Here is a 115,343-nt window from a genome sequence, read left to right on the forward strand (position 1 = left end):
TCTATTATGGTAAGATTAATCAAAACAGAGGCAGTCATAAGTGTACTGATGGGGCATTTTATAAAGAAATTATTGTTTATCTTGCTGTTTGTCGGGGTACTGATTGCTCCGGCAAACGCACAAAACGAAAAGAATATGTATTCGTACAAGAAAATTGGCAACAAGTATATTGTCAGCATTAACAATCATACTGAAATTGTGAAAGCCCTGAATGCTTTCTGCAAGGAGAAAGGAATTCTGTCGGGTTCTATCAACGGGATTGGTGCTATCGGAGAGCTGACCCTCCGTTTCTTCAATCCCAAGACAAAAGCATATGATGATAAGACATTCCGGGAGCAAATGGAAATATCCAACCTTACAGGGAATATATCATCTATGAATGAGCAGGTATATCTTCATTTGCATATAACCGTCGGCAGGAGCGACTATTCCGCTTTAGCCGGACATCTACTTTCCGCAATACAGAATGGTGCAGGGGAGTTCGTGGTGGAAGATTATAGCGAGCGGATAAGTCGCACATATAATCCGGATTTAGGACTGAATATATACGATTTTGAAAGATAGTTGCCTATAAATATCGCTTGGAATACAGGATAATACATCATTCAGCTTAGATAATATATATCAAAAAAAGTTTATCAATTCTGTCACGTTAACTTTGCAACAGAAATAATTTAAAGACTATCAAATATGGATAAAGACAAGGATATGAGCCGCCGGAGATTCCTTAAAATGGCGGCATTGACAGGAGCTGCCATGTGTGTCGGGCCTACCTTGAACAAGGTAACGGCAGCAGAACGGGTATGGATGGGGAAACAACAAGTTGCAAACAACATCCCTGCAGGCATGGCGGCGGTGCGCACTCGGCGAACATTGGGACACGGAAATACGGCATTCACTGTTTCTGCAATGGGATATGGCTGTATGGGCTTGAACCATAACCACAGCCAGTACCCGAGCAGGGAAAAAGAAATCGCCCTGGTGCATGAAGCTGTTGAACGTGGGGTGACCCTTTTCGATACAGCCGAAAGCTACGGCTACCACATCAATGAAAAATTGGTCGGCGAAGCCTTGAAAGGATATACCGACCGGGTATTTGTGTCATCGAAGTTCGGACATAAGTTTGTAAACGGTGTGCAGATTAAAACCGAAGAGGACAGCACTCCGGCCAACATCCGCCGGGTTTGTGAAAACTCGTTGCGCAATCTCGGAGTTGAAACATTGGGCATGTTCTACCAGCACCGCATAGACCCGAACACACCGATTGAAGCGGTGGCTGAAACATGCAGCAAACTCATCAAGGAAGGTAAAATCCTGCATTGGGGCATGTGTGAAGTAAACGTTGATACCATCCGCCGTGCGCACAAGATATGTCCGGTTACGGCAATCCAAAGCGAATATCACTTGATGCACCGCATGGTAGAGACGAACGGAGTGTTGGAGCTGTGCGAGGATTTGGGCATCGGTTTCGTTCCATACAGTCCGCTGAACCGTGGTTTTTTGGGCGGTATGATCAATGAATATACCAAGTTTGATGTTACCAACGACAACCGGCAGACCTTGCCACGCTTCCAGCCCGAAGCCATACGCGCCAACTATCGTATTGTGGAAGTTCTTAACGCTTTCGGCCGTACAAGAGGCATTACCCCGGCACAGATAGCTTTGGCCTGGCTGATGAACAAGAAGCCTTTTATCGTGCCTATTCCGGGCACCACCAAACTCTCTCATCTGGAAGAGAACCTTCGTGCCTGCGACATCCGTTTCACGGCAGAAGAGATAGAAGAACTGGAAACAGCCGTAGCTGCCATTCCTGTGGTGGGTAGCCGCTACGATGCCTTGCAGGAGTCTAAAATCCCAAAATAATCCGTGTATGAAGAAACAGATATTTTACATGACGTTCATCGCTTTACTGTCGGGCTGTAATTGTTACAAAGGGAATATTCTGCAAATAGAGGAACAAGGCAGTTTTGCCGTAGGTGGCACCGTACTGACCGATTCATTGGGACACAAATACCACGGCGACCATGCTTATGTATTTTATCAGAAACCGGTTGATGCACGGAAATATCCGCTTGTTTTTGCACATGGTGTCGGCCAGTTTTCCAAAACATGGGAGACCACTCCTGACGGACGCGAAGGGTTTCAGAATATATTTCTTCGCAAAGGTTTCTCCACCTATCTTGTCGACCAGCCTCGCCGGGGAAATGCCGGACGGAGTACGGAAGCTGTCACACTGGAACCGGTATTCGATGAAGAAGAATGGTTTGGAAAATCCAGTGTAAGCTGCCCCCTAAAACCAAGCGATTCTGCCCCCTTAAAACATTCAACAATGCCCCCTTAAAAAGTCTTGACCGATGGGGTTATTATTATTTTAGTTTATTTCCCTCTGTATGCAGCCATTTTACGGACACTTTCTCCTGTCAGCTCAATCCGGTGCGCCGTATGTATAATACGATCCATAATGGCATCTGCTACTGTAGGGTCTCCGATTGCATCATACCAATTGTCCGTTGGCAGTTGCGAGGTGATGATGATGGACTTGCGCCCATGTCGGTCCTCTATTATATCGAGCAGGATGGGTCGTTCCTTGGCATCAAGGTTCACAAGGAAGAGGTCATCCAATATGAGCAGCGTGCTCCGTTCGATTCTCTTGAGTTCCGATTCCAGTGTGCCTTTTACTTTTGCCACCTTAAGCGTACCCATAAGTTTCGGAGCATTCGCATAATATGTCCGTATGCCCTTCTTGCAGGCTTCATACCCCATTGCTGTGGCAAGGAAGCTCTTCCCGGTACCGGATGACCCTGTGATGAAGAGGTTCTGTCCCTTGCGGATGAACTCCAGCGATGCAAGCCGCTCCATCTGATTGCGGTCAAGGCCACGCGGGATTGCATAGTCTATCTGCTCGAGGCAGGCCTTGTAGCGGAACGCCGCCCCGCGTATAAGGCGTTGGATGGCTGCATTGGCACGGTAGTCCCATTCCCTGGCAAGTAACATGTGCAGGAAAGAGTCGATTGTCATTGTTTCTGCCATAGTGGAGGTTAGGCTTTCAGTGAAGGCGGCGGCCATGCCGTGCAGCTTCATACGGTTCATCAGTTCGATTGTCAACGTGTTGCGGTCTTTTTCGACAGCTATCGGTGCGGTAAGATTATTTGTTTCCATTGTTGTCTCTATTTAAATGTTTTAATTGTGCGAAGTAGGCTGCTCCGCGGATGTTTTTGTGGATAGATGTTACGGGGACCTCATCGTCAATGTCGTCTTTTGACAGGAAGTCTGCATCATCCCCGCGTTCAAGGATCCGCCTTATCTCCTGATATCCGTATAGGCGCAGTTGCGTGGCGCATGCGCTTGCCGCCACCAACCGTTCCAGCCCGAAGGTCTTCTCCAACGCCATGATGCCTCTGCATGAACGGAACGCCGCGGGAGGATACTTCTTGAGTTCCGCCACCTTGCGCAGATACAGCAGCAGGACGTTATCTGTCTGGCCGGCCCGTTCGTAAATCTGTTCCAGATCCTTTTCATAACTTCCATGACGTCCGGGCAGTCCGTGGGCATCCTTGGTCGTATAGGAGTATGGCGTGTCATCGCGCTGGTGTGTGGTCACCAGACGCAGGCCATGATATATTTCCAGCGTGTCCGCATCATAGACAATCTCGACACGTTTGCCTATATACTCTTTCGGTACGCTGTAATGGTGAAGCCTGAAGGTGACATAGCCGTTACGCATTACTGTTGCGGAGCGTCGCTCTTTCATCTGATGGCGTATGGCGGGAAGCGGGCGGAGGCAGTCGGACTCAATCTGCTCGAACTGTTCCCGTCTGGACTGGGGACGCCCGCTCATCCTGCGTCCGTTGAAGGCCGAGAGCGATTCGGATATGGCCGCATTCAGAGACTCCAGCGAGTGGAATACAAGACCCTCGATGTCAGCGTAGACGGATCGGTAAAGTAGCTTCACGGCATTCTCCACCAAGGCCTTGTCCTTTGGATGACGTACCCGTGTGGGGTATACGGTACATCCGTAGTGTTCGGCAAATGCCGCAAACTCCTCGTTGATTACCGGCTCGTTACGGTCGCTGCGGGTTACCGCCGATTTGAGGTTGTCTGGTACGATCGCCATCGGAACCCCGCCGTAAAAATGAAGCGCGTTCTCACACGCCTTAATCAAGTCCTGTCTTGACTGGGACCAGACCGCCTCACAATAGGTATAGTGGCTGCACGGAAGTATGGCCACGAACACTTCAACGCTGCGACATTCACCGCTTTCACTGTCAACGACTTCCAGTTTGTCACCGGCGAAGTCGATATACATCTGGTCTCCGGCATAATGCTCGACATGGCCTACGACATGTGTCACCATACGGTAACGCATGAGATAGTTGCCGAAACTGGCATGTCTGTATCCGTCAGGATGGGTCTCGCGGTACTCTTCGTACAGGGTTTTCACTGTTACGCCTCGGCGGCTAAGCCGGGCAGCATACTCAGGAAGGAGTGCCTCAAGCTCAAGCTGGCGTTGTGACGGTTCCCTGTTACGGCCAACACCTTCAGAGAACATTTCCTGGATGCGAGCGGAAGGCATGGCGGCCAACTCCTTTATCGGTATACCACACTCTTGAAACAGGCGCACATATCTGCGCACCGTGTTGCGGGAAAGCTCAAAGCTCCTGCTTATCTGCTTTATCCCCATCCCCAATGCGTAACATTGGAGGATGTTTGCTATCTTTGTTGTCATAGTAGAAATGATTTTATCCCACCGGTCAAGACGGGAATCAAATCTACGAAAAATCCCCTGCCGGGCATTGCCAAGCAGGGGTATTTTTATATTGGAATCAAGGGGGTAGGATTATTTTAGCACAAGGGGGCAGAATCGCTTGGTTTTAGGGGGCAGCTTACACTGGATTTTCCATGGTTCAACCGTTTCCGTGTGGGAATCTATCCTGATTATTTCGAGGGTGTACAGTTCAGTCGCGACCGGGAAGCCTTAAACCAGTACTTCCGGCAGATGACGCCGACCATCGGACCTTTGGACTTCGATGTCTATTCCGATGCCTATGCTGCTCTTTTTGACAAAATCGGTCCGGCCATATTTGTCACTCATTCACAAGGCGGTCCGGTGGGTTGGTTTACTTTGCTCAAAACGAAGAACATCAAAGCCATTGTAGCATACGAACCCGGTGGAAGTGTACCCTTCCCAACCGGTCAAGTTCCCGAAGAAGGCAAAGTCTTGACACGGTCTAAAAAAACAGAAGGAATAGAAGTCCCTATGGCAGTTTTCAAGAGATACATGGAAATTCCCATCATCATTTACTATGGGGATAACCTGCCCGAAACAGACGAACATCCGGAACTTTACGAATGGACACGCCGTCTGCATCTCATGCGCAAGTGGGCCGAAATGCTCAATAAGCTGGGCGGTGACGTGACGGTCATTCATCTGCCCGATGTCGGTCTGCATGGGAATACGCACTTCCCGATGTCGGATTTGAACAATGTGGAAGTAGCTGACCTGCTGTCGAAGTGGCTGTATGAGAAACAGCTGGACAGATAGAAATTAACAGAGGATAACCCCAAAACCTAAATAAAAATAGTTATGAAACTGAAGTGCTTATTGGCAATGCTGCTCTTAACCTTCCTTTCGTGCAGCAACACTCCGGCTGTTGAAGATAAGATAGATTCGTTGCCTCACTCAGAGCCGGGGAAAACATTGATAGTCTATTTCTCATGGAGCGGACATACGCAAACTGTAGCCAACATTATCCATGAACTTATTGGATGCGACATGGTGGAGATTGAACCGGAAGAACCCTATTCTGATGAATATAATGAAGTGGTTGACCGTTTCAAAAATGAAAGAGACAATCATATTCTTCCAGCTCTGCGTACAAAAGTAGAGAATATGGATGATTATGATACATTGATTATCGGTAGTCCTATTTGGGGTGGTCTTCTGTCTTCTCCTGTAAAAAGTTTCCTGTCCGGTTATGATTTGTCCGGGAAAAAGATACTCCCATTCTGTACACATGGAGGAAGCGGAACAGCACAAAGTGTGGATAATATCCGCAAACTATGTCCCCATGCTGAAATATTGCTGTTTATGGCAGTCAAACTGCAAACTCTCGGAATGAAGTGAAAAAATGGCTGTCAGAAGCCGGATTTTCTGTCGAATTAAATTACGCCCGTTTAATAGTTTTAATACTGAAATGAAATATCCTTTGTTATCCGCACTCTTTCATCCCCTTTTTCAGAGATTTGCAGATAGACCAGTAGTTGAGATTAGGGAATATGAGATTGTCTTCCTGACAGGGTCGGTAACGCTCGATAATCTGCAAAGGAGTATCCAACAGTTTCACTTGGAACGGCACTTTTGTCTTGTACCGTTTGGACAATATCCACTTCTCACCATTCACTTCTACGATGTTGCTATTGGTTAGTTCCTTGATGTCCACGAAAGAGAGGGCAGTGAAGCTGGCGAAAACAAAAATGTCACGAATATAGAACAGTTGGACATCCCCAACTCGTGCGTCATCAACGTTTTCAGTTCATCTTCCGTCAGGAACTCACGTTCCGTCACATTAGGGCTGATGTGGAATTGGGCAAACGTTTTTTTCGGTATTAGTCCGTTAAAGTGCACACACATGACAACGCCTTTCAGCCACATGCATTTTTCCCATATCGTCCCGTTGTGAAGTCCCGCTTTCGTTGATAGGTAGGCTGCAAACCCCTTGATGAAGTCGGGCTTAATCTCCAGCATGAACATATCCGTCCGTCTGTAAAAAGACTTGATGAACGCTGCCACATGGTTTCTTGCCACCACCCGTGAACGGTGGTTGCCATTACCCTGTCTTTTCCGACACGCTTCTTGAATACTTCGTTCTCACGTCCGGACGCTTTGAGCAGTGTCTCATACTCACTGCCGATACCCTGATAAGCATTGCTCACCATTTCAGCCGTCACGAACGCTTCACGGTCGAATATACGCAGGTAGTGCTTGATGATTTGAGCCTTGATGTTGTCAAGGGCAAGGTTGATATCACGTACTTCCGCACTCTTGCCTTTCGCCCTGTTCCCTTTCACGTCCCAAAGCGTTTTCGGGATACTCTACTTATAGCTGAACTGCGTCACAATCCCGTTAATCGTTACCCGTCCTATGATGCGGACAATATCGTTTTTCTCCTTGTTGCCGTTCACGTAGAACAGCACTTTGAATGTACTTCTTGCCATACTCGTTTTTTAAGTTTAAAATTAAGTATCAATGAGTTATGCCTTGTAAACCAACCGAAGCCATACGGAGAAAAATTCAGCACGGAGTATCAAAAACCACCTTTCACGGGGTAATGATTTAGCAACCTTTCTACTTCATAAATTTACTTTTTTTTGCGTTACCTCGTTTTATGCCTTTGTCCTCATTTGTCCTCACAAACGCTTTATTCATAGCCGTTTTAAAAACATTTCCGCCTTTCTATTCCTCTTTTCCACAGATTTTTAGTAAATTTATATCCGTCTAATTTTTAAGGTCCTATGTTCAGACTCAATCTAACCAAACATTGCATAAAGTGGTACTGTTTCATCCAAATGCAACTGATGGACACGTTCGTACATTATTTTGTGCTTGTATCGTTATATCTATTGCAGCTATTATCTGTAGTTCATTTGTATCCATGGCCCATTACAGACAGGCGTTATTCAGTATGACTTATTTTTCCTCCCTGGTGTTTTTTTGTGGAGTATGCATTGCGCATTTGCGGCACCGGTCAAATATCCGGATAGAGACATAAACCGTACACGATGGAAATATATTTTTTCATTCTATGGTTTGTGGACTCCGTGACCATTCTCCCTTATATGTTAACCTATATGTATTGGGATACGAATATTGTCCATGTCATTATCCTCCTTTACATTTTTATTATTGTCAAATAGATAAGATACTTACGGAAGAGTGGGTTATGACCTATATACCTGCGGTATCATGGTCTGTTTTTCTGCTATTCTGCTATACTATATAGAGCTTAATGTACAGCTTGAGGATTTCAAAACATTCGTGACGGGCTTTGGTGGGCAGTAATTCTAAGACTTTAAATAAAGAAAAATTATGTACTGCACCCCAAAAGTTAGACACAAAACTTTTGGGGTTTTATTATGTCTACACAAAAAAGAAAACAAAAATCATTACAAGACTTGCTGTCTTATATGTATATGTTGGAAGATGGCATATCCTTTAATCACATCCACAAGAACTATGGGATAAATGAAGCACGACTAAAGGTTTTATGGTCACGCTATCAGAAAGAAGGAGTATCTGGATTGCAAAAATGTCCCAATATCAAGGCCGATTATGCATTAAAACACGATATTGTTCTTGATATTGAAGAAAATCATCTTACTTTGCACGAAGCCTCGCTAAAATATGGTGCAAGTCCTCAAAGGATAGGCGTATGGTTAAAGATTATGCGTACGGAGGGCATTGATGCTCTAAGTAAATGTAAAAAGCGTGGCAGACCGTCACATATGGGAAGACCGAAGAAGAATATCAAGCCACAGAGTGAACTGGAAAAACTCAGAAAAGAGAACGAGGAACTGCGACTGGAGGTAGCATTGCTAAAAAAAGTGAGAGCCTTAGTAGAGGAAAGGAACGCCCGACTACAAGGGATTGGGCGCGAGCCATCGAAGAACTAAGGCAGGATGGTTTTGCACTTGAGTGTATTCTCAAAATGGTAAATATGGCTCGCTCTGTATTCTATTACCATCTGTCACGCTTGAAGGACAACGATGGCTATGATGATACAAGGAAACGAATTAAAGCGATATATGACGACAGCAAAGGCCGCTATGGATACAGAAGGATTTGTCTGTCCTTGCGTAACGAAGGCTGCAATATCAATCATAAGACTGTACTGAAACTGATGTCTCATATGGAGTTGAAAGCCAAGCGAAAAAAACGTCACTATCACTCCTATAAAGGTCAGATAGGAAAGGTTGCACCTAATGTCATCAACAGAAATTTCTCTGCCGAAAGGCCTAACCAGAAATGGACAACGGACGTGTCACAGGTTTGCATAAAGGATGAGAAGCTGTATATATCTCCAATATTAGACATGTACAATGGGGAGATAATAACATATACACTCTCAAGAAGTCCTAACCTGAAAATGGTTACAGATATGCTTAAAAAGGCTTTTAAAAAGTATAAGAACCTTGATGGGCTATTGCTGCATTCAGATCAGGGATGGCATTATCAGCATGCACAATATCAACAGATATTGAAGAATAATGGTGTTATACAAAGCATGTCCCGTAAAGGCAACTGTCTGGATAACTCTATGATGGAAAACTTCTTCGCGCTGATGAAGAATGAATTATTGTATGTAAATCATTTTGATAGTCTTGACATGTTTGAGTCTGAACTAAAGAAATACATTGTTTGGTATAATACAAGAAGAATTAAGCTTAGATTAAAAGGTATGAGCCCGGCACAATACCGAGCTCACTACTATAGAGAGTTGAATCATCAATTTTAATTTAAAGTCCAACTTTTGGGGGGCACTTCATTAAGCCACCCCTTAAAAAAAAGAGATATTTCCTTTCAAAGAATTCATTTCTTTTATTACATTTGTATTAGTCTTTTGAAAATAGAAGATTTATAGTAAAGCGTTAAGGCATTATCCAAGTTCAGGAAATCCCCAATTTCGAAACAACAATTGGATAATACATTGGACGCTCCACGTTCTATCTATATAGATTTTTGTTATATATAGGCGTGGGGCTTTGTGTATTATATGTTGTTGAGTATGGGGATACTTCTGAACGGTAATACCAAAGTTCCCACGCTTAACTTTATATAAACACAACTCCAGGGAACAGGGTTGGCTTATAATAAACATTATGAAAGCAACTTGTTTTAAAAGCGAGACAACTGTCTCCAACGACTTTCCCCCTTTGTTTGTTACTGTCTTTTGTGGAATATTCTATCCTTTCATTTCCATTCCTGTCTCTTTCGGAACATACCGTTCATTATCATACAAATTACATGCCAAAGCACTTTTCTGCCTTCTCCTGCTATGGTACTAGATAATAGTAACTCCCCCTATCACATAGAGGAAGAACTTTGGTTACAGATACTTTCTCTGTCAAGAGAGTTGCAGGAGTGTAAAGCTAGTCTGCACCATAATACTTTGGACTGTATTTCCGATAAGATTGAAGGAATAGAAAGAGAACTGGATGTCTTATTGGATATTCTGCAAGGGAGGCAAGACAAAAAGACATCATAGTGCTATTTTTTATGACAATTTGTCTACGCCGATAAGTTATCCTATTATTTAAGCCTCGTTTAAGAATTCCGTTTTATGGGTTACCCACAATCGAATGGAATTTTTATATACTGAGAATAACACATGATATTAGTAATGGATTTTCAATATTCAGAGTGATAATGGATAAACGAATAGAAAACGCCATGAATGAGTTGATCAATACAGAAATATGGTCAACCGGTTTATACCTGTCATTGCAGGTTTATTTTGAAGATGAACGGCTTCCAATACTTAGCTCCTGGCTGAACTCCCAAGCACAGGACAATATGAACAAGGTTTATCAGATGATGAATCGGATATGCCATGATGGAGGATGTGTTGTAATCAATGAAATGAAACGGGATACACATGAATGGACAACGCCATTGAATGCCTTGAATGAATTGCTTGAACATGAGCAGTACATATCACGTCAGGTAAACACATTTCTCATATTATGCTGGAATGTAAGCATGTCCTTCCATTCTTTCATCAGCGGGCTGTATGCAGACCGTATATATGTAAGTACGGCATTTATGGAATTGTTACGTATCCTCGCCAAGGAAAACGAACGGAAACTACCTTATTTTTGACGGTATGGATTTAAGATTGATGTTATGCAAAATTTAATATTGCAGAATGCTATCTGGTATGTTTTTTGCGATATAATAATCGATAATAAACTATATGTCATCATGGATATATTTGTATATTTAACATTGTGTTTCACTTCGCTATTCACCTTGATGGACCCTCTTGGAGTGATGCCGGTATTCCTGCAAATGACTGATGGAATGGATACGAAAGAACGCAGATATATCGCCTTGAAAGCATGTACCATTGCATTTATCATATTAGTCCTTTTTACATTATCGGGCAGGTTTCTGTTTCATTTTTTCGGCATCTCAACAAACGGATTCCGGATTGTGGGAGGTATCATCATCTTTAAAATCGGATATGATATGTTGCAGGCACATTTTACCCATGTGAAACTGAATGAAACTGAACGAAAAGAATATTCCAAAGATATAACCATCACACCTCTTGCCATTCCGATGTTATGCGGTCCGGGAGCGATTTCCAGTGGAATAACATTGATGGAAGATGCTTCGGAATATACTTTCAAAATAGTATTGCTTGGCGTAATCGCTTTGGTCTGCATTCTTTCCTTCTTTATTCTGTGCGCGTCCACCCAGCTTTTAAAAATCTTGGGAGAGACGGGAAACAATGTGATGATGAGACTGATGGGACTTATTCTAATGGTGATCGCCGTGGAATGTTTTATCAGCGGGATACGTCCGGTATTAATTGAAATCTTGAAACAAGCCCATGCTTGTTCTTAAAGAAGAGAGATAATTTGGATTTATTATTAACATTAAAAGTTTGATTCATCATGACTGAAAAATTGCAAAATGCTCTGAATGAGCAAATCACAGCAGAATTATGGTCTGCCAACCTGTATTTATCAATGTCTTTTTATCTGGAAAGAGAGGGCTTTTCCGGAATGGCTCGCTGGATGCAGAAACAGTCTGCAGAAGAGACCGGGCATGCATATGCCATTGCCGGGTACATGATTAAGCGTGAGGCAACCCCGAAAGTAGACAAGGTCGATGTGGTTCCACAAGGTTGGGGTAACCCTGTTGAAGTATTCGAGCATGCTTTGGAGCATGAAAAACATGTTTCCAAACTGATTGATGAGTTGGTACAGGTAGCATCCGAAGAGAAAGACAATGCCACTCAGGACTTCTTGTGGCAATTTGTTCGTGAGCAAGTAGAAGATGAAGCGAATGTACTCAATATTGTTAGTCATCTGAGGAAAGCCGGAGACTGTGCTATCCTTTTTATGGATGCAAAACTGGGTGAACGGGAGTCATAAACCAGAATAATCAATAAAAATAAATAAAATGAAAATAGTAGATTTATTGGGAGGAAAGGCTGAGTACTACCTGAACCATACATGTAAGACGATAGACAAACAACTTATCCATATTCCGGGACCGGATATGATAGATAAGGTATGGATGAATTCCGACAGGAATATCCGTACATTGGAAAGTTTGCAGGCTTTATACGGACATGGACGTCTGGCCAATACGGGCTATGTATCCATTCTGCCTGTAGACCAGGGCATAGAACATTCTGCAGGAGCGTCTTTCGCCCCCAATCCGCTTTATTTCGATCCCGAAAACATCATAAAGCTGGCCATTGAAGGAGGGTGTAATGCCGTGGCATCCACATTCGGTGTGTTGGGCGCCGTGGCACGCAAATATGCACACAAGATACCTTTTATCGTCAAGCTGAACCATAATGAGTTGCTGACTTATCCGAACAGCTACGACCAGGTAATGTTCGGTACGGTGAAAGAGGCATGGAACATGGGAGCCGTAGCTGTCGGTGCTACCATTTATTTCGGTTCGGAACAAAGCCGCCGCCAGATAGTGGAAGTGTCACAGGCTTTTGAATATGCCCACGAACTGGGAATGGCTACTATTCTGTGGTGCTATTTGAGAAACAGCAGCTTCAAAAAGGATGGTACCGACTATCATGCCGCTGCCGACTTGACAGGACAAGCCAACCATATCGGGGTTACCATTAAAGCCGATATCGTGAAGCAGAAGCTCCCATCCAATAACGGCGGTTTCAAGGCTATCGGATTCGGAAAGACAAACGAGTGTATGTATTCGGAACTGACCACTGACCATCCGATAGACCTTTGCCGTTATCAGGTGGCGAATGGCTATATGGGACGTGTCGGATTGATTAACTCGGGCGGTGAATCCCATGGGGAATCCGACCTGCATGATGCTGTCGTAACGGCAGTAGTAAATAAGCGTGCAGGTGGTATGGGGCTGATCAGCGGTCGTAAGGCTTTCCAGAAACCGATGAAAGACGGAATTCAACTTCTGAACACCATTCAGGACGTATATCTGGATTCTTCAATAACCATTGCATAAAGAAGAAGTATCCATGAAAAGAATAGTGTTATTACGTCATGGCGAAAGTCTATGGAACAAAGAAAACCGTTTTACTGGATGGACGGACGTGGATTTAAGCGAGAAAGGAGTTGAAGAAGCCTGCAAGGCAGGCGATGCATTACGGGAGGCTGGATTTTCTTTTGAGGCAGCTTACACTTCTTACTTGAAACGTGCCGTAAAAACGTTGAACTGTGTCTTGGACCGGCTGGATAAAGACTGGATTCCGGTTGAAAAGACCTGGCGGCTGAACGAGAAGCATTACGGCATGCTTCAGGGACTGAATAAGAGTGAAACAGCGGTCCAATATGGTGAAGAACAAGTACACATCTGGCGAAGAAGCTATGACGTGGCTCCCGCTCCGGTAGGCAAAGATGATCCCCGTAATCCGGGCATGGATATCCGCTATGCCGGTGTACCAGATAGCGAACTTCCCCGTACGGAATCCCTGAAAGATACTATTGGGCGTGTCATGCCTTACTGGAAATGCATCATCTTTCCCGCATTGATGTATAAGGACAGCCTGCTGGTAGTCGCCCATGGTAACAGCCTGCGCGGAATCATCAAGCATCTCAAAGGAATTTCCGATACGGATATTTCCAACCTGAACCTGCCTACGGCAGTTCCTTATGTCTTTGAATTTGACGACAGGCTGGTTCTTGTCAAGGACTACTACCTTGGAAACCCGGAAGAGATACGGAAACGGGCAGAAGCTGTGGCCAAACAAGGGATGGCTAAAAAATAAAAATCTGTCTATCAAGCAGATGCTTTTTTTTAAGTTTTAATTATTAACTTTTAAAGAGGAGGTAAAAATGGTACCTGTAAAAACAAACCAGAATTGGTTACCGAGTATTTTTAACGATTTCTTTGACAATGAATGGATGGCAAGAGCAAACGCTACGGCTCCAGCCATCAATGTGATTGAGAATGAAAAGGACTACAAGGTAGAACTGGCAGCTCCGGGAATGACCAAGAATGATTTTAAGGTAAGTGTGGATGAAAGCAACAATCTGGTAATCTGCATGGAAAAAAAGGACGAGAAAAAGGAGGAGAAGAAAGACGGAAAATACTTGCGCCGTGAATTCTCCTATTCCCGATTCCAGCAGAGTATCCTGCTGCCGGATAATGTGGAAAAAGATAAAATTTCGGCCAAAGTGGAACACGGGGTCCTGTTTATCGATATTCCCAAAGTCGTAGATAAGAAGGTTCAGGAAACCACCAAAACTATTGATGTCAAATAAGATATCTTGATGAGACTCTACAGAAGGCATTTCTTATTATCAGGGAATGCCTTCACCCGGATATTTGAATTCCAAAATAAATATAATGAGAGGATTTGATTTCGATAAAGCGCTGGTAGCCCTTCAGAATGAACTGCATTGTTTTGCATATAAACTGACTGCTGACAAGGATGAAGCAGAAAACTTGTTGCAGGAAACAATGTTGAGGACGTTGGATAATAAGGATAAGTTTGATTCCGGTACGAATTTTAAAGGCTGGATGTATACCATCATGCGCAATGCATTTATCAATAATTGCCGGACAAAGAAAATACGAGGGAATTTATATGTATTATCAGAACCTGAATATCATTTCCTGTTAAGGGACGACTCTTTCATTTTCGTGGATAACGGGCATGATGCAAAAGAGATAAGGGAAGCCCTTAAAACATTGCCTAAAGCACATTATGTCGTTTTTATGTTGTACCGGAGTCAAATATCGGGAAATAGCCGCAAAGATAGGAGTGTCACTGAGTACGATAAAAAGCCGTATCTTTTATAGCAGAAAAAGGCTAAAACAGTTGCTTTCTAATTTTGCCTGATTAATTAAAATATAAAAAACAAATTATGGATAACAAGTATATTGGAATTCTGACTTCCGGAGGGGATGCTTCAGGAATGAACGCGGCTATCCGTGCCGTGACCCGCGCCGCCATTTTTAACGGATTTAAAGTGAAAGGAATTTATAGAGGTTACGAGGGGCTGATTGCCGGTGAAGTGAAAGAACTCACGACGGAAGATGTAAGTAGCATTATCCAGAGGGGAGGCACCATACTGAAAACAGCTCGCTCCGAGACTTTCACCACTCCCGAAGGACGCAAGAAAGCTTATAAGGTCATACAGAAAGAGAACATCAATGCTTTGATAATTATCGGTGGAGACGGTTCCCTGACGGGAGCCCGTATCTTTGCGGAGGAGTATGATGTGACGTGCATAGGATTGCCCGGCACCATTGACAATGACCTATATGGTACCGATTTTACCATAGGATATGATACGGCATTGAACACCATTGTGGAATGCGTGGATAAAATCAGGGACACGGCAACCTCCCATGACCGTATCTTCTTTGTCGAAGTGATGGGGCGTGATGCGGGCTTCCTGGCACAAAACAGCGCAATAGCTTCCGGTGCTGAAGCGGCCATCATCCCGGAGGACAGGACGGACGTGGACCAGTTGGAAACATTCATCGGGCGCGGATTCAGAAAGACGAAAAACAGCAGCATCGTAATTGTGACCGAAAGTCCTGAAAACAAGAATGGAGGTGCCATATATTACGCCGACCGGGTAAAGAAGGAATATCCCGGGTATGATGTCAGGGTTTCTATCCTGGGCCATCTGCAACGGGGTGGTGCTCCGAGTGCCAATGACCGTATACTGGCAAGCCGGCTGGGTGAAGCCGCAATCCAGGCCTTAATGGAAGGCCAGCGAAATGTTATGATAGGCATACGGAACAACGAGATTGTTTATGTTCCTTTTGTCCAGGCAATCAAAAAGGACAAGCCTATTGACAAAAGCCTGATCCGGGTCCTTAACGAATTATCGATCTAAAATAACCGTTAATATGTCAGAAGTTGCTCCTTTAATATCGGATCTTGCCATAATTCTGATTATTGCCGGTATTGTAACCGTCATTTTCAAGTGGCTGAAGCAACCGGTCATATTGGGCTACATTGTAGCCGGTATTATGGCGGGTCCTTCCGTTTCTCTGGTCCCGACTGTTTCCGATCCTGCCAATATCAAAATATGGGCGGACATCGGTGTCATTTTTCTGCTGTTCGCGATGGGACTGGACTTTTCGTTCAAGAAATTGATAAATGTGGGCATTACGGCTATCGTTGCCACTGTCACTATTGTATGTGGCATGATGTTCATAGGTTATACAGCGGGGAATGCAATGGGGTTCTCCCACATGAGCAGTATTTTTCTGGGTGGAATGTTGTCCATGTCGTCCACGGCCATCGTATTCAAGGCCTTCAATGACATGGGACTTCTCCAACAGAAATTCACTGGCATTGTCTTGGGGATTCTTGTTATCGAAGATCTGGTGGCTGTAGTGATGATGGTTGTTCTTTCCACGTTGGCGGTAGGCAAACATTTTGAAGGGAAGGAGATGCTGGAAAGTATATTGAAGCTGGCCGCTTTCCTGATTTTCTGGTCGGCATTGGGTATCTATCTGATACCTACCCTGCTGAAGAAGATACGCCGTTTCACCAGCAACGAGATTTTATTGATAACCTCTCTGGGACTTTGCCTGGGAATGGTGATGATTGCGACAAAAGCGGGATTTTCTGCCGCATTGGGAGCCTTTGTCATGGGGTCCCTGCTGGCAGAGACCGTTGAAGCGGAAAAAATCGTACATATCGTACAGCCGGTAAAAGACCTGTTCGCTTCCATATTTTTCGTGTCGGTAGGAATGATGATCGATCCTGCCATGATGTGGGAATATGCCGTCCCTATTTTCATCCTGACATTGCTGGTACTGTCCGGTCAGGTACTGTTCGGGAGCTTTGGTGTCTTGCTTTCCGGCCAGCCGTTGAAAATTGCCATACAGTCCGGCTTTTCACTGACACAGGTCGGTGAATTCGCATTCATCATCGCATCTTTAGGCGTCAGTCTGAATGTTACGGACAAGTATCTCTATCCGGTCATAGTGGCAGTATCTGTCATAACGACTTTTCTTACCCCCTATATGATACGGCTTTCGGAACCAGCATACCGGTTTATAGACATCCACATGCCTGAATCCCTGAAAGATTATCTCGTACACTATACGTCCGGGGCAATGACTGTAAAACACCAGGGTACTTGGCATAAACTGATCCGGTCTATGCTGGTGTCTGTCACACTCTATCTGGTCGTATGCGTTTTTTTCATCACTTTATATTTTTCCTATGTGCATCCTTTGATTAGGAAAAGTCTGCCGGGAATGGAAGGGAACTTGTTGGGCTTCATCATCATCTTTCTTGTCATATCCCCGTTTCTATGGGCCATCATCATGAAAAGGAACAATTCAACCGAGTTCCGTAAACTCTGGACGGACAACAAGTTCAACAGAGGGCCTTTGGTATCAATAGTACTTGTCAAAATACTGATCTGCACGATTATCATGATGAGTATCATTACCCATCTTTTCAATGTTGCCTTGGGAGCCGGGTTGGTAGTCTCTTCCATTATCATTGCCGTCATTTATTTTTCCAAGCGGATCAAGAAACGGTCGCTGACTATAGAGAGACAATTTATGGCAAACTTTCAGGGGACGGACGGGAATGGACTTTCTACAGAAAGTGATACAGGCTCCACCCTTGGCAGCAATATCCCGTTCAAGGAATTACATTTGGCGGATTTCACAGTATCCCCTGATTCCATATATGTGGGCAGAACATTAAAAGAAAGCAGCTTGCGCACCTTGTTTCAGATAAATGTGATTTCAATCACCCGTGGAGAAAAACGCCTAGATATACCACAAGGGGAAGAACATCTCTATCCATATGACAAGGTTACGGTCGTAGGTACGGACCGACAGTTGGAAAGCTTCCGGACATCCATGGAGCAAAAGAAGGTAGAAAGGAACGGGAACGGAACATCCTCGCAGGATGAGATGGAAATAGGGCAATTTCCTGTCGAAGGAGGTTCACCATTGATCGGAAAGACGATCCGGGAGGCAGACATATCGGATAGCATCATTATCGGAATAGAGAGGAGTACCGTGAATATTATGAATCCAGACCCTGATACAATTTTCAAGGAGAATGATACGGTATGGATTGTCGGTAAACGAAAAATAATAAAAGGACTGAATAAAGATTAGGACTTATTTAATTAAAATGTCATGGAATATTCAAGTTATAATGTAAATACCCCTCAGTGGAGGGAGATTACAGTAGGTTCACATCTTCCTGCAGAACTGCGAAAACTTGCAGAAATCGCACATAATCTCTGGTGGACATGGAATGATGACGCAAAGAAACTGTATTGTGATTTGGATTCGGAACTTTGGAAAGAGGTGGAACAGAATCCGGTATTGTTTCTGGAGCGGATAAATTATGAGAAGCTTGTAGCGCTGGCACATGATGAGAACTTTGTCTATAAAATGGATGCCGTCTATTCCGCCTTCAAAAAATACGTAGATGTGGAACCGGATCACCAGCGCCCGTCAATAGCTTATTTCAGCATGGAATACGGCTTGGATGAAGTCCTTAAGATATATTCCGGCGGTTTGGGAATGTTGGCGGGGGATTACCTGAAAGAGGCGTCGGACAGCAATGTGGACCTTTGTGCCATAGGACTTTTGTACCGTTACGGTTATTTTGACCAGTCGCTTTCCATGGACGGCCAGCAGACAGTCAATTATAAAGCGCAGAATTTCGGGCAGCTCCCGATTGAAAAGGTAATGCAACCGGATGGGAAACAACTGGTAATCCACGTCCCCTATGCCGACAGTTTTGTGGTACATGCCAATGTCTGGAAAGCCAGTGTGGGGCGTATTCCCCTTTATCTGCTGGATACGGACAATGAACTCAACAGCGAGTTTGACCGCCCTATCACTCACCATCTGTATGGAGGCGACTGGGAGAATCGGCTAAAACAGGAAATACTGCTTGGCATAGGCGGGATGATAACGCTGAGAGCTTTAGGTATAACGAAAGATGTATATCACTGTAATGAGGGGCATGCCGCACTGATCAATATCCAGCGGCTTTGTGATTACATAAATGGCGGCTTGAATTTCGGGCAGGCCATGGAGCTGGTACGTGCTTCCTCACTTTATACCGTACATACTCCCGTACCCGCTGGTCATGATTATTTTGACGAAGGGCTTTTCAATAAATATATGAAGGGATATCCTGGCAAGTTGGGTATAACCTGGGATAACCTGATGGATCTCGGGCGTCACAATCCGGGAGACAAGGAGGAACGTTTCTGCATGTCTGTCTTCGCCTGCAAGACCTGCCAGGAGGTAAACGGTGTCAGCAAGTTGCATAAATCGGTATCCCAGCAAATGTTTGCGCCGATCTGGAAGGGATACTTCCCGGAAGAGAACCATGTGGGTTATGTAACCAACGGGGTACATCTGCCTACCTGGTGTGCGGCAGAATGGAAAAAGCTTTTCAAGGACAATTTTGATGAGAATTTTTTCTGCGACCAGTCCAATCAGAAAATCTGGGAGGCCGTCTATGGCATCCCGGATGAAGAGATATGGAATACCCGGTTAAAACAGAAAGCAAAATTGCTGGACTATATCAAAAGCAAATGCAGCAAGGACTGGCTCAGGAGTCAGATTGATCCGGCATTGAGCGTTTCCATTTTTGAGAGATTCAATCCCGATGCTCTTCTAATAGGCTTCGGACGCCGTTTTGCTACATATAAGAGGGCTCATCTTCTGTTCACGGATATAGACCGACTTGCCAGGATTGTGAATAATCCGAAATATCCGGTACAGTTCATCTTTGCAGGCAAAGCCCATCCCAATGACGGTGCCGGGCAGGGGCTGATCAAGCAAATCGTGGAAATATCCCGGCGTCCGGAATTTTTAGGTAAAATCATATTCTTGGAGAATTACGACATGGACCTGGCACGCCATCTTATCTCGGGGGTGGATATTTGGATGAACACCCCTACGCGGTTGGCAGAAGCTTCGGGTACGTCGGGCGAGAAGGCATTGATGAACGGTGTGCTTAATTTCTCCGTGCTGGACGGTTGGTGGTATGAAGGATACCGTAAGGATGCTGGATGGGCACTGACTGATAAAAGGACTTATCAGAATGAACAGTACCAAAACCAGCTGGATGCCGAAGCCATCTATTATTTGTTGGAGCATGACATCCTGCCACTGTATTACGAGCATGGGGGGAAGAACTATTCGGAAGACTGGGTCAAGTATATCAAGAACTCAATCGCACAAATCGCTCCCCATTTTACCATGAAAAGACAGTTGGACGACTACTATGACAGGTTCTATAACAAACTGTCAGAGCATTTCCACATTCTGGCAGCCGACAACTTTGCGAAGGCGAAAATGATGGCTGACTGGAAAGCAAACGTCCGAAGCAGATGGGATGCCATAGAAATCAAATCCATAGAGGCAGGGAATGGGCTGAATGCCACGGTTGAAGCCGGAAAGGAATATGAGGTGACGGTTGTCGTTGATGAGAAAGGCCTGGATGACGCAATCGGAATAGAATCGGTCATTATCAGGCGTGAAGACGGTCAGGATCACATATATGAGGTTATTCCCCTTTTGCCGGTTTCCAAGAATGGGAATTTATATACCTTTAAGGCGACATCCGGCATTTTCAACGCTGGAAGCTTCAAGCAGGCCTTCCGTATGTATCCCAAGAATGCTTTGTTACCTCACCGACAAGATTTCTGTTATGTACGATGGTTTTAATGAACAGTAAAAGGATATGCAAAAACAACGTATGAGCGGGCAAAATCAAAAAACAGATAAACGGATAGCATGGCCGATCATCATCATGAACTTCACGGGAGTGTATGACTACGAGGCGTTTGCCTGGAACAATAAATTTATATGGCTGGATTGTCGTCATCTTTATGGTACAGATGGCTACTGTGACAGGGAGGGGGCTTTGGCTTTGAAGGGGATGATTGCTGATTATCCGGCGGAGGGAGTCCATTTCATCGATTCAGGCAATTATCATTATTTGACTAAATTCTGGACAGACAAACTTGAAACTCCGTTTTCGCTGATTGTGTTCGACCACCATCCCGATATGCAGCCACCGTTGTTTGACAACATACTTTCTTGCGGAAGTTGGGTAAAGGATATATTGGACCATAACAACAACTGCAAGAAAGTAATTATCGTAGGTTCTTCAGACAAACTGATACAGGCTGTGCCGAAAGGATATGAAAGACAAGTTCGGTTTTACAGTGAAACTACGCTCATGCACGAAGAGGGTTGGCAGAACTTTTCTTCCGGACATATCAACGGACCGGTTTACATTTCCATAGACAAGGATGTCTTGAATCCGGCTTCGGCAGCAACAAACTGGGATCAAGGTTCTCTCAGCTTATGGGAATTGGAGAAACTGCTGGCTGTTATTCTTCAGAAAGAACAGGTAGTAGGCATTGACATCTGTGGGGAATGCTCCACAACACTCAATCTTTTTGAAGAAAAACGGGAAACCGTCATGGATAGCCAGGCAAACAAAGAATTGCTCAGATTTATCCGGTCATCCTCCGGCCTTCAATAGAATTAGTTTTTTTGTTATTATAATTATCATATAAAAATAAAATAATTTAGCTTTATGGAAACAATTGTTCGTAGAATTGGACTTGTTGCACACGATGCAATGAAAAAAGACATGATAGAGTGGGTTCTCTGGAACTCGGAACGTCTGATAGGACATAAATTCTATTGTACGGGTACAACCGGTACACTAATTAAAAAAGCCCTTGAAGAAAAACATCCTGAAATCAAATGGGATATCACAATCCTGAAATCTGGTCCTTTAGGAGGTGACCAGCAAATTGGTTCGCGGATCGTAGAAGGAGAAATAGACTATCTGTTCTTTTTTACAGATCCGATGACACTACAGCCGCATGATACGGATGTGAAAGCATTGACCAGACTGGCTGGAGTTGAAAATATTGTTTTCTGCTGTAACCGTTCGACTGCGGACCACATTATTACGAGTCCCTTATTCACTGACCCAACTTACGAACGTATTCACCCGGATTACACCAATTACACGCAGCGTTTTGAAAACAAGGGAATCATATCTGAAGCAGTGGAGCAAGTGAAAAAGCGGAGGAATAAAAGTGAGAATAACATTTCTAAATGAACTGTAATAAGTAGTAGAATATTTATAAGGCTATCTAAGAAACAAGTTGTTTACATCTTTCAGAATAGGTATCAGCTGAATAGTAATCTGCTAAGTTTGTGTCAAAACGTTGGCACAAACTCTTTTATATTTTACAGTTCTGCTATATTTTCTTTTGGCTATGCTGCTTTTTCCAGGGGCAGCGGATTTTTCCGGTTGGCAAGCTTTCCTTTAAGCGTATAGCCTAGCCAGTCTGAACATGAAGAATTTCAGATCAGCCACCCCTCTAAACTGGCTTCGAAGAGCTTTGATTTTAGCATTGAACGACTCCGCTGAAGCATTTGTCAATCGTTCTTCAAAATTTTAGGGGAAATACCTAAAGATACAAAAAGCCAACTAATTCGCAATACTTTTAGTATGAATTAGTTGGCTAATTTTATAGGATTTACTGAATATCCCCTAGTTAAAACAGCTATGCACAATTCCTTTTATTCCGTTTTCAGGTATATGGCATACAAATTGTCAATAATACCATCTGCTAAGCCAATGACCGGAACATGGATATACTCAGCTTTGACAATACCTGCAATTATCAGAAATATCTCAGCGGCGGGAACAATAACATCTGCACGGTCAGTTTTCAGATTAAATTCTTCCATGCGCTGTTATACCGGCACCACGAGTGACCGTTTCTCCGGATGGTATGAATTTGAAGTATCAACATAAAATCGGATTGTTATGGAAACCGTATGTTTTGAAAGGAAGGCGTTCGAGGAATTTGCCATGAAAATCGAACGGTTCATACATAGGGTGGAGGGAATCCCCATCTGGATTTGAAAGGCGTGAAGAGGACGGCTGGCTGGCTCGACCACCAGGATGTCTGCCTGAAGCTGAAAATCAGCAAGCGCACCTTGCAGACCTTGCGGGATAACGGCACGCTCGCCTATACCAAGATAGGCAACCGTACCTATTACCTGCCGGAAGACGTGGAGCGTATCGTCACGAAAGTGGAGGACAGACGCAAGGATGCACGCTACAGGGGGCACACCATTTGAAGGAATTGAACTGAAGTATCAACAAAAGACAAATGAGCAGTATGTATAATAGAGTTTATATCGAATAATTGATTAAAGCGTTCTTTGATTTATCTTTGTGATCTAAAAAGTTCAATTGATGTATTACGACAAGATTCGCCACCGTCATAGCCAAGTGCTTGCTGCGACAGGATTAACTCCTGCAGAGTTTGACGCTTTGCTAATAACTTTCAAGTACCATTGGGATGAATATTACAGCCATTTTACCTTGGAAGGTAAAGTGCGCCAACGTATATCTTACAACAGTGTTGTCTCTGATTCAGGACAAAATGTTCTTCATATTGGTATATCTGAAGATCAATCCCCTTCAGGAACTCCATGCTATTCAGTTTGAGATGACCCAGCCCCAGGCCAATAGATGGATTCACCTTCTTTCTGAGATTCTCCGGCGTACATTGAAAACGCTTGGTGAATTGCCTGACCGTAACTCCAAACGTCTGATACACATTCTTCAAGGGTGCGAAGAAGTCTTGTTGGACGGAACCGAGCGACCTATTCAGCGTCCTTTGGATGAAGACTGGCAGTCTGCATGCTATAGTGGTAAAAAAAACTCATAGCATAAAGAATAACCTGTTATGTACTAACAATCTTCGGATTGTATGGTTGAGCTCCACATACAAAGGTCATGTCCATGACAAAAAGATTTGTGATGAAGAACCTCTTCTACTTCCCAAAGGTATTAGGCTCTGGCAGGATACAGGTTTCATCGGACACAAACCGGATGGAGTTGAAATATGCATGCCCAAAAAGAAACCTAAAGGGAAAGAGCTTACTTGTGTTGAAAAACAAGAGAACAAGCGGATTTCCGGAGTTAGGATTAAAGTGGAGCATGCCATAGGTGGTATGAAAAAATGCCGTATTGTCAAAGAACGATTCAGATGCCATAAATTCGGTTTCGAAGATATGGTGATTCTTATTGCTTGTGGATTACACAACTTCAGAATCAGTCACAAAATGAGTCATATAACAAATTAATCTATATAATGTTTAATGAATTGAAAACGAAAGACGATGCGTGGATGCAGTCCATCCACGAGCGTATCGACCGGCTGTCGGCGATGATTGACGGCATTTTCGGAGATGGCGCGGTTCCGCCAAAAGAAGACGTGTACCTGTGCGACAGTGAGGTGGCGTGTATGCTGAAAGTCAGCCGCAGGACATTGGGCGAGTATCGGAGCAACGGCACGCTGCCTTACTATGTACTTGGTGGCAAGGTCTTGTACAAGAGGAGCGAGATCGAGCAGGTGTTGGAACGGGAATATAGGAGTGTCGGCAAGGCGCGGGGAAGCGGATGAAGATTCCATTTACCTGTTTTTTACGCACTTGTACAGGCTGCGGGCATTAAGACTGTCCGCATAAAGGCTGGACGTTTGCGTGCGCCAGCCACAGACTGTTTTTTAGAGGTGAGGGAGTTTGCCGTCTGGAAAAAGAACCTCTTTTTGGACTTTGGCACAAAGTCGTCCCCTGCCCGGTATCAGACTGTAATTCCTGTATGCAATCCTTTTCTGACTGTTCTCGTAACAGTCTGTTTCAATCCTGCCTGACCTTTGTTTACTTTTCATAAAGAGACTGTACCGCCTTTGTGACCGGGATATGAAACCGAAAGATTGTTTTTGACGGTTGCTAAAAAAGAAAAATCAAAGGTGTTTTGCATGTTCCGTAAAAAATCGTACCTTTACATAAAGTGAGTTGCACATCAACGCAATTGATGCAAGTATGTAGAAACCAGAACGGTTGCCAACTCGTTACCTCGTTTTTTGATGATCCGCATAAACTTTTATTCTTAGCGGATTATGTGATTCTTTCAAAAATAATCTCTATTTTGGGAATACGGCTTTCTGAATATCGGAAATTCTATGTGCCTGCCGTTTTACATCCCCTCCCTACAATCTACAACGACATGCTATCAGAACACTTCCCCATAAAATTTCTATTTTTCCTGTGAAATTATTCTCTTATTCAAAAAAAATAGTATCTTTGTCCTATAAAAGTTGTTCATAAGTATGAGACTGTAAAGTACTGAAATTAGCACAATCTCCAAATCGTTACCTTAGACTTTTCAGAACTTCCATAAGCGTTTGTCTTTCAAATTAATCCATCAAATTGATAAGAATTTAAAGTAAAAAACAATGCCGAATAACAGTTTGTCATAACATTCCCTACGGAAAAATCGTTATCTTTGCACGGCTTTTTATAAGATAAATAGTTTTATTACATCATCTAAGGTATATTTATGAGTAAGAAGATTCTACTTAGCTGGCTTTTCATGGCCATTTTATGCTTGCCGGTACTGGCTCAGATACAGGAACCGGTAAAGTTTAAGACTGAATGGAAATCGGTTTCTGCTGATGAGGTGGAAATTGTATTTACCGGAAAAATGGAAAAGGGATGGCATGTATATTCTACCGACCTGCCTGAAGGAGGTCCTATTTCGGCTACTTTCAATACGGATAAGATTGAAGGGGCAGAGGTGGTTGGAAAACTGAAACCTGCCGGTAAGGAAATTGACAAGATGGACCCGATATTCGGTATGCAGGTTCGTTTCTTTGAAGGTACGGCTACCTTTGTGCAGAAAATCAAGTTGAAAGGTGGAAAATATGAAGTGAGCGGTTATCTGCAATATGGTGCTTGTAATGACGAAAATTGTTTGCCTCCTACTAATGTAGAGTTTTCTTTCAAAGGGGAAGCTGCTGGAAAGCAAATAGCGGAAGAAGCGGTCGCAACGACAGAGGACCTGGCGTTAGCAGATACGGCATCGGTGGATTTGGTTCCGCTTCGCATTGGTGAAGATACGGCTGCGGGCGAAGCTGCTGACTACTGGAAACCGGTTATTAAGGAATTAAGTTCATTCGGTGAAAACGTGAACAATGAGTCTCATTCATGGATTTATATCTTTTTTGCCGGATTTGTAGGCGGACTGCTGGCATTGTTTACTCCTTGTGTATGGCCGATTATTCCAATGACTGTAAGTTTCTTCCTGAAACGTACCAAGGATAAACGAAAGGGTATTCGGGATGCCTGGACGTATGGTGCTTCTATCGTAGTGATTTATGTTACTTTAGGTTTGGCCATTACGTTGATTTTCGGTGCCAGTGCCTTGAATGACTTGTCTACGAGTGCGGTATTTAATATCTTGTTCTTCCTGATGCTGGTGGTTTTTGCCGCTTCTTTCTTTGGGGCATTTGAAATTACCCTTCCGTCGAAGTGGAGCAATGCGGTAGACAGCAAGGCAGAACAGACTACCGGATTGTTGAGTATTTTCCTGATGGCTTTCACGCTATCATTGGTTTCTTTCTCTTGCACCGGTCCGATTATCGGTTTCTTGCTGGTGGAAGTATCTACTTCTGAAAGTATCGTGGCACCGGCCATCGGAATGTTGGGATTTGCCATCGCACTGGCTCTGCCGTTCACTTTGTTTGCACTCTTCCCGTCATGGCTGAAGTCCATGCCGAAATCGGGAGGCTGGATGAATGTCATCAAAGTGACACTGGGATTCCTGGAACTAGCATTCGCTTTGAAGTTCCTTTCTGTAGCCGATTTGGCTTACGGTTGGCGTCTGTTGGATCGTGAAACCTTCTTGGCATTGTGGATTGTGATTTTTGCGTTGCTGGGTATGTATCTGCTGGGAAAAATCAAATTCCCGCACGATGATGACGATACAAAAGTAAGTGTGCCCCGTTTCTTTATGGCACTTGCTTCTCTGGCATTTGCCGTATATATGGTACCGGGCTTGTGGGGTGCCCCGTTGAAGGCAGTGAGCGCTTTTGCTCCTCCTATGCAGACACAGGATTTCAATTTATATAAGAATGAAGTGCATGCGAAGTTCAATGACTTTGATGCCGGAATGGAATATGCCCGTCAGCAGGGAAAACCGGTGATGATTGACTTCACAGGCTATGGTTGTGTGAACTGCCGTAAGATGGAACTGGCTGTATGGACAGATCCTACAGTAAGCAAGCTGTTGAACGAAGACTACGTGCTGATTACGTTGTATGTGGATGAAAAAACCAAATTGCCAGAACCGGTGAAGGTGATGGAAAACGGTACGGAACGTACACTGCGTACGGTGGGCGATAAGTGGAGTTACTTGCAGCGCTCCAAGTTTGGAGCTAACGCACAGCCTTTCTATGTGTTGCTCGACAATGAGGGAATGCCGTTGAACAAGTCTTATTCGTACGATGAGGATATTCAGAAATATGTGGAATTCCTGCAAACAGGATTGAAGAACTATAAAAAATAATCAGTATGATTGCACAAGCAGAAAGAGAGCGTATCATCGCACTCATTCAGCGAGAAGTAGTCCCTGCCATCGGTTGTACGGAACCGGTGGCTGTGGCTCTTTGCGTGGCTAAGGCTACGGAAGTATTGGGGAAGTGTCCGGAAACGATTACCGCACGTCTGAGTGCTAACATCTTGAAAAATGCCATGGGAGTAGGTATTCCTGGTACGGGCATGATTGGTTTGCCCATTGCCATCGCACTGGGGGCCTTGAAAGGTAAGTCGGAATATGGACTGGAAGTCCTGAAAGACATCACTCCCGAGAGTGTGGAAGAAGGAAAACAGATGATAGCCGGTCAAGGCATTAAGATAGAACTGAAGGAAGGTATCGAAGAGAAACTGTATATCGAGGTGGTTTGTTCGGCCGGTGGAGATGAGGCTATGGCTATTATCAGCGGAGGACATACGAACTTTGTGTATGCAGAGCGGAACGGTCAGGTTTTGTTCGATCATAGAACCAAGACGGGAGCTGAAGCAGATACAGAAGAAGTGGACTTGAATCTGAGCAAGGTGTACGACTTTGCTACTACAACTCCGCTGGATGAGATTCGCTTTATTCTGGAGGCCAAACGCCTGAACTTACAGGCGGCGGAACGTTCGTTTAAAGGAAATTACGGGCATGAACTGGGAAAAACCTTGCAGAGCAGCCGCAGTGAGCAGAGTATCATGGGAAGCAATACATTTACGCACATTCTTTCGTACACATCTGCTGCATGTGATGCCCGTATGGCAGGAGCCATGATTCCGGTGATGAGTAATTCCGGTAGTGGAAACCAGGGAATTGCTGCCACACTTCCGGTCGTAGTTTTTGCGGAAGAGAATCATAAGACAGAAGAAGAACTGATTCGTGCCTTGGTACTTAGTCATCTGACGGCTATTTATATCAAGCAGAATCTGGGACGTCTGTCGGCTTTGTGCGGTTGTGTCGTGGCGGCTACAGGAAGCAGTTGCGGAATTACTTACCTGATGGGAGGGGAGTATAAGCAGGTAGCTTATGCTGTGCAGAACATGATTGCTAATCTGACAGGTATGATTTGCGACGGTGCCAAGCCAAGCTGTGCTTTGAAGCTGACCAGTGGAGTATCTACCGCTGTGTTCTCTGCCATCCTGGCCATGGAAGGAAAGTGTGTGACTTCAGTAGAAGGTATTATTGAAGACAATGTGGATTTCAGTATCCGTAATCTGACGAAAATCGGTTCTGAAGGCATGAACGAGACCGACAAGCTGGTGCTCGACATCATGACGCACAAGCATTGTGATTGAGTTGTTCCGGTAATGAAACAGACTACAGACGCGAATTATATACAACAACTCATTACTGAAGGTGAACATGTGCATCAGGATTTCAAATTTGCCATTTCCGATGCCCGGAAAATAGCGAAGAGTTTGTCGGCTTTTGCCAATACCGGAGGGGGAAGGTTGCTTATAGGGGTAAAAGATAACGGGAAAATAGCAGGAATACGTTCGGAAGAGGAGCTTTACATGATAGAAGCTGCAGCTACAATGTATTGTAAGCCTGCCCTACAACTTGAAAACCAATTATATAGGGTGGAAGGCAAAGATGTACTGGAGGTTTATGTTCCCGAAAGCAAGGAGAAGCCTGTCTATGCCCTCGATGAAGACAATCGGCCCAAGGCTTACTTGCGCATTAAAGATGAAACAATCTTGGCCACTCCGGTCCACTTGAACGTGTGGTTTCACAATAAAAAAGAAGTGGTTGTGACTTATACAGAGAAAGAACAGTCTATATTAAACCTGGTGGGGCAGCACGGCGAATTGACGTTGAATAAGTGTGTCAGGCTTTCAGGGCTTCCGCGGAAGCTGGTGATTGGCTTGCTGGCAGATTTTATTCGTTTTGACTTGGTGGAACCGGTATTCCGAGAGCATACATTTTATTTTAAACTCAAATCTGATTAATAAATTTCATGGAGCTATTCACGAATATCATAAATGAAGCCAACTATGTCTTGTGGACTTATGTCCTGGTAGTCATGTTGCTGGGATGCGCCATCTGGTTCAGTGTTAAGACTCGTTTCGTACAGTTCCGTATGTTGGGTGAGATGATCCGGTTACTGGGTGATTCGACTGCTAAGATAAACGGACACGAGAAACATATCTCTTCTTTTCAGGCTTTTGCCATTTCGCTGGCAAGCCGTGTTGGAACCGGCAATCTGGCTGGTGTGGCTACAGCCCTTACGGTAGGTGGACCGGGAGCGATTTTTTGGATGTGGATTATTGCGTTGCTGGGTTCCAGCAGTGCCTTTGTGGAATCTACGTTAGCCCAGCTTTTTAAAGTCAAAGGAAAACATTCCTATGTCGGAGGTCCTGCCTATTACATGGAACGTGGATTGAAGAAACGTTGGATGGGAGTACTTTTTGCGGTACTGATTACGATCACGTTTGGTCTTGCATTCAATTCGGTGCAAAGTAATACCATGAGTGCTGCCTTGCAAAGTGCTTTTTCTGTAGAGCCTTTGAACTCAGGAATTGTCATTTCGGTATTAACCCTTGTCATCATTTTTGGAGGTGTACATCGTATTGCTGCTATCAGTAGTGTCATTGTTCCTGTCATGGCTGTCGGTTATATTGCATTGGCTTTGTTTGTTGTATTGGCTAACATTGACCGTATTCCAGCAGTTGTTGAACAAATTGTCGGTAATGCTTTTGGCTGGCATCAGGCCGTTGGTGGCGGAATAGGAACGGCTCTGATGCAAGGGATTAAACGGGGACTTTTCAGCAATGAGGCTGGTATGGGATCTGCTCCCAATGCTGCGGCAACGGCTCATGTAACCCATCCCGCTAAACAAGGATTTATTCAGGCACTGGGAGTGTTTACAGATACTCTGCTTATTTGTTCCTGTACAGCTTTTATCATTTTGTTCGGTGAGGATTATATTGGTAGTGGCCTGGATGGTATCCAGCTGACCCAAGCAGCGCTGACCAGTGAGGTTGGTAATATCGGAGGCATCTATGTTGCCATTGCTACTCTTTTTTTCGCTTACAGCAGCATTTTAGGAAACTATTATTACGGAGAAGCTAATATCCGCTTTTTCACTTCTCGTCAGTGGCCGGTAGTTTTATACCGTATGTTGGTTGGCGGGATGGTTTTGTTTGGCTCATTGGCAAGTCTGAATCTGGTATGGAACTTGGCTGATGTTACTATGGCTTTAATGTCCATTTGCAATCTGATTGCAATATTCTTGCTTGGCAAATATGCTTTTCGCTTGCTCGATGATTACTTGGTACAGAAGCGGAAAGGCATCAAAAGTCCAGTCTTTCACAAAGAGCAGATGAAAGATATTGAGCAGGATTTAGAATGTTGGTAACTATTTTCGTATCTTTGCAAATCAAAAAACAATAAAAAGTACAAGTATGAGTATATTTTCAAAACTATTAGGCAAGAAAACAGCAGAAGGTGCTGATGAAACGGTACGTGTGGGCGGAATGGAAGATTTCATGACGTTGATTCGTGTGTATTATCAGGCAGTAATGGCGGCTCAGCTGGGTATCAGTAACATTAACTTTCTGCCGGATTTGGCTGTATTTAAACGTACATTGAAGGTTCCTACGCAGAATAACAAACTTGGTATCGCAGAGCGTACACGCTGCCGCAAGATGCTGATGGATATTTATGGTCTGCCTGAAACCTTTTTCAAGGAAATCGACGGCTCTATCAAGCGCAATTGCCGCAATGTGAACGATATAAAGAATTATCTTTTCATGTTCCAGGGATTCAGCCAGGATTTGATGATGGTTATCGGCAACCTGATGCAATGGAAGTTCCGTATGCCGGGTGTGTTTAAGAAGATGCTTCGTAACATGACGGAAAAAGCCGTACACGACATCCTGACAAAAGTAGACTGGAAGGATGATGGCGTACGTAAGACTTGCGGAAACATTCGTCAGTATCAGCATGCGCTGGGCTATTCTGAAAGCTGGATGACAGAATATGTCTATAACATCGTATTGCTGGCTAAGAAGGAACCTAAACCAAAAGCATGACGTTGGACGAGCATTTGCTTTCAGGAGTGGAGCATCATCCACTGGAACCCTTCCTTCCGGAGAATGCAGTCCTGCTGATGTTGGGAAGTTTTCCTCCGCAGAAGAAGCGCTGGAGTATGGATTTCTTTTATCCCAACCTGCAGAATGATATGTGGCGTATTTTCGGCTTCATTTTCTTTGGAGACAAGGATTATTTTCTCAGTCCTGAGAAGATATTTGATAAAGAACGTATCATTGCCTTTCTGCGTGAAAAAGGGATTGCCTTGTATGATACGGCTTCATGCGTGCGCAGGTTGCAGGACAATGCATCCGACAAGTTTTTAGAGATCGTTTCGCCCACGGATATTGGGCTGCTTCTTCAGCAGCTTCCTTCTTGTCGGGCGGTGGTGACTACCGGTCAGAAAGCGACGGATGTGTTTTGTGAACAGATGGAAGCAAAAGAGCCGCCAGTAGGAGGAGGAAGTACGTTTCATTTCAGAGATCGAGAGCTGACCCTCTATCGGATGCCGTCTTCCAGTCGGGCTTACCCTTTAAAACTTGAAAAAAAGGCGGCATATTATCGTCAGATGTTCAATGACTTATCTTTACTGTAGAGGGATTTAAGAAAAATATTTTTCGAAATCCCTTGCAGTTTCCGAAATTTGTACTACTTTTGCAACCGCAAACACGGGAATAGCTCAGTTGGTAGAGCATCGGTCTCCAAAACCGAGTGTCGGGAGTTCGAGCCTCTCTTCCCGTGCCGAGATAAAAAGCTGTAACTATTCGGTTACAGCTTTTTTCTGTTTATGGCCTATAGACAATGGGGAAAGAGTTTCCGGTGTCAGTCTCTTTTCCTCGTTTTTAAGGCATATTTTGAAGAGTGGGAGGAAAGTATATGAATCATCAATCTCAAGCAGTATTTAGCCGGAATTCGAAACCGGTGGTTGTGATGAATTTTACAGGCGTGTACAATTATGAGTCTTTTGCCCGGAATCGTCAGTTTGTGTGGCTGGATTGCCAGCATTTGAATGGAACTGAATGCTATTGTGATGAAGAAGGCGCTTCTGCCTTACAGCGCATGATAGCGGATTATTCTCCACAGGGAATTCATTTTATAGATTCAGGAAACTATCATTATGTGACGAAATTCTGGACCGATAAGCTGACTACTCCATTTGCTTTGCTGGTGTTTGACCACCATCCTGACATGCAGCCTCCTTTATTTGAGCATATCCTGTCGTGTGGAAGTTGGGTAAAAGATGTGTTTGATACGAATGCGAATTGTAAGAAGGTAATTATAGCCGGTGCTTCAGACCGTTTGCTGCAGGAAGTCCCAAAGGAATATGGCGACCGTATTCATTTTTATAGTGAATCTTCTTTGGATCAGGAAGCAGGTTGGAAAGCGTTTGCCTCTGAGCATGTGAGTGAACCTGTCTATATTTCTATCGACAAGGATGTGCTGGACCCTTCTTCTGCGATAACCAACTGGGATCAAGGTTCACTGACTTTATCAGAACTGGAGCAGTTGTTGGCCGTTGTATTTCGGCAAGAGCGGGTCATAGGTATTGATATTTGTGGGGAGTGTTCTTCTACCCTGAATTTATTTGAAGAGATACGAGAGACGGAAATCGATAATCGGGCGAATGGAGAGTTATTGCGCTTTTGCCGTTCGTTCGAGAAGAGATAGTTGATGTAAGGAGAGCATTAATCTATTATTCGACCTATTATTCGGCATCATGGAAATGGGTTGCAAAAAATAAAACTCGACCATTGAATTTCAATGGTCGAGCAATGCTTTTCATCTTCTTTTCGAAGACAGGATATTTGATGAGATATTTCAACAAATATCAGTACTTAAATGATAGCTCTGCTGATTAATAGACATTCAATTCAGCTTTGAATGTATTTATGTCTATAAGCAGAGTTTAAAATCAAAAAAGTATCTTACTGCTATTCCGATAGAGACCGCAGCTATTCCAATAGCTATATCGGTCATATTCCATTTTCCTTTATAATAGTGGCATCTGTCTGCATTTTCTTTCATCGCTAGCAGGATGATACCTACCGATGGAGAAAATAGGATTGTGGCCAAAAGGTAGGTTATAAATCCGAGTATATTATTCTTCATGTTGTTTTAAATCTAAAAAATTATTCTACGATGTGACCAATATCCTTGTGAAGTGAGACAGCCCTGTTTTATAAAAAAGGGAGTATTAATCTAACACAGTTACCCATCCGTATGGATCAGCTTCGTCACCGTACTGGATGCCACGCAGCTTGTGATATAGTTTTTCGCTGATAGGGCCTGGTTTGCCATCTTTTGCAATGACGTATGACTTCTGGTTCTCCAGGTCGTCAATGCGGCCGATAGGACTGATTACGGCAGCTGTACCGCAAGCTCCTGCTTCTTCGAAGGTAGTCAGTTCTTCTTCCGGAATCGGACGACGTTCTACTTTCATTCCCATGTCTTCAGCCAGCTGCATCAAGCTGCGGTTGGTGATAGAGGGCAGGATAGAGGTAGACAGCGGAGTGACGTAGGTATTGTTCTTGATACCAAAGAAGTTGGCAGCACCACATTCGTCAATGTATTTCTTTTCTTTTGCATCCAGATAGAATTCGCTGGCATACCCTGCATCGTGTGCCATTTTGTTGGCGCGGAGGCTGGCAGCGTAGTTACCACCTACTTTAAATGTACCGGTTCCGAGTGGTGCTGCACGGTCGTACTGGCGGATAATTACGTAGGGGTTAGTGGCAAATCCACCTTTGAAGTACGGACCTACCGGAGTGACGAATATCACAAACATGTATTCGCTGGCAGGATGTACACCTACTTGTGCACCTGTACCAATCAACAGCGGACGGATGTAAAGAGAAGCACCGCTTTCGTATGGAGGAATGAAGCGTTCGTTGGCCTTTACCACTTTCTTCACAGCTTCGCAGAATTTTTCGGTCGGAAGTTCCGGCATCAGGATACCTCGGCAAGTGCTTTGCAGACGTTCTGCATTAGCTTCGGGACGGAAGATACGGATTTTACCGTCTTTTCCGCGATAGGCTTTCAGTCCTTCGAAAGCCTCCTGTCCGTAGTGCAGACAAGTGGCAGCCATGTGAATGTTCAATGTTTCTTCTGAACAGAGTTCGAGTTCTCCCCATTTTCCGTCGCGATAATAGCAACGTACATTGTAATCTGTCCGCATGTATCCGAAAGACAGATTCGACCAGTCTATTTCTTTCATGGTTATCTTATTTTATAAGTTTTTTGAATGTTCTTTTAGCTACGCAAGCAAAAGTACGGTTTATATTTACAAAATCCAACATAAAACCATTCTTTTTTGACAAAAACAAAGGAGTCGCTTTAAAAGGCGACTCCTTGTGTTAAAGTATCATTTTTCTTGGATTATTTCTTACGGTTGGCTTCCACCCACTTGCGGGCATTTACGAAGGCTTCCATCCACGGAGTGATCTGGTCTTCTTCTTTGCGGTCAAGCGGATAGTATGCGTTTTCCCATGGGAAGCAAGCACGTTCCAGGTGAGGCATCATGGCCAGATGACGGCCGTCCTGGCTGGCGATACCGGCTACGCTGTAGTCTGAACCGTTCGGGTTGCCTGGATATTCATCGTATGAATACTTCAGCACTACGTTGTAGTGGTCTTCCGGATAAGGCAATGAGAACTTACCTTCTCCGTGAGCTACCCAGATACCCAGTTTAGAGCCGCTCAGTGAGCCGAACATCACGCTGCGGTTCATCGGTACGGTTACACCCAGGAAGTTAGATTCAAACTTATGTGAGTCGTTATGCAGCATCTTGCCTTTCTTCTTGTCTTCCGGAGTAATCAGTCCCAGTTCCATCATCAGCTGGCAACCGTTGCAGACACCCAGTGACAATGTATCTTCGCGAGCGTAGAAGTTGTCGAGGGCAGCTTTTGCTTTCGGGTTGAACAGGAAGCTTCCGGCCCATCCTTTGGCAGAACCCAGTACGTCGGAGTTGGAGAATCCACCGCAGTAAACTACCATGTTGATGTCTTCCAGTGTTTCACGTCCGCTAATCAGGTCGGTCATTGTTACGTCTTTTACGTCGAAGCCTGCCAGATACAGCATGTAAGCCATTTCACGTTCGCCGTTAGTTCCTTTTTCACGGATGATGGCTGCTTTGATGCCGCTCGGTGTACGACGGTTCGGATCGAGGCCGAACTGCGACAGTTTACCGGTGAATGACTTGTCGAATACAAATTCCAGCGGTTGCTGCTTGTAGTTTTCGAAACGTTTCTTGGCACAGCCGTTCATGCTCTGCTTGCGGTCGAGCAGGTAAGAAGTAGAATACCATACATCACGCAAGTAGTCGATACCGAACTGGTAAGTTGCATCGTGCAGAGTTGCCAGAATGTGACGTTCTTCAGTCGGCACACCAATCTTCACGTAACCTACACCTGCATCTTCCAGAATCTTCTTGACTTCTGCCTTGTGTTTGTCGGCTACCTGGATAACTACACCCGGATTTTCGGCGAACAGAATCTTCACGATGTCGTCGCACTTAATCTTGTCGAGGTTGATTTCCATACCACCTTCTGTATTGGCAAAGCACATTTCCAAAAGGGTAGTAATCAAACCACCGGCAGAAATATCGTGTCCGGCCAGAATCAAGCCTTTGTTCACGAGTTCCTGAACAGCCAGGAATGCGTCGCGGAAGTATTCCGGATTCTGTACGGTCGGTACGTCATCGCCCACCTTGTTGAGTGACTGTGCGAAAGCAGAACCACCCAGACGAAGCTGGTCGAAGCTGAAGTCAATATGATAGAAGGTAGATTTCGGTTTGTTGACCATTACCGGAGAAACCACTTTCTTGATGTCGGATACTTCACCACCGGCAGAAACGATAACGGTTCCCGGGCTGATAATCTTTTCACCGTTCGGATATTTCTGTGTCATTGACAGAGAGTCCTTACCGGTCGGCACGTTGATTTGCAGTTCGCAGCAGAAGTCTGACAATGCTTTCACTGCTTTGTACAGACGGGCGTCTTCACCTTCCTGTGCACGGCAAGGCCACATCCAGTTGGCTGACAATGAAATGCTGTCCATTCCTTCTGCCAGCGGAGCCCATACCAGGTTAGTCAGTGCTTCTGATACAGCCAGTACAGAACCAGCTTCCGGATTAGCCAAGGCAGCCTGCGGAGCATGTCCCAGTGCAGTAGCGATACCTTTCTCACCACGGTAGTCGAGGGCAACCACACCACAGTCGCTCAACGGCAACTGCAATTCACCCTGACATTGCTGGCGGGCAATCTTACCTGTTACGGAGCGGTCTACCTTGTTGGTCAACCAGTCCTTGCAGGCTACGGCTTCCAGCTGCAGCACGCGGCGCAAATATTCATTCAGTTTGGTGACATCGTAAGAAACGTTTTCATAATGACGTTCTACAGTTTTGTCCACCATATAAGTTTTCGGAGAAGAGCCGAACATCTGGTCTACGGCCAGGTCGAACGGACGTACGCCGTCAGCTTGTTCGAAGGCAAAACGATGGTCGCCGGTAGTTTCACCTACCACGTACATCGGTGCACGTTCGCGTTCTGCAATCTTGTGTACATGCTCGATGGCTTTTTCGTCAATCAGCAGACCCATACGTTCCTGTGATTCGTTGGCGATGATTTCCTTGGCGGAAAGTGTTTCGTCGCCGATAGGCAACTTGTCCATGTGAATCAGACCACCGCAGTCTTCTACCAACTCAGACAGACAGTTTACGTGTCCGGCAGAACCATGGTCGTGGATAGATACAATCGGGTTTTCGTCTTCTTCACACAATGCACGTACCACGTTGTAAGCACGTTTCTGCATTTCTGCATTGGCACGCTGGATAGCGTTCAGCTCGATACCTGAAGAGTAACGTCCTGTTTCTACAGAAGAAACGGAACCACCACCCAGACCGATGCGGTAGTTGTCACCACCCATGACTACGACCTTGTTTCCTGCTTCGGGGCTACCCTTCAAGCAGTCGCGCTGTGTGCCGTAGCCCACACCACCTGCCAGCATGATAACCTTGTCGTAGGCATATTTTTCGTTGTTTTCTTCGTGTTCGAAAGTCAGAACAGAACCACAAATCAGCGGTTGTCCGAACTTGTTACCAAAGTCAGAAGCACCGTTTGATGCCTTGATCAGAATCTGTTCCGGAGTCTGGTACAACCATTTGCGCACCGGCAGAATGTTTTCCCAGTCGCGTCCTTCGTCTGTACGCGGATAAGAAGTCATGTATACGGCAGTTCCGGCAATCGGCCATGAACCTTTACCACCACCCATACGGTCGCGGATTTCACCACCTGTACCGGTAGACGCACCGTTGAACGGTTCTACGGTAGTCGGGAAGTTGTGTGTTTCCGCTTTCAGTGAGATGACGGTCTTGATATCTTTAATAATGAAGTAATCAGAAGTAGAGTGATCGGCCGGAGCGAATTGTTCTACCACCGGACCTTCGGCAAAGGCTACGTTGTCTTTGTAAGCCGAGATAATCTTGTTAGGATTTTCCTGTGTAGTTTTCTTGATCATCTGGAACAGAGAAGACTCCATTTCCTGTCCGTCGATGATGAACGTACCACCGAAAATTTTGTGGCGGCAGTGTTCAGAGTTAATCTGTGCGAAACCGAATACTTCCGAGTCAGTCAGTTTGCGGCCCAGGTCTTTTTCCACCTTCATCAGGTAGTCCATTTCTTCGCGTGACAGCGCCAGACCTTCCTTTTCGTTGTATTCTTCCAGGTTTTCGATGTATATGATAGGCTGCGGTTTGATGTCTACCGTGAAAATTTCCTGATCCAGTCCGTGATACATACGTTGCAACATCGGGTCGTGGTCGGCGTTTTCATCTTTCACCGGGAAGTATTCCTCGATACGACGGATACCGTTGAGACCCATGTTCTGGGTGATTTCAACCGCATTTGTACTCCATGGAGTAATCATTTCACGGCGTGGGCCGATGAACCATCCTTTCAGGTTGTCTTCGTTTTCCACAGTGGCATCGCTGTACAGCCAGCATAGTTTCTTGACGTCTTCAGCATTCAGTTCCTGATTGCATTCCGTGGCAATCACACTGTTTGTGGGTGTTCTGAAAAATAGAATCATAGCACTTGTATGTTATAATGAATATTCAATGCGCTTTAAAAGTGGTACAAAGGTAGAGAAAATCCTCGGAATTACGAAGAAAAATAAAAGTAATTGCGTGCGGTGCATTGGGAGGAATTTGCTTTTAGTTGGTGGATTGGATGAGGGGTAAGTAGTTTCTTAAAATAAAATAGAAAGGTAAGAATGATTGACTATTAGAAACAAAGTGTTATATTTGTCTCATGAGAAAAAAGTTAGGCAAATGGTTTTTGGATATAGCTAAGTATATGACTATAGCTGTGTTGCTGATCTCTCTTTTTAACGGGGTGAATGAATGGGCATGGTATATGTATGGACTTGTGGTTCTTGCCGTGTTGGTAACTCTTTTGACGGGACTTATGTTGCTTAAAGATAAGAAGGAGGATAAATAATGGGAGCAATTATTGTATCGGTGATGGTGATTGTTATTGCGCTCATCAGTTTGGCGTATTTTAATTACCAGGATAAGAAAGAAGCGAAAAAGAATATGCGATAATTTGAAAAAATAAGGGTGAAGAAGCTGTTTCAAAATTAATTGGGATTTTGAAACAGCTTCTTTTGTTATATCAGTTTATTATTGTAATTTAGTAACTGTAAATGGAAAATTCTCCTTATTATGAAAAAGATTTACTGGAAAGGTGTGAAAAGAAAAATCGGATGGTTCGTTGAGAGAGTCTTTGATTGTATCCTGATTTTTACGAACTGGTTAGGCTAAGTTCCATTGCATTTTTACGTTCCATTGAATATTAGTATCTTTGCACCTTAAATCTAAAAACTCTTTCTATTTATGTGGTTACAATTACTGTTTGTGTTACTGGCAATTATTGTCGGAGCGCGTGTAGGCGGCATCGGTCTGGGAGTCTTTGGAGGCTTGGGGCTGGCCGTACTTACTTTTGTCTTTGATCTTGAACCCACCACTCCCCCTATTGATGTGATGCTGATGATTGTGGCAGTGATTGCAGCTGCCGGTTGCATGCAGGCTGCCGGAGGGTTGGATTTGATGGTGAAATGGGCAGAGAAAATCTTGCGTCGCCATCCTCAGCGCATCACGCTGTTGAGTCCGCTGGTGACTTACCTCTTTACCTTCTTTGCCGGAACGGGGCATGTGGCCTATTCCGTACTTCCGGTTATTGCCGAAGTGGCTCGTGAAACGGGTATCCGTCCGGAACGTCCGATGGGGATTGCTGTCATTGCTTCCCAGCAGGCTATTACTGCCAGTCCTATTTCTGCGGCTACGGTGGCCCTGTTGAGTATGCTGGCTGGATATCACATTACTTTGTTTGATATTTTGAAGATTTCCATTCCCTGCACCTTGGTGGGTGTACTGGCCGGTGCGATTTATTCCATGCGGGTAGGTAAGGAACTGAAGGATGACCCTGTATATCAGGCACGCTTGAAGTCGGGCGAACTGTCGGGTGCCAATTATTGTACGGCTGAGGTGGCTAATCCTGGTAAAGCATTGACTTCTGTATTGCTGTTTTTAGGTGCCACGGTGGGCATTGTGCTGTTTGGTTCCATAGATAGCCTTCGTCCGTCGTTTCAAACCTCAGAGGGCGTAGTGGTGATGCAGATGGCGCACATCATTGAAGTGCTCATGCTGTCGGTAGCCGCACTGATTCTGCTGCTGACTGGCACCAGTGGGATGAAGGCCGCTAAAAGTTCAGTCTTCAATGCGGGTATGCAGGCGGTAGTGGCCATTTTCGGTATTGCGTGGATGGGCGATACCTTTATCTCCGGTAACATTGCCGTCATCAAAGAAAATATATTCGGTTTGGTAACTGATATGCCGTGGCTTTTCGGTATTGCGCTTTTTGTCATGTCTATCCTGCTGTTCAGTCAGGCGGCAACCATCCGTGCCTTGCTTCCTTTGGGCATGGCACTGGGCATTTCGCCCTATATGCTGATTGCCCTCTTTCCGGCGGTCAACGGGTATTTTTTCATCCCGAATTATCCGACGGTGGTGGCAGCCATCAATTTTGATACCACGGGTACCACCCGCATCGGAAAGTATGTGCTGAACCATTCTTTCATGATGCCGGGACTGATTTCTACCATTGTAGCAGTCGGACTGGGTATTCTGGCCGTACTCTTTGTGTGATAGAAACCCGAAAGTCTCCCTTCATTGAGGGAAAAACGGACTTGTTGGTTGTATGTCTCCCTTACGTGAACTTTACGTTTCTCCAGCCGGAGCTGTAAGTTTCCCGTAGGGGAGACATATGGTTTTGTGCCGGGAGACGTAAAAAATGCGGGAATGTCTTCCTGTTATTCCTTTAGGGTTTCTGAATTTGTTGTTTTTTCAGATATACTCTTAAGGATAATCGTATAAAAATGTAGGTACTTTCGTAAAAAAGTAGCATCTTTGCAGTATGAATTGGATTGAACAGGTTACTATACTTGATTTGTTGCTGAAGGGATTGATTATCGGCATTGTCGTGTCTGCTCCTTTGGGACCGGTCGGTGTGCTCTGTATTCAGCGTACGTTGAACAAAGGGCGCTGGTTTGGTTTCGTGACGGGAGTCGGGGCGGCATTAAGTGATATTTGCTATGCGTTGATTACGGGATACGGAATGAGTTTCATGGACGAACTCATCCTGAAGCATCATATTTTTCTTCAGGTGGTGGGCAGCATCATGCTGCTGGCTTTTGGTATCTATACCTTCCGCAGTAATCCGGTGAAGTCGCTTCGCCCGTCTTCGGGTACGCGGGGAACTTACCTGCACAACTTCGTTACGGCCTTTTTTGTCACCCTGTCCAATCCCTTGATTATTTTCCTGTTCATCGGTCTGTTTGCCCGTTTCTCATTTGTCATGCCGGGCAGTCCCATCGGTTTTCAGTTAGTGGGTTATCTGGCCATTATCCTGGGAGCATTGGGCTGGTGGTTCAGCATTACTTATTTTGTCAATAAAGTACGTTCACGATTTAATTTGCGCGGCATCTGGGTGCTCAACCGCATCATTGGTGTCGTGGTCATGATAGCGGCGGTGGTGGGAATCGTCCTGGCCATTGCCGGCAAATCTTTTTCTTGATAGGATATGTATATTTCTCAACAACTTAAAAAAAAGAATATCGCCGAATACCTGCTGTATATGTGGCAGGTGGAGGACTTGATTCGTGCCAACGGCTGCGATATGGAGCGCATCCGTAAGAATATCATCGAGCCTTATCCGGCTACCGACGAGCAGAAGAAGGAACTGGCCCGCTGGTATGAGGACTTGATTAACATGATGCAGCAGGAAGGGGTGCTGGAAAAGGGTCATGTGCAGATTAACAAGAACATCATCGTCTGGCTGACTGACTTACACCTGCGTTTGTTGCGTTCGCCTAAATTCCCTTATTACAGTGCGGCGTATTACAAGGTGCTTCCTTTTATTGTGGAACTGCGTGCCAAGGGTGGCGACAAGGACGTGCCTGAACTGGAGACTTGCTTTGATGCCATGTATGGGGTACTGATGCTGAAATTGCAGAAGAAGGAAATCAGCGAAGAAACCATGAAGGCGGTGAAAGCCATCAGTGACTTGCTGGCGATGCTGGCCGGATATTATATTAAGGATAAGGAAGGCGATTTGGAACTGGATTAAAACATCACAGAACATGAAAAAGATATTAGTGACGGGAGCCAACGGACAGTTGGGCAATGAAATGCGTCTGCTGGCAGAAAAGCACCGGAATTTTGAGTATTTCTTTACCGATGTGGCGGAGTTGGATATCTGCGATGAACAGGCGGTAATGGAATTTGTATCGGCTCATCAGATTGATGTGATTGTGAACTGTGCAGCTTATACGGCAGTCGACAAGGCGGAGGACAACGTGGAACTCTGCGACAAACTGAATCATGTGGCTCCGGGCTATCTGGCCAAGGCGGCACAAAGCCGTAACGGCTGGCTGGTGCAGGTGTCTACGGACTATGTGTTCGACGGTACAGCCCATGTCCCTTATAAGGAAGAAGATACACCGTGTCCGAATTCCGTATATGGCTCTACCAAACTGGCTGGTGAGCAGGAAGCGCTGAAGCAGTGTCCCAATACGATGGTGATTCGTACGGCATGGCTGTATTCTACGTTTGGCAACAATTTCGTGAAGACCATGATTCGCTTGGGGCAGGAGAAAGAAACGCTGGGAGTTATCTTCGACCAGATTGGTACGCCGACTTATGCACGCGATTTGGCTCAGGCCATTTTTGTGGCACTGGAGAAAGGTATCGTGCCGGGTATTTATCATTTCAGCAACGAAGGCGTGTGCTCCTGGTATGATTTTACCAAAGCTATCCATCGTCTGGCAGGTATCACTACTTGTCATGTGTCTCCGCTTCATACAGAGGATTATCCTACGAAAGCTTGTCGTCCGCACTATTCTGTGCTCGACAAGACCAAGCTGAAGAAAACCTACGGCGTGGAAGTGCCTTACTGGATGGACAGTCTGGCAGAATGTATTGAAAAATTAAAACAATAAATATGGCAAATCAGGAAATAGCAAGAAGACGAACATTTGCGATTATCGCGCATCCGGATGCCGGTAAAACCTCGTTGACGGAAAAGCTGTTGCTTTTCGGTGGACAGATTCAGGTGGCCGGAGCCGTGAAATCAAACAAGATAAAGAAAACTGCCACGTCCGACTGGATGGACATCGAAAAGCAGCGTGGTATCTCGGTTACTACCTCCGTGATGGAGTTTGACTACCATGACTATAAGATTAATATCCTCGATACACCGGGTCACCAGGATTTTGCCGAAGATACGTATCGTACTTTGACGGCAGTGGACAGTGTAATCATCGTGGTGGACGGAGCGAAGGGTGTGGAAACACAGACCCGTAAGCTGATGGAAGTCTGCCGTATGCGTAACACGCCGGTGATTATCTTCGTCAATAAGATGGACCGTGAGGCTAAGGACCCGTTCGATTTGCTGGATGAACTGGAGGAAGAACTGGTTATCAACGTGCGCCCGCTGACGTGGCCGATTGAGAGCGGTCCGCGTTTCAAGGGTGTGTACAACATCTACGAACAGAAACTGAATCTTTTCCAGCCTTCCAAGCAGGTGGTGACGGAGAAGGTGGAAGTGGACATCCATACAGAGGATTTGGATAACCATATCGGTACACCGCTGGCTGAAAAGTTGCGCAGTGAGCTGGAACTGATTGACGGGGTATATCCGGAATTCAACGTAGACGATTACCTGAAAGGAGAACTGGCTCCGGTGTTCTTTGGTTCGGCTTTGAACAACTTCGGTGTGCAGGAATTGCTCGACTGTTTTGTGGAAATTGCGCCAAGTCCGCGTCCGGTACAGGCAGAAGAACGCGAGGTGCAGCCTGAGGAACCTAAGTTTACCGGTTTCGTGTTCAAGATTACGGCCAACATCGACCCGAACCACCGTTCGTGTGTAGCCTTCTGTAAGGTATGTTCTGGTAAGTTTACCCGTAACACGCCGTACCTGCACGTACGTCATAACAAGACCATGCGCTTCTCTTCACCCACGCAGTTCATGGCACAGCGCAAGACTACAGTGGATGAGGCTTGGGCTGGCGATATTATCGGTTTGCCGGATAACGGTACGTTTAAGATTGGCGATACGCTGACTGAAGGTGAACTGTTGCACTTCAAGGGATTGCCGAGCTTCTCTCCGGAAATGTTCAAGTACATTGAGAATGCCGATCCGATGAAGACCAAGCAGTTGAACAAGGGTATCGACCAGCTGATGGACGAAGGTGTGGCACAGCTGTTTGTCAACCAGTTCAACGGACGCAAGATTATCGGTACGGTAGGTCAGTTGCAGTTTGAGGTTATTCAGTACCGTCTGGAAAATGAATACAATGCGAAGTGCCGTTGGGAACCGTTGAGTCTGTATAAAGCCTGCTGGATTGAAAGCGATGATCCGGCTGAACTGGAAGCTTTCAAGAAACGTAAGTATCAGTATATGGCGAAAGACCGTGACGGACGCGATGTGTTCCTGGCCGATAGCGGTTATGTGCTTCAGATGGCACAGATGGACTTTAAGCACATCAAGTTCCATTTCACCAGTGAGTTCTAAGGAAGACATAAGATGTAAACATAGAAAAAGGCAGGAAAGTGAATCGCTCTCCTGCCTTTTTTATGTTCTTAAATTGGGATATTTACTGAATGTTCCATTTTAGTTTTGGCATGTCTGTCAAAATCTGCTTGTGTTTTCAATAAATCGTTTGGATATTTTATCTTTATTATTAATTACTATTAATATTAGTAGTTCTACTAAAACTTTTAGTTGTTTGTCTGATAATTTTCATATCTTCGTGTAGTATTAATCTTAAATGAGCTGTTTATGAAGAAACTGACACCCAAAGAAGAAGAAATAATGAATATTTTATGGACCCATGGTCCTTTGTTTATTCGTGAAATGTTGGCATTCTATTCAGAACCGAAACCCCATTACAATACAGTAGCTACTCTGGTGAAGCTGTTGGTAGAAAAAGGCTTTGTCAGTTATCGGGCGTTTGGAAACACCTACCGTTATGAAGCAAAAATAACAGAAAATGAATACAAGGGTTCGGCTATCGGAGAGATTGTTTCTCAGTATTTTGACAATTCTTATACCAAGGTGGTTTCTCAGTTTATTGAAGATGAGAAAATGAATCTGGATGAACTGAAGCAGCTGATAGCTCAGATAGAGCGGGGGAAGAATAATCGTAAATCTTGAACCTATGGTAGCCTTTTTAATCTATCTACTGAAAAGCTCTTTCTGCCTGACATTGCTTTATGGATTCTATAAGTTGCTTTGTGCTTCGACCACTCGCTTTTCTTTGAACCGATGGGTGCTGGTGGGCGGAATGCTGACTTGTCTGTTATTGCCTTTTGTTTCTCTGGAATTAGAGCATGAACCCTTAGTGCAGTCTCCTTTTATACTTATGGAGGAATGGAAACAGCCTGTTGATGTAGTATCTGCTTCCGCTACCGGCATGGTGAAGACTACTCAGAAGGAAACCGATTATTGGGGTTGGCTTGTGTTATCGATGGCAGTTTATCTGTCGGGGTGTGTCTTCATTCTTTTGCAATGGGTTGTAGGCTATATCCGTCTGTTCCGTTGGATAAGTCGGCAGGAATATAAAGAATGTAATGGATTTCGATGGGTGTTGTACGATATTCCTGTCCGTCCTTTTAGCTGGGGAACGTATATCGTCATGAACAGTCAGGAGTATGAAAAATATTCTCCGGTCCGTTTGCATGAGGAGATGCATTGTCGGTATGGGCATTGTTATGACAATCTGTTGATACAGTTTATCCTAATCTTTCATTGGTGGAATCCGTTGGTGTGGAAACTGAGGTATGAACTTAATGGTGTTCATGAGTATCAAGCTGATGAAGGTGTGTTGAATCAAGGCGTCGATATAAAAACATATCAATTATTATTGGTGAGAAAAGCAGTGGGCTCAAGGCTCTACTCTATGGCTTGCGGTTTTACTCACAGTTCACTTAAAAAACGTATATCTATGATGTCGAAAAGAAGAAACAGTAAGTGGGTCCGGCTACGTGTTTTGTTAGCCGTACCTTTGGCTGCAGGGGTCGTGTATGCCTTTGCGAGGCCGGAAGTAAAAGAAACGGTGGCGGATTATGGCGCAGCTCTTCAAACAAAGAATCAGGGAAAAGAAAAATCCGGGTATTCAGTACAGCAGCAGAATACAGACAACCTGATGCTGGATCATATTTCGTCGGAAAAGGCGTATGTGTTGGAATTGTATTGTAACCAGCGGAATCAGTTTCTTTTCGGACCTGAAAAGCCTATTTCAAAGAAGAAGCTTGTTGATTATGAAACTATGATGGACGAGACCAAGAAGCAGTTGAAAGACTCTTTCGTCAAATTGTATTCTGAACAGAAAGAGGAAATGTTTCCTATTGTTGTCCGTATTGTAGCAGACCGCAATGCGAAGATGGGAGCTATTACTGCCGCCAAGCAGAAATTGGTAGAAGCGTATGATGAGGTCAGACGGGAGCTTTCGAAAACTTATCCTCAGGAATTAGTGAATGAATGTCTGATTCCCCGTTTCTATTATGCTTCCCCGAAAGCATATGCGGATGTACCGGCAGGTGTGGCCGATAAGAGTGTTCCGTTGCCGGGATATGAAGTCCGTTTTTTGAAAGATAATGTGATAGTAGGTGAGTTGGAGGATTTTTCACTGGATGAACTTTCTTCGAAAATCAAGCAGTGGTGTAAGGGAAATAAGGCTGAAAACTTTTCTGTGTCATTGAAGGTACCTTCAGATGCTTCTGAAGGAGTAGTATATGATATCAAGCAGGCATTACGTGAAGGATATATGCTTAAACTGAATCTCATGAATGGTTTTTAGAATTGATCCGTGTAATTAGTCTGTATTTGAAAACTTAGTTTTAGAATTTATGAAACGTTTTGTCTTTTATTTAAGTCTTATATTCGTTGTATCGGTGTTTGCTTCTTGTCAGAAGGATGGTAAAAGTATTGTTACTCCGGTGTCCAGTGGTCGCCCTTATGAGGTGTTGGTGGTCGCTGATGACAAATGTTGGAACAGTCCGGATAGTGCGCTTTTCCATGTACTTGATACCGATGTACCGGGATTGCCCCAACCGGAACGTTCTTTCCGGATTTCGAGAGTTCGCCCGGAGTATTTTGACCGTAGTACCCGTCTGTTCCGCAACATCATTATTGTGGATATTCAGGCTATCTATACTCAGACTAAATTCAAGTATACCCGTGACGCGTATTCTTCTCCACAAATGATTATGACTATCCAGTCGCCGAATCAGGAAGAGTTTGCCGAATATGTATCCAAGAATGGACAGGTGATAATTGATTTCTTTACCCGTGCAGAAATGAACCGGGAAGTAAAATTGTTGGAGAAGAAGCATAATGATGTCTTGTCTGCCAAGGTGCAAAGTTTGTTTGACTGTGATATATGGATGCCGGTAGAACTGGCTTCGTACAAGGTGGGTCAACAGTTCTTGTGGGCTTCCAGCAACCTGAATGATTTGAACTTTGTTATCTACACTTATCCGTATACCAGCAAGGAAACTTTTACAAAGGCATATTTCATAGAGAAACGAGATTCTGTGATGAAAGCCCACATTCCGGGAGCAAAAGAAGGTATGTATATGGTGACTGCTGATTCCATTTTTGTAGAAGCTCGAAACATTGCAGTGCAGGGTGATTATGCATATGAAGTACGCGGTTTGTGGGAGATGGAGAACGATGCTATGGGAGGTCCTTTCGTTTCACATGTTCGTGTGGACCGTACGAACGGTCGGATTATCGTAGTAGAAGGTTTCGTCTATAATCCGGGAAAACTGAAACGTGACCAGATCCGTAAACTGAATGCTGCCCTTTATACGTTGAAACTTCCTCAGGAGAAAGGGATGGGAGAACTTCCTGTAGACAATCAGATTTCGGAAAAAAAGGTGATGAAAGACAACTTATGAAATATAGCACATTATCATGTCGTTGATTGGTATCCTGTTATAAAAGCATTATATCGGAATTTCCCCTGTTGGGGCTGCCAAACCTTATTTACGGGGGAATATCTAGAGATATAAAAAAGCCAACTAATACGCAATGATTTGCATGTGAATTAGTTGGCTTTTTTATATCCTTAAATTTGCTTCCTTTGCCAGCTTCCCTTTTTCAGGTAGAGATAGCTCAGCAGACCGATAGCTCCGGCATACACGTGTTCAGCGAACCAACATACGGCTACATCCATTTTCAGAAGAAGAATAACCGTGACAATAAAAATCAGGTAGCAGGTCAGGGCTACTATTTCCAGCAGGAAGGCAGAGCGGGTATCACCCGTACCGGATACGGACTGGAAGAAAATGAATCCGGCGCATTGGAAGAGGTAGCTGGAGCAGAGTACCCAAAGGGTAGGGACGGCGGCTTCTACCAGGTCGGGCATGTCGGTGTAGATGCGGAGTATATACGTAGGCAGACAGGCTATTAACAGAATAACGGGCCAAACAATGCAGGTGCAGAGTCGCACATGCTGCCGGATGGTGGGCATGACGTAGCGCGCTTCTCCGCTGCCAATCAGGTTGCTGACCAGGGAACTGCAGGTGGAAGCAAAGGCCGTAATGGTCATAAACGGGATACTTGATACGTTACGTACAATGTTGGTGATGGCCAGTGAGCGTTCGCCCAAATGCTCAATAAAGATAAAGAACAGAAACCAGGTACTGATAGAGACCGCATTCTGTATCATGGTCCACAGTGATACGCTCATGATGCGTTTCAGTTCTGTCCATCGGAAACTTACCAGTTGGTTCAGTCCGTATTTGGTGCAGTCTACTTTCCGTGTGGTGTAGACAATGAAAAAGAGCATGGACACCAGTTCTGCCAGTGAAGAGCCGATGGCTGCTCCGGCAATACCTAATGCCGGAAATCCTAATTTCCCGAATACCAGTATATAATTGAACACCACGTTCGATGTTACCATGACGATAGAGTTGAGCGTGAGTGTCTTGGTTTGTGTGGTACCTACAAAGAAAGCACGGAACATGATGGCTACAAACGAAAAGAAGAATCCGAATACACGCCAGTTGATGTAGCTCACTGCCGCCTCACAGATGCGTGGGGAGGCCACCACGTGCGACAATATCCAGGGAGAAAACAGCCGGGAAAGGGTGAACATGATCAGTGCCATGGCCAGCAGGAAATAAATTCCCTGATAGAAGATGGAACCGATCATCCGGAAGTTGCCTTCCCCGTTGCGGCGGGCAATCAGTATCTGCGAACCGATGCTGAAGCCGAATCCCATCATGAAAATAGCCAGATAATACACTCCGGCAATGGCCGAAGCTCCCAGTTCTACTTCGCCTACACGTCCCATGAAAGCCGTATCCGTCATACCGATAAGCTGTTCCATAATCAGACTGATCAGGATAGGGTAGGCCACTTTCCATATTTCTCCATTGGTGTATTTGGTATGCATAAAAAGAGTATTTTCGTTTGGAGTGTAAAATTACAACAAAACCTTTACACTTTAAATATAAATCTCTTTGTGTCTTTACAAGCAGGTGTGGAGGTCAGGCTAGTTTATTTTAATCGGATCTCCTAAGAAATGAGGTTGTTTGTCTGTAAGGATGTCCCAAACAAGTTTTGTACGTGCAAGTAGTTCGCGCAACTGTACTTTTATTCCTTTTCGGAAAGAAATATCTTTTGCATTAAATCCTATGGCATCTACACCTTGCCAGTTTGCCAGGCAGATGGCGCGTGCATTATGGAACTTTTGAGATATGACCGTAAACTCTGACAGTCCGAATACCTTGACAGCCCTGACTACAGAATCAAGTGTACGGAAGCCGGCATAGTCCAAGTGGATGTCTTGTTCTGGAATCCCTTGTTTGATGAGATCTCCTTTCATCAGGTCTGGTTCACTGTATGATTTATGACGATTATCCCCGCTGATGAGTATCTTCTTTATTTTACCAGCTTTGTAGAGATCTACGGTAGCATTGATGCGATTATAATAGAATGGATTTCGTCTTTTAGTATATCTGCTTATCGGGTTGGTCCCTAACAATAGTCCGATTTTTCTTTCCGGGATTTTGGAAACAAATGCATATGTGTGGTTACGACTGACGAGTTCTACGTAAATATGGCATGCCAGAATCAAAATCATTGTAAGTGGGAAAATGCATATTGCTACGCTTACTAAAATAATTTTCTTGGTATGTTTGCTTAATGGTTTCATTGTGTTCTTTGATAGAATGGAGAGGTGATAAAGAACTGTGCAGAAAGCAGATAGGATGTGTTTTTCTTTTGTAGAACTTTTCTGTTTTGGGTTTCGGGTAGTCTCGGGGCAAAATATTATATATGGCTCCGACTAAAATTAAGAATAGAAAACTGAAAAACAAATATTTCTATTGCTAGTGTCCGGATAAAAGAAATCTCTGGAAAGAAACAGATATCGAGTCTTTCCAGAGATTTTTTTGTAGAAGAAAATTAAGCTTCAGCAGGAGCTTCTTCAGCAGCAGGAGCTTCTTCTGCGTTTGCAGCAGCTTCAGCTTCAGCCTTAGCAGCAGCTTCAGCAGCTTTCTTTTCAGCTACCTTCTTAGCGATTTCTTCGTTTACTTTCTTTTCAGCTTCCAGACGTGCTTTAGCTTCAGCTTTCTTAGCTTCTTCTTCCTTAGCCTTCAAAGCAGCCAGACCTGACTGTTTGTTTTCTTTCCAAGCGTTGAATTTAGCTTCAGCCTGTGCTTCATCGAATGCGCCTTTAGCTACACCGCCCAGCAAGTGTTTCTTCATGTAAACACCTTCGCGAGACAAGATGTTGCGTACTGTGTCAGTAGGCTGTGCACCTACCATTACCCAGTGTAATGCACGTTCAAAATTCAAATCTACTGTGGCAGGATTGGTGTTCGGATTGTAAGTACCAATTTTTTCAGTAAATCTACCATCACGTGGTGCTCTTGCATCTGCAATAACAATTGAATAGAACGCATATCCTTTGCGTCCGTTTCTTTGCAATCTGATTTTAGTTGCCATTTTTTAATTTAGTTTTTAATGTAAATGATTTGAATTATGCTAATAACCCGTATTAGCGGGTGCAAAGGTACAACTTTTCTTTTGTTCTACAAAGAGTTGCGCTAATTATTTGTTGATTTCGCGCAGCCATTTCTCCAGTTCGCCCGTCCATTGGCGTTTGTAGGGGAAGCTGTCGTGGTATCCCCAGCCGTGTCCTCCTATCGGATAAGTGTGCAGGCTGGCAGGAACTTTGTTCTTGACGAGGGCTGTGTAGTAGTTCACGCTGTTGGCCACCGGTACTACCGTGTCATCGCTGCTGTGCAGAATGAAGGCAGGGGGTGTTTGCGGAGTAACCTGCAATTCATTGGAATATTTCTGTTCCAGTTCCTTTGAGGGATTTTTTCCCAGCAGGTTGTCGTGAGAACCCATGTGAGTGTAAGCAGGGTCCATGGTGATGACCGGGTAGAAAAGAATCTGGAAATCCGGGCGAGTTTCCGCATCGGTGAAATGAGTGGCGGTGGTGCTGGCCAGATGTCCTCCGGCTGAAGAACCCATGATGCCCAGTTTTTTTACATTCCATTCCTGAGCGTGCTGGCGCATGATGCGCAGAGCCTGTTGTGAATCGCTCAGAGGCACTTCATTGTGTCCGTTGGGCATGCGGTAGCGGAGCACGGCATACGTAATGCCCTGGCTGTTGAACCAGTCGGCCATGCTTTTCCCTTCGTGGGCCATGGCCAGATGTGAGTATCCTCCTCCCGGACAGGCTACGATGGCCATTCCGTTCCCTTTTTTAGCCGGATAGACGTAGAGAATGGCTTCTTTTGTATAACTTGGAGAATCGGTATCTCCATTCTTTTCTTCTGTGATGCCGTTGTCATTAGGGGCACCGTTGGGCCATACCTTCATTTCAATCGGCTGTTGTGCGAAGAGCGTGCCCGACATAAGTAGCAGGCCCATTAGTAGCAGTGTTTTCATGTGTGTGATATATTAGAGATTATTTTTTCAGTTTCATGCTGGCTTTTACCAGGTAAGTAATCAGCAGCAGATAAGCTACCAGTGACACCAGTTCGCTCATCGGGTTAGCCAGCCATTCTTCGTGGATAAGATTGATGTCGCAGTAGCGCATGATGGCACTCACTACACCCATCAGGGCACCTCCAGCAATGAATCCGGATGCCAGCAGCGTACCTTTCTCACCGCGTGCGTTGTTGACAGCTTCGTCCTTGCTGCGTGAAGTCACGTACCAGTTGATGGCTCCACCCACCAGCAACGGGAGGTTCAGTTCCAATGGAATGAACATACCCAGTGCGAAGGCCAGGGCAGGTACCTTGCAGAAAGTCAGTACCAATGCCAGTGCTGCACCGATGCCGTAGAGCAGCCATGGAGCACCTACACCGTTCATCAGCGGGTCGATGACAGCTGCCATGGCGTTGGCCTGCGGAGCAGCCAGTTGTCCGCTGGTGAATCCGTAAGAATCATTCAGCACCATAATCACGCCGCCTACAGTAGCTGCGGAAACCAGTGTGCCGAGGAATTTCCAGCTTTCCTGTTTCTTGGGTGTGCTCCCCAGCCAGTAACCGATTTTCAGGTCGGTAATGAAACCGCCGGCCATGGACAATGCGGTGCAGACCACGCCACCCATTACCAGTGAAGCTACCATGCCCGTGGCACCTTTCAGTCCTACTGCCACCATGATGACAGAAGCCAGAATCAAGGTCATCAGCGTCATGCCCGATACCGGGTTCGTTCCTACAATGGCGATGGCATTGGCTGCTACGGTGGTAAACAGGAAGGAGATTCCTGCTACCAGCAGAATGGCTACCACGGTATGCAGGATGTTGCCTTGCATTACATCGAAATAGAAGAAGAGTACTACGAGCAGCAGGGTGAACAACGAACCGAAGGCAATGATTTTCATGGACAAATCCTTTTGGGTACGTTCCACGTTTTCTTCGGCCTTTTTGCCCTTCATTTCACTGGCAGCCAGGCTGACTGCACTCTTGATGATGCCCCATGAACGCACGATACCGATGATGCCGGCCATGGCAATACCTCCGATACCGATGCTCTTGGCATATTCCTTAAAGATAAGTTCGGGTGACATGTCTCCTACGGCTGTCGTGATATCCGGATTCCAGGCATTCAGCACCTGGTCGCCCCAGAACAAGGAAATGCCCGGTACGATAATCCACCATACGGCCAGTGAACCGGCACAGATGATGGCCGCATATTTCAGTCCGACGATGTAGCCGAGTCCCAGTACGGCAGCTCCCGTGTTAATCTTGAATACCAGTTTGAACTTGTCGGCAATAGTCTCGCCCCATCCGCAGATGCGGCTTGTGAAGTTCTCGTTCCACCAGCCGAACGTTCCCACGATGAAGTCATAAAGACCACCCACCAATCCGGCCATAAGCAGCGGTTTGGCCTGGTCGCCTCCCTTTTCACCCGACACGAGCACCTGGGTGCTGGCCGTAGCTTCCGGGAAAGGATATTCGCCATGCTTGTCTTTTACGAAATATTTACGGAAGGGAATCAGGAACAGGATGCCCAGCACACCACCCAGCAGGGAGCTGATGAACATCTGCATGAAGTTGACCGTCATTTCCGGATATTTTTCCTGCAGGATGTAGAGGGCCGGCAGGGTAAAGATGGCACCCGCCACGATGACGCCTGAGCAGGCACCGATGGACTGAATCATGACGTTTTCACCCAGTGCGCCTTTGCGTTTGGTGGCGCTGGAAATACCCACAGCGATAATAGCAATAGGGATGGCAGCTTCGAACACCTGGCCCACTTTCAACCCTAAATAGGCAGCGGCAGCCGAGAAAATAACGGCCATGACGAGTCCCCATGTCACTGACCAGAAGTTAACTTCAGGATACGTTTTTCCGGGAGACATGAGGGGTTCGTATTTCTCTCCCGGTTTGAGCGGACGGAATGCGTTTTCGGGCAGTCCCGTCGGTTTTTCTTGTGTCTCTTTCATGAATAATATTACATTTTGATTTGATTAATATTCTTAAGGGTGTCCAAAAGTAGTAAAAATCCTTTATATTCATTCAAAAGTGGGCTCATTTTTGTGCCATCGGAAAACGCACTTGCGTTTGAAAGAAAACGTCCTTACGTTTGGAATCAAATGCACTTGTGTTTTAAGTAAAATGTACTTGCGTTTGAAATGAAACACAAAGGCGTTTTTCCATGTGCTTTTTCGGGCATAAAAAAACAGGAGAAGCATCGCAAAAATGTTTCTCCTGTCAAGTATGAAAAATGATGAATCGTTACTGATTGATGTCGGCCGATGCCGGGGTCATGTCACCTTCTACTACCAGACGAGTGATTTCGTTCTTGGAGTTGGTGCGAAGGGTGATGGTCTTGCGGAAATGTCCCGGAAATTTGCCGGCACCGTTGTAAGTGACTGTCACCTCACCGCTTTCTCCCGGTTTGATGGGTTCTTTCGGATATTGAGGTACGGTGCATCCGCAAGAAGCAATGGCCTGATGAATTACCAGCGGGCCGTCGCCTGTATTCTTGAATTTGAATTTGCAAGTTACTTTCGGACTGCTTTCAGAGAAAGAGCCAAAGTTGTATGAGGTCTTTTCGAATGTAATTTCTGCCGTTCCCTGAGCAATGACAAACAATACATTCATGACACATAATAAGGTTGTAAATAAAATTTTCTTCATTTTCTTTGATTTTAATCCTTACTTTTGACAACTTCGCAAAGATACTACTTTTGTGTGAAACTGTTACTTTTGTGCAGTTTAATTAACAAACTTGAAGTGTTGTTATCGGTTTACCTGCTTCACGCCCTTCACCGTTTTAATCTTCTTTATCAGCGATTCAAGCTTGGCATTGTCGTCTACGGTCACTGTCAGCATGCCCGAGAACAATCCGTCGTGCGAGTCGATGCTGATGGAGCGCAACAGGATGTTGTTCTCCTTATTAATAATAGACGTGATGTTTGTCACGATGCCGATGTCGTCATGTCCGATAATACGGAGGGTAATCGGATACTGTTTGCCCTGGCTCTTTCCGGCCCAGCGGGCTTTCACGATGCGGTAGGGGAAGCGGGAACGCATTTCCTTGGCATTCGGGCAGTCGCAACGGTGAATCTTGATACCGCCGTTGATGCTGACGAATCCGAACACTTCGTCGCCGTAAATCGGGTTACAGCATCTGGCCAGCGTAAAGTCGAGTCCTTTCAGGTTCCGGTCGATGACCAGCACGTCATCCTTGTAGTCCTTCGCGTCGGTGGGCTGCTGCATGTTGAAGCCTTCCGCACTGCGGTAGCTGATTTCTTCGCGCTGTTCGGTTTCCCGTTTCTGCATGTCAAGGTACTTGTCGATGATGTCGTTCACGTCCATCGATTCGTTGGCAATACTCTGATAGAAGTCAGTCACGGTCTTGAAGCCCAGTTTCCGAATCAGACGCATCAGGATGGCCTCATCATATTCCAGCTTCCGGTTCTTGAATTTACGCTCCAGCGTTTCCTTGGCAAACTGTGTCTGACGGGCTGCAATCTCCTTCAGGGCCTGACGTATCTTGTTGCGTGCTTTCGATGTGGTGACAAAAGTCAGCCAGTCACGCTTCGGTGTCTGCGTGTTCGAAGTCATGATTTCCACCTGGTCGCCACTGTTCAGTTTCTGGCGGAGCTGTACGTTTTTTCCGTTGACGCGGGCTCCCGTACACCGGCATCCCAGGTTGGAGTGGATAGAGAAGGCAAAGTCGAGCACGGTAGCCCCTTGCGGCAGTTTGTACAAGTCGCCTTTGGGAGTAAATACGAATACTTCGTCCTTATATAAATCCAGCTTGAATTGGTCCATGGCCTCCATGTCGCTGTCGGAGTTTTCCAGCGTCTCACGGATGGAATTCAGCCATTCATCCAAGCCGCTTTCTCCCTTTATACCTTTATACCTCCAGTGGGCTGCCAGACCTTTTTCGGCAATTTCGTCCATGCGTTCCGTACGAATCTGCACTTCCACCCATTTCCCTTCCGGTCCCATCACGGTGATGTGCAGTGACTCATATCCGTTACTTTTCGGCACGGACAGCCAGTCGCGCAAACGTTTGGGGTTGGGCAGATACATGTCCGTCACGATGGAATAAGCCTGCCAGCACTCCTGTTTCTCCTTTTCAAGCGGAGAATCAAGAATGATGCGGATGGCAAACAGGTCGTACACGCCTTCGAAAGGACATCCCTGTTTCTTCATCTTCTGGTAGATGGAGTGGATGGACTTGGTACGTCCCTTCATGTGGAACTTCAGTCCGGCATCTTCCAGCTTTTTGCGTATCGGTTCGATAAAAGTCTCGATGTAGCGGTCGCGGGCCTGCTTGGTGGCATTCAGTTTCTCTTTGATATGATAGTACACGTCGTGCTGCGTGTATTTCAGTGACAAGTCCTCCAGTTCCGATTTCAGTTTATACAATCCCAACTTGTGGGCCAGCGGTGCATACAGATAGGCTGCTTCGTTGGCCACTTCCAGACGAGCTTCTTCGTTGGGGCTGTCCTTGATTTGCCGCATCAGGTTCACACGGTCGGCAATGATAATCAGGATGACCCGCATGTCTTCGGCAAACGACAGAAGCAGATTGCGGAAGTTTTCCGATTCAATGATGGGGCTTTTGGAATACAGTTCGTTGATTTTGACGAGTCCCCGTATGATGCCGGCCACGTCTTCTCCATATTCCTCTTTGACCGATTCCAGACTGCAAAGATTGTATTTCACGGATTCATGGAGCATGATTCCCAGAATCGATGCGCGGCGCATGCCGATTTCTTCGGCCACGATGACAGCCGTCTGCATATCCTTGATAATGGGATTCATCTGGAATACATTTCGCGGAATGGTACCTTCTGCCATCACCTTGACCAGATGGGTTTTCAGTTTGTGGCAGTCATCCTTTTGTAATGTATCTTTCGACAACCGCAGCAGTCGTTTGTAGAGTAGAATCAGTTGTTTGTGTTCCTCTTGTGTAAAAAAGTCGTTGTTCTCCATAATTCCTCGTTTTGCTGTTTGTGGGTAAAGTTACTTTTTTTCTGTTGATATGATGCACTCTTCCCGTATTTTTTATATTTTTGAACGTCATTCTAAAAACAGGAAGAAAATTCATTACCTAAATAAAGAGTTATTATGTTAACACACGAGGACAAAGAATTGTTGGCCAAGAAGGGCATTTCGGAAGAAAAGATTGCCGAACAGTTGGCTTGTTTTGAAAAGGGGTTTCCATTCTTGAAGCTTTCAGCAGCTGCTTCCGTAGAAAACGGAGGTATTATGAAAGCCGATGAGAAAGAATGCGAACAGTATCTTGCCGCATGGGATGCATACAAGGCAGGCGATAAGAAAATCGTCAAGTTTGTTCCGGCTTCAGGAGCTGCCAGCCGTATGTTCAAGAATATGTTCGAATTCTTGGGTGCCGAGTATGACAAACCTACTACCGATTTTGAGAAGAAATTCTTCGATCACATTCATGATTTTGCATTCTATAATGACTTGAATGCAGCTTGTTTGGATAATACAGGAAAGAACATCAATGCCCTGTTGTCTGAACATAATTACAAGGCAGTGGTTTCTAACTTGCTGGAGTCTGCCGGACTGAACTATGGAGCGCTGCCTAAAGGCTTGCTCAAGTTCCATCGTTATGCAGATGGCGTGCGTACACCGCTGGAAGAACATCTGGTAGAAGGGGCATTGTATGCTGCCGGAAAGAGTGGGGAAGTGAATGTACATTTCACTGTTTCTACTGAGCATCGTGCATTGTTCGAGAAACTGGTGGCTGCCAAGGCTGCCGAATATGAGGCTAAGTATGGTACGACTTATCACATCAGTTTCTCTGAACAGAAACCGAGTACGGATACAGTGGCTGCCGACATGGAAAACAAACCGTTCCGCGACAAGGACGGTAAATTGTTGTTCCGTCCGGGTGGTCACGGTGCCTTGATTGAGAACCTGAACGACCTGGATGCCGATATCGTATTTATCAAGAACATTGATAATGTGGTGCCCGACCGCTTGAAAGCTGATACAGTGACTTACAAGAAACTGTTGGCTGGTGTATTGGTTACGCTGCAGAAGCAGGCATTTGAATATCTGGAACTGCTGGATGGCGGACATTACAGCCACGAACAGCTGGAAACTATTATCCGCTTCGTACAGCAGAAGTTGCGTTGCCGCAGAACGGATTTGAAAGAGCTGGAAGATGCTGATTTGGTTATCTATCTGCGTAAGAAACTGAATCGTCCGATGCGCGTTTGCGGTATGGTGAAGAATGTGGGCGAACCGGGTGGTGGTCCGTTCTTGGCTTATAATCCGGACGGAACCATTTCTTTGCAGATTCTGGAAAGCTCGCAGATTGACATGAACGACCCGGAAAAGAAAGCCATGTTCGAAAAGGGTACACACTTCAATCCGGTGGATTTGGTATGTGCCGTTCGCGACTACAAGGGTAATAAGTTCGACTTGCTGAAACATGTGGACAAGGCTACCGGCTTTATTTCTTACAAGTCTAAGAATGGAAAAGACCTGAAGGCACTCGAGTTGCCGGGCTTGTGGAACGGTTCAATGAGCGACTGGAATACCGTGTTCGTGGAAGTTCCTTTGAGCACTTTCAATCCGGTAAAGACTGTGAACGATTTGCTGCGTGAACAGCATCAGTAATTTCCGGATAGTGGAAAAATAGAGATGTCCGCCTGTCATCTTTGTGAGATGGGCGGACATCTTTTTTATATATATGAAGAAAGTTATTGCACATTTCCTTCTTGTTGAGATAATTTCTCTCTGTATTCTTTCGGGGAAAGTCCTAAATTCCTTTTTACGTATTTGCCAAAAAATGACAAAGTGGCAAAATTGAGTTCATTGGCAATTTCCTTGATGCTCTTATCGGGAGATTTCAGCAGGCACACTATATCCTTCATGACATAACAAGTGATGAGGTCGGAAGCTGTTTCACCGGAATTTTCTTTACATACAGCCGACAAGTATTTGGAAGTGACAAACAACCGGTTGGCATAGTAGCTTACCGACCGTTCCTTGGGGTAGGAAGATATCAGCAGCTCCATGAAGGCATTGAACAGATTGTTGGATGAATTGAATGCAATGGGCTTCAGCTGGATGTATTTTTCCATGGCATCCTGAAACTCGTAGATGAAGGCTTGCAGGAGGGCATTGATCAGCTCCTTCTGGTGGCGGTGAGGGGTACCGGTCAGTTTGGAATTCAGCAGGTTATAGTACTGGCAGAAAAGCTGGCTTTCTTCATCGTTCAGGGAAATGATAGGATGCTGTTCCAGGTACAGGCGTGAGTACCAGTTGTTTGCGGATGTGGACATCACAAAAATACGTTTGGCGTATTCTGGTGAGAGACAGAATCCGCAGCATTCAAAATCATCACCTATCGTACCGTGTTTTAGTAGCGTTTGTGGGTGACAAATCATCAAATCATTCCGACCGATTTCATAAGAATTGTTGTTGAGAGATAAGGACGCTTTTCCTCTCAGACATAAGATCGCCAGGAAAAAGTCAGCCCGTATGGAGGAATACTGTTCGGTTTCATTTACTTTATTTACCTGGTTCAAGATGATAATCTGTTCGTCTTTATAGGCAGCTACCTTTTCCATGATTTCGGTGCTGGACATTCTGATGAGTTCTATTTCTTTCTCCATAACTTTGATTAATCTATTCGATTGCAAATGAACAGAATGTTTTTCAATTCTTAGTGTCCTATTTTTCCTGATGAGTATGCTATAGGGAAGATAGTAAGGCCGGATAGAAAAATAGAACACTTCCAAGGTAGTATGTATGCCAGATATTTCATGTAATGCCTTTTTCTTTGCGCTCACAAATTGCAGACATACTAAACATTTTAGAATTTATGAAAAAGAATTATCTGATGGCCGTTTGTTTGTTTCTGACTGTGATGTCAGGGTGTGGAAATAAAGAGCAGGCACCGCAGCAGGCAGAACCGGTAAAGGTCAAAGTGATGACCGTAGCATCATCCGTACGTAACGAAGCCGTTCGTTTTTCAGGTACGGTGCAGGAGGAAAACGGCAGTTCATTAAGTTTCCCGCTGATGGGACGAGTAAAGTCGGTACAGGTCGATTTAGGAAGCCGGGTGCGGCAGGGACAATTGCTGGCTACACTGGATGAGGTTTCGATGCAGAATACGTATCAGGCAGCAAAGGCTGCTTTGAAGCAGGCGGAAGATGCCTACCAACGTATGAAGGAATTGCATGAAAAAGGAAGTCTGGCCGAGATGAAGTGGGTGGAAGTACAGAGCAAGTTGCAGCAGGCTCAGTCTATGGAGGCAGTGGCCCGGAAGAATCTGACTGACTGTCAGCTGTATGCTCCGTTTTCTGGGGTCATTGCCGAGAAAAGTCTGGAGGTCGGACAGAACGTGGTGCCTGGTGTACAGGTGCTGAAACTGGTATCCGACGACCGGCTGAAGGTACGGATATCCGTGCCGGAGCCGGAAATCGCGCGCGTGGCAAGAGGACAGAAAGCTGTGATAGAGGCACCGGTTCTGAATGGAATAAAGGCGGAAGGCGTAGTGACGGAAAAAGGTGTACAGGCCAATCCGCTGTCACGGTCGTATGAAGTAAATATCGGTATTCAGACGAAGAATACGGGACTGCTTCCCGGCATGGTGACAGAAGTCTGGTTGCAGGATGCCGATAAAAGTCAGGCGTGCGTACTTCCGGCCAATGTGCTTCAGCTGGATGAACACAACAATTACTTCGTGTGGCTGAAAGGTGCGGATGGAAAGGCATCGAAGCGCGTGGTGGCGTGCGGCAAGTTCACGGCGACGGATGTCACGGTGGTGAACGGTTTGAATGAAGGGGATGAAGTGATAGTAGAAGGACAGCAGAAAGTGTGCGAAGGAACTCCTCTGGCACTGTAAAAACGAAGTAAGACAATGGAAAAGAAAAGGAACATAGTGGAATGGGCCATGCACTATCGTCAGATTGTGATTCTGGTGACGTGCTGCCTGGTGGCATTCGGAATATACAGTCTGCCGCAGATGCAGAAAAATGAATTTCCTGATTTTACCATACGTCAGGGAATGGTGATTGCCGTGGCTCCGGGAAATACGGTCAATGAAATGGTGGAACAGGTGACGAAGCCTCTGGAAGACTACATCTTTTCATACAAGGAAGTAAAGAAGGAGAAGACCTTCTCTACCACGCGCGACGGGATTGTTTTTGTGCAAGTAGAGTTGAATGACGAACTGAACAACAAAGATGAGTTCTGGAGCAAGTTCAAGCATGGAGTAGCCACTTTCAAGTCGCAGCTTCCGCCGAATGTGCTTGCCATACAGGTGATGGATGATTTTGGCGATACATCGGCACTGCTGATTACCATGGAAAGCAAGGACAAGACGTATCGGGAACTGTCCGACTATATGGATGAACTGAAGAACCGTTTGCGTCGCATCAGCAGTGTGGGACGACTCACTGTGAGTGGAGAAAGGGCTGAACAGATTTCCATCTACCTGGATCCGGAACGGCTCTCACATTATGGGCTGAACGAGCAGTTGATTGCCGGCCAGCTGTTTGCCAAGGGATTCGTGACCACGGGCGGACGCATACAGACCCCTCAGTATGTATTGCCGGTGCATGTGGAGAAGACATTCAATACGCTGTACGACGTGCAGCAGCAGATTGTGTACAGCGACCCGTCGGGCAATGTGGTACGCTTGCAGGATGTGGCTCGTGTGGTCAAGGAATATCCTCATGCCGACAGTTATATCAAGAACAACGGGACGAAATGTATCCTGTTGAGTGTGGAAATGAAGAAAGGAAAGAACATCGTACAGATGGGAAATGACATCGACCGCGTGCTGGAAGAGTTTAAGACAGAGCTTCCGTCGGAGGTCAATATGTTCCGCATCACCGACCAGGCACAGGTGGTGGGCGACAGTGTCAATGCTTTCTTGCGTGAGCTGGTGATTGCCATCGTGGCCGTAGTGATTGTGGTGATGCTGCTGTTGCCGTTGCGGGTGGCACTGGTGGCTGCTTCTACCATTCCGATTACTATCTTTATCTCACTGGGACTTTTCTATGCCTTTGGCATTGAGTTGAACACCGTGACGCTGGCTGCCTTGATTGTGACGCTGGGAATGATTGTGGACAACTCCATTGTCATCATCGACAGTTATCTGGAGAAAATCGGCGAAGGAATGTCGCGCTGGCATGCGTCTATCTTCAGTGCCACGCATTTCTTCAAGTCCATATTCTCGGCTACACTGGCCATCAGTATCACATTCTTCCCCTTCCTGATTGTGATTCCCGGCATGATACACGACTTCCTGCTGAGTTTCCCCTGGTCCATTACGCTGATTCTGGGCATCTCCTTGCTGGTAGCCATGCTGCTGGTACCGTTCATGCAGTTCTGGTTCATCCGTAAGCCGATACCTTCGCATAAAAAAGGATTCTCGTTCATGGAACTCCTGCAGACCTATTATAATAAGTTGCTTGACAAGTGCTTTGCCCATCCGTATGTTACTCTGCTGGGAGGAATCGCTTCCGTGCTGGTGGGTATCTTCCTGATGGGGAAACTGCCGCAAAAGCTGATGCCGGTAGCCGACCGTAACCAGTTTGCTGTAGAAATCTATCTGCCTACGGGCTCGGCTGTAGAAAAGACGGCCTGGGCTGCCGATACCATGGAGCATGTGTTCCGTAAAGACCCGCGGGTGACTTCCGTCACTTCATTTATCGGTTGTTCTTCCCCTCGTTTCCATACGGCATACGCTCCGCAATTGGGAGGGACGAACTACGCCCAGCTGATTGTAAACACGAAAGGGAATAAGGAAACTGTGGAACTGCTGGATGAGTATGCTCCGCGTTATACTGATGCTTTTCCGGATGTGCGGGTAAGGTTCAAGCAAATCAGTTTCAGTCAGGCGGTCTATCCGATAGAACTCCGTCTGAGCGGAGAGAATCTGGATTCACTGAAAACCGTGGCCGGGAAATACCTGAGCATGTTGCGTCAGATGCCGGAAATACGGCTGGCACAGACCAACTTCAGTGAACCGCAGACTTCGGCCAAGGTGGTGCTGAAAGAAGATGAGGCTTCTCGTCTGGGCATACAGAATGTGCAATTGGAAAGCACGCTGGCCATGCGCTATGGCGATGGTATAAAGGTGGCTAGTGTATGGGAAGGCGATTATGATATCCCCGTGACATTGAAAAGTGAGAGAGCCGATTGTGCCGGTTTCTCCGATCTGGAAAACGAACTGATTCCGGTATTGGGCGGTACGCAGGTTCCCTTGCGGCAGGTGGCAGAAGTGGTACCTTCCATAAAAGACGGACAGCTGGTACGCCGGAACGGTATCTATACCATTACGGTCATGGCCGATGTGCGCCGTGACGTGAACGTGACCGCCCTGACGAGTGTGATAAAGGAAAAAGTGGCAGCTATCCCTCTGCCGGATAAAGTGACGCTGGCTTACGGAGGTGACGACGAGCAGGACAATGAAAACCTTCCGCCTATCATGGCAGCTCTGGCCATTGCGGCTTTCATCATCTTCTTCATCCTGTTGGCTCATTTCAAGCGTATTAGCATTGCTCTGCTGATTTTTGCCAGCATGACGCTGTGTGTGTTCGGTACGGCAGTGGGCGTATTGATACAAGGAGTGGATTTCGGTATGACTTGTACACTGGGTATCATCAGCCTGATGGGAATTATCGTGCGTAACGGCATTATCATGATTGACTATGCCGAGGAACTTCGGGCTACGGAGAAACTCTGTGTGCGTGATGCCATTTATCATTCTGCCCGCCGACGTATGCGACCCATCTTCCTGACTTCGGCCGCTGCCTCTATGGGAGTCATCCCGATGATATTGGGCAAGAGCGGACTCTGGATGCCGATGGGTACGGTGATTTGTTACGGTACGCTGATTACCATGCTCTTCCTTTTGACGGTGCTTCCGGTGGCTTACCTGGTGATTTTCAGGGGAAGCAGTCAGAAACGTGCCCAGCTGGAAGCATTGGAGAAAGCCTGATGAGGTGATTAGGAATCAATCAAAAGAAGAATCATTATGAAAACGAATCGAAACAGAATAATAGCTTTTCTATTGATAGGTGGGGCGTGCATGAATGGGGCTTTCGGACAGAAAGCCTACACGCTGGATGAATGCATTCAGGCTGCCTTGACAAACAATGTGCGAATGAAGAATGCAACCAATGAACTGGAAATGGCCAAGCAGGACAAGAAAAAGGCATTTACCAATTATTTTCCGAGCGTGAGCGCGGCTGGAACCGGTTTTATGGCAGATAAAGGATTGATGCAGATGAGTTTGGGACCGGACGTGAACATGTCCATGCTGAAGAACGGAATAGCAGGGGGAGTCGGTGCCTCCCTACCGTTGTTCACCGGCGGACAGATTGTGAACGGAAACCAGCTGGCCAAGGTGGGAGTGGAAGTGAAACGCCTGCAACGGAATTTGTCCGATAATGAAGTATGCCTCACCACGGAACAATATTTCTGGCGGGTAGTGATACTGAAAGAAAAGCTGAAAACCTTGTCCAAGGTCGAAGCCCAACTGGCACGCATCCTGAGTGATGTGGAAGCTTCGGTACAGGCTGGAATCGTGACGCGGAACGATTTGCTTCAGGTACAATTGCGGCAGAATGAAACAAAGAGTACTCGTTTGCAGGTGGAAAATGCCTTGTCGGTATCCCAAAACATGCTGGCACAGTATACCGGACTTTCGTCTGATACCCTTGACGTGGCCTTTGCGGTAGATACTCAGCTGCCTGCACGCCCCGACAGCCTTTACTGCGATCCGGAATCGGCATTGGGACTTACCAGCGAATATGCCTTGCTGCAACAAAACGTGAAGGCCAGCCGCTTGCAATACAAGATGGCGGTAGGGAAGAACCTGCCTACGGTGGCTATTGGCGGAGGCTATGTATACCATAACTTCTTGCCGGAAGACCAGCGTTTCTGGGTGGGATTTGCTACGGTGACCGTTCCCCTGACCGGATGGTGGGGAGGAAGCCATGCCATAAAGAAAGAAAAGCTTCAAGTGAAGAACACGGAAAATCAGCTGGCCGACCAGGGAGAATTGCTGGTTATCCGCATGAAGAATGCCTGGAACGGGGTGAACGAGGCATACGAGCAGATGAAGATTGCCCGTCTGTCCATTGAGCAGTCCACCGAGAATCTCCGCCTGAATACCGATTATTACAAGGCAGGCACCTGCACGATGAGTGATTTGCTTGATGCACAGACTTTGTATCAGCAGAGTTGCGACAAGTACGTGGAGAGTTATACGGATTATGAACTGAAAAAAAGAGAATATCTGCAAGTCACGGGGCGTCGTTAAAACAACTTTTTCTTGATGTGAAGGGCTGTCGGGAAGTATTTCCGATGGCCCTTTGTAATAAATTCTGCATATTAATTGCATATTAATTTAATTTGAGCTATCTTTGCAGCGCATTTGGGAATCCGATAAAGTAAAAACGTCTTGAAGAAGATGTGGCTTTTTCAGGAACTTTTGTAGGTTTCTCACGTGAGAAACGTAGGGCTCCCGACCGGAAAACGTACGGCTCTGCAAAGTGAAACATAAGTTTCAGGGCAGGGAAACGTAAAAACTTATTCTACGTTTTCACAAAAACAGACTAGGGTTAGAACTTACACAGATTAGAATATAGTATACAGCGTATGAACATGTGCAGGCAACATAAGGTAGTTCGGATAAAGGTCAGTACGGCGCTTTACCGGAGATGTCATGCCCGTGCGCATTGGTTCAGCGGATTTCTTCATGAAAGTTTGTAAGACACGGGAAGTTGCGTCTTCCTGACGTGGTGTGAAATCTTTCTTATAAACTTTTATTCTCAATTTTGTTATGTGGATTATTTTATTGATTGTCCTGGCGGGTATTCTGGCAGGATATAGCCTTCGTATGTGTGCTTTTTTGAAAAAAGTGAATCTGACTATCTCGTGTACCATTTGTCTGATGTTGTTCGTGTTAGGACTTTCCGTGGGTTACAATCCGTTGATTGTAGGAAACTTAGGGTCTTTCGGCGGACAGGCGCTGCTGCTCAGTGTGGCCGGCATTACGGGAAGTGTGTTGCTGGCACGCGTGGTATATCTGTTGTTCTTTAAGGAAGGAGGTGAAAAATGAAAGGAAGTTTGCTGGTATTGTCCATGTTCTTTGTAGGCTGTGTGTTAGGCTACGTGTGGAACTTTTCCGGATGGGAGTTGGGAGATACGCACCACTTGTCCATGTATATTCTGTATGCTCTGATGTTTCAGGTAGGCGTCAGCATTGGCGGGGGAGAGGATTTCAAGGAACTGCTTCGTGGTTTCCGTCCCAAGATGCTGCTGATACCGCTGGCAACCATCGGAGGAACCCTGCTGTTTTCGGCATTGGTCAGTGTGCTGCTGACCCGTTGGAGTGTGTTCGACTGTTTGGCCGTGGGCAGTGGACTGGGGTATTATTCGCTTTCGTCCATCCTGATTATGGAACTTAAAACCCCTGACCTTGGTGCACAGTTGGCTACGGAACTGGCCACGATTGCACTTCTGACGAATGTCATCCGCGAGCTGGTGGCACTGGTGGGAGCTCCTTTCATTTGCAAATACTTCGGGAAACTGGCTCCTATTTCGGTGGCCGGAGTAACTTCGGTCGATGTAGCTCTTCCCTCCATTATCCGTGTGTCTGGAAAGGAAATGGTGCCCCTTGCCATCTTCCACGGGTTGCTGGTCGACATGTCCGTGCCGTTTTTCATTTCTTTGTTTTGCAAGCTGTAAAAGAAATCCCCGTCTGCAAAGCAAAGAGATGAAAACGGCGACGGGGAGCCTTAGATGTCTATGCTCATGATGTAATCGTTCATGTAATATCCGTTGCCGATGGGGAAGTCCCCTTCGCGCACCTTCTTCATGCCCATGTGTTCATAGAATCCAAGTGCCGGATTCTGCCGGTTCACATTCAGTTCCATGCGGCAAGGTTCCGGATGAAGTTCCTTGATGCCCTTTATAGCCTGCTGGAACAGTTGCCGTCCGAGTTTGTATTTCTGGAAGTAGGGGAGTACGTAAATCTTCTGCAAGTGGAACAAATCCGTATCCTCCTGCTGGATGGACACATAGCCCGCAGGCTCACATTCCTCGTAAGCAATGTAGTAAATGTGATGCTCTTTCTCCATCTGGTTTCTCAGGCTCTCACTGGAATACATCCAGTCCATCATGTAATCAATCTGTTCCGAAGTCAGAATGTGCTGGTAGGTAGCCGGAAAGGTCTGTGCCGCCAGCGTCCGGATGACTTCAATGTCTGCAAGAGTAGCTTTTCTAATCGTAAACATAGGCATTTCCTTATTATAATGTGTTTTCTGCAAAAGTAGTTTATCTTTTGTATGTATGGGTTTTATCGAAACATAAACTTGTTAAAAGTTTTGAAATTATAATACCTTGCAATACATAGTATCAATATAAAACCTATATTTGTGTCATACAAGATAAATGAGATGAAATGAATGTAGACAATGTAAAATCGCAGATGCGCAAGGGGATGCTGGAGTATTGCATTCTGTTGCTGTTGCACCGGGAGTCTGCCTATTCTTCCGACATTATCCAGAAGCTGAAAGAGGCCCGGCTGATTGTGGTGGAAGGCACGCTTTACCCGTTGCTGACCCGCCTGAAGAACGACGGACTCCTGTCGTACGAGTGGGTGGAGTCCACGCAAGGACCGCCCCGCAAGTATTATGGACTGACTCCGGAAGGGGAGGAATTTCTGAAGGAACTGGAAAGTGCCTGGGACGGACTTTCCGACACGGTGAATCATTTAAGACAAAACATTTAAAAATCACATGACATGAAAAAGACACTGACTGTAAATTTAGGTGGCACCGTATATCATATAGATGAAGATGCCTATATCCTGCTGGATAATTATTTGAACAACCTCCGCTATCATTTCCGTAAGGATGAAGGAGCGGAAGAGATTGTGCGCGACATAGAATCCCGTATTGCCGAACTGTTTGATGAGGCATTGCGTGGCGGATTACAGGTGATTACTATTAAAGAGGTGGAAGAGGTAATTGCCCGTATGGGAAAGCCGGAGGAACTGAATGGTGAAGAAGAAGGTAACCCGTCTGCATCGAACAGCAAGACTTTCGATAGTGAATCGACGGAAACCAGCCGTCGTCTGTTCCGTAATCCAGACGACCGTATTCTGGGTGGAGTGGTATCGGGCATTGCAGCTTATTTCGGCTGGGATGTGACCTGGACCCGCATCGTCTTTATTTTGGCCGGATTTTTTATTCATGGTTTGATTCTGGCTTATCTGTTGGCATGGATAATCATTCCGCTGGCACATACGGCTACAGAAAAGTTGCAGATGCGCGGAGAACCCATCAATGTGGAAAACATCGGCCGGACGGTGACCGACGGTTTTGAAAAGGTAAACGAGTATGTGCATTCAGAACAGCCCCGCTCTGCCTTGCATAAGTTTGGCAATGGGGTGGTGGCCGTGGTCGGTTTCCTGCTGAAGCTTTGTCTGGTGCTGTTGCTGATATGCTGCGCTCCTTTCCTGCTGGTAGGACTCATCGTCTTGTTTGCCTTGCTGATGGCCGCCACGGGAGTTATCGTCAGTCTGCCTGCCTTCTTCTATAATATATTGCCTTGGGTAGACTGGGGTGGTGTGTGCACCATGCCGGGAATGATTGTCGGGCTTACCGTATGCGGTCTGTTGATTGTCGGTATCCCGGTAGCCGGACTGATTCAGGCCGTCATGCAGTCGTTCGGTAGCTGGAAGCCCATGGGCACTTCTACGAAAGTAGTGCTGGTATTGTTGTGGATGATTGCTCTGGCTATAGGAATTGTGTTGTTCTTTCAGATTCCTTTCCTGACAGAACCACTTTTGTCAGCTCCTTTCTGGGGTGAGTTCCTCTGATTTTGTCAGTCTCGCCCGAATGTGTGAGACAAGAATGTCACATAAAACAGCCAAAATGGCAGTCCGTGTCAGAAAAAAATGCTGGCACGGGCTTTTTTTTGTTCTGGCATGGCATTTGTCTTTTAAAGGGCGTAACGTTTCGGCGTTACAGAATAAACCAAATTAGAAAATAATAAAAATAGATACAATTATGGGAAAGATTATTGGTATTGACTTAGGAACAACAAACTCATGTGTTGCAGTATTTGAAGGTAACGAACCGGTGGTAATTGCCAACAGCGAAGGTAAACGTACCACTCCTTCAGTAGTAGGTTTCGTAGACGGCGGCGAACGTAAGGTAGGTGACCCTGCTAAACGTCAGGCTATCACAAACCCGAAACGCACAGTATATTCTATCAAACGTTTCATGGGTGAAACTTACGATCAGGTTCAGAAAGAAATTTCTCGTGTACCTTATTCAGTAGTAAAGGGTGACAACAACACTCCGCGTGTAGACATCGACGGACGTCTGTACACTCCGCAGGAAATCTCTGCAATGATTCTGCAGAAGATGAAGAAAACTGCTGAAGATTATTTGGGACAGGAAGTAACAGAAGCTGTCATCACCGTTCCGGCATACTTCTCTGACTCTCAGCGTCAGGCTACGAAGGAAGCTGGTCAGATTGCGGGTCTGGATGTAAAACGTATCGTGAACGAACCGACTGCAGCTGCATTGGCTTACGGTGTAGACAAGGCTAACAAAGATATGAAGGTAGCCGTATTCGACCTTGGTGGTGGTACATTCGATATCTCTATTCTGGAATTCGGTGGCGGTGTATTCGAAGTATTGTCAACTAACGGTGATACTCACCTGGGTGGTGATGACTTCGACCAGGTTATCATCGACTGGTTGGTTCAGGAATTCAAGAACGACGAAGGTGCTGACCTGACTACTGACCCGATGGCTATGCAACGTTTGAAGGAAGCTGCTGAAAAGGCAAAAATTGAATTGTCTTCTTCAACTTCTACTGAAATTAACTTGCCGTACATCATGCCGGTAGCTGGTGTGCCTAAACACTTGGTTAAGACTTTGACCCGTGCTAAATTCGAACAGCTTGCTCACAACTTGATTCAGGCTTGTCTTGAACCTTGTAAGAAAGCAATGAGCGATGCAGGTTTGAACAACTCTGATATCGACGAAGTAATCCTGGTAGGTGGTTCTTCACGTATCCCGGCTGTACAGAAACTGGTAGAAGACTTCTTCGGTAAAGTTCCTTCTAAGGGTGTAAATCCGGACGAAGTAGTAGCCGTAGGTGCTTGTATCCAGGGTGCCGTATTGAACAAGGAAGCTGGTGTAGGTAACATCGTATTGCTGGATGTCACTCCGTTGACACTGGGTATCGAAACAATGGGTGGTGTAATGACCAAGTTGATTGATGCCAATACAACCATTCCGTGCAAGAAGAGCGAAGTGTTCTCTACTGCAGCTGATAACCAGACAGAAGTTACCATCCACGTATTGCAGGGTGAACGTCCGATGGCTGCTCAGAACAAGTCAATCGGTCAGTTTAACCTGACAGGTATCGCTCCGGCTCGTCGTGGTGTACCTCAGATTGAAGTAACTTTCGATATCGATGCCAACGGTATCTTGAAGGTTTCTGCTAAGGATAAGGCTACAGGTAAGGAACAAGCTATCCGTATCGAAGCTTCATCTGGTTTGAGCAAGGAAGAAATCGACCGTATGAAAGCTGAAGCTGAAGCTAATGCAGAAGCTGATAAGAAAGAAAAGGAACGCATCGACAAGTTGAACCAGGCAGACAGCTTGATCTTCTCTACAGAAAATCAGTTGAAAGACCTTGGCGATAAGATTCCGGCTGACAAGAAAGCTCCTATCGAAGCTGCTCTTCAGAAATTGAAAGACGCTCACAAGGCTCAGGATTTGGCTGGTATCGATGCTGCAAGCGCTGAACTTCAGGCTGCATTCCAGGCTGCAAGTGCTGAAATGTACGCTCAGACAGGTGGCGCTCAGGCTGGTCCTAACGCAGGTCAGGCAAATAACAATGCAGGTCAGGGTTCAAGCAAGAACAATGACAATGTACAGGATGCTGACTTTGAGGAAGTGAAGTAAGTATCGATAAATAACGATAACAATAAATAGGAATATAGGGTGTAACTCAACAAGTTATGCCCTATATCTTTTTGTAGACTTTTCTTTGGCTTTGCTTATTTCTCGGATTTTTATCGTATATTTGTACCATAATTGTACCGACACTTAAAAGTAGATAATGTGACACTTACAAGAATGCCGGTATTGAGAATGAGGAATATAAGTAAAAAGATTATGCCAGCAGCAAAATTTGAAATAAAACGGAAGTGCCAGATTTGTGGAGAAGAGTTTTTAGCCAAAACAATAGAATCTTGGTATTGCTCTCCCAAATGTTCCAAAATTGCATGGAAGCGACGCAAGGATGAAGAACAAAGATTGCAAAGGTTGGACGAAGTGGTTAAGAAGATACCCAAGTTCAAAGAGTACATCACGGTTCCTGAAGCATACGCATTGTTTGGCATAAGCAAGGAAACTCTTTATCGTTTGATTCGTAAGGGTACAATCCCCAGTGTAAATGCAGGAGAAAGACAGACATTACTATCAAAAGCAGAACTGATGAAACTCTATCCTCCACGCAAGAAAGCTCTCACAAAGCCGAAACCTGTTGCCAAACTATATAGTCTGGAGCCGAAAGATTGTTATACCATTGGAGAAATCACAGAGAAGTTTCTTGTGAATGAAAGTACAGTTTATCTCCATATACGCAAATACTCTATCCCTACTCGGCAGATTGGGAACTTTGTGTATGTACCCAAGAAAGAAATTGATAACTTATATAAAGGTGTGAAGCGATGAAGAAAGCATTAGTCAATACACGAGTGTCGGTAAAGCTCCGCAAATCTGAATATCGTGATGAATGGTATCTTTATGTGGAATCTTATCCTGTATTTCAATCCGGAAAAGATATGCCACAAAGAGTGCGTGAATATCTCAATCGTACCATTACAACACCTATTTGGGATAAGTCACGCAATGCAAGGACTAATGCCGAAGGCAAAACCACTTATAAGCCGAAGCGAGATTTGAACGGTGTCATTCAATGTAAGTCGCAATTAGACCAGGAATCATGTATTTATGCCGACAAGGTCAGAAGCCTACGACAAAAGGAGTACGACAATGCAGCTTTATATGCCGATACCGATGCAGAACAGGCGGAGCAGTTGGAACGCTCCCGAAGTAATTTCATTGAGTACTTCGACCATGTGCAGCGAACAAGGCATGCCCATAGCTCTGATTCTATCATTGTCAACTGGAGGAGAGTGCATGAATTATTGAAGATTTTCGCAAAAGGTGACACCATTCTCTTTTCGCAAATAGACTTAAAGATGGTTGAATCGTTCCGGCAATTCATAATGAATGCCCCACAAGGAGGCACTAAACGAGGTACGATTTCTCAAAATACAGCAGCAACCTATTTCTCTATCTTCAAAGCCGGATTGAAACAGGCTTTTATAGACGGATATCTGACTATTGATATTTCTGCAAAAGTCAAAGGCATTCAAGAAAGGGAAAGCCGGAGAGAATATCTCACGGTAGAGGAATTGAACCGACTGGCTCAAACACCTTGTGACCCATTACTGAAACGTGCTGCCTTGTTCTCTGCTTTAACAGGAATCCGTCATTGCGACATTCAGAAGTTGAAGTGGTCGGAAGTGGAAATGTTCAATGGAGGCTATCGGTTGAATTTTACTCAGCAAAAGACAAAAGGAGTTGAATATATGCCTATATCAGAGCAAGCATATAATCTCTGTGGAGAGCCAAAAGAGGGTGAACTTTTGGTTTTTGCCGGACTTCCTGACCCTTCTTGGATAAACCGTCCTGTCAAAAAGTGGATTGAAGCTGCCGGAATCACCAAACACATTACCTTCCATTGTTTTAGGCACAGCTATGCAACCCTGCAACTGGCTGGAGGAACTGATATTTATACGGTCAGCAAAATGTTGGGACATACAAATGTGCGAACAACACAGGTGTATGCAAAGGTTGTTGATGAAAAGAAAGAGAAAGCTACAGAAACCATTAAATTGGATTTATCTCAAACAAAATAACCATTATTATACTTTGTAAGTATAGCCATCTGCGTAAAATCTGCGTGGGTGGCTTTTTGTTTTTATCTATGGTCTTTTCTTCTGACCATCTTCTGATCCCTTTATGATTGAAGACATTATCATAAAAATCTACTACTGATATTCTCCACTATTCATGTTGATAATCAATGGGTAATCCTTATGATGATTATGTTTCGTTACTGCTTATTTATGTGATGTATTACACTATGAAATCAGTATGCGTAATCGCTGTTATTTTGCCGAAAAATCAAAAAACAAGTAGCAATATGAGTGAGAAGAACATTACATTTGAAGATTTACCCAAAGCAATGTCGTGGTTGATGGATAAATTGAATGAGCTGGATTCTAAAATAGATGGATTAAACAATCAGAATCAAAGCGTTCCAACCGAACAATGGATGAACCTTAAGGAATTGTGTGATTATATTCCCAGTCACCCAGCAGAGCAAACTGTATATGGTTGGACGAGTTGTCATCTAATCCCATTCCACAAAAGAGGGAAGCGTATCATGTTTCTAAAATCGGAAATTGACGAATGGCTCCATGCCGGCAAAATCAAATCTGATAAAAACTTGGAAGATGAAGCCGCCCAATTCATAAAGTCAAAAAGAAATACCAAATTCTAATGGATTCAACCAATTTATGCAATGCGCTCAGAATGGAATTTGAAGGGATCTTTGAAAACAAGATTCCTTTGGATGCTTTTCCTGCCAAAATTCAAGATATGATATTGGCTCTATCCCGACAAGAGAATTATTCCATAGAATATATGATGGCTTCTCTTTTGGTGGCAGTGTCAACCGCTATCGGCAACGCTGTCAATATTCGTATTCGTGGTGGATGGATTAGTAATCCTGCCCTTTATATGATATTGGTAGGTCGTCCCGGAATGGGCAAAACCCCACCTTTGGATTTTGCATTCCGTCCTATCCGAAAGCATGATGCCAAAATCATCAAACAATTTAAATTGGATATGGAGCATTATAATAGCTTGGTTGAAAACAATAAGGCTAAAAAAGACAAGTCCTCTTCATTGCCGGACAAACCAATTTTACGAAGAACCATCATATCCGATTTTACACCGGAAGCTTTAATGCGTGCGTTGGATGACAATCAGCGAGGTGTCGTGGTATATGTGGATGAAATTATGGGAATGTTTAATGCCGTGAATCAATATAGCAAAGGACAACTCATTGAGCAGCTATTGACAGCCTTTAGCGGAAAACCATTGGATATTTCAAGATGTAGCATCCCTGTACCTATTCATATAGAGCATCCTTTTATAAATATTGTCGGCACGATGCAAACGACACGTATGCACGAACTGATAGAGAAAGGATATAAAGACAATGGGCTGATAGACAGAATAATTTTTGTTTATCCATCGTCTCAGGAAATTTCAGATTGGGGGCTGGATGAAGAATCTTCCGTATCAACTTTTGGTAAATACTCATCAATGTGGGATTCTATTATAAATAAGGTAATTAGTTTGCCATTTATAGAGAATGAAGATGACAGAGCCATACATAATGTATTGGAATTTTCTTCGGAAGCCAAAGCCTATTTTACAAACTGGCGCAATAATGCAGTTCGGGCTGTTAATCAAATCCAAGATGATGGATTGGTGGATAGCAGAGTGATTAAAGCTCCCATGATTACGGCTCGTTTAGCTTTAGTCTTGCAAATCCTTCGTTGGGCTTGCGGTGAAGAACACAAGGATTTTGTGGATATTGACTCAACCAAATCTGCTATTGCATTGAGTGAATACTTTGAGAACTGTTATACCAACATTCAGAAATATATGTTGCGAGAGAGCGTTGAACCGCAAAAAAGAGAATTGCTTGATTGCCTTTCCGCAACTTTCACTACTGCCGATGCCATTCAAGCCGGAAAAGAAGTAGGGTTGTCGGAAAGGTCGGTAATGTATTCTTTGGTTAGCCTTGCTACGAATAAGGTTATCAAGAAAGTAAAGCGAGGTGAATATGAGAAGCTGCAATAAACGACACCTTTTGCAGTTTGCAGTTGTTGCAGTTTGCACTTTGCGCTGACATAGGATTTCTGCAAAACTGCAATAAGTGCAAACTGCACGGACTGCAATAACAAAATGAAGAAGTATGGCTGAATATAGATTTTCTCTTCAAAAATATAAGCGTGGGTCAAAACTTTCATGCCCGAAGTGTGGAAAGAAACAATGTTTTGTCAAGTACATAGATAGCCAAGGAGAAATAACTTTTCCTGATTATGTAGGCAGATGTGACCATGAGCAATCTTGCCAATACCATTACACTCCATCGGATTATTTTCATGATAACCCAATGGTAGTGGATTACAACAAGGATAACTTCATTGAAGCCGATAAGCCTAAGCCAAATTTACTGCCTCCAACCTCTTTTGTTGACAATGAACTAATGAAACTTACTCTTACTAACTATGGTATGAATCCATTGTACATCTACCTGTCTGGGATGTTGGGTAAAGATGAGACTTCTCGGATATTCCAACTATATCATGTTGGCACATCAAAGAAGTGGGGCGGTTCTACTGTCTATTGGCAAATTGATTGGCAAGGTAATGTACGAACAGGGAAGATAATGTTGTATGATGCAGAAACAGGACATCGGACAAAAGAGCCAAGAAGTTATGTTAGTTGGGTACATACAGAACTGAATCTCCCAAACTACAATTTGAAGCAATGTTTGTTTGGCGAACATCTGTTATCTGAGAATCCGACCAAGCCTGTTGCTATTGTGGAAAGCGAAAAATCCGCTTTGATAGCTACCCATTATATGCCGGAATTTATATGGTTGGCAACAGGTGGAATGCATGGATGCTTCAAGTCTGACGTGGTAAGTGTATTGAAAGGTCGGTCGGTTATGCTATGCCCGGATTTGGGTGCAAGAGAGGTTTGGCAAACCAAGATGGCTTTACTCACTTCCGTATGTTCTAAAGTTGTATTGAGTGATAGTTTGGAACAATGCGCCACAGACGAACAGCGCAAGAACGGACTTGATATTGCGGATTTCTTATTGATGACTGAAACACCTGCGATGATACTTCAAAAGATGATAAAGCGAAATCCAAACCTACAAACTTTGATTGACTGCTTGCATTTGGAACTGGTGGATTCCGGTTAGTGATGTGTTTATGGAGAAGCCAAACTAAGGGGAAAGTAAAACTATTGATTATCCAAATGGATATAGGTGACAATAGCCACTCTTAAAGTTGACAGACAAATGGCATAGTTCGGACAAAGACAATGCTTGCATTAAGGTATGTAATGCCCCATTTTTAATGGGTATTCTATGCAAGAAGTACCACCGTCCGACAAAATGGTTTCACTCATTTGTCGTCTTGGAGGCTTCTTGCATTACTCGCAGGCTCGCAATGGATAGAACATTTTATTAATAAATTCCAGTTATAAACGCTTATGGATATACAACAAAACAATGGAAAACAGGGTGTTCGTACTCGTCATATAGACATTCGTCTGACTGAAAATGAGTATGAAATGATAGTAGAAAAAGCTGCCGAATGTGGACTGACACTTAGTAACTACGGACGAAAATTATTGCAAAATCACCATCCAAACAAACGACTTTCAGACGAGGAAGTACAAGGATTGAACTCTTTATCGGATGCACGAGCCGACCTTATCCGCATTCAGAATGTACTCAAAGGTAAACCTGATGAGATTAAAAAACGATATTTCCGAGATGAGAATTATATGCGTGCTTGGATAGAGGCAGTAAATAGGCTTATTGTCCGATGGGGACAAATACGAGACAGTATAAATCAAATTTGAAATTATGATAGCACAAGGAAAGGCAATTTCTCATGGAGCAAGAGCCATTGAGTATTCTATGGAAAAAGATAAAGCCCAGCTCGTTAAGGTGCATGACTTGCCAGAAAATATAGAACCTTTGGCTATGTGGTCACGGATGATGCAACACCAGCATCAATGTATGAAAGACAGATATAATCCGAAGCCCATAAAGCTGAACGCACTGCGCTTTGAAATATCTCCAGCCAAAGAAGAGTCGGCAGGATGGACAATGACGGATTGGCAGAATTTGGCGGATGAGTTTATTGCAGTACTTGACGGCATTGACCGAAGATGTGGCAAACCAGATAGTCATCTTAAACCGACCAATATCAAAAATAGCCAGTATGTTGTTTCGTTACACACCGACAGCAAAAGTGGCATCCCTCACTTGCATATTGTAGCTAACCGCATAGACAATATGGGCAAGACAAACGATGCGCATTATATTGGTGAACGTGCCGTTCATGCTGCCAACATCATCAATGAGAGACGTGGCTGGGTGCAATCCGTGCAACGTCGTGATGAGAATATTCAGCAAATCAGTGAAGACTGCATCGCAATATTGAAAGCTATGCCAGAATTTGATTGGGAAACTTATAGCCAAATGTTAAACGCTAAGGGGTACGATATTAAGTTGATAAAGGACGATAAGGAAGTGGTCAAAGGGTACGCTATACGAAAAGGGAACTCTATTTATAAATCCTCGATATTGGGTAAAAGTCGAAAATTGATGCCATCAAAAATTGAAGCGACTTGGGTGGGATTACATGCTTCTGATAAACAAACTGCAATTCAGTCAAAGGAAGTATGTACTCAAACGATGGCGCATAATAATAAAGAGGTGATGCCACAATCAAAGCCTTCTATTTACCACTATTCCATAACAGTGGATGGAGAACAACTCGAGGTTGATATACCAGATATGGTTAAGTCTGTCTTTGACGAAGAGTTTGGAAGCCTTGATGAAGAAGTCAAACAGACCAATTTATTCAAAGTTGCCGCCTTACTATTTGCCGGATATTTGGATGCAGCCACTTCTATGGCGGCTTCAAGCGGAGGTGGTGGCAGTCCCGGTAGCGGATGGGGTAAAGATAAGGACGATGATGAGCGTAACTGGGCTGTTCGTTGTGCAAAAATGGCAAAATGGCTCTGCAAACCGATTAAACGTAGCAGGGGTAGATAGTATTTCATTTATAATCACATATAACCATGCGTAAAAGTAAATATGACCAATCTTCTTTGCCTGTGCAGGATAGCAAGAGCATAGATAGTGATGATAACATTAGCAAAATTGAAAATCGTGTTGATTTTGAAACCGAGCTTGTAAATCTCACGAATCAGATTAAGGACATCAAAGATGTTATCCAAGAATTGAAACAGATAAAAGCATTTGTAGATGCTTCAGTGTTAACTTTTGAAGAATCAGCACAGGTTCTTAATGCTGCAGTGAAAACATCCGACAATATCCCTGATACTATTAGCCGTGCAATTATTCAGGCAGAGAATACTGTTGTAAATGTCAAACTTAGCGATGAAGACAAGTCTATTCTTACAGAATATCGCAATAAATTGATTGAAGAAGAAAAATCTTTATTTGAGAAGCAGATAACAGAATTGAAGACACTTCATACGAATCACTGGAAAGAAGTCCATAAATGTGTGAAATCTGAAACTTCGTTTTCTCTTAATGGCAAAATAGCCAAATGTGCCGTTGTCGGATTCTGGATATTATATGCGTATTTCTGTTTGACATTGGGAGGATTGATAATCTATATGAAGTTCTTTTAAGGAATTGGAAGGATGGATTGACCAACCTTCCAAATACATCACCATGTTATGACCTTATCAACAATCTCTTGTTGTTCGGCACTGCTACGCCTCAAATAAATACGAGTTGTTTCAATACTTTCATGTCCCATCAGGTCAGCAAGTAGAGAAATATCGTTGAACTTCTCCAAGAAATTTTTAGCAAAGCGATGACGGAATGAATGGGGGTAAACCACTTTCTCATTCAATCCGTATTTGGCTGCGTAGTTTTTCAACTGTTGCGCAATCCCTCTTGTAGTGATACGCTCACCAAAGCGATTAAGAAAAAGATAGCCGGTGGTACGATTGACTTTGCTAAGCCATTCTGTGGCTTCCTTGCGCAAGGACTTCGGAATGTAAATACGACGTATTTTGCCACCTTTGGTGTAGATGTCAAAATAACCCATCTGCACGTGTTCAGCCTTCATTTGGATTAGTTCACTGACTCTTGCTCCTGTTGCTGCGAGGAAACGAACTACGAAATACCATTCTTGGTTTTCCTCCTTTTTTAGTTTGTTTTTTAGAAAAGCGTAGTCGGCATTACTGATTACATTTTCCAAGTAACTCCGCTGCTGCACTTTGACGGATTTTAATCTCAAACGAGATTTTCCCATGCTATCAAGATACTTGTTCATTGCCTGAATACGAAGATTCACTGTCTTAGGCTTGAATTTCTCAATGAGATAGGTTTTATACACAAGCAAATTGCGCTTGTTCAATTCTTTGTGCCGGGAATAATACTCTTTTACGGCATAGAGATAAGCTGCAATTGTGTTCTCCGCCATATTCCCTTGACGAAGATACGTTTCAAAATTTTCAATGTTCATGTCAGATACATTATTAGTTAAACAATTCGTTATCATAATAATGTATGGTATTGCCTAATTCATTGAGTTCCTATTATGAGAAGTTTCTCACTACGGGGGAAGTAAAGTGTATTGACGAGGAGATTCCGTTTGAGATACCAAAGGGGTGGGAATGGACAAGAATAAGAAACATTTCTCAATCATATATAGGACTAACATATAGTCCAACAGATGTGTCTTCGCGAGGCACAATAGTTCTACGTTCTTCTAATATTCAAAATGGAAAAATTGTTCTAAATGATGTCGTACGAGTTTCTAAAGAGATTAGCGAGAAGTTACAAGTTGAGAAGAATGATATTATCATTTGTGCAAGAAATGGAAGTGCTAAACTTGTAGGAAAATCAGCTGTCGTAACTGATGTGACGGAACCTATGACTTTCGGGGCATTTATGGCAATATGTAAGACCGCATTATATCAATACGTATCAATCTTTCTGCAATCTGATTTGTTTTTCTCTCAATTAAGAGGCGTTAGTGGAACTACTACAATTAATCAGTTAACACAAAATAACTTCAATGACTTTTGGATTCCTATTCCACCGGCAAATGAACAAAAGCGGATTGTAGAAAAATTGCAAAATGTATCACCTTTTATAGAGCGTTATAGTAAAAGTCAAGAAACTCTTAATTTAATGAATATACAAATTAAGGAACAACTCAAGAAATCGATTCTTCAAGAAGCAATTCAAGGTAAACTCGTTCCACAAATAGCAGAGGAAGGTACAGCACAAGAACTGCTTGAACAGATACGACAAGAGAAACAGAAACTTGTTAAAGAGGGGAAATTGAAAAAGTCAGTTTTAACAGACTCCGTTATCTATAAAGGTGACGATAACAAGTATTGGGAGAAGTATGGAACAGAAACAATCTGTGTAAATGACGAAATTCCTTTTGAAATTCCAGCCACATGGATATGGGTTAGGCTTGATAATATTTGTTCATATATACAGAGAGGAAAATCTCCTAAATATTCGCCAATCAAGAAATATCCTGTAATAGCACAAAAATGTAATCAATGGGCTGGATTTTGTATTGACAAGGCTCAATTCATAGACCCCAATAGCCTTCCTTCTTACTCAGAAGAACGATTACTACAAGATGGAGATTTGATGTGGAACTCAACTGGTTTGGGGACATTAGGTCGTATGGCGATATATCAATCGGCACTTAATCCTTACGAACTTGCGGTTGCGGATAGTCATGTAACAGTTATTCGTCCTCTTAAAGAGCATATATTATCACAATACCTATACTATTACTTCGCAAGCGATACTGTTCAATCTGTAATTGAAGATAAATCAGACGGAAGTACAAAGCAAAAAGAACTCTCCACGACAACCGTCAAAAACTATTTGGTGCCAATTCCACCATATAGAGAGCAGCAACGTATTGTTGAAAAGATTAAAACTGTAACAAGTATTATGAGAGGATAAACGGGCAAATCGTTGAAGTTGAGCTTCCTTTTGAATATCCCAATAGCTGGGCTGTATTACGTTTGAAAGATATATGCCAACTGATAGACGGTGAAAAAAGAAACGGAAAGGGCATCTGTCTGGATGCAAAATACCTACGTGGTAAATCATCTGCTACCATTGTAGAGAAAGGAAAATTTGTCTATGCCAGAGACAACATTATTCTTGTAGATGGTGAAAATTCTGGTGAAGTTTTCACCGTTCCACAAGATGGATATATGGGGAGCACATTCAAACAACTATGGCTCTCTTCGGCTATGTGGAAACCATATATCTTGGCTTTCATTCTGTTCTACAAAGAGGAGTTGAGAAATTCAAAAAGAGGTGCGGCAATTCCGCACCTCAATAAAGAGTTATTTTATAATTTGCCTATTGGCATTCCACCATTAGCTGAACAGCAACGTATATCAGAACGAATAAATGAATTATCGCAGTTGCTCAAATAGTTTTTCTATTTGGGCAACAATGCGATATTGCTCTTTTAGTGGAGGCAAAGGTATTAAGTGCTCAACCAGTTTCACACGAGAAATATTAGGTTGGGCACCACCTTCTCCTTTCTTTATGAAAGAATCTCGGCTTGCCATAAGGAAATAAAATATATACCAATTATAAATCAAATAAGGAGTACAACCACAACAGGCTTGATTTGTAGTGAGTTCCTTACCTACGATTGCTAATTTTCCAATAGTAGCACCATACATTGCAATAAGGACATCCCCAATTTTATTCATACGTAAAGAGCAATCTTGAAAAGCCTTCTGCGTAATTTTTTCCTCAGTATCATACACTATTCCATTATTCAATTCTCCAGTTTTAAGCCATAGAATTTTGCCATTATAATAATTCACATTACCTCGTTGGGGAGTTGAGCCAGCACCCCAATCTCCAATTTGCCCCATTCTTGCCCAAGCCCAATTTGCAGGAATTTCAAAAGGTATTTGTTCCGTTATATCTAAGCATTTTTTGCCTATCTGCTCATAATACTTGTTACAGTTTTAATCTTTTCAACAATACGTTGCTGCTCTCTATATGGTGGAATTGGCACCAAATAGTTTTTGACGGTTGTCGTGGAGAGTTCTTTTTGCTTTGTACTTCCGTCTGATTTATCTTCAATTACAGATTGAACAGTATCGCTTGCGAAGTAATAGTATAGGTATTGTGATAATATATGCTCTTTAAGAGGACGAATAACTGTTACATGACTATCCGCAACCGCAAGTTCGTAAGGATTAAGTGCCGATTGATATATCGCCATACGACCTAATGTCCCCAAACCAGTTGAGTTCCACATCAAATCTCCATCTTGTAGTAATCGTTCTTCTGAGTAAGAAGGAAGGCTATTGGGGTCTATGAATTGAGCCTTGTCAATACAAAATCCAGCCCATTGATTACATTTTTGTGCTATTACAGGATATTTCTTGATTGGCGAATATTTAGGAGATTTTCCTCTCTGTATATATGAACAAATATTATCAAGCCTAACCCATATCCATGTGGCTGGAATTTCAAAAGGAATTTCGTCATTTACACAGATTGTTTCTGTTCCATACTTCTCCCAATACTTGTTATCGTCACCTTTATAGATCACAGAATCAGTCAAAGCGGACTTTTTTAACTTACCTTTTTTGACAAGTTTTTCTTTCTCGGTTTTAATCTGTTTAAGCAATTCTTGCGCAGTGCCTTCCTCTGTAATCTGAGATACAAGTTTACCTTGGATGGCTTCTTGCAAAATTGACTTTTTGAGCTTATCGAAAATCTCTGTATTAAGCCGTTTTAAGGCATCCTCTGTTCGTTGATACTTCTTGACGATAGGTTGAATTTCCTCTATTCTACTTACAATCCTCTTCTGCTCATGTATAGACGGAACGGGGAATAGAATCGACCTCATGTTTTCATAAGTAAAGTGTTTTATGGTTTGTCCCTGTCCAACAATATATCCAATATTTCGATATAGTTCAAAAACATATTTGTAAAAGGATGGAATAAGACCACCATGAAAACGAACACGATGTAATGCGTTTTGATAATACATATCTTCATTTCTGTCCCATATACAGCATCTCCCATAATCGCCACCTTCACATATTAACAAATCACCCTTTCGCAGTTTATACTTTGGCAATTCATCATCTCGTAATCTAAAGGTTTTAATCTTTGACAAATTGATGCTGTCCCAATATACATTGATAGAACATAAATAGGGATATTCTTTCCCAGACTCTTTTCCTCTATCTAGGGTTTTCCCTAATTGGGAAACACCAATTGCGTTAATTCTCGCCCATTCCCACCCCTTTGGTATCTCAAACGGAATCTCCTCGTCAATACACTTTACTTCCCCCGTAGTGAGAAACTTCTCATAATAGGAATTATCGTCACCACGGTAAATGATAGATTCGTTTTTGTCTTTTTTGATTTTCTTTTCCTTGACCAGTCGGGCTTTTTCAGCTCTGATACGTTCAAGAAGTACCGATGCCGGTTCGTCATTAGGGTCTTGCGGTACAAGTTTTCCCTGTATCGCCCACTGGAGTATGCTGTTTTTTAATTGTTTTCCGTTCATCTTATTCTAACTGATTTAGAAGTTTTCGTCTTTTTGTTTTTCATTCAGATAGAACTGATATAACTTTTTCCCTATCTTATCTTTTTTGAAAGTACGTTCATGATTCATAGGAGTCATAGACAAACGAATTTTTGCCACACCTTCATTCAAAATTTCAAACTGCTGTGGAGTAATTCTAAATTGAGCAGTAGAACTAATTTCTGTGATTGGTATTACAATATTTCCACTTATAACACCAGCAGATTGACTTCCATTCCCAATCACAGTTCCTCTTAGTTCAAGATATTTACCTGTGAATGTTCTAATTTTCATGGTTGGTTTAGTGAGGAAATTCATTCTGTCTGAACGTACTGTGGCTACTATAGAATAAATGGTGTCTTGCTTAGCCACACTGTATTTCATATTGCAACCTTCAGCTGCGAGTGCTTTATAAGTATAACCTACTGTTTGTGCTTTAGCGTTAATTCCTAAAATAATACAGAACAGTAATAAGATAATTTTTATAGTTTTCATATTTAATCTTTTTCGTAATCCTCCCCTTGTATTCCTAACTCTCCTTTGCTCATGGCATTGGCAATATCTATTTTCAGTTCTTCGTCATAATCTTTACTTGTCAAAAAGCTATTGACGATGCGTAGCAGCAAATCTTGGTTGATATTCGATGCTGCCACATGATAAATGATAGATTCCAATGTACGCATACAGATGCAAGCGTGCCAGTAGTAATTATTCTTGTGTAAGAAGTAAGCTCCCAAAGTCAGCGCAATACGCTTATTCCCATCATTGAAGAAATGCCCAGAACAGAATCTATACATCAGATAGGTCAGTTTCTCTGCAAAGGTCGGATAGTATAAATCATTTTGTACAAAATCCAATGTAGCACGAATGCCACCTTCATCACGCACTCCTTCAAAGCCACCATCGCTAGCATCAATCATTTTGCCATAGATGGTTAAGGTTTCATCGTAGTCTATATAAACAATTTCCTCACTCATCTTCTGCCTGCTTTAAGCGTTTAAGCACATCTTTATTGTCCGCTAAGATACGGTCAAAATCAATAGACTGGTCACCGATGAATCGTTCAAACTCTTCAGGAGTAACAGCTTGCAGATAATCTGCTATATTACCATGATACGCATCCCGGAAACTGAAATCCCTTGAAGCCATTTTGGTTCTGGCATCATTTAAATAAGGTTTCTGCATCGGATGTTCGGCAAGTTCATTCACAATGCGCTCTACCTCGTCAATGGTAAGTAACCTGCCACCATTTTCTTTAAACCGTTCACTGAGAGCTGCCCCCACACCGTTTTCAAAAGAAGAAATAACTAATAAAACCTCTGAATACAGCGTGTGTCGAACATTGTCTTTGGAATCCAACTTCAATACTTCCCGATACTCCTTAGCATTCTCCTTGAATACAGCCTTATATATAAAGTCTGTAATTTGAGGATATTTGTATGTGGGATGTCCGTCCACATATTGATTGATGGCAGAAGTGAGATTCTTGCGATAGTTTTCTTCTGTGATTGCAGCAGGAAGATAATGTACATCTCTGCGGTTTATGTATTTTGTTCCGCCACCCGTCTTTTCATTGATGGTGGTAATCACGAAATCCAAGATAAGGCTACGTACTTTTTTTGCTTTCTCACTCTCTGTAAGCAACATACCCATATCCAAGAATGAGCGGAAATTAAACAATCCAAGTTGGGTCGTTTTGCTCCCGACATTTATGACGGGAGCAAATTGTAACTTTAACTCTTTCAGATGTTTACCTTTACATAAAACATAACCGTTAGCTGCTAATTCATCTGAATGTTTTTCCAAATAGCGTTCTATGGTTCGTTCTTCTACTTCGTAGAAATCGGCAACCATTTTTTTTGTAAAGCGATACTCTCCCTCAAAGAGCATTCCTTCAATGTCAAGATGCTCCTGTACTTTGCTGACCGCAAAACGGTTGTTAAGTACATTTTGTCTTTCTATGTTTGAGATGGTCAAATCTTTCATATCACTTCACAATTATCAGTTACACGATTTTATGTCAATGCCGAGAATCTTTTGAATTTCGGAAAGCGTTTTGTCTATTTCATGGTCGAGCGCAGCACGTTTTTCAAAATATTGTTTGAGCAGTTCTGCTGGAGGGAGTATTTCTTCTTCCTCTTTCGGGAACTTACATTGATCAAAATTGCAATCCAAGTCTATCAATTGTTGGGCAGTGAACACACGGCTCTTTTCACCCACTTCGTCACTGATAATTTCTTTCCTGTCTTTCCACCATTCCTGAATAGGTAGGGTATGCTCCACCTTCATTGGTTTGGTCTTTGAGAAGTGTTTGTACCCTTCCGGCATATCAAGACGATAGAACCATGTTTCTTTGGTCTTGAATCCTTCTTCGCAACCTTCGGCTTCTTCATTATTAAAGAAAAGGATGTTGGTTGCAATAGATGTGTATGGAGAGAATATAGAACCCGGCAAACGGATGATTGTATGTAGATTGAACTTGCGAAGGAGATTTTCTTTAAGTGCAAGTTTTGCTCCATCCGTACCAAATAAGAAACCATCAGGGATAATCACACCGCACCGTCCACCAGCTTTGAGGCGATACATGATAAGGGCGATAAACAAATCCGCAGTTTCACTTGAACGGTACTGTACTGGGAAGTTGCTTTTTACGCTGTCTTCCGTGCTACCACCATACGGAGGATTCATGCCGATAACATCAACCTTGTCGCTTTCCTTGAAATCAGTAACATTCGTTCCAAGCGAATCACAGTTGGTTATGTTGGGAGCTTCAATATCATGGAGCAGCAGGTTTGTGATGCTCAAAAGGTAGGGCAACGGTTTCCATTCCTGACCTACAACGGCATTTTGCAGTTTTTCTCCATCTGCCGCAGAGCCAATATTCCTGCCCATATGTTTAAGTGCCGAGGTGAGGAAGCCTCCCGTTCCACTGGTGAAGTCGCCAAAGGTTTCGCCCAATTTCGGGTCGAGCATCATCACAATAAAATCAGTCAATGCACGTGGTGTGTAGAACTCTCCGGCATTTCCTGCCGATTGCAGATCTTTCAAAATTCCCTCATAAATATCTCCGAATGTGTGACGGTCGTCAGCATCGTCAAATTCGATTTCGTTTACAATGTTGACCACTTGGCGCAGAAGCGTTCCATTCTTCATATACTGGTTCAAGTCTGCAAATGTTTCTTGAACAATGCTTTTAGCTCTTGGGGTATTGGCATCTATCGGGAGATTCTTCAAGGTAGGAAACAGTTTCTCATTGACGAAAGAGAGTAGGGCTTCTCCAGTCAATGCTTTACCGTCTTTTTTATCTATTGCCCAGTTACGCCAACGCAAATCCTCGGGGATAATGGACTTGTATTTCTCATCTTTCCATTCCCATGTTTCTTCTTGTGTGTCATAGACTTTCAAGAAGAACATCCAAGTCATCTGTTCAATTCTTTGTGCGTCACCATTGATACCTGCGTCTTGACGCATGATATTCTGGATTCGCTTTATGATATTATTTACTGCCATTTTTAAGCTGATTTATATATTTGATATTCCAATTCTCTGATGGCTTGTTCAAAAGCGACTTTGCCACCAAATAGTTTTATGATTTTAGTTGGTTTCCCTATGCTGTTGAATGGAGGAATCTCCAAAATATTTGCCTTTTCAAAGTCAAGAATACCATTCTCCGCATATTTGTCAAGAAGAGCCTCCAATACTTCACGAGCCTTGCCTTCGTACTTTCCGAAGTAGTTACGTTTCTTTACATTGTTAGCCCTTTCTTTCCTCGTCAATGGTGGTTGGTCAAATGCAACGTGACATATCACATCGAAGATATCGGCATCTTTCAATGCCGGATTTGCTTCACGTACTGCGTCTATCAAGATGGCATATTCCTTTAACTCATCCATAACCGCCTGTTTGCGTTCTGCTTCAGTCCACATTTGTACGAAATCATCCAAACTTTGATAGTGTCGCAACAGTTGCTTTCTCGCAAAGGACTGAACGCTTTCCGTTCTCATGGTTTTGCCATCCTCTCCCAAAACAGATACTATCTCATGAGCAATACGAATATCCTTTCCATTGATAAGATACTTTTCACGAGGTTCGTGAGCTGTTGGAGGATTTGAGGGAACAGGCGGATATGGCTTCGGCTTTTTTTCACCGCCTTTGGGTGGTTCAGGGTCGCCGTCAAATGACGGGTCTTTGAATTTTGCGGTAGCATTGCGGAAGTCGAGGATTTCCAGATGCCACTTGCCTTTGTCTTTTCTAAGTCGTGTGCCACGCCCGATGATTTGCTTAAATTCCGTCATAGAGCCAATTTCTTTATCAATGACGATTAAGCCACAAGTTTTGCAGTCCACTCCTGTAGATAGAAGTTCGGAGGTAGTAACAATTACCGGATAAGGTTCGTCAACACTGATAAAGTTGTCTAACTGCTTCTTCCCCTCTTTGTCCTCTCCGACAATGCGTGTTACGTAGTAAGGAGATTTTTTACATAAATCGCTATTCATGTTGATAAGCAGTGTTCGCATTTCGGCGGCTTCCTCAATATCTGAACAGAACACGATTGTCTTTGTCATACGACCGATGTCGTATAACATTTGGGTAATCCTGTGTGCTACTACTTTACGCCTTAACTTAATGGCAAGGTCACGACCTATATTCTGTCTTTGATATAATTTCTGTTCAATCTCCTTTCCTAACAAATCTATTTCACCTTCATCGGGAGTCCAGCCCTGCAAATCAACGTTGATGAAGTCGGCAGTAACCCGATATGGAGCCAAGAAACCATCTTGGATTCCTTGAAGAAGGGAATAGGTATATACCGGCTCTCCGAAATAATCCAAGTTGTTTGCTCCTTCATCAGCTTTCGGGGTAGCAGTCATACCGATTTGGGTAGCCGAGCTGAAATACTCCAATACTTTGCGCCATGCAGAATCGTCCTTTGCGCTACCACGATGGCACTCGTCAACGATAATCAAATCAAAGAAGTTTGGCTGCACCTCCAAAAACGGATCTGGCTTGCCCTCTTTTCCAACCAGTTGGTGGTATAACGCTATATATACCTCGTATGAGGAGTCAATTTTCTCTTCGCCTTCCCCAACAGAAGTTATCTTAGTCATAAACTTCTTGAAAGGTTTGAAGTCTTGCACCATTGTTTGGTCAATGAGGATATTTCGGTCTGCAAGATAAAGAATCTTTTTCTTTGCTCCACTTTTATGGAGACGATGGATAATCTGGAAAGCAGTGAAAGTCTTACCAGTACCGGTAGCCATTACGACAAGTACACGCTGTTGTCCTCTTGCAATGGCTTCCACTGTACGGTCAACCGCTATACGTTGGTAATATCTTGGCTCATGGCTATGGGCATCATAATAAAACGGTGTTTCTATTATGTTAAGTTCATCCGATGTATAGTTCTTGGATGCAAGATAACGATTGTATAATTCCTCTTCTGTCGGGAAATTCTCTAATTTGATTTCGGTTTCTTTCCCTGTGATAAAGTCATGTTCCAAGAAAGCATCACCATTACTGGAGTACGCAAATTTCAAGTCAAGGATTTGGGCATAATCCATAGCTTGTTGAATACCATCCCCAACGGCATGTTTGTTATCTTTAGCTTCTACCACTGCAATGGGCTTACCATTATGGTATAATAGATAATCAGCCTTTTTGCCCTCTGCTACTGAATGTTGGTTGCCAACAACAAGTACTCGACCATCCGTGAAATAATACTCTTCACGCATATTTACGCTTACAGCCCAGCCCTTTTGTTGGAGTGCTGGGGTAATGAACAAGGTGCGTATCTCTTGTTCTTTGAGTTCTTTCTTGTTTACTTCCATGATAATAAATTGTTTTAAGATTTATTACTGCTAACAATCAAATCTTTCACATCAATATCAAGAACATTAGCTATATCATTAAGGGTTTTGAGGTCTGGTTGAACAGAATTACTACACCATTTACTCACAGTGCAATTGGATTTACCAATCTGTTCTGCAAGCCATTTTCCTGTTTTTTGTTGTTCTGCAAGTACGACTTTTAGTCTGTTCAAATTAGCCATGAGGTAAAACGTTTTAATTCAAGAGCAAATTTATATAAATACTCTGATAACATAAGCAACTTCCGATAATAATTATTATTTGGAAGCGAAAAAATGGCTTAGATACCGTATTTCGACAGGATATTTTCGTCAATTTCAATTTTATGCCGACCTGTTGTAGTTCGCAGATTCTTTCTTACGGTGTCAAACGTGGAGTTAGTGAACCATTCGGCAAATGTCGCCATCACAAATGATGTAGTTACATCTCCACCTATATTATATTGGAAAGCGATGTTCCAAGCAAAGTTCTTTAAAGAGATTTGTGTGAGCGAACTATGTTTCTTAATATGAATCTCGGTCATGGAAAGCACTTGACGATTAGTCACAAAATAGCGGACAGATTCGCAAATTTGGAAAATCTCTGTTTCGTCCAAATCAAAACGCTTGAATGTGTCTCGTGTATATTTCAGGATAGCATTTAATTTCTTGTCTTCTTCTCTTTCTTTTTGTTGCTTGTATTGTTGTTGCTCATGCTGGTATTCATAATGGAATAATTCCATACGCCTTTTTTGTACTTCTACACAATCTTGGGTATGTAAGGATGCAACAGCCGAAGTCTTTTTATCTGTCACTTCATCGGCTAATGCCAAATGTGACAAAGGAGTTTCTATAATGTATCTTGCTATAGAGATGCAAAGATGATATAGAAGTTTCAGTATCACATATCCGACAGCCATAACGAACGGAAGCAAACTCATTCGTATGCTAAGCATATTGCATATTTGAAATGCAATCATTGAAGCCAGCAACACCGCAATGACCTCTATTGTCAAAGAATGGAGTATATATTGTTTTTGCTTCATGCCTATTGTTTTTTATTTAGCAATGCAAAGGTATAACACTTTTTCATAAAAAACGAAAGGAAAAAATAGATACCGCTTTGCAAATCAATAGCTTATGAAAAGAAAAGCATAATAAGAGAAAATATCGAAGACTATCTGAAAACAAGAGAAAATAGAAATCGTCAAAAATAGTATAGTTAAACTAAGTTAAAGTTTTTTGCGGTAGCTTTTCTATTCTCGCTAAGGCTGAAATATAGAGTAAACGAAGTAAAGTAATCATATTTGTACCAAGTTATATATAATACACTGATATACAGTAGTAATTATCTTTGAGGAAGTAAAATAATCTGTAACAAATAGATAACAGAAATTCCGTATAATCCGAAAGGGTTATACGGAATTTTTTATGCCTTGATACTTAGCATGTATTGGCTGAAATGGCAAATAAAAAAGTATGGTTTTCATGTTTTGTGGGGATTTTTCTATATTTGTGCAGATTAGTTTGAAGGAACCGCGAACAAGAATGTTTCCAGCTGTACAATCTGGAGATGCAGTCTAATAATATTATACCATGAAAAGAAAGTTTATATTTATATCTGTTTTGTTGTTTTGTTTTAGTACTGTCTGCTCCGGTGCATGTATAGATGAAATTAAAACGTTCTATGCGAGCTATATGACGAATATTTTAAATGTGGATTCAACCAATGAAGCACTATGCAGGAAGTATTTAACTGAAGAATTGGCTGCTAAACTTCAAAGAATGCGTAATGCCACGGGAGGAGATCCGATTATACGGGCGCAGGATATGAATTCAGATGCAATTAAGACATTAAATGTAAGAGAAATTGCAGACGATTGGTATATGGTAAGCTATCTTTGGAATGAAAAAGATAGTGCTAGTCTGGTGGAGATTCCATTAAAAGTGGGGTGTGTGAATGAAAAATGTAAGATAGTATATATTACCCCTATTGAAAATGGTAGTCAATATGGAAATGAGTGGTTGACCGGTTTTGAAAATACAGCTTCATATAAAATAGATAGTTCGTCGGGAGAATCATTGGTCGAAAGTTTTTATAAACTTTACGTGGCTACCTATTGCAGCATGTGCAGCGATTTGAATTCCAAGTTACAGTCTTTACGCTTGTCTCATCTGTCTCACACAGCTTTAGAACAATTCAAGAAGGTAGAATTAGAAAATTTGCAGGATGGCTTCGGGGGCTATGACCTTTTGATTACGAATTTTGATTTCGACAGTATGTGGTTTCACAGTTTGAAGGTTGTTCCGTTGGAGACTGATAATTACCAGGTTACTTATCAGGCAGGGAAGTATACGCATCAAATAAATATCCAGACGGCATATCGGGACGGTAGATATTGGATTAATGCCATCACCGGAGTTCGATAAGTATTCATACCGTTATTTCTTCTTGCTCAGTTCTGCCCGTATACGACTGAGCGACTGAGGTGTGATAAACAAATAAGAAGCGATGTGCTTCAGCGGTACGTGCTGCAACAATTCTGGATTTTGCTCCAGGAGTGTCAGGTAACGCTGTTTGGCTTGTGCGGCACCTCCGTTTATCATCCAGTTTTCCATGTCCAGAAACTGGCGTTCAAAGATGATTCTTCCGATGTTGGCGAACAAAACGGAAGAAGAGAAAAAAGTCTCCAGCTTGCTTTTAGAGATACGGTAGACACGGCTGTCGCTCATAGCTTCGATGGAAACCAGAGAAGGAAGTCCGGCCACATACCCCCAGGAGGAAAAGATACTGTCACCTTGAAAAGCAAACCAGAGCGAAATATCCACTCCGTCGCGCAGGTAATGTCCTCTCCAGATACCGTCAGCTACCAGATAGAAGGAAGAGTTACGCTCTCCCTCCCGTACGATATGTTCCCCTTTCCGGTAGGTAAGCAGTTCCATCTGTTCCAGTAGCTTTTCGGCTTCCGGCTGCGCCAGTCCGTATTTTTCACGAAGTATCTCAATAAAAGCTTTCATACCTTTTTGCGTTTATGCAGGCACAAAGGTAATAAATCTTTAGCTTCGTTTCCTGTGACAATAGATGGTAATGACAAAAAGAAAGGTCAGCAGTTCGGAAACGGGGACGGCCAGCCAGATTCCCGGTACTCCCCACAGGATGGGCATCAGCCAGAAACAGAATAGGATGAGGATAAAACCACGCAGCAGGGTGATGGCCATGGCCGGACGGTCGCGTTCTACACTCTGGAAATAGCCGATGGATACAATGTTGATGCCGAAGCACACGAAGCCGGAAGCAAACAGGGGAAGTCCTTTAACGGCCAGGTCGTGTGCCGGATAGGAACTGTCGATAAACCACGAGGTGATTTGAGCGGAGAACAGGGCTGTAACGGCAAATACCACTACACCGCAGGAGATGGCGGTCAGCAGGGCCAGGCGAAAGGCAGCACGTACGCGCTCCGGATTTCCAGCACCGAAGTTGTAGCTGAGAATGGGCTGTGCCGACTGGGCAATGGCATTGTATACCATAAAAATGATGGGGAAGAAGTAGCAGGCGATGCTGTAGGCAGCTACTCCGTCTTCACCCAGGTAGTGAATGAATACGTAGTTGCCGGTAAACATCATAGTGGCAATGGCCGCTTCACAGAGGAAACTGGACAATCCCAGTTTGCACATATAGCCCGTGTTGCGGAGGGTGAGACGCAGACTCTTGGATGATAATTTCACTTTGCACAAGTGCAGTACCCGGTGCGGCTGCATCAGGTAAATCAGAATCATCAGGGCACCTACGATGTATCCCAGGCTGGTAGCTAAGGCCGCACCGAACATTCCCCATTTAAGAACGAAAATAAATAGATAGTCCAGTCCGATATTCAGCAGGGCCGGTATGATGTTGCACACCATGGCATAATTGGGCGAGCCGTCCAGTCGCACGAAGAACATGCCGGAACTCAGCAGGGCACTGAAGACCAGGAAGGGGACAAACCAGTGCATGTATTCCGTGGCGAGAGGCAGCAGACGGGGAGAGCTTCCCAGCAGCAAGGCAATTTTCTCCACATTGCAGAGGATGACTGCGGCGTAGGCGATGAGCAATAAGGAGGAAACCACCACTGCCTGCGTGATATTGATGCGGGCCACCTTTACCTTTCCTTGCGACAGGTGAATGGAGGCTACAACCGATGCACCGATACCGAACATCAGCGCCACTCCCGTATTGATGAGGAAAAGCGGAGCTGTAATGTTGACGGCAGCCAGGGCATCACTGCCGATACCTTTTCCCACAAAAATGCCGTCGGTAATGATGAAGATGGCCGAGAAAATCATTCCCAGCACCGTAGGGATAAGTAATTTCCGGAATAATTTCGGAATGTCCATACTTCCGAAGTCAATACTGTCTTTCATGTCTTTTCTCTGTTTTTTGCATTTGGCTGCGAAGGTAAGCCAATTCTTACACTAAAAAATTCACAAATGGTAATAAATCATTTTTTAGTCTTTTCCTGCAAATGCACCGAAAAAGGTTTGGGTGGCTGGTTTCTACGGTTCAGTCACTTCAGGCGCGGCTTGGGAATAATTCCCGTGAAAGGGGACGATGGGGCCTGCTATCTTTGTGGCGTAGAATGATAATATTGTAGAAGAATGAAAACAGAGATTTTATTTCTTGCAGGGATGTGCTTGTGCGCATGCAGTCGTACGCCACAGGAACAGGCCTCTTTTCCCAGCGTGAAGGTAGTTCATGCCGAAGTCATGGAGGCTCCCTCTTCACGGTGCTATACGTTTATTTCGCAGCCTTACCGCTTGTCTGAACTATCTTTTCGGGTGGGAGGACCTGTGCATGCATTTGATGTGCAGCAGGGACAGTTTTTCCGGAAAGGACAACTGATTGCGGCCATTGATGAACGTGATTTTGTTATCCAGAAACAGCGCACGGAGGCATTGTATCGTCAGGCGGAGGTCGATTATGCCCGTATATCCAGTTTGTATGCCAAAGATAACATATCCGGCATGAATTATGAGCAGGCAAAGGCAAACTACGAACGCACCAAGGCGGATTATGAAGCGGCAGTCAACGCGTGGGAAGACAGCCGTCTGTATGCGCCTTTCGACGGTTATGTGCAGCAGGCGCATATCGAGCGCTACCAGGATGTGAAACCGTCGGTTCCGGTGGTGACGTTTATCGACCTTTCACGCATCAAAGTAGAAGCCTACGTGCCCGAGGATATGGCGTTGCAGATGCGGCAGAAAGATTCTGTGGCGTGTGTGGTCCGCTTCAATGCACTTCCTGACAGGGAATTTGTGCCTTCTGAATATTTCCTGACGCAGACTGCTACGGAGAACAACATTTCTTATTTGCTGACTGCCATCTTGGATAACAAGGACGGACGTTTGTTGGGAGGTATGTCAGGTACACTCGCTGTGTCGTATGCAGCCGATGGAGAGAAGAATCACCTGACACTCCCTCAGAAAGTGGTTTGCCATGATCCGGAACACGGGGCATTTGTGTGGTGCGTAGACGGACAGAGCCGGGTGAAACGAGTTGCGGTGACGTTGGGCAAGCTGAAAAAGGAGGACCGGGTAGAGATTCTGTCGGGCGTTTCATCGGCCGACCGCGTGATAACTACACGTTTGCCGTTTTTGTCGGAACAGGAGCAAGTGACCATCGAAGAATAAAGGAGGAAGACGAATGAAAGGATTAGCGAAATTCTTTTTGCAGAACAGGGCCTTGAGCTGGTTGTTGCTGGTTCTGATATTGGGAGGAGGTATTTTCTCTTACTACAATATGGGGAAACTGGAGGATGCGCCGTTTACGATTAAGCAGGCAGTGGTCACTACCTCTTATCCGGGGGCTTCTCCTATGGAGGTGCAACAACAGGTGACGGATGTGCTGGAGGAAGCCATTCAGTCATTGGGTGAGCTGTATTATCTGAAAACGGATAACCGGGCCGGTCTGTCTAAAATCACGGTATATGTAAAGAAGGAAATCCGTGCCGACGAGATGCAGCAGCTTTGGGATAAGTTGCGGCGGAAAGTGGGAGATGTGCAGTCCAAGTTGCCTGCTGGAGCCGGACCGTCGGTGGTGAACGATGATTTTGGCGATGTGCTGGGTGTATTCTACGGACTGAGCAGCGAAACGCATACCTATCGTGAGCTGGAGGATCAGGCCAAGCGAATCAAGAACGAGTTGCTGAACGTGAAGGATGTGGCCAAAGTGGAATTGTTCGGCGTGCAGAGTCGCACGATTGACATAACGGTCAATCCGGCATTGCTTTCCAGCACCGGTGTAACCATGGCCGATATTGCTTCTGCCTTTGAGCGTCAGAATAAGGTGGTGGATGCCGGAGGAGTGGAGACGTCTTCTCATCGTTTGCGGGTGGAAGCTTCCGGTAGTTTCTCCAGTCTGGAAGAACTGGAAAATCTGACAGTCGTTTCCCGGCAGGGAGAATATTTCCGGCTCGGAGAGATTGCGGAGATTAGCGAGAGCTATGTGCGTCCGGCCAGAAACCTGATGAAGGTCGGGAATGTGCCTGCGGTGGGTATAGCCATTTCTACGGTGTCCGATGGAAATGTGGTAGAGATGGCGGAGCTGGTGGCAAACCGTGTGTCAGACTTGCGTGAGGAAATGCCGGATGGATATAATCTGGATATTATCTATGACCAGGGACACGAATCGGCTGTGGCCAACGAGGGATTTGTGTGGAATCTGATTCTTTCGGTCCTGACCGTGGTGGCCGTACTGCTGTTCTTTATTGGCTTCAAGAATGGAATCCTGATTGGCAGCGGACTGATATTCTCCATTTTCGGTACGTTGATTTACATGCAGTTTTCCGGCATAGCCTTGCAGCGTATGTCGCTGGCAGCCATTATCATTGCCATGGGTATGCTGGTGGACAATGCCATTGTGGTGTACGATGCCGCACTGGTGAACATGCAGCGGGGCATGCGAAAGAGAAAAGCCATACTGGATGCCGTGTCGGGCACTTCCATGCCGCTGTTGGGAGCGACTCTGATTGCGGTACTGACCTTTCTTCCGGTCTACCTGTCGCCGCATATCACTGGTGAAATCCTGTCTTCACTGTTCATTGTCATTGCAGTATCCCTTTTGCTGAGCTGGGTACTGGCCATTACGCAGAATGTATTCTTTGTGCAGGAGTTTGTGCGTCGTCCGCGTCCGGATGAGTTGAAGGGCGAATTGTTCAGTGGCCGTGCATACGACCTGTTCCGGCAGGCATTGAGATGGACCATACAGAGACGCTATGTGGTTTTAGGAGCGATGGTGCTGTTGCTGGTCATTGCCGGATGGGGATTCCGCTTTATTCCGCAGCAGTTTATGCCCTTGCTCAACAAGCAGTATTTTTCGGTCGACGTCTGGTTACCCGAGGGTACACGTATAGAAGAAAGTGACCGTCAGATGACGGAGATGACAGCCTATCTGAATTCTTTGGAAGGAGTGAAAAAGGTGTCGTCGTTTGTCGGACAGACACCGCCCCGTTATTACCTGGCCAATGCGGCTTATGGTCCGCAGCCTAATTATGCGCAATGTTTGGTAGAAGCAGACACGCCGGAGAAGTCACGTGAGCTTCAGGCTATGTTGTACGACCGTCTGCCGGAAATGTTCCCGGACGCGCTGGTCCGTGTGAACAGTTTCGAGATAAACTCCATTCCGCAGGCCTTGATTGAGGCACGCTTCTGCGGAGATGATCCGGAGGTACTCGATTCTTTGACCAACCTGGCACTGGAAATCATGCGGAAGAATCCCAAGGTGCTGAATGCCCGCAATGAGTGGGGAAACATGGCACTGATGATTAAGGCCGATTATGATCCAGTAAAGGCCGGAAGGCTGAATGTGGGACGGCATGACATGATGAATGCCGTGAAAGCCGTCAATGACGGTACGGCTGTAGGGGTATATCGTGACCGCGACAAGAAAGTGCCGGTGTTGCTGCATACGGATGTTAAAGGTTCCTGGGACATGGAAAGCGTGGAGGACTTGCCGATATGGAACGGGCGTAATTCTGCTCCGTTGGGGCAGGTGGCCAACGGCATCGGGCTGGCATGGGAATATCCCCTTGTGCGCACGTACGACCGGAAGCTTTCCATGGCTGCCCAGTGCGACGTGAAGCGGGGACATACCATGAAAGAAGTTCACTCTGAAATCCGGGAAGAGATTGAGCGCATTCGTCTTCCGGAAGGATATACCTTCTTCTGGGACTCACAGTACAAGGACCAGAAAGAAGCCATGGCTGCACTGACTAAGTATTTCCCGCTGGCACTTATCATGCTGCTGGTTATTCTGGTCATGCTGTTTGGCAACTTTCGTCAGCCCTTGATTATTTTCCTCATTCTACCCTTGTCTTTGATAGGGATGGTCTTTGGTCTGTGGGTCACCGGATTTCAGTTTGGCTTTTTCTGTATCGCAGGCTGGCTGGGATTGCTGGGAATGATTATCAAGAATGTGATTGTGCTGCTCGACGAGGTAAATATCCAGCAGAAGGCCGGTGTGGAGCCTTATACGGCTGTGATAGAGGCCACGGTTTCCAGATCCCGTCCGGTATTGATGGCGGCCCTGACCACGGTGTTCGGAAGCATCCCGTTGTTGTTTGATATTGTGTTTGGCGGGATGGCGGCTACCATTGTGTTCGGACTTTCTTTTGCCACCCTTCTGACACTGTTTGTCACTCCGGCCTTGTACACGGTTTTCTATAAAATATCCAAACGGGGTGAATAAAAAGAAGAAATGTGTGGCCCGATAAAAAATGTTTCTCTAATTTTATAACTATATTGAGATGAATAGAAGAATGATGATGTGCTGCATGCTGGGACTGGCGCTGGGAGTCCATGCCCAGGAGAGTGTATTCTTGCAGCAGTATCGTGAAAAGGTGAAGGCCTATAATCAGGATATAAAGTCGGCAGGATATGCCGTTTCCATCCGTCAGGAGGCTGAAAAATCGGCTAAGGCAGATTTTCTTCCTTCGCTGAGCGGAAATGCCAATGCCAGTTACACGGGTAACCCGCTGGAACTCTACAGGGAACTTCCGTCCATAGAAACTCCGCTGTATTTTCAGGGGCGTGACACCAAGTACGGGGCTTCCTTGACTTTGTTGCAGCCTGTCTATTCGGGAGGAGCACTGAAAGCCGGACTGGAGAAATCCCGAAAGGAAAAGGAGAGTGCCTTGTACGAAGAAAAGCGGGTGACGAACGACGTGCTGTATCAGGCAGACCAGTATTACTGGAATAAGGTGGCCTGTGAGGAAATGGTGGAGGTGGCTGCCGGTTTCAAGGAATCGGTGGCAGCCCTGGTGGAAGTGGTCAGGCATCGTGTGGAGGAGGAGTATACCGACCGCAACGACTTGCTGATGGCGGAAGTCAAGCTGAATGATGCCGAGTTCCGGCTGGAGCAGGCCCGCAATGAAGCGGAGGTGGCCCGGCTTTCGATGAACTCTTTTTCGGGGGAGGCTTCTGACAAGGTGATACTGACCGATTCGCTCGTGGTTCCGCTGACTGAAGTCCTGGTGTATGAACAAACGCTGGAAACAGCTATGGCGCATCGTCCGGAATTACGTATTGCAGCCAATCAGGTAGCTATCCAGCAGTCGGCTGCCCGTATTGCCAACTCACGGTATCTTCCCAAATTGTCTGTCGGGGTAGACGGAAGTTATTCTTCGCCCGGATATGACTTCAACTCAGATTTGGACCCTAATTACAGGGTGTATGCCAAACTGAGCGTACCGATTTTTGAATGGGGAAAGCGGAAGAATACACGGCGCATCGGCAAGCTCGATGTGAACAGGGCGCTGGAGAACCAGAGTAAGGTGGCCGACGGCGTTCGTCTGGAGGTGGAGACTGCCTACTATACTTATACGCAGGCCGTACGTCAGGTGTGCCTGACGGAAAGCTCGCTGGCCAAGGCGGCAACGAGTGAGCAGCTGGCCATGGACAAGTACAAGGAGGGTACCATTTCTATTGTCGAGGTGCTCAATGCGCAGATGTATCATCAGGAGGCGGAGTTGAACCATATTCGTTCGAAGCTCCGTGCGCAACTGGCAAAGAGCAGTCTGGAACGGGCTGCCGGCCGTTTGGGCGAGTACTGATGTGAAGGGATTGTAATAATAAAGTAAACATAAAGCATGAAACAAGGAATGAATTCCGTGAACCGGTATTTGTGGGACGTACTGCTGTATGCCTGCATGGGATGTTTTTCGTACTTCTTTTTGGTGCACTATGCCGATATTCCCGTGCGGTTACAGGACAGGCTGATGACCTTTCATACGTTTCTGGCTGTCATTGTGTCGTTTTGCGGAGTGGGACTGAGCATGCGCTACATTAATGAGCGGCTGCTGACGTATTACCCTTATTTTCTGCGGAACAAACGCATGCTGTCGGCCGGACTGATTGCGGCAGCCGTTATCCTGCTTTTGTCCAATTACCTGCTGTTGGTGTCGGTCAAAGCATTGGCCGGCGTGGCTTCTCCCTTTCATCTTCAGCGCAGCGGACTGACGGTGATTCTGCTGGTCTGGCTGGTGGAGCTGGTGATTGTGGGGCAGTTTATCCTGAACCGTTTCTATGTGGACGTGGTACGCCTTTACAAGCGTGCCGAAGAGCTGGAGGAAAGCACGGCGGAGGCCCGCTACCGCACCTTGCAGAACCAGTTGAACCCGCATTTCCTGTTTAACAGTCTGAATACCCTTGTTTCTGAAATTGAATATAACCCTGTGAATGCCATAGAATTTACCCGTAACCTGGCCGATACGTACCGCTATATCCTGTATTGTCAGGATAAGCATACGGTGGAGCTGAACGAAGAACTTCAGTTCCTGGATACTTACGTGCTGTTGCAGAAGGTGCGTCTGGGAGATTGCTTGCAGGTGGACAACCGGATTGCCGATAAGTTTGGCGAGACACCGGTGCCGCCCTTGTCGCTTCAGCTGCTGGTGGAGAATGTCATCAAGCACAATGTCATCAGCATGAAAAAGCCCATGACGGTGAAGATGTGGACGGAACCGCAGGGAGACGATGTATGGATTTGTGTGGCCAATGCCGTACGTCCGAAGCAGGGAGGAGTGACTTCCGGAAAGGGACTGGAAAACCTTTCCCAGCGGTATCGCCTGCTCTGTGGAAAAGAAATCGTGATTGAACAGAATGAAAAAGAATTTATCGTAAAATTACCTTTGCTATATGACCAAGATTAAGGCAGTGATTATTGAAGATGAACTTCCGGCGGCGCGTCTGCTCGACAAGCAGCTCAGGGAACTGCGTCCGGAATGGGAGGTAACGGTTCTTCCGGGAACGATTGAGGATTCGGTGAAATGGTTTGCGGAACATCCTCATCCGGACATTCTGTTCCTGGACATTCAGTTGACCGACGGTAATTCGTTTATTTTTATCGAACAGGCACGGCCGCAGAGCATGATTGTGTTTACCACAGCCTACGATGAATATGCGGTACGGGCTTTTACGGTGAACAGCATCGACTATCTTCTGAAGCCTGTGCATAAGGAACGGCTGGAGAGTGCCATTCAGAAGTTTGAACGTTTTTCGGGCATGGGGAAGGGCGAACTGAACAAGCTGCTGGGCATTGAACAGTTGCTGCATTCTTTTGCCGAAAGGCAGGAAAAACAGTATCGCACCCGTTTCCTGATATCGGGAGCCAAACGCTTCTATACGATTCAGGTGGGAGACATTGCCTACTTCTATTCGCTGGATAAGGTGACTTTTGCTGTGACAAAGGACGGGAAGGCACACGTGGTCGACCTGCCGCTGAGCAAGCTGGAAGAGCAACTGGACGGGCGTGTTTTTTTCCGGGTGAACCGCCAGTTTATCCTCTCGGCCGATTCCATACGCAATATTCAGCACTACTTCAACGGAAAGGCCGTGGTGAGTGTATGGCCGGCGTATGAAGGTACGATACAAATCAGCCGCGAACGGATGACTCTTTTGAAGATGTGGTTAAATAGTTGATTCTTTGTGTTTTATAAATCTGTTGGGATAAGTTGAAAAAACGCCTTTGCGTTTGATTCAGAACGGCCTTGCGTTTGAAGTAAAACGTAAGGCCGTTTCAGATAGAATGTACTTGTGTTTGGTTTGAAACGCAAGTGCGTTTTTTTAGTGCTTGATTTAAGGCAAAAATATTGCTCGAATTACCTTATTTAACGGGATGATTTTCTTTCGTTTCGTGACTTTCGTGTACTTTTGCACGCTTATTAAGATTTTAAGGATAACGAGAGGAAATTATGGCACAGTCTAGAGAGATGACATCAGGGCCGAGTCTGCCGCTGATTCTGAATTTTACTTTTCCATTGTTACTGGGCAACCTGCTCCAGCAGACGTATTCGCTGGTGGATGCGGCTATTGTCGGAAAGTTCTTGGGTATCAATGCGCTGGCTTCTGTTGGTGCCAGTACGTCGGTCGTCTTTTTGATTTTAGGATTCTGCAACGGGTGTTGCGGAGGTTTCGGCATTCCGGTGGCACAGAAGTTCGGAGCCCGCGATTATGTGACGATGCGGCGTTATGTATCAGTGAGCCTGAAGCTGGCGGCGGTGATGTCGGTCGCGGTAGCCATTGTCACCAGTCTGCTTTGCGGATTTATCCTGCGTTCCATGCGCACACCGGAAAATATTTTTGAAGGGGCCTACCTCTATCTGCTGATTACCTTTATCGGTGTACCATGTACGTTCTTCTATAATTTGTTGTCCAGTATCATCCGTGCGTTGGGCGACAGCAAGACCCCGTTCTGGTTCCTGCTTTTCTCTACCATACTGAACATTGTGCTCGATTTGTTCTGCATCCTTACGCTGGGGTGGGGAGTGGCTGGAGCAGCCATTGCTACGGTCTTCTCGCAGGGCTTATCGGCCTTGCTGTGCTATATCTATATGTACCGTAAGTTTGACATTCTGAAAACCGAGCCTGCCGACCGTCGTTTCCGTGGCGACCTGGCCCGTCAGTTGCTGTACATCGGGGTACCGATGGGATTGCAGTTTTCCATTACAGCCATCGGTAGTATCATGCTGCAAAGTGCGAACAATGCGCTGGGTACGGCCTGTGTGGCAGCTTTCACGGCAGCCATGCGTATCAAGATGTTTGTGATGTGTCCGCTGGATAGCTTGGGAATGGCCATGGCGACCTATTCCGGACAGAATTACGGGGCCGGAAAGCCGGACCGCATCTGGATGGGTATCAAGTCGGCCACGCTGATGATGACCGTCTATGTCATAGCGATTGGTGCCCTGATGTGGGGACTGGCCGAAAAGTTTGCCCTGCTGTTCATCTCGCCGGATGAGACCGAGATTATCGACGATACGGCTTTGTTCCTGCACATCAACACTTCTTTCTTCTTCCTGCTGGGTATGCTCAGTATTCTTCGTTATTCCATTCAGGGAGCGGGCTATACACGGTTGGCTATGTTCTCCGGTGTGTCGGAAATGGTGGCTCGTGTGCTGGTCAGTCTGATTGCGGTTCCGTTGTGGGGATTCTGGGGCGTATGCTTCGGCGACCCGACAGCCTGGCTGTTTGCCAACCTCTTCCTGGTTCCGGCATTTATTTATGTGTACCGCCGTTTGCAACGGATTGTGGTGAAAGAAGGACGGGTGGTGGCTAATTCCTGACAGTCATCCGCTTCCAGAGGAAAGGGGGTATCAGTCGCCAGAGAGCCACCAGTATGCGATAGCGCCAGTCAATCACGACAATGCGTTTCTTTTTCTCCAGGGCACGTACGATGTGGCGGGCCACTTTCTCCGTATGCATCAGCATGGGATAGTGTTTGCCGTCGTTCAGGAGTCCGGTGGCTACGAATCCCGGACGAATGTCTGTAAACCGGATGGAAAGTTTCTGGATGTGAGCCAGTTGTTCCAGCGCATCGATGTAAGTGTTTTGGAAACGTTTGGTGGCAGAATAGGCCGGAGCAGCTCCCAGTCCTTTGGTTCCGGCAATGGAACTGATGACCGCCAGGTGTCCTCTTTTCTGTTGGGCAAAGTAGCGGAAAGCGGCTGTCACCATGCGCACAAATCCGGTGCCGTTGGTTTCCAGTGTACGGAGTTCGATTTCCGGTGCCAGCTGGTAGTTCTGGTGGCCGATGCCTGAGCAGTGCAGGTAGAGGTCCATGCCGCCCATTTCTTCAATCAGTTCCTGCAGGCGGTCGGTCGCATCCTCCTGACAGATGTCAATGGCCCGGATGTGGATACGCTCCGGAGCCAGTTGCTGCAGTTCTTTCAGGTTCTCTTCACGCCGGCCTGCCAGTCCGAGTATCCATCCCTTCTGGAGCAGTTGCAAGGCCGTTTCTTTTCCGATACCGGAAGTAGCCCCTACGATGAGGGCACGCTGTATAGGTTTCTTATTCATCAGTTGGTACGTATTTCATAAAGGAATTCCTGCGAAAGAGGAACTCCTTCGGTGGGTTCACAATGGATTTTTCCGAAAAGAGGCATCTGCGGCTGGAGCGGTTTCAGTTCTGCTGACAGGTGGTTGCAGAATGCCGTGTAGGAATGGTTGTTCATGCAGGGCCCTGCATCGTCACGGTATACCAGTACGTAATGGTTCAGGGGGCGGGCATGCACCAATTGGTTGATTTGCAGAGCTAGGTCGCGTGCTTCTCGCGGAGCGATGCGGTCGAACAGGCTGGAGAGGTTGAAAATCACCAGTTCGGTCAGTACTGCATGGGCTTGCCAGAAAGCAGTAGGTACGGCACTCAGGCGGGGATACCAGCTTGCCTGAATGTGCTTGTAGGCTGGTGAACGGAAAAAGGCTTCGGCTGTTTCTCCCATTTCCTGCATGGGATAGATGCCCGTGTAGGTCAGGTCCAAATGAGGAAGAGAACGGCATACATCGGCAAAAGCCAGTCCCGAGGCTCCGGCTTCACACGAGAAATCGCAGAACACCACGCGCCCTGATACCTTACGGATGAGGTCGTGCAGCCAGTTGCCGCTTCCGGTAAAGAGAGCTTGGGCAGCAGCATATTGTTTCCGCATGTACAAATAATTGTATACCTGGCAGAAGTTAGATGGAAACATTTCTTCGGACAGGGTACGGAAGTCACTCCGGCCGTAGGCAGTGGCTTCACGGTAGTAGGCTTCGTTTTCTTCCAGATGTGCCGGTGGGGCTATCAATTCTGGGAATACCTGTTTGAAATGTGCTGGCAGGGAATAGGTACCGTCTGCCACTTCCCAGTTCTTCCGGTACGAAGGCAGGGTAAAATTTCCCCGGCAGAACGAGAGGGCATCCGTCTCCAGGTATCCGTTGTGCAGGCGGATGTACTCCATCAGCTTGTAGAAGGTGATGTTGGCCCCGAGGATGTGCGGGTTACCCGTCAGCAGCAGTTGCTTGCGGGCGCGTGTCAGTGCTACATTCAGCTTGCGGTCAATCAGAAAATTGCCTTCCTGAAACGTATTGGCCGTAAGGAAGTTGAGCTGGCTGAAATTCTGTATGGTAAACGAATAGATGATAATGTCGCGCTGGCTGCCCTGGTAGCGTTCCACCGTGTCAATGGAGATGTCCTGCAAGGCAGACAGCTGGAGGCGCGCAATCTCTTTTCGTATCATGGCAATCTGGTTGCGGTAGGGCACGATGACACCTACCGTCCGGTTCGGGTCGAAACGGGATTCCGTCAGACGGTAAATATGGCCTAACAGAGTGGCTACAATCCGGGCTTCGTTCGGGTTGGTCTTGTCCGAGCAGGTCAGGTGGTCCGGAGCTTCTGCGGGAATGAACACCATTCTGCGTTCCAGCAGCAACTGGTCGATGGTGTCTTGCGGAGTCAGGCCGGTTTCGTAAGGCGTTTCTTCCAACTGATGAGGAAGAGGCACGCTCTCCAGTTGCTCCCGGTAGTAGAACGTCTGGTTCGGAAATTCAGCAATGGCCGGATGCATGCGTCCTTGCTTGTGAAGGATGCTCCGGCAGGTGTCTGGACTCGATTTGTAAAGGCGTTCGAACAGCGAGTTGCGGCAATCTTCCAGCCCGATGTTCCGCAGCAGGAGATCGGTCACGGCAGCTTCTTCCGCACTTTGCTGGGCAATGGCCGGCAACTGTTTGTAGTCACCCACCAATATGAACTTGTCGATGGCGTTATGCTGCTGATGACGGGCAGACAGGATACCTATCAGGTCGGGTTCCAGAATCTGTGAAGCTTCATCGATGATGGCCAGCTGGAAATGCTTCAGCGTGAACAGGTTGAGGCGGTTATTGATGGCGGTCGTGGTACCCACAAAGATACGTGTGCGTGCCATTTTCTGCTGGATGTCGGTCAGTTTGGGACAGTCATCCAGACTGTATTTCAGCAGGTAAGGCACGAAACGCTTGTCGCACGACAGTTCGTTACCGATACGGATGAACGGGGTACGGTCGGCAATACCGGAATCCGTGAGCATGGCACAGATTTCATCTACCGCCCGGTTGGTGTATGACAACAGCAGGATGGAAGTGTCCGGTTCGCTCAGGGCTTCTTCCACCATGAAGCGCAGGGCACACGAGGTTTTTCCAGTGCCCGGAGGACCCACCAGTAGAAAGTAGTCCTTGGCCTGTTTCTCTTTCAGAATGAGTTCGTTGAAGCGGCCGTAATCGCCGTTCAGTTTGACGTCCTCCAGTTGTGCAGGCGGACGTACGCCGAGCAGTAGTTCTTTCCGGTCGGCCTGTGCGGACAGAAAAGCGTATAGCCCACGGAAGCCGTTGTTGGCAGAAGTGTCCGAGAAATCGTGTTCTACGGCAAATACCTCTTCTTTGCCGCCGATGATGTCTTTATTTTGCTGTCCGTTGCGCAGCACTAAGGTCATACGGTCCGGCTGCAACTTCAGAATGTTTCCCTTCATGAGAATCTGCTTTCTCATGTCCGGTTCTTCCTTATACGCATAGAGAATCACCATGTCGCCCGTACGGAAGTTGGGCAGGAAGTCCTCATCCTGTGCCGGAATGTGCAGTTCGATAAGGTCGTATCCTTTGCCGGGACCGCTGCTTTGCTTCTCCTGGATGGTCAGTCCGGTCAGGATATTGCCCGCCTCCAGTTTCTCGTGCAGCGGGATATGCCAGTTGCCGGCAAATCCGTGAGATGCATCGTTGCTTCCTCCGGTCTTGCTGAGAATCTGTTCCTTTGATATGAACGTGAAAAAGCGGTTGAAGTAAGCCCGCTCCAGCGGTGTACAGCGTTTCAGGGTATTGATGGCCGTCTGCAGTTGCGGTTCCTGGTAGTCGTTCCACAGCTTTCCGCCAATCTGCAGTTCGTTCAGCAAATCGGTGCTCAGTGAGTCTACAATTTCTCCGATGGCTCCATCGCCCAGTCGCATCTCGTTGTATACGATGAAATTGCGGAGCTTGATGCTCTCCCGGAACAGGTTTTCGGCAAAGTGTTCTATCAGCAATCCGTCAGCATACTTGGAATAGAGCAGGAAAGTCTGCATGTGGGCGGTTTCCTGTCCAAAATTGTACATTAGTACGCCTTGGTAGAGCATCATCTGAATGAAATGGTCTTCCTTATGGCGGCGATGGTATTCGTCGCGCTTGCCGGCCTTCTGTTCGATGAGTACCTGGAAGTCTTTCTGCATCATGTCCACACGTCCCTGCAATCCTAATTTCTCACAAATGAAGGAGGCTTCGAGCAGGGTATTCTTCTTGTTGAAATTCCGTATGTTATGAGGCAGCACATCGTGAACAAACGAGCGGATGTTCATCATCTGCGCCTGTGCCTGTGCGTGAAAGTCGGCAGGAAGGGAGCAGGTACAGAAATCGAGGGCCGAAGCGGCAAAGAATTTCTTGATGGTGCGGGGGTAACTCACCGGTTCCTGCGGCTGCTCGTTGATATAGTCATCGAGAAACTGGCTGGCCAGGTTACCCATCAGGATGGGGGCCGTATTGGCTCTCGGCTTGATTTTGTTCATGAAATAATTAAGCGGGTGGTGCCCGTACTCCCGAAAGCAGGCGGCTAGCGAACTGATGTCAATTAGGTAATCGGGGTGAATCACAATAAGGTTGGGAATGTAGTGATTCTCCTCGTCCACGCGCACGTCGAGCAGGTTCAGCGGCAGATTTTCTGAAAGGAGGTCTTTCAGGTAGAGCAGGTCGCCGTCATATCCTCCTTTAGCATAGTTGATGATGATGAACGGGTCGGTTTCGCTGTCGGTCGCCGCAAAAATCTGCGTGTCGTTCCAGCTGGTCACCGAAGCCCGTACGTACGGGATGTGCGACAGGCGTGTACCCTGATACGGACGGTTGGAGTGGGGGATTTCCGGAAGGATGGAAGCCGGAATGTCTTCTTCAAAACCCAGTGAGACAAAGCGCACCAGTGCCCGCAGGTCGTAAAGGTATTCCTGCATGTCGGCCTGAAAACGGTCGCCCATGGCTGCGTTACAGTTACGGCGCATGGTCTGGATGGCATAGCGGTCGGAGGGAGTCATTTTCTTCTCCTTGCAGATGTAATCCAGACGGGAAAACAGGTTGGCGAACGAGAGCGTGACACCAGTGGTCAGTTCATAACAAGCCTGCTCCAGCACTTTGTGGAGCAGGATATATTTAGCTTGTAAATTGTCGGGGGCAGCCGTCGGCTGATGATGAATCCGTTCGATACGGTTGAACAAATCGAAGGATTGAAGTTCGATACGAGACATGTGCAAAAAAGTGTCAGGAGAAAGTTAAGGCAGTTTGGTCAGGTGATAGATACAATAAGCCTTAGTGAGTCCGCTGAATTCTCCTTTGTATTGTGCAGTCACATCTTCTTTAATCAAGCTGACGGTAGTTGTTTCTTCTTGTCCGGTTGTAGTCTGAGCGGAAGATGCTTCGTCCTCGAATAACATGAATGTGTAGGTCTTTTTGGTACTTCCTGCCATTTCAGCTTCGATTTGCTGATAAGGTTCGCCGGTATCTTCAGCATATTTCAAGGTACGTTCAAAAATACCAATCTGATAATTCCCAGTGTTGTTAGGGAAGATTTTCAGGTCGCCGTAAGTCAGGGAAGCATCGGAATAAGTGAACAGCATACGTCCGCCGGGCTGTACCGGTGCATCTTCGGTGATTCGTGCAATCAGTTCGGCTTCTTCCCCTTTGGTCAGTTCGTCTCCTTCTACAGTGGCACTGATGCTGTCTACCCGGTAATTGCTTTGTGGGTTGTTGACAGAGATGGACAGGGTATAGCTGTTGCCTGAACGGTCGGCAATGAGGGTGGTGGTGGCTCCGATGCTGACTGGAATGAATGTCAGGGTATCGCCATCGTAGCGGTAGTCCACGATTTCCTCGTTTTCGTTTTTGATAGTATAATTTCCTTCTCCTCCTCGAATCAAGAATTTCTCGCCTTTACTGAACAGATTGATTTCCAGTTTGCCGTCAGTAATTTGTTGATGGTCTGTGGCACTGATCAGGTAAATAGGTCCATGATCATCCTTGCATGCCATAAAGGAAAGAATGACTACAATCAGAAGTATTCCATGAAAAAAATGTGTTCGTTTCATAAGTCGTATATTTGAATTGTTGCTTCAAATATACGACTTTTTTTGAATTTGTGCGGGGTATGGGGTAAAAACAAGGTCAATCAGCTTTTTCTGTCAGGGAATAGTCTCCGGCTTTTTCATCAATTAACTGTTGCAGTTCTGCAAGTGCAGGAACTTTCCCTTGGAAGGTAATGACGGCTTCCGGCGGAGTGAGTGTAACCTGAGCGGAGGCACCTTCCCACATGTTCAGCACTTTCTCTACGCGGGTGCGGCAGTGGTCGCACATCATTCCCTCTACCAGATAGGTTTTCCGGATTTCGGAAGCGGAGGAAGCAGTGATTTCCGGCTGTGGAATAGCTGTTTCCACTGCGGGTGCGGTGATTCCTTCAGTGGGTTGTACTTCCTCTTGTACGGTCACTGCGGTGTGTGCGAATTTCTTCCGTTTCAGTCGCAGACTGTTGCTTACTACGCTGACACTGCTCATGGCCATGGCGGCTCCGGCTATCATCGGATTCAACAGGAAGCCGTTGATGGGGTACAGAATACCGGCGGCTAACGGAATACCTATCAGGTTGTAGATGAAAGCCCAGAAAAGATTCTCGCGGATGGTGCGTACGGTGGCCTGAGAAAGGCGGATGGCATCGGTAATCTTGTTCAGGTCGGATGAGATGAGCGTCATTTTAGCCACGTCCATGGCGATGTCGCTTCCTTTTCCCATGGCAATGCTGAGGTCGGCTTGAGCCAGTGCCGCACTGTCATTGATGCCGTCACCCACCATGGCTACGATTTTGCCTTCCTTTTGCAAGTCCTTGATGAATTGGGCCTTCTGCTGCGGAAGTACCTCAGCCTGAAAGTGGGTGATGCCGCATTGTGCTGCAATTCTTTGAGCCGTTTCCGGATTGTCACCGGTCAGCATATAAGTTGAGATTCCCATCTCCTGCAATTGTCTGACAGCCTCTCTGGAGGTCGGCTTGATGCGGTCGGCAATGGCTACCAGTCCTAATGCCTGCTGTGAATCGGCCAGCCAGATGACGGTCTTGGCCTCCTGGCTTAGTCGGGCAGCTTCTTCCGTCAGGGCAGGGGACACGGTAAGATGGTGAGTCTCCAGCAGTCGGCGGTTGCCGGCATAATAATAGGTACCGTTGATTTTGCCTCGCACTCCTAATCCTGTCAGACTTTCAAATTCTTCCATGGGAAGTATCTGGCGGGTCTGATGCTGCACGATGGCTTGTGCCAGAGGGTGTTCCGAAGCGCTTTCTAGGGTAAAGAGCACATCGCCTAACGGAGATTGAAGAAGCGGGTCGGAGATGTCGGTCACCGTGGGGTGTCCTTCGGTTAGCGTGCCGGTTTTATCGAGTACGATGGCGTTCACCTTACGGGCTGTTTCCAGACTTTCCGCATCTTTAATCAGGATACCGTTTTCAGCCCCCTTTCCGATGCCGACCATGATGGCCGTCGGTGTGGCCAGCCCTAAAGCACAGGGGCAGGCAATGATGGTGACGGTAACTGCGGCCAGCAAGCCGTGGGTGAATCCGTTGGCATTGTCCAGCCATATCCAGACTAAAAACGAAAGAACGGCAATGCTCAGGATGGTAGGCACGAAGATAGCCGCGATGCGGTCTACTAATTGCTGTACGGGGGCCTTGCTGCCTTGTGCATCTTGCACCATGCGGATGATATGAGCCAGAACGGTTTCACTGCCTACTTTGTCGGCGATGAAACTGAAACTTCCTTTCTGGTTGATGGTGCTGGCATATACCTTGGCACCGGGAGTCTTTTCGGTAGGAAGCGGTTCGCCGGTGAGCATGCTCTCGTCTACATAGGAACTGCCTTCATATACGGTTCCGTCCACGGCAATGCGGCTGCCCGGTTTGACTACCAGTCGCTGACCCTGCTGTACTTGTTCCACGGGAATTTCTTTCAGCTGTCCTTCCGGAGTGAGAATAGTGACCGTGGCCGGCTGCAGTCCCATCAGTTTTTTGATGGCTTCCGATGTATTTCCTTTGGCTTTCTCTTCCAGTAACCGTCCGAGCAGGATAAAAGAGATGATGACGCTGGCCGCCTCAAAGTACACGTGAGGGTGAATACCTCTGCTCAGCCAGAACTCCGGCCAGAACAGGTTGAACAGGCTGAATGTATAGGCAATGCCAGTACTCACGGCTACCAGCGTGTCCATGTTGGAAGTGCGGTGCTTCAACTGTTTCCAGGCATTGCGGTAGAAATCTCTTCCCAACCAGAACACTACGGGGGTGGAAAGAATCCACATCACGTAATTGGCGTAAGTCCAGTCCATGAAGCACATGCCGATAATGGCTACGGGCACGGAAAGCATCAGCGAAAAGAAAGTACGCTGTTTTAGTTGACGGTACTTCCGGCTATGTGCATCTTCTGCTATTTTCTCTTTTTGAGCATTTGTTTCAATGACCAGGTCGTATCCGGCATTCTGAATGGCACCTTTTAATGTTTCGGGTGTACATTCCTGGGGGTTGTATTCTACAGTGGCCGTGGCGGCTGCATAATTCACCTGAGCATGATATACACCCGGTTGACGGTTCAGTGTCTTTTCCACCCGTGTGGCACAGGCGGCGCAACTCATGTCCAGCACTGGAAAGGTTTGTGTAGTTTTAGTAGTATTCATATTTTCTTTATTTAGAATGGGACAAAATTACAACATTATTGGTTGAATTGGAAACTTCTGTTTCATATTTGTCTCTCAGGGGGATATTTCTTGTAAGGAATTCGTTATTTTTGCGCAAAATAAAATACAACTATTATTATGTCGCATTTAGCTCCTCTTATCAGTGATCTGGCCTTGATATTGATTAGTGCTGGAATCATGACATTACTATTTAAGAAATTGAAGCAGCCTTTGGTGTTAGGCTATATTGTCGCAGGTTTTGTTTGTAGTCCTCATTTTGCGTTTACCCCTTCGGTGGTAGATGCGGATAATATCCAGACTTGGTCGGAGATTGGTGTCATCTTCCTTTTGTTTGCGCTGGGATTGGAATTCAGCTTCAAGAAACTGATGAAAGTGGGAGGTTCGGCAGTCATATCGGCCTGTACGATTATCTTCTGCATGATACTGGTCGGTGTGTTTGTGGGCTGGATGTTTGGATGGAAGCAGATGGACTGCATTTATTTGGGAGGAATGCTGGCCATGTCCTCCACCACCATTATCTATAAGGCATTTGATGATTTGGGGCTTCGGCAACAGCGTTTTGCCGGGTTGGTGCTAAGTATTCTGATTCTGGAAGATATTCTGGCCATTGTGCTGATGGTAATGCTTTCTACCATGGCCGTAAGTAAGAATTTTGAAGGAAGTGAGATGATTTACAGTATCGGGAAACTGGTGTTCTTCCTGATTCTCTGGTTTGTGGTAGGTATTTATCTGATTCCGCTTTTCTTGAAGAGGGCACGCAAACTGATGAGTGACGAGACGTTGCTGATTGTGTCCTTGGCCTTGTGCTTCGGGATGGTGGTGCTGGCTGCCCGTGTAGGCTTCTCTCCAGCTTTTGGTGCATTTATCATGGGTTCTATTCTGGCGGAAACGGTGGAATCGGAACACATTGACAAGCTTGTGGCTCCGGTGAAAGATTTGTTTGGAGCTATCTTCTTCGTATCTGTCGGGATGATGGTCGACCCGAACATGATTGTGGAATACATCTGGCCAATCCTGGCGATTGTGGTAGCCATATTGTTGGGGCAGACTATCTTTGGTACGGGAGGTGTGTTGCTGTCAGGTCAGCCGTTGAAAATCGCCATGCAGTGTGGATTCAGTTTGACACAGATTGGTGAATTTGCCTTTATCATCGCGGCATTGGGAGTAAGCCTGAATGTGACAAGTTCTTTCCTATATCCGATTGTGGTGGCTGTATCCGTGATAACGACCTTCCTTACTCCTTATATGATTCGTTTGTCCGGTCCTGCTTATGGCTGGGTAGACCGTCATCTTCCGGTATTTTGGAAACACTTGCTGGAACGTTATTCGGTAGGAGTACAGCCTGTGAATCATCAGAATAACTGGAAAAAGCTGTTGACTTCTATTGTGCGTATCACATTGATTTACCTGGTGCTTTCCATTGCGATGGTGGTACTGTCATTCAATCTGTTCCTTCCTCTTTTGATTTCCGCACTGGGAGGTTTCTGGGGAAAAGTGTTGGGAGCGGTAGTGACCATCTTGTTGATTTCTCCTTTCCTGCGCGCCATGATTATGAAGAAAAATCATTCCATCGAGTTCAAGGCACTTTGGGCGGACAGCCGTTTCAATCATGCACCGCTGATTTCAATCGTATTGCTTCGCATTGTGCTGGCTGTATTGTTTGTGGTCTACATCATCAAGCATCTGTTCCAGGCCTCTGCCGCGCTGATGGTGGGTATTGCCATTCTGGTCGTCCTGCTGATGATTTTCTCTCGTTTCTTGAAAAAGCAGTCAATCGGGATGGAAAGGGTGTTTGTGCAGAATCTCCGTTCCAAGGAAATAAAGAAAGCGTATTTGGGCGAGAGCCAGCCGGAATATGCCGGACGACTGCTGGACCGTGATTTGCACCTGTCGGATTTTGTGGTTCCTGCCGACTCGTTGTGGGGAGGAAAGACCTTGATGGAACTTGACTTCGGAAAGAAATACGGAGTGCATGTGGCTTCTATCATACGAGGTGCGCATCGCATTAACATCCCGGGTGGAGGAAGCCGGATTTTCCCGAATGACAAGTTGCAGGTTATCGGAACCGACGAACAGTTGTCTGTATTCTCCGGACAGCTGGAAAAGGTAGCAGAAGGTTACAAGGATGAGGACTTTGAGAACCGCGAGATGTACTTGAAGCAGTTTGTCATTGCAAGGAACTCGCCGTTTTGCGGACGTACGATTCGTGAAAGTGGTATCCGCAACAAATACCATTGTCTGGTGGTAGGAATTGAGTCTGCCGACGATAGTAACCTGCGGCAGCCGGAAGTCTCTTTTGAGTTGCAGAGGGGCGATGTGGTATGGGTCGTAGGAGAGGAAAAGAATTTGAATGCGTTGTTTGAAGCCTCTGAGGTGACAGCCAAGGCAGAATAAAAAAGCTGGACTTGCACAAGTGAATAGGCAAGTCCAGCTTTTATTTTTAATGTGGACAATATTTATTCTTCATCCTCTTCCTCGTCATCAAAGTCGAAGTCAAAGTCGTCCAGGTACTCTGGCATGAAGAACTCGTCCAAGTCTCTTCGTTCTTTTTTTGTGGGGCGTCCAGTACCACGGGCACGGTCTACGAATCCGCTGATTTTACTCATCTCCAGCAATTCATACTGGTCGGGTGTGGTCACGTTTTCCATGATTTCCGGTACCAGTTTGGCTCCCACTCTTTTTTCAATGGCCTGCAGCACCTTGAAGGAATAAGTTACAGGAGGCTTCCTGACCTGTACCACGTCCCCTGGTTTCACCATTCGGGCAGGTTTCACCTGAGAACCGTTGATCGAGATTCTTCCTTTTTTGCAGGCTTCGGCAGCAATGGTTCTTGTCTTGAAGATACGTGCAGCCCACATCCATTTGTCAATTCGTGCTTCCGGCATGGTTCTTATTTGTTATTATATTGATTCATGGTGATGTTCAGTCCGGCCAGACAGAAACTCTTGATGATTTCCTGTGCTACCTCCAAGCGTTCCGGCATCAGCTTCATGGATTCTTCGTCGAAATGTCCGAGAACAAAATCAATTTGTCCTCCTTTCGGGAAGTCGTTTCCGATGCCAAATCGCAGGCGGGCATAGTTCTGAGTGCCTAACGTAGCAGCAATGTGCTTTAATCCGTTGTGGCCTGCATCACTACCTTTTCCTTTCAGTCGCAGGGTACCAAAAGGCAGGGCCAGGTCATCTACTACAATCAATACGTTTTCTAGAGGGATTTTTTCTTGTTGCATCCAATAGCGTACTGCATTCCCACTCAGGTTCATGTAAGTGGATGGTTTGAGCAGAATCAATTGTCTGCCTTTTAGCGAGAGCTGGGCGGTAGCTCCATAACGTCCGTCGCTAAAAACAATATTGGACGCCTTAGCCAAGGCGTCCAATACCATAAATCCTATATTATGACGGGTTTCGCGGTATTCTTCACCGATATTCCCCAGTCCAACAATCAAGTATTTCATTGAAAGGATTTTTGTAGTTTTAGGTTACTGAAATTATTTACCAGCAGCAGCCTGAGCACCACGAGCGGCACGAGTCAATTTAACTGCACAAACCACAGCTTCTTTTGCGTTCAGCAGTTCCAGACCTTCGTATTTCAGTTCACCCACTTTGATAGTTTTACCCAATC

The 115,343-nt window shown here is 45.3% G+C and carries 96 protein-coding genes, 1 tRNA gene and 7 pseudogenes (1 of these 104 running past the window's edge); 69 read left to right on the plus strand and 35 right to left on the minus strand.

The window, feature by feature from the left end; genetic code table 11:
* The 3 genes and pseudogenes from BACPLE_RS14855 to BACPLE_RS19370 form a co-directional block, all read left to right on the plus strand.
* On the plus strand, window positions 1-564 hold a 564-nt coding region (locus BACPLE_RS14855), incomplete at its 5' end, for a PPC domain-containing DNA-binding protein (protein WP_007563434.1).
* A gap of 126 nt (window positions 565-690) precedes the next feature.
* On the plus strand, window positions 691-1,863 hold the full coding sequence (locus BACPLE_RS14860; protein WP_007563436.1) for an aldo/keto reductase: 1,173 nt from the start codon (window positions 691-693) through the stop codon (window positions 1,861-1,863).
* A gap of 7 nt (window positions 1,864-1,870) precedes the next feature.
* A pseudogene (locus BACPLE_RS19370) lies at window positions 1,871-2,281 on the plus strand (alpha/beta hydrolase); the annotation flags it as partial.
* A 95-nt stretch (window positions 2,282-2,376) separates the two neighbouring features.
* Here the strand turns inward: BACPLE_RS19370 and istB are convergent.
* Together istB and istA are read right to left on the minus strand one after the other, a co-directional pair.
* A complete protein-coding gene (istB, locus tag BACPLE_RS14870) occupies window positions 2,377-3,159 on the minus strand; it encodes an IS21-like element helper ATPase IstB (RefSeq protein WP_005824105.1) in 783 nt (260 codons plus the stop codon).
* A complete protein-coding gene (gene istA, locus BACPLE_RS14875) occupies window positions 3,146-4,726 on the minus strand; it encodes an IS21 family transposase (protein ID WP_005829261.1) in 1,581 nt (526 codons plus the stop codon). The genes istB and istA overlap by 14 nt, the downstream gene beginning before the upstream one ends.
* A 174-nt stretch (window positions 4,727-4,900) precedes the next feature.
* On the opposite strand from istA, the pseudogene BACPLE_RS14880 reads away from it, so the two are divergent.
* Together BACPLE_RS14880 and BACPLE_RS14885 are read left to right on the plus strand one after the other, a co-directional pair.
* Window positions 4,901-5,542, plus strand: a pseudogene (locus BACPLE_RS14880) (alpha/beta hydrolase family protein); the annotation flags it as partial.
* Window positions 5,543-5,584: 42 nt separating this feature from the next.
* Window positions 5,585-6,124: a flavodoxin gene (locus BACPLE_RS14885; protein ID WP_004295290.1), complete on the plus strand. Its 540-nt coding sequence runs from the start codon at window positions 5,585-5,587 to the stop codon at window positions 6,122-6,124.
* A gap of 68 nt (window positions 6,125-6,192) precedes the next feature.
* Here the strand turns inward: BACPLE_RS14885 and BACPLE_RS19505 are convergent.
* A pseudogene (locus BACPLE_RS19505) lies at window positions 6,193-7,215 on the minus strand (site-specific integrase); the annotation flags it as partial.
* 918 nt (window positions 7,216-8,133) lie between these two features.
* Here BACPLE_RS19505 and BACPLE_RS19755 point away from each other — a divergent pair.
* The 16 genes and pseudogenes from BACPLE_RS19755 (at window position 8,134) to BACPLE_RS14975 (ending at window position 22,343) form a co-directional block, all read left to right on the plus strand.
* A complete protein-coding gene (locus tag BACPLE_RS19755; RefSeq protein ID WP_007563219.1) occupies window positions 8,134-8,670 on the plus strand; it encodes a helix-turn-helix domain-containing protein in 537 nt (178 codons plus the stop codon).
* A complete protein-coding gene (locus BACPLE_RS14910) occupies window positions 8,589-9,512 on the plus strand; it encodes an IS3 family transposase (RefSeq protein ID WP_148374549.1) in 924 nt (307 codons plus the stop codon). Before BACPLE_RS19755 ends, BACPLE_RS14910 begins: the two co-directional genes overlap by 82 nt.
* Window positions 9,513-10,052: 540 nt before the next feature.
* On the plus strand, window positions 10,053-10,262 hold the full coding sequence (locus tag BACPLE_RS19865; protein WP_004295287.1) for a hypothetical protein: 210 nt from the start codon (window positions 10,053-10,055) through the stop codon (window positions 10,260-10,262).
* Window positions 10,263-10,423: 161 nt separating this feature from the next.
* Entirely contained in the window at window positions 10,424-10,876 is a 453-nt protein-coding gene (locus BACPLE_RS14920) for a ferritin-like domain-containing protein (protein ID WP_005641945.1), read from the plus strand.
* A 102-nt stretch (window positions 10,877-10,978) separates the two neighbouring features.
* Window positions 10,979-11,626: a MarC family protein gene (locus tag BACPLE_RS14925; protein WP_005650034.1), complete on the plus strand. Its 648-nt coding sequence runs from the start codon at window positions 10,979-10,981 to the stop codon at window positions 11,624-11,626.
* A 50-nt stretch (window positions 11,627-11,676) separates the two neighbouring features.
* Entirely contained in the window at window positions 11,677-12,159 is a 483-nt protein-coding gene (locus BACPLE_RS14930; protein WP_004295284.1) for a ferritin, read from the plus strand.
* Window positions 12,160-12,187: 28 nt separating this feature from the next.
* Window positions 12,188-13,237 (plus strand): class I fructose-bisphosphate aldolase, encoded by a 1,050-nt coding sequence (locus BACPLE_RS14935; protein WP_004295283.1) that lies wholly within the window; start codon window positions 12,188-12,190, stop codon window positions 13,235-13,237.
* Between the two features lie 13 nt (window positions 13,238-13,250).
* Entirely contained in the window at window positions 13,251-14,000 is a 750-nt protein-coding gene (gene gpmA, locus BACPLE_RS14940; RefSeq protein WP_004295282.1) for a 2,3-diphosphoglycerate-dependent phosphoglycerate mutase, read from the plus strand.
* Window positions 14,001-14,067: 67 nt separating this feature from the next.
* Window positions 14,068-14,496: an Hsp20/alpha crystallin family protein gene (locus BACPLE_RS14945; RefSeq protein ID WP_004295281.1), complete on the plus strand. Its 429-nt coding sequence runs from the start codon at window positions 14,068-14,070 to the stop codon at window positions 14,494-14,496.
* Between the two features lie 85 nt (window positions 14,497-14,581).
* Window positions 14,582-15,037, plus strand: coding sequence for an RNA polymerase sigma factor (locus BACPLE_RS14950; RefSeq protein ID WP_005641942.1), 456 nt, complete (start codon window positions 14,582-14,584; stop codon window positions 15,035-15,037).
* Window positions 15,003-15,077: pseudogene (locus BACPLE_RS19760) on the plus strand (RNA polymerase sigma factor); the annotation flags it as partial. The gene BACPLE_RS14950 and the pseudogene BACPLE_RS19760, both read left to right, overlap by 35 nt.
* Window positions 15,078-15,102: 25 nt before the next feature.
* Window positions 15,103-16,086: a 6-phosphofructokinase gene (gene pfkA, locus BACPLE_RS14955; protein WP_004295279.1), complete on the plus strand. Its 984-nt coding sequence runs from the start codon at window positions 15,103-15,105 to the stop codon at window positions 16,084-16,086.
* A gap of 13 nt (window positions 16,087-16,099) precedes the next feature.
* Complete coding sequence (locus BACPLE_RS14960) at window positions 16,100-18,346, plus strand: cation:proton antiporter domain-containing protein (protein WP_005944366.1); 2,247 nt, start codon at window positions 16,100-16,102, stop codon at window positions 18,344-18,346.
* 21 nt (window positions 18,347-18,367) lie between these two features.
* A complete protein-coding gene (gene glgP / locus BACPLE_RS14965) occupies window positions 18,368-20,926 on the plus strand; it encodes an alpha-glucan family phosphorylase (protein ID WP_004295277.1) in 2,559 nt (852 codons plus the stop codon).
* Between the two features lie 16 nt (window positions 20,927-20,942).
* Window positions 20,943-21,752 carry an arginase family protein gene (locus BACPLE_RS14970; protein WP_007563471.1) on the plus strand — a complete coding sequence of 270 codons (810 nt, stop codon included), beginning with the start codon at window positions 20,943-20,945 and terminating at the stop codon, window positions 21,750-21,752.
* Window positions 21,753-21,806: 54 nt separating this feature from the next.
* Window positions 21,807-22,343, plus strand: a complete 537-nt coding sequence (locus BACPLE_RS14975) for a methylglyoxal synthase (RefSeq protein WP_004295275.1) — start codon at window positions 21,807-21,809, stop codon at window positions 22,341-22,343.
* A 210-nt stretch (window positions 22,344-22,553) separates the two neighbouring features.
* Here BACPLE_RS14975 and BACPLE_RS19015 read toward each other — a convergent pair.
* Window positions 22,554-22,682: pseudogene (locus BACPLE_RS19015) on the minus strand (transposase); the annotation flags it as partial.
* 128 nt (window positions 22,683-22,810) lie between these two features.
* Window positions 22,811-22,987 (minus strand): annotated as a pseudogene (locus BACPLE_RS19510) (Ppx/GppA family phosphatase); the annotation flags it as partial.
* Window positions 22,988-23,060: 73 nt separating this feature from the next.
* Here BACPLE_RS19510 and BACPLE_RS14980 point away from each other — a divergent pair.
* From BACPLE_RS14980 to BACPLE_RS15035, 12 genes and pseudogenes are all read left to right on the plus strand, one after another.
* Window positions 23,061-23,377, plus strand: a pseudogene (locus tag BACPLE_RS14980) (helix-turn-helix domain-containing protein).
* Window positions 23,378-23,601: 224 nt separating this feature from the next.
* Window positions 23,602-23,973 carry a helix-turn-helix domain-containing protein gene (locus tag BACPLE_RS14985; protein WP_007563479.1) on the plus strand — a complete coding sequence of 124 codons (372 nt, stop codon included), beginning with the start codon at window positions 23,602-23,604 and terminating at the stop codon, window positions 23,971-23,973.
* The gene (locus tag BACPLE_RS19910) at window positions 23,927-24,391 is read left to right on the plus strand and encodes an IS5 family transposase (RefSeq protein WP_005650024.1); all 465 of its coding nucleotides are present in this window, start codon (window positions 23,927-23,929) and stop codon (window positions 24,389-24,391) included. The genes BACPLE_RS14985 and BACPLE_RS19910 overlap by 47 nt, the downstream gene beginning before the upstream one ends.
* 8 nt (window positions 24,392-24,399) lie before the next feature.
* Window positions 24,400-24,711, plus strand: a complete 312-nt coding sequence (locus BACPLE_RS14995; RefSeq protein WP_004295270.1) for a helix-turn-helix domain-containing protein — start codon at window positions 24,400-24,402, stop codon at window positions 24,709-24,711.
* Window positions 24,712-25,649: 938 nt separating this feature from the next.
* Entirely contained in the window at window positions 25,650-27,656 is a 2,007-nt protein-coding gene (locus BACPLE_RS15000; protein ID WP_007563482.1) for a protein-disulfide reductase DsbD family protein, read from the plus strand.
* A 5-nt stretch (window positions 27,657-27,661) separates the two neighbouring features.
* On the plus strand, window positions 27,662-28,957 hold the full coding sequence (locus BACPLE_RS15005; protein ID WP_007563483.1) for an L-cysteine desulfidase family protein: 1,296 nt from the start codon (window positions 27,662-27,664) through the stop codon (window positions 28,955-28,957).
* A gap of 12 nt (window positions 28,958-28,969) precedes the next feature.
* Complete coding sequence (locus BACPLE_RS15010) at window positions 28,970-29,611, plus strand: AlbA family DNA-binding domain-containing protein (protein ID WP_007563484.1); 642 nt, start codon at window positions 28,970-28,972, stop codon at window positions 29,609-29,611.
* A gap of 8 nt (window positions 29,612-29,619) precedes the next feature.
* Window positions 29,620-31,020: an alanine/glycine:cation symporter family protein gene (locus tag BACPLE_RS15015; RefSeq protein WP_007563485.1), complete on the plus strand. Its 1,401-nt coding sequence runs from the start codon at window positions 29,620-29,622 to the stop codon at window positions 31,018-31,020.
* 46 nt (window positions 31,021-31,066) lie between these two features.
* On the plus strand, window positions 31,067-31,696 hold the full coding sequence (locus BACPLE_RS15020) for a hypothetical protein (RefSeq protein WP_007563486.1): 630 nt from the start codon (window positions 31,067-31,069) through the stop codon (window positions 31,694-31,696).
* Window positions 31,693-32,289, plus strand: coding sequence for a uracil-DNA glycosylase family protein (locus tag BACPLE_RS15025; protein WP_007563487.1), 597 nt, complete (start codon window positions 31,693-31,695; stop codon window positions 32,287-32,289). Before BACPLE_RS15020 ends, BACPLE_RS15025 begins: the two co-directional genes overlap by 4 nt.
* Window positions 32,290-32,362: 73 nt before the next feature.
* Window positions 32,363-32,435, plus strand: a tRNA-Trp gene (locus tag BACPLE_RS15030).
* A 135-nt stretch (window positions 32,436-32,570) separates the two neighbouring features.
* Window positions 32,571-33,362 carry an arginase family protein gene (locus BACPLE_RS15035; RefSeq protein WP_007563488.1) on the plus strand — a complete coding sequence of 264 codons (792 nt, stop codon included), beginning with the start codon at window positions 32,571-32,573 and terminating at the stop codon, window positions 33,360-33,362.
* 526 nt (window positions 33,363-33,888) lie between these two features.
* Here the strand turns inward: BACPLE_RS15035 and BACPLE_RS15045 are convergent.
* Together BACPLE_RS15045 and purL are read right to left on the minus strand one after the other, a co-directional pair.
* On the minus strand, window positions 33,889-34,908 hold the full coding sequence (locus tag BACPLE_RS15045; protein WP_007563491.1) for a branched-chain amino acid aminotransferase: 1,020 nt from the start codon (window positions 34,906-34,908) through the stop codon (window positions 33,889-33,891).
* Between the two features lie 161 nt (window positions 34,909-35,069).
* The gene (gene purL, locus BACPLE_RS15050) at window positions 35,070-38,777 is read right to left on the minus strand and encodes a phosphoribosylformylglycinamidine synthase (RefSeq protein ID WP_007563492.1); all 3,708 of its coding nucleotides are present in this window, start codon (window positions 38,775-38,777) and stop codon (window positions 35,070-35,072) included.
* Window positions 38,778-38,998: 221 nt separating this feature from the next.
* Here purL and BACPLE_RS15055 point away from each other — a divergent pair, with 221 nt between their 5' ends.
* The 9 genes from BACPLE_RS15055 (at window position 38,999) to BACPLE_RS15095 (ending at window position 48,207) form a co-directional block, all read left to right on the plus strand.
* A complete protein-coding gene (locus tag BACPLE_RS15055) occupies window positions 38,999-39,187 on the plus strand; it encodes a DUF6722 family protein (protein ID WP_007563494.1) in 189 nt (62 codons plus the stop codon).
* Window positions 39,188-39,582: 395 nt separating this feature from the next.
* Entirely contained in the window at window positions 39,583-40,893 is a 1,311-nt protein-coding gene (locus BACPLE_RS15060) for an anaerobic C4-dicarboxylate transporter family protein (protein ID WP_007563495.1), read from the plus strand.
* 268 nt (window positions 40,894-41,161) lie between these two features.
* The gene (locus BACPLE_RS15065; RefSeq protein ID WP_007563496.1) at window positions 41,162-41,821 is read left to right on the plus strand and encodes a LysE family translocator; all 660 of its coding nucleotides are present in this window, start codon (window positions 41,162-41,164) and stop codon (window positions 41,819-41,821) included.
* A gap of 6 nt (window positions 41,822-41,827) precedes the next feature.
* The gene (locus tag BACPLE_RS15070; protein ID WP_007563497.1) at window positions 41,828-42,373 is read left to right on the plus strand and encodes a DUF4924 family protein; all 546 of its coding nucleotides are present in this window, start codon (window positions 41,828-41,830) and stop codon (window positions 42,371-42,373) included.
* 13 nt (window positions 42,374-42,386) lie between these two features.
* Window positions 42,387-43,244, plus strand: coding sequence for a dTDP-4-dehydrorhamnose reductase (gene rfbD, locus BACPLE_RS15075; RefSeq protein WP_007563499.1), 858 nt, complete (start codon window positions 42,387-42,389; stop codon window positions 43,242-43,244).
* Between the two features lie 2 nt (window positions 43,245-43,246).
* Window positions 43,247-44,818, plus strand: coding sequence for a peptide chain release factor 3 (locus BACPLE_RS15080; RefSeq protein WP_007563501.1), 1,572 nt, complete (start codon window positions 43,247-43,249; stop codon window positions 44,816-44,818).
* Between the two features lie 267 nt (window positions 44,819-45,085).
* Window positions 45,086-45,460, plus strand: coding sequence for a BlaI/MecI/CopY family transcriptional regulator (locus tag BACPLE_RS15085; protein ID WP_007563503.1), 375 nt, complete (start codon window positions 45,086-45,088; stop codon window positions 45,458-45,460).
* Window positions 45,461-45,464: 4 nt separating this feature from the next.
* On the plus strand, window positions 45,465-47,105 hold the full coding sequence (locus BACPLE_RS15090; protein WP_040313328.1) for a M56 family metallopeptidase: 1,641 nt from the start codon (window positions 45,465-45,467) through the stop codon (window positions 47,103-47,105).
* Window positions 47,106-47,154: 49 nt separating this feature from the next.
* Window positions 47,155-48,207, plus strand: a complete 1,053-nt coding sequence (locus BACPLE_RS15095; RefSeq protein WP_007563508.1) for a DUF4837 family protein — start codon at window positions 47,155-47,157, stop codon at window positions 48,205-48,207.
* Between the two features lie 170 nt (window positions 48,208-48,377).
* On the opposite strand, the gene BACPLE_RS15100 is transcribed toward BACPLE_RS15095, so the two are convergent.
* The 7 genes from BACPLE_RS15100 to BACPLE_RS15130 all read right to left on the minus strand — a co-directional run bounded on the left by BACPLE_RS15100 (window position 48,378) and on the right by BACPLE_RS15130 (window position 57,237).
* On the minus strand, window positions 48,378-49,709 hold the full coding sequence (locus tag BACPLE_RS15100) for an MATE family efflux transporter (RefSeq protein ID WP_007563510.1): 1,332 nt from the start codon (window positions 49,707-49,709) through the stop codon (window positions 48,378-48,380).
* A 99-nt stretch (window positions 49,710-49,808) separates the two neighbouring features.
* Window positions 49,809-50,471 carry a SanA/YdcF family protein gene (locus BACPLE_RS15105; protein WP_007563514.1) on the minus strand — a complete coding sequence of 221 codons (663 nt, stop codon included), beginning with the start codon at window positions 50,469-50,471 and terminating at the stop codon, window positions 49,809-49,811.
* A gap of 251 nt (window positions 50,472-50,722) precedes the next feature.
* Window positions 50,723-51,265, minus strand: a complete 543-nt coding sequence (locus BACPLE_RS15110; protein WP_007563517.1) for a 30S ribosomal protein S16 — start codon at window positions 51,263-51,265, stop codon at window positions 50,723-50,725.
* A gap of 105 nt (window positions 51,266-51,370) precedes the next feature.
* Complete coding sequence (locus BACPLE_RS15115; RefSeq protein ID WP_007563518.1) at window positions 51,371-52,219, minus strand: alpha/beta hydrolase; 849 nt, start codon at window positions 52,217-52,219, stop codon at window positions 51,371-51,373.
* Window positions 52,220-52,238: 19 nt separating this feature from the next.
* Window positions 52,239-54,227, minus strand: coding sequence for an OPT family oligopeptide transporter (locus tag BACPLE_RS15120; protein WP_007563521.1), 1,989 nt, complete (start codon window positions 54,225-54,227; stop codon window positions 52,239-52,241).
* Between the two features lie 292 nt (window positions 54,228-54,519).
* Window positions 54,520-54,924 (minus strand): DUF1573 domain-containing protein, encoded by a 405-nt coding sequence (locus BACPLE_RS15125; protein WP_007563525.1) that lies wholly within the window; start codon window positions 54,922-54,924, stop codon window positions 54,520-54,522.
* Between the two features lie 102 nt (window positions 54,925-55,026).
* A complete protein-coding gene (locus BACPLE_RS15130) occupies window positions 55,027-57,237 on the minus strand; it encodes a RelA/SpoT family protein (protein ID WP_007563527.1) in 2,211 nt (736 codons plus the stop codon).
* Window positions 57,238-57,372: 135 nt separating this feature from the next.
* On the opposite strand from BACPLE_RS15130, the gene BACPLE_RS15135 reads away from it, so the two are divergent.
* On the plus strand, window positions 57,373-58,896 hold the full coding sequence (locus BACPLE_RS15135; protein WP_007563529.1) for a DUF4301 family protein: 1,524 nt from the start codon (window positions 57,373-57,375) through the stop codon (window positions 58,894-58,896).
* A gap of 83 nt (window positions 58,897-58,979) precedes the next feature.
* Here BACPLE_RS15135 and BACPLE_RS15140 read toward each other — a convergent pair whose 3' ends face one another.
* Window positions 58,980-59,897, minus strand: coding sequence for an AraC family transcriptional regulator (locus BACPLE_RS15140; RefSeq protein ID WP_007563531.1), 918 nt, complete (start codon window positions 59,895-59,897; stop codon window positions 58,980-58,982).
* A 209-nt stretch (window positions 59,898-60,106) separates the two neighbouring features.
* Between BACPLE_RS15140 and BACPLE_RS15145 the strand changes: the two genes are divergently transcribed.
* The 5 genes from BACPLE_RS15145 to BACPLE_RS15165 all read left to right on the plus strand — a co-directional run bounded on the left by BACPLE_RS15145 (window position 60,107) and on the right by BACPLE_RS15165 (window position 66,993).
* Window positions 60,107-61,132 (plus strand): efflux RND transporter periplasmic adaptor subunit, encoded by a 1,026-nt coding sequence (locus BACPLE_RS15145; protein WP_050792104.1) that lies wholly within the window; start codon window positions 60,107-60,109, stop codon window positions 61,130-61,132.
* 15 nt (window positions 61,133-61,147) lie between these two features.
* Window positions 61,148-64,237, plus strand: a complete 3,090-nt coding sequence (locus BACPLE_RS15150; RefSeq protein ID WP_007563536.1) for an efflux RND transporter permease subunit — start codon at window positions 61,148-61,150, stop codon at window positions 64,235-64,237.
* Between the two features lie 36 nt (window positions 64,238-64,273).
* Complete coding sequence (locus BACPLE_RS15155; protein WP_007563538.1) at window positions 64,274-65,563, plus strand: TolC family protein; 1,290 nt, start codon at window positions 64,274-64,276, stop codon at window positions 65,561-65,563.
* Window positions 65,564-66,085: 522 nt separating this feature from the next.
* The gene (locus tag BACPLE_RS15160; protein WP_007563542.1) at window positions 66,086-66,364 is read left to right on the plus strand and encodes a LysO family transporter; all 279 of its coding nucleotides are present in this window, start codon (window positions 66,086-66,088) and stop codon (window positions 66,362-66,364) included.
* Window positions 66,361-66,993 (plus strand): LysO family transporter, encoded by a 633-nt coding sequence (locus tag BACPLE_RS15165; protein WP_007563544.1) that lies wholly within the window; start codon window positions 66,361-66,363, stop codon window positions 66,991-66,993. The genes BACPLE_RS15160 and BACPLE_RS15165 overlap by 4 nt, the downstream gene beginning before the upstream one ends.
* Window positions 66,994-67,043: 50 nt before the next feature.
* On the opposite strand, the gene BACPLE_RS15170 is transcribed toward BACPLE_RS15165, so the two are convergent.
* Window positions 67,044-67,541, minus strand: a complete 498-nt coding sequence (locus tag BACPLE_RS15170; protein ID WP_040313386.1) for a GNAT family N-acetyltransferase — start codon at window positions 67,539-67,541, stop codon at window positions 67,044-67,046.
* Window positions 67,542-67,708: 167 nt separating this feature from the next.
* On the opposite strand from BACPLE_RS15170, the gene BACPLE_RS15175 reads away from it, so the two are divergent.
* The 11 genes from BACPLE_RS15175 to BACPLE_RS15225 all read left to right on the plus strand — a co-directional run bounded on the left by BACPLE_RS15175 (window position 67,709) and on the right by BACPLE_RS15225 (window position 78,896).
* Entirely contained in the window at window positions 67,709-68,038 is a 330-nt protein-coding gene (locus BACPLE_RS15175) for a PadR family transcriptional regulator (RefSeq protein WP_007563549.1), read from the plus strand.
* 12 nt (window positions 68,039-68,050) lie between these two features.
* Entirely contained in the window at window positions 68,051-69,130 is a 1,080-nt protein-coding gene (locus BACPLE_RS15180) for a PspC domain-containing protein (RefSeq protein ID WP_007563551.1), read from the plus strand.
* 190 nt (window positions 69,131-69,320) lie between these two features.
* Window positions 69,321-71,237: a molecular chaperone DnaK gene (gene dnaK, locus BACPLE_RS15185; protein WP_007563553.1), complete on the plus strand. Its 1,917-nt coding sequence runs from the start codon at window positions 69,321-69,323 to the stop codon at window positions 71,235-71,237.
* Between the two features lie 213 nt (window positions 71,238-71,450).
* Window positions 71,451-72,011 (plus strand): helix-turn-helix transcriptional regulator, encoded by a 561-nt coding sequence (locus tag BACPLE_RS15190; protein WP_040313387.1) that lies wholly within the window; start codon window positions 71,451-71,453, stop codon window positions 72,009-72,011.
* Complete coding sequence (locus BACPLE_RS15195; protein WP_007563557.1) at window positions 72,008-73,264, plus strand: site-specific integrase; 1,257 nt, start codon at window positions 72,008-72,010, stop codon at window positions 73,262-73,264. Before BACPLE_RS15190 ends, BACPLE_RS15195 begins: the two co-directional genes overlap by 4 nt.
* Before the next feature lie 287 nt (window positions 73,265-73,551).
* A complete protein-coding gene (locus tag BACPLE_RS15200; RefSeq protein ID WP_032945184.1) occupies window positions 73,552-73,911 on the plus strand; it encodes a helix-turn-helix domain-containing protein in 360 nt (119 codons plus the stop codon).
* Entirely contained in the window at window positions 73,911-75,284 is a 1,374-nt protein-coding gene (locus BACPLE_RS15205; protein ID WP_007563562.1) for a DUF3987 domain-containing protein, read from the plus strand. The genes BACPLE_RS15200 and BACPLE_RS15205 overlap by 1 nt, the downstream gene beginning before the upstream one ends.
* 115 nt (window positions 75,285-75,399) lie before the next feature.
* Entirely contained in the window at window positions 75,400-76,419 is a 1,020-nt protein-coding gene (locus tag BACPLE_RS15210) for a DUF6371 domain-containing protein (protein ID WP_007563564.1), read from the plus strand.
* Between the two features lie 293 nt (window positions 76,420-76,712).
* Entirely contained in the window at window positions 76,713-77,087 is a 375-nt protein-coding gene (locus tag BACPLE_RS15215; RefSeq protein ID WP_007563566.1) for a plasmid mobilization protein, read from the plus strand.
* Window positions 77,088-77,091: 4 nt separating this feature from the next.
* Window positions 77,092-78,291: a relaxase/mobilization nuclease domain-containing protein gene (locus tag BACPLE_RS15220; RefSeq protein WP_007563568.1), complete on the plus strand. Its 1,200-nt coding sequence runs from the start codon at window positions 77,092-77,094 to the stop codon at window positions 78,289-78,291.
* A gap of 26 nt (window positions 78,292-78,317) precedes the next feature.
* Complete coding sequence (locus tag BACPLE_RS15225) at window positions 78,318-78,896, plus strand: hypothetical protein (RefSeq protein WP_007563569.1); 579 nt, start codon at window positions 78,318-78,320, stop codon at window positions 78,894-78,896.
* 38 nt (window positions 78,897-78,934) lie between these two features.
* Here the strand turns inward: BACPLE_RS15225 and BACPLE_RS15230 are convergent, their stop codons facing one another.
* Window positions 78,935-79,741 carry a tyrosine-type recombinase/integrase gene (locus BACPLE_RS15230; protein WP_007563571.1) on the minus strand — a complete coding sequence of 269 codons (807 nt, stop codon included), beginning with the start codon at window positions 79,739-79,741 and terminating at the stop codon, window positions 78,935-78,937.
* Window positions 79,742-79,785: 44 nt separating this feature from the next.
* On the opposite strand from BACPLE_RS15230, the gene BACPLE_RS15235 reads away from it, so the two are divergent.
* Window positions 79,786-81,213, plus strand: a complete 1,428-nt coding sequence (locus BACPLE_RS15235) for a restriction endonuclease subunit S (protein ID WP_007563573.1) — start codon at window positions 79,786-79,788, stop codon at window positions 81,211-81,213.
* A gap of 62 nt (window positions 81,214-81,275) precedes the next feature.
* Window positions 81,276-81,698, plus strand: coding sequence for a restriction endonuclease subunit S (locus BACPLE_RS15240; protein ID WP_007563575.1), 423 nt, complete (start codon window positions 81,276-81,278; stop codon window positions 81,696-81,698).
* Here BACPLE_RS15240 and BACPLE_RS15245 read toward each other — a convergent pair.
* From BACPLE_RS15245 to BACPLE_RS15285, 9 genes are all read right to left on the minus strand, one after another.
* Window positions 81,678-82,151 carry a restriction endonuclease subunit S gene (locus BACPLE_RS15245; protein ID WP_007563577.1) on the minus strand — a complete coding sequence of 158 codons (474 nt, stop codon included), beginning with the start codon at window positions 82,149-82,151 and terminating at the stop codon, window positions 81,678-81,680. The two genes, BACPLE_RS15240 and BACPLE_RS15245, sit on opposite strands and share 21 nt — an antisense overlap.
* Window positions 82,152-82,219: 68 nt before the next feature.
* Window positions 82,220-83,809, minus strand: a complete 1,590-nt coding sequence (locus BACPLE_RS15250; protein ID WP_007563579.1) for a restriction endonuclease subunit S — start codon at window positions 83,807-83,809, stop codon at window positions 82,220-82,222.
* 15 nt (window positions 83,810-83,824) lie between these two features.
* Window positions 83,825-84,322 (minus strand): hypothetical protein, encoded by a 498-nt coding sequence (locus BACPLE_RS15255; RefSeq protein ID WP_007563580.1) that lies wholly within the window; start codon window positions 84,320-84,322, stop codon window positions 83,825-83,827.
* A 2-nt stretch (window positions 84,323-84,324) separates the two neighbouring features.
* The gene (locus tag BACPLE_RS15260; RefSeq protein ID WP_007563581.1) at window positions 84,325-84,804 is read right to left on the minus strand and encodes a type II toxin-antitoxin system death-on-curing family toxin; all 480 of its coding nucleotides are present in this window, start codon (window positions 84,802-84,804) and stop codon (window positions 84,325-84,327) included.
* Entirely contained in the window at window positions 84,797-85,813 is a 1,017-nt protein-coding gene (locus tag BACPLE_RS15265; RefSeq protein ID WP_007563582.1) for a hypothetical protein, read from the minus strand. Before BACPLE_RS15265 ends, BACPLE_RS15260 begins: the two co-directional genes overlap by 8 nt.
* A 15-nt stretch (window positions 85,814-85,828) precedes the next feature.
* A complete protein-coding gene (locus BACPLE_RS15270; RefSeq protein WP_007563583.1) occupies window positions 85,829-87,337 on the minus strand; it encodes a class I SAM-dependent DNA methyltransferase in 1,509 nt (502 codons plus the stop codon).
* Window positions 87,338-87,339: 2 nt separating this feature from the next.
* Complete coding sequence (hsdR, locus tag BACPLE_RS15275; RefSeq protein ID WP_007563584.1) at window positions 87,340-89,655, minus strand: EcoAI/FtnUII family type I restriction enzme subunit R; 2,316 nt, start codon at window positions 89,653-89,655, stop codon at window positions 87,340-87,342.
* A 14-nt stretch (window positions 89,656-89,669) separates the two neighbouring features.
* Window positions 89,670-89,876 carry a helix-turn-helix domain-containing protein gene (locus BACPLE_RS15280; RefSeq protein WP_007563585.1) on the minus strand — a complete coding sequence of 69 codons (207 nt, stop codon included), beginning with the start codon at window positions 89,874-89,876 and terminating at the stop codon, window positions 89,670-89,672.
* Window positions 89,877-89,974: 98 nt separating this feature from the next.
* On the minus strand, window positions 89,975-90,718 hold the full coding sequence (locus BACPLE_RS15285; RefSeq protein WP_007563586.1) for a hypothetical protein: 744 nt from the start codon (window positions 90,716-90,718) through the stop codon (window positions 89,975-89,977).
* Between the two features lie 550 nt (window positions 90,719-91,268).
* Between BACPLE_RS15285 and BACPLE_RS15290 the strand changes: the two genes are divergently transcribed.
* On the plus strand, window positions 91,269-92,102 hold the full coding sequence (locus tag BACPLE_RS15290; RefSeq protein WP_007563587.1) for a YqhG/Tai3 family protein: 834 nt from the start codon (window positions 91,269-91,271) through the stop codon (window positions 92,100-92,102).
* Between the two features lie 12 nt (window positions 92,103-92,114).
* Here the strand turns inward: BACPLE_RS15290 and BACPLE_RS15295 are convergent, their stop codons facing one another.
* Both BACPLE_RS15295 and BACPLE_RS15300 read right to left on the minus strand, forming a co-directional pair.
* Complete coding sequence (locus BACPLE_RS15295; RefSeq protein ID WP_007563588.1) at window positions 92,115-92,690, minus strand: Crp/Fnr family transcriptional regulator; 576 nt, start codon at window positions 92,688-92,690, stop codon at window positions 92,115-92,117.
* A 39-nt stretch (window positions 92,691-92,729) separates the two neighbouring features.
* Window positions 92,730-94,073: an MATE family efflux transporter gene (locus tag BACPLE_RS15300; protein WP_007563589.1), complete on the minus strand. Its 1,344-nt coding sequence runs from the start codon at window positions 94,071-94,073 to the stop codon at window positions 92,730-92,732.
* A gap of 234 nt (window positions 94,074-94,307) precedes the next feature.
* On the opposite strand from BACPLE_RS15300, the gene BACPLE_RS15305 reads away from it, so the two are divergent.
* From BACPLE_RS15305 to BACPLE_RS15330, 6 genes are all read left to right on the plus strand, one after another.
* Window positions 94,308-95,339 (plus strand): efflux RND transporter periplasmic adaptor subunit, encoded by a 1,032-nt coding sequence (locus tag BACPLE_RS15305; RefSeq protein WP_007563591.1) that lies wholly within the window; start codon window positions 94,308-94,310, stop codon window positions 95,337-95,339.
* Window positions 95,340-95,352: 13 nt separating this feature from the next.
* Window positions 95,353-98,394 (plus strand): efflux RND transporter permease subunit, encoded by a 3,042-nt coding sequence (locus BACPLE_RS15310; RefSeq protein ID WP_007563592.1) that lies wholly within the window; start codon window positions 95,353-95,355, stop codon window positions 98,392-98,394.
* Between the two features lie 58 nt (window positions 98,395-98,452).
* Window positions 98,453-99,757, plus strand: coding sequence for a TolC family protein (locus BACPLE_RS15315; protein ID WP_040313331.1), 1,305 nt, complete (start codon window positions 98,453-98,455; stop codon window positions 99,755-99,757).
* Window positions 99,758-99,793: 36 nt separating this feature from the next.
* Window positions 99,794-100,855, plus strand: a complete 1,062-nt coding sequence (locus tag BACPLE_RS15320; RefSeq protein WP_007563594.1) for a sensor histidine kinase — start codon at window positions 99,794-99,796, stop codon at window positions 100,853-100,855.
* Window positions 100,842-101,624 carry a LytR/AlgR family response regulator transcription factor gene (locus BACPLE_RS15325; RefSeq protein WP_007563597.1) on the plus strand — a complete coding sequence of 261 codons (783 nt, stop codon included), beginning with the start codon at window positions 100,842-100,844 and terminating at the stop codon, window positions 101,622-101,624. Before BACPLE_RS15320 ends, BACPLE_RS15325 begins: the two co-directional genes overlap by 14 nt.
* Before the next feature lie 272 nt (window positions 101,625-101,896).
* Window positions 101,897-103,267, plus strand: a complete 1,371-nt coding sequence (locus BACPLE_RS15330; protein ID WP_007563598.1) for an MATE family efflux transporter — start codon at window positions 101,897-101,899, stop codon at window positions 103,265-103,267.
* On the opposite strand, the gene BACPLE_RS15335 is transcribed toward BACPLE_RS15330, so the two are convergent.
* The 4 genes from BACPLE_RS15335 to BACPLE_RS15350 all read right to left on the minus strand — a co-directional run bounded on the left by BACPLE_RS15335 (window position 103,257) and on the right by BACPLE_RS15350 (window position 111,701).
* Window positions 103,257-103,985: an SDR family NAD(P)-dependent oxidoreductase gene (locus BACPLE_RS15335; protein WP_040313390.1), complete on the minus strand. Its 729-nt coding sequence runs from the start codon at window positions 103,983-103,985 to the stop codon at window positions 103,257-103,259. The genes BACPLE_RS15330 and BACPLE_RS15335 overlap by 11 nt on opposite strands.
* A 14-nt stretch (window positions 103,986-103,999) precedes the next feature.
* Complete coding sequence (locus BACPLE_RS15340; RefSeq protein WP_007563602.1) at window positions 104,000-108,247, minus strand: DEAD/DEAH box helicase; 4,248 nt, start codon at window positions 108,245-108,247, stop codon at window positions 104,000-104,002.
* A gap of 24 nt (window positions 108,248-108,271) precedes the next feature.
* Window positions 108,272-109,084, minus strand: coding sequence for a hypothetical protein (locus BACPLE_RS15345; protein WP_007563604.1), 813 nt, complete (start codon window positions 109,082-109,084; stop codon window positions 108,272-108,274).
* Window positions 109,085-109,160: 76 nt separating this feature from the next.
* Window positions 109,161-111,701, minus strand: a complete 2,541-nt coding sequence (locus BACPLE_RS15350; RefSeq protein WP_007563606.1) for a heavy metal translocating P-type ATPase — start codon at window positions 111,699-111,701, stop codon at window positions 109,161-109,163.
* Window positions 111,702-111,839: 138 nt separating this feature from the next.
* Between BACPLE_RS15350 and BACPLE_RS15355 the strand changes: the two genes are divergently transcribed.
* Entirely contained in the window at window positions 111,840-114,116 is a 2,277-nt protein-coding gene (locus tag BACPLE_RS15355) for a cation:proton antiporter (RefSeq protein ID WP_007563608.1), read from the plus strand.
* A gap of 62 nt (window positions 114,117-114,178) precedes the next feature.
* Here the strand turns inward: BACPLE_RS15355 and BACPLE_RS15360 are convergent, their stop codons facing one another.
* The 3 genes in view from BACPLE_RS15360 to BACPLE_RS15370 are tightly spaced (at most 33 nt apart) and all read right to left on the minus strand, a layout consistent with a single transcriptional unit that may run on beyond the window.
* Window positions 114,179-114,607 (minus strand): RNA-binding S4 domain-containing protein, encoded by a 429-nt coding sequence (locus BACPLE_RS15360; protein ID WP_007563610.1) that lies wholly within the window; start codon window positions 114,605-114,607, stop codon window positions 114,179-114,181.
* A 5-nt stretch (window positions 114,608-114,612) separates the two neighbouring features.
* Complete coding sequence (gene pth / locus BACPLE_RS15365; RefSeq protein ID WP_007563611.1) at window positions 114,613-115,176, minus strand: aminoacyl-tRNA hydrolase; 564 nt, start codon at window positions 115,174-115,176, stop codon at window positions 114,613-114,615.
* Between the two features lie 33 nt (window positions 115,177-115,209).
* Window positions 115,210-115,343, minus strand: partial view of a 50S ribosomal protein L25/general stress protein Ctc gene (locus BACPLE_RS15370; protein WP_007563613.1) — the 3' end only. The gene runs 463 nt beyond the window's last position; the window shows 134 of its 597 coding nt (coding positions 464-597); the start codon falls outside the window, past its right edge; the stop codon is at window positions 115,210-115,212.

Source organism: Phocaeicola plebeius DSM 17135 (genome assembly GCF_000187895.1).
GTDB classification, from domain to species: Bacteria; Bacteroidota; Bacteroidia; order Bacteroidales; family Bacteroidaceae; genus Phocaeicola; species Phocaeicola plebeius.

Bases quoted from the DNA above. Each gene is read 5' to 3' on its own strand.
- BACPLE_RS14860 (WP_007563436.1), top strand. From the start codon at position 691: ATGGATAAAGACAAGGATATGAGCCGCCGGAGATTCCTTAAAATGGCG.
- istB (WP_005824105.1), bottom strand. From the start codon at position 3,159: ATGGAAACAAATAATCTTACCGCACCGATAGCTGTCGAAAAAGACCGC.
- istA (WP_005829261.1), bottom strand. From the start codon at position 4,726: ATGACAACAAAGATAGCAAACATCCTCCAATGTTACGCATTGGGGATG.
- BACPLE_RS14885 (WP_004295290.1), top strand. From the start codon at position 5,585: ATGAAACTGAAGTGCTTATTGGCAATGCTGCTCTTAACCTTCCTTTCG.
- BACPLE_RS19755 (WP_007563219.1), top strand. From the start codon at position 8,134: ATGTCTACACAAAAAAGAAAACAAAAATCATTACAAGACTTGCTGTCT.
- BACPLE_RS19865 (WP_004295287.1), top strand. From the start codon at position 10,053: ATGGTACTAGATAATAGTAACTCCCCCTATCACATAGAGGAAGAACTT.
- BACPLE_RS14920 (WP_005641945.1), top strand. From the start codon at position 10,424: ATGGATAAACGAATAGAAAACGCCATGAATGAGTTGATCAATACAGAA.
- BACPLE_RS14925 (WP_005650034.1), top strand. From the start codon at position 10,979: ATGGATATATTTGTATATTTAACATTGTGTTTCACTTCGCTATTCACC.
- BACPLE_RS14930 (WP_004295284.1), top strand. From the start codon at position 11,677: ATGACTGAAAAATTGCAAAATGCTCTGAATGAGCAAATCACAGCAGAA.
- BACPLE_RS14935 (WP_004295283.1), top strand. From the start codon at position 12,188: ATGAAAATAGTAGATTTATTGGGAGGAAAGGCTGAGTACTACCTGAAC.
- gpmA (WP_004295282.1), top strand. From the start codon at position 13,251: ATGAAAAGAATAGTGTTATTACGTCATGGCGAAAGTCTATGGAACAAA.
- BACPLE_RS14945 (WP_004295281.1), top strand. From the start codon at position 14,068: ATGGTACCTGTAAAAACAAACCAGAATTGGTTACCGAGTATTTTTAAC.
- BACPLE_RS14950 (WP_005641942.1), top strand. From the start codon at position 14,582: ATGAGAGGATTTGATTTCGATAAAGCGCTGGTAGCCCTTCAGAATGAA.
- pfkA (WP_004295279.1), top strand. From the start codon at position 15,103: ATGGATAACAAGTATATTGGAATTCTGACTTCCGGAGGGGATGCTTCA.
- BACPLE_RS14960 (WP_005944366.1), top strand. From the start codon at position 16,100: ATGTCAGAAGTTGCTCCTTTAATATCGGATCTTGCCATAATTCTGATT.
- glgP (WP_004295277.1), top strand. From the start codon at position 18,368: ATGGAATATTCAAGTTATAATGTAAATACCCCTCAGTGGAGGGAGATT.
- BACPLE_RS14970 (WP_007563471.1), top strand. From the start codon at position 20,943: ATGCAAAAACAACGTATGAGCGGGCAAAATCAAAAAACAGATAAACGG.
- BACPLE_RS14975 (WP_004295275.1), top strand. From the start codon at position 21,807: ATGGAAACAATTGTTCGTAGAATTGGACTTGTTGCACACGATGCAATG.
- BACPLE_RS14985 (WP_007563479.1), top strand. From the start codon at position 23,602: ATGAATATTACAGCCATTTTACCTTGGAAGGTAAAGTGCGCCAACGTA.
- BACPLE_RS19910 (WP_005650024.1), top strand. From the start codon at position 23,927: ATGAAGACTGGCAGTCTGCATGCTATAGTGGTAAAAAAAACTCATAGC.
- BACPLE_RS14995 (WP_004295270.1), top strand. From the start codon at position 24,400: ATGTTTAATGAATTGAAAACGAAAGACGATGCGTGGATGCAGTCCATC.
- BACPLE_RS15000 (WP_007563482.1), top strand. From the start codon at position 25,650: ATGAGTAAGAAGATTCTACTTAGCTGGCTTTTCATGGCCATTTTATGC.
- BACPLE_RS15005 (WP_007563483.1), top strand. From the start codon at position 27,662: ATGATTGCACAAGCAGAAAGAGAGCGTATCATCGCACTCATTCAGCGA.
- BACPLE_RS15010 (WP_007563484.1), top strand. From the start codon at position 28,970: ATGAAACAGACTACAGACGCGAATTATATACAACAACTCATTACTGAA.
- BACPLE_RS15015 (WP_007563485.1), top strand. From the start codon at position 29,620: ATGGAGCTATTCACGAATATCATAAATGAAGCCAACTATGTCTTGTGG.
- BACPLE_RS15020 (WP_007563486.1), top strand. From the start codon at position 31,067: ATGAGTATATTTTCAAAACTATTAGGCAAGAAAACAGCAGAAGGTGCT.
- BACPLE_RS15025 (WP_007563487.1), top strand. From the start codon at position 31,693: ATGACGTTGGACGAGCATTTGCTTTCAGGAGTGGAGCATCATCCACTG.
- BACPLE_RS15035 (WP_007563488.1), top strand. From the start codon at position 32,571: ATGAATCATCAATCTCAAGCAGTATTTAGCCGGAATTCGAAACCGGTG.
- BACPLE_RS15045 (WP_007563491.1), bottom strand. From the start codon at position 34,908: ATGAAAGAAATAGACTGGTCGAATCTGTCTTTCGGATACATGCGGACA.
- purL (WP_007563492.1), bottom strand. From the start codon at position 38,777: ATGATTCTATTTTTCAGAACACCCACAAACAGTGTGATTGCCACGGAA.
- BACPLE_RS15055 (WP_007563494.1), top strand. From the start codon at position 38,999: ATGAGAAAAAAGTTAGGCAAATGGTTTTTGGATATAGCTAAGTATATG.
- BACPLE_RS15060 (WP_007563495.1), top strand. From the start codon at position 39,583: ATGTGGTTACAATTACTGTTTGTGTTACTGGCAATTATTGTCGGAGCG.
- BACPLE_RS15065 (WP_007563496.1), top strand. From the start codon at position 41,162: ATGAATTGGATTGAACAGGTTACTATACTTGATTTGTTGCTGAAGGGA.
- BACPLE_RS15070 (WP_007563497.1), top strand. From the start codon at position 41,828: ATGTATATTTCTCAACAACTTAAAAAAAAGAATATCGCCGAATACCTG.
- rfbD (WP_007563499.1), top strand. From the start codon at position 42,387: ATGAAAAAGATATTAGTGACGGGAGCCAACGGACAGTTGGGCAATGAA.
- BACPLE_RS15080 (WP_007563501.1), top strand. From the start codon at position 43,247: ATGGCAAATCAGGAAATAGCAAGAAGACGAACATTTGCGATTATCGCG.
- BACPLE_RS15085 (WP_007563503.1), top strand. From the start codon at position 45,086: ATGAAGAAACTGACACCCAAAGAAGAAGAAATAATGAATATTTTATGG.
- BACPLE_RS15090 (WP_040313328.1), top strand. From the start codon at position 45,465: ATGGTAGCCTTTTTAATCTATCTACTGAAAAGCTCTTTCTGCCTGACA.
- BACPLE_RS15095 (WP_007563508.1), top strand. From the start codon at position 47,155: ATGAAACGTTTTGTCTTTTATTTAAGTCTTATATTCGTTGTATCGGTG.
- BACPLE_RS15100 (WP_007563510.1), bottom strand. From the start codon at position 49,709: ATGCATACCAAATACACCAATGGAGAAATATGGAAAGTGGCCTACCCT.
- BACPLE_RS15105 (WP_007563514.1), bottom strand. From the start codon at position 50,471: ATGAAACCATTAAGCAAACATACCAAGAAAATTATTTTAGTAAGCGTA.
- BACPLE_RS15110 (WP_007563517.1), bottom strand. From the start codon at position 51,265: ATGGCAACTAAAATCAGATTGCAAAGAAACGGACGCAAAGGATATGCG.
- BACPLE_RS15115 (WP_007563518.1), bottom strand. From the start codon at position 52,219: ATGAAAACACTGCTACTAATGGGCCTGCTACTTATGTCGGGCACGCTC.
- BACPLE_RS15120 (WP_007563521.1), bottom strand. From the start codon at position 54,227: ATGAAAGAGACACAAGAAAAACCGACGGGACTGCCCGAAAACGCATTC.
- BACPLE_RS15125 (WP_007563525.1), bottom strand. From the start codon at position 54,924: ATGAAGAAAATTTTATTTACAACCTTATTATGTGTCATGAATGTATTG.
- BACPLE_RS15130 (WP_007563527.1), bottom strand. From the start codon at position 57,237: ATGGAGAACAACGACTTTTTTACACAAGAGGAACACAAACAACTGATT.
- BACPLE_RS15135 (WP_007563529.1), top strand. From the start codon at position 57,373: ATGTTAACACACGAGGACAAAGAATTGTTGGCCAAGAAGGGCATTTCG.
- BACPLE_RS15140 (WP_007563531.1), bottom strand. From the start codon at position 59,897: ATGGAGAAAGAAATAGAACTCATCAGAATGTCCAGCACCGAAATCATG.
- BACPLE_RS15145 (WP_050792104.1), top strand. From the start codon at position 60,107: ATGAAAAAGAATTATCTGATGGCCGTTTGTTTGTTTCTGACTGTGATG.
- BACPLE_RS15150 (WP_007563536.1), top strand. From the start codon at position 61,148: ATGGAAAAGAAAAGGAACATAGTGGAATGGGCCATGCACTATCGTCAG.
- BACPLE_RS15155 (WP_007563538.1), top strand. From the start codon at position 64,274: ATGAAAACGAATCGAAACAGAATAATAGCTTTTCTATTGATAGGTGGG.
- BACPLE_RS15160 (WP_007563542.1), top strand. From the start codon at position 66,086: ATGTGGATTATTTTATTGATTGTCCTGGCGGGTATTCTGGCAGGATAT.
- BACPLE_RS15165 (WP_007563544.1), top strand. From the start codon at position 66,361: ATGAAAGGAAGTTTGCTGGTATTGTCCATGTTCTTTGTAGGCTGTGTG.
- BACPLE_RS15170 (WP_040313386.1), bottom strand. From the start codon at position 67,541: ATGTTTACGATTAGAAAAGCTACTCTTGCAGACATTGAAGTCATCCGG.
- BACPLE_RS15175 (WP_007563549.1), top strand. From the start codon at position 67,709: ATGAATGTAGACAATGTAAAATCGCAGATGCGCAAGGGGATGCTGGAG.
- BACPLE_RS15180 (WP_007563551.1), top strand. From the start codon at position 68,051: ATGAAAAAGACACTGACTGTAAATTTAGGTGGCACCGTATATCATATA.
- dnaK (WP_007563553.1), top strand. From the start codon at position 69,321: ATGGGAAAGATTATTGGTATTGACTTAGGAACAACAAACTCATGTGTT.
- BACPLE_RS15190 (WP_040313387.1), top strand. From the start codon at position 71,451: ATGCCAGCAGCAAAATTTGAAATAAAACGGAAGTGCCAGATTTGTGGA.
- BACPLE_RS15195 (WP_007563557.1), top strand. From the start codon at position 72,008: ATGAAGAAAGCATTAGTCAATACACGAGTGTCGGTAAAGCTCCGCAAA.
- BACPLE_RS15200 (WP_032945184.1), top strand. From the start codon at position 73,552: ATGAGTGAGAAGAACATTACATTTGAAGATTTACCCAAAGCAATGTCG.
- BACPLE_RS15205 (WP_007563562.1), top strand. From the start codon at position 73,911: ATGGATTCAACCAATTTATGCAATGCGCTCAGAATGGAATTTGAAGGG.
- BACPLE_RS15210 (WP_007563564.1), top strand. From the start codon at position 75,400: ATGGCTGAATATAGATTTTCTCTTCAAAAATATAAGCGTGGGTCAAAA.
- BACPLE_RS15215 (WP_007563566.1), top strand. From the start codon at position 76,713: ATGGATATACAACAAAACAATGGAAAACAGGGTGTTCGTACTCGTCAT.
- BACPLE_RS15220 (WP_007563568.1), top strand. From the start codon at position 77,092: ATGATAGCACAAGGAAAGGCAATTTCTCATGGAGCAAGAGCCATTGAG.
- BACPLE_RS15225 (WP_007563569.1), top strand. From the start codon at position 78,318: ATGCGTAAAAGTAAATATGACCAATCTTCTTTGCCTGTGCAGGATAGC.
- BACPLE_RS15230 (WP_007563571.1), bottom strand. From the start codon at position 79,741: ATGAACATTGAAAATTTTGAAACGTATCTTCGTCAAGGGAATATGGCG.
- BACPLE_RS15235 (WP_007563573.1), top strand. From the start codon at position 79,786: ATGGTATTGCCTAATTCATTGAGTTCCTATTATGAGAAGTTTCTCACT.
- BACPLE_RS15245 (WP_007563577.1), bottom strand. From the start codon at position 82,151: ATGGGGCAAATTGGAGATTGGGGTGCTGGCTCAACTCCCCAACGAGGT.
- BACPLE_RS15250 (WP_007563579.1), bottom strand. From the start codon at position 83,809: ATGAACGGAAAACAATTAAAAAACAGCATACTCCAGTGGGCGATACAG.
- BACPLE_RS15255 (WP_007563580.1), bottom strand. From the start codon at position 84,322: ATGAAAACTATAAAAATTATCTTATTACTGTTCTGTATTATTTTAGGA.
- BACPLE_RS15260 (WP_007563581.1), bottom strand. From the start codon at position 84,804: ATGAGTGAGGAAATTGTTTATATAGACTACGATGAAACCTTAACCATC.
- BACPLE_RS15265 (WP_007563582.1), bottom strand. From the start codon at position 85,813: ATGAAAGATTTGACCATCTCAAACATAGAAAGACAAAATGTACTTAAC.
- BACPLE_RS15270 (WP_007563583.1), bottom strand. From the start codon at position 87,337: ATGGCAGTAAATAATATCATAAAGCGAATCCAGAATATCATGCGTCAA.
- hsdR (WP_007563584.1), bottom strand. From the start codon at position 89,655: ATGGAAGTAAACAAGAAAGAACTCAAAGAACAAGAGATACGCACCTTG.
- BACPLE_RS15280 (WP_007563585.1), bottom strand. From the start codon at position 89,876: ATGGCTAATTTGAACAGACTAAAAGTCGTACTTGCAGAACAACAAAAA.
- BACPLE_RS15285 (WP_007563586.1), bottom strand. From the start codon at position 90,718: ATGAAGCAAAAACAATATATACTCCATTCTTTGACAATAGAGGTCATT.
- BACPLE_RS15290 (WP_007563587.1), top strand. From the start codon at position 91,269: ATGAAAAGAAAGTTTATATTTATATCTGTTTTGTTGTTTTGTTTTAGT.
- BACPLE_RS15295 (WP_007563588.1), bottom strand. From the start codon at position 92,690: ATGAAAGCTTTTATTGAGATACTTCGTGAAAAATACGGACTGGCGCAG.
- BACPLE_RS15300 (WP_007563589.1), bottom strand. From the start codon at position 94,073: ATGAAAGACAGTATTGACTTCGGAAGTATGGACATTCCGAAATTATTC.
- BACPLE_RS15305 (WP_007563591.1), top strand. From the start codon at position 94,308: ATGAAAACAGAGATTTTATTTCTTGCAGGGATGTGCTTGTGCGCATGC.
- BACPLE_RS15310 (WP_007563592.1), top strand. From the start codon at position 95,353: ATGAAAGGATTAGCGAAATTCTTTTTGCAGAACAGGGCCTTGAGCTGG.
- BACPLE_RS15315 (WP_040313331.1), top strand. From the start codon at position 98,453: ATGAATAGAAGAATGATGATGTGCTGCATGCTGGGACTGGCGCTGGGA.
- BACPLE_RS15320 (WP_007563594.1), top strand. From the start codon at position 99,794: ATGAAACAAGGAATGAATTCCGTGAACCGGTATTTGTGGGACGTACTG.
- BACPLE_RS15325 (WP_007563597.1), top strand. From the start codon at position 100,842: ATGACCAAGATTAAGGCAGTGATTATTGAAGATGAACTTCCGGCGGCG.
- BACPLE_RS15330 (WP_007563598.1), top strand. From the start codon at position 101,897: ATGGCACAGTCTAGAGAGATGACATCAGGGCCGAGTCTGCCGCTGATT.
- BACPLE_RS15340 (WP_007563602.1), bottom strand. From the start codon at position 108,247: ATGTCTCGTATCGAACTTCAATCCTTCGATTTGTTCAACCGTATCGAA.
- BACPLE_RS15345 (WP_007563604.1), bottom strand. From the start codon at position 109,084: ATGAAACGAACACATTTTTTTCATGGAATACTTCTGATTGTAGTCATT.
- BACPLE_RS15350 (WP_007563606.1), bottom strand. From the start codon at position 111,701: ATGAATACTACTAAAACTACACAAACCTTTCCAGTGCTGGACATGAGT.
- BACPLE_RS15355 (WP_007563608.1), top strand. From the start codon at position 111,840: ATGTCGCATTTAGCTCCTCTTATCAGTGATCTGGCCTTGATATTGATT.
- BACPLE_RS15360 (WP_007563610.1), bottom strand. From the start codon at position 114,607: ATGCCGGAAGCACGAATTGACAAATGGATGTGGGCTGCACGTATCTTC.
- pth (WP_007563611.1), bottom strand. From the start codon at position 115,176: ATGAAATACTTGATTGTTGGACTGGGGAATATCGGTGAAGAATACCGC.